At 53.8% G+C, this 115,343-nt stretch carries 95 protein-coding genes (1 of these 95 running past the window's edge); 62 read left to right on the top strand and 33 right to left on the bottom strand.

Features of this window, described 5'->3' with window-relative positions:
* The 6 genes from AAC086_RS01595 to AAC086_RS01570 all read left to right on the top strand — a co-directional run.
* Positions 1-1,144, top strand: the 3' portion of a protein-coding gene (locus AAC086_RS01595; protein WP_339774447.1) for an SLC13 family permease. It extends 731 nt beyond the left edge of the window; the window shows 1,144 of its 1,875 coding nt (coding positions 732-1,875); the start codon falls outside the window, past its left edge; its stop codon occupies positions 1,142-1,144.
* A gap of 230 nt (positions 1,145-1,374) precedes the next feature.
* Positions 1,375-2,556 (top strand): phosphoserine transaminase, encoded by a 1,182-nt coding sequence (locus AAC086_RS01590; RefSeq protein WP_339774445.1) that lies wholly within the window; start codon positions 1,375-1,377, stop codon positions 2,554-2,556.
* A gap of 156 nt (positions 2,557-2,712) precedes the next feature.
* Positions 2,713-3,879 (top strand): ATP phosphoribosyltransferase regulatory subunit, encoded by a 1,167-nt coding sequence (locus AAC086_RS01585; protein WP_339774443.1) that lies wholly within the window; start codon positions 2,713-2,715, stop codon positions 3,877-3,879.
* 50 nt (positions 3,880-3,929) lie between these two features.
* The gene (locus tag AAC086_RS01580) at positions 3,930-5,225 is read left to right on the top strand and encodes an adenylosuccinate synthase (protein WP_339774441.1); all 1,296 of its coding nucleotides are present in this window, start codon (positions 3,930-3,932) and stop codon (positions 5,223-5,225) included.
* 166 nt (positions 5,226-5,391) lie between these two features.
* On the top strand, positions 5,392-7,518 hold the full coding sequence (locus AAC086_RS01575) for a protein kinase family protein (protein WP_339774439.1): 2,127 nt from the start codon (positions 5,392-5,394) through the stop codon (positions 7,516-7,518).
* 4 nt (positions 7,519-7,522) lie between these two features.
* The gene (locus AAC086_RS01570) at positions 7,523-8,023 is read left to right on the top strand and encodes a hypothetical protein (protein WP_339774437.1); all 501 of its coding nucleotides are present in this window, start codon (positions 7,523-7,525) and stop codon (positions 8,021-8,023) included.
* A 240-nt stretch (positions 8,024-8,263) separates the two neighbouring features.
* Here AAC086_RS01570 and rpoH read toward each other — a convergent pair whose 3' ends face one another.
* Entirely contained in the window at positions 8,264-9,118 is an 855-nt protein-coding gene (gene rpoH, locus AAC086_RS01565) for an RNA polymerase sigma factor RpoH (protein ID WP_339774434.1), read from the bottom strand.
* 109 nt (positions 9,119-9,227) lie between these two features.
* Positions 9,228-10,226, bottom strand: a complete 999-nt coding sequence (locus tag AAC086_RS01560) for an RluA family pseudouridine synthase (RefSeq protein WP_339774431.1) — start codon at positions 10,224-10,226, stop codon at positions 9,228-9,230.
* Between the two features lie 259 nt (positions 10,227-10,485).
* On the opposite strand from AAC086_RS01560, the gene AAC086_RS01555 reads away from it, so the two are divergent.
* Both AAC086_RS01555 and AAC086_RS01550 read left to right on the top strand, forming a co-directional pair.
* On the top strand, positions 10,486-10,899 hold the full coding sequence (locus tag AAC086_RS01555; RefSeq protein ID WP_339774429.1) for a hypothetical protein: 414 nt from the start codon (positions 10,486-10,488) through the stop codon (positions 10,897-10,899).
* Between the two features lie 27 nt (positions 10,900-10,926).
* Positions 10,927-11,403: a M67 family metallopeptidase gene (locus tag AAC086_RS01550; RefSeq protein ID WP_339774427.1), complete on the top strand. Its 477-nt coding sequence runs from the start codon at positions 10,927-10,929 to the stop codon at positions 11,401-11,403.
* 21 nt (positions 11,404-11,424) lie between these two features.
* Here AAC086_RS01550 and AAC086_RS01545 read toward each other — a convergent pair whose 3' ends face one another.
* On the bottom strand, positions 11,425-12,630 hold the full coding sequence (locus AAC086_RS01545) for a glycosyltransferase (protein ID WP_339774425.1): 1,206 nt from the start codon (positions 12,628-12,630) through the stop codon (positions 11,425-11,427).
* Positions 12,627-13,127, bottom strand: a complete 501-nt coding sequence (locus AAC086_RS01540; RefSeq protein ID WP_339774423.1) for a winged helix DNA-binding protein — start codon at positions 13,125-13,127, stop codon at positions 12,627-12,629. The genes AAC086_RS01545 and AAC086_RS01540 overlap by 4 nt, the downstream gene beginning before the upstream one ends.
* A gap of 323 nt (positions 13,128-13,450) precedes the next feature.
* Between AAC086_RS01540 and AAC086_RS01535 the strand changes: the two genes are divergently transcribed.
* The 15 genes from AAC086_RS01535 to rfbC all read left to right on the top strand — a co-directional run bounded on the left by AAC086_RS01535 (position 13,451) and on the right by rfbC (position 33,750).
* Positions 13,451-15,265 carry a type I secretion system permease/ATPase gene (locus AAC086_RS01535; RefSeq protein WP_339774422.1) on the top strand — a complete coding sequence of 605 codons (1,815 nt, stop codon included), beginning with the start codon at positions 13,451-13,453 and terminating at the stop codon, positions 15,263-15,265.
* Positions 15,262-16,644, top strand: coding sequence for an HlyD family type I secretion periplasmic adaptor subunit (locus tag AAC086_RS01530; protein WP_339774420.1), 1,383 nt, complete (start codon positions 15,262-15,264; stop codon positions 16,642-16,644). Before AAC086_RS01535 ends, AAC086_RS01530 begins: the two co-directional genes overlap by 4 nt.
* 341 nt (positions 16,645-16,985) lie before the next feature.
* Entirely contained in the window at positions 16,986-17,837 is an 852-nt protein-coding gene (locus tag AAC086_RS01525; RefSeq protein ID WP_339774418.1) for a calcium-binding protein, read from the top strand.
* 74 nt (positions 17,838-17,911) lie between these two features.
* Positions 17,912-20,149 (top strand): glycosyltransferase family 2 protein, encoded by a 2,238-nt coding sequence (locus tag AAC086_RS01520; RefSeq protein WP_339774416.1) that lies wholly within the window; start codon positions 17,912-17,914, stop codon positions 20,147-20,149.
* Positions 20,146-21,342 (top strand): class I SAM-dependent methyltransferase, encoded by a 1,197-nt coding sequence (locus AAC086_RS01515; protein ID WP_339774415.1) that lies wholly within the window; start codon positions 20,146-20,148, stop codon positions 21,340-21,342. Before AAC086_RS01520 ends, AAC086_RS01515 begins: the two co-directional genes overlap by 4 nt.
* Positions 21,339-22,604 (top strand): glycosyltransferase family 4 protein, encoded by a 1,266-nt coding sequence (locus AAC086_RS01510; RefSeq protein WP_339774413.1) that lies wholly within the window; start codon positions 21,339-21,341, stop codon positions 22,602-22,604. Before AAC086_RS01515 ends, AAC086_RS01510 begins: the two co-directional genes overlap by 4 nt.
* Before the next feature lie 14 nt (positions 22,605-22,618).
* Entirely contained in the window at positions 22,619-23,452 is an 834-nt protein-coding gene (locus AAC086_RS01505; RefSeq protein ID WP_339774412.1) for a hypothetical protein, read from the top strand.
* 129 nt (positions 23,453-23,581) lie between these two features.
* Positions 23,582-24,565 carry a glucose-1-phosphate thymidylyltransferase RfbA gene (gene rfbA, locus AAC086_RS01500; RefSeq protein WP_339774410.1) on the top strand — a complete coding sequence of 328 codons (984 nt, stop codon included), beginning with the start codon at positions 23,582-23,584 and terminating at the stop codon, positions 24,563-24,565.
* On the top strand, positions 24,558-26,750 hold the full coding sequence (locus AAC086_RS01495; protein WP_339774409.1) for a hypothetical protein: 2,193 nt from the start codon (positions 24,558-24,560) through the stop codon (positions 26,748-26,750). Before rfbA ends, AAC086_RS01495 begins: the two co-directional genes overlap by 8 nt.
* Entirely contained in the window at positions 26,737-28,062 is a 1,326-nt protein-coding gene (locus tag AAC086_RS01490; protein ID WP_339774407.1) for a glycosyltransferase family 4 protein, read from the top strand. Before AAC086_RS01495 ends, AAC086_RS01490 begins: the two co-directional genes overlap by 14 nt.
* A 110-nt stretch (positions 28,063-28,172) precedes the next feature.
* Positions 28,173-29,360: a polysaccharide pyruvyl transferase family protein gene (locus tag AAC086_RS01485; protein ID WP_339774405.1), complete on the top strand. Its 1,188-nt coding sequence runs from the start codon at positions 28,173-28,175 to the stop codon at positions 29,358-29,360.
* Between the two features lie 100 nt (positions 29,361-29,460).
* Complete coding sequence (gene galE, locus AAC086_RS01480; RefSeq protein ID WP_339774403.1) at positions 29,461-30,456, top strand: UDP-glucose 4-epimerase GalE; 996 nt, start codon at positions 29,461-29,463, stop codon at positions 30,454-30,456.
* Positions 30,457-30,568: 112 nt separating this feature from the next.
* A complete protein-coding gene (locus AAC086_RS01475; protein WP_339774401.1) occupies positions 30,569-31,777 on the top strand; it encodes a polysaccharide pyruvyl transferase family protein in 1,209 nt (402 codons plus the stop codon).
* 86 nt (positions 31,778-31,863) lie between these two features.
* Entirely contained in the window at positions 31,864-33,057 is a 1,194-nt protein-coding gene (locus AAC086_RS01470) for a hypothetical protein (protein WP_339774399.1), read from the top strand.
* 24 nt (positions 33,058-33,081) lie between these two features.
* Entirely contained in the window at positions 33,082-33,750 is a 669-nt protein-coding gene (rfbC, locus tag AAC086_RS01465) for a dTDP-4-dehydrorhamnose 3,5-epimerase (RefSeq protein WP_339774397.1), read from the top strand.
* On the opposite strand, the gene AAC086_RS01460 is transcribed toward rfbC, so the two are convergent.
* Positions 33,723-34,748: a glycine betaine/L-proline ABC transporter ATP-binding protein gene (locus tag AAC086_RS01460; RefSeq protein ID WP_339774396.1), complete on the bottom strand. Its 1,026-nt coding sequence runs from the start codon at positions 34,746-34,748 to the stop codon at positions 33,723-33,725. The two genes, rfbC and AAC086_RS01460, sit on opposite strands and share 28 nt — an antisense overlap.
* Positions 34,745-35,620, bottom strand: a complete 876-nt coding sequence (locus AAC086_RS01455; protein WP_339774394.1) for a proline/glycine betaine ABC transporter permease — start codon at positions 35,618-35,620, stop codon at positions 34,745-34,747. The genes AAC086_RS01460 and AAC086_RS01455 overlap by 4 nt, the downstream gene beginning before the upstream one ends.
* Positions 35,621-35,948: 328 nt before the next feature.
* Here AAC086_RS01455 and AAC086_RS01450 point away from each other — a divergent pair, with 328 nt between their 5' ends.
* On the top strand, positions 35,949-36,539 hold the full coding sequence (locus AAC086_RS01450; protein WP_339774392.1) for a hypothetical protein: 591 nt from the start codon (positions 35,949-35,951) through the stop codon (positions 36,537-36,539).
* Between the two features lie 102 nt (positions 36,540-36,641).
* Positions 36,642-38,324: a methyl-accepting chemotaxis protein gene (locus tag AAC086_RS01445; protein WP_339774390.1), complete on the top strand. Its 1,683-nt coding sequence runs from the start codon at positions 36,642-36,644 to the stop codon at positions 38,322-38,324.
* Positions 38,325-38,510: 186 nt separating this feature from the next.
* Here the strand turns inward: AAC086_RS01445 and proX are convergent, their stop codons facing one another.
* From proX to proV, 3 genes are all read right to left on the bottom strand, one after another.
* The gene (gene proX / locus AAC086_RS01440; protein WP_339774388.1) at positions 38,511-39,527 is read right to left on the bottom strand and encodes a glycine betaine/L-proline ABC transporter substrate-binding protein ProX; all 1,017 of its coding nucleotides are present in this window, start codon (positions 39,525-39,527) and stop codon (positions 38,511-38,513) included.
* A gap of 62 nt (positions 39,528-39,589) precedes the next feature.
* Positions 39,590-40,720, bottom strand: a complete 1,131-nt coding sequence (proW, locus tag AAC086_RS01435; RefSeq protein WP_339774386.1) for a glycine betaine/L-proline ABC transporter permease ProW — start codon at positions 40,718-40,720, stop codon at positions 39,590-39,592.
* Complete coding sequence (gene proV / locus AAC086_RS01430; protein WP_339774384.1) at positions 40,713-41,918, bottom strand: glycine betaine/L-proline ABC transporter ATP-binding protein ProV; 1,206 nt, start codon at positions 41,916-41,918, stop codon at positions 40,713-40,715. Before proV ends, proW begins: the two co-directional genes overlap by 8 nt.
* 225 nt (positions 41,919-42,143) lie before the next feature.
* Here proV and AAC086_RS01425 point away from each other — a divergent pair, with 225 nt between their 5' ends.
* Positions 42,144-42,647 (top strand): MarR family transcriptional regulator, encoded by a 504-nt coding sequence (locus AAC086_RS01425; protein ID WP_339774383.1) that lies wholly within the window; start codon positions 42,144-42,146, stop codon positions 42,645-42,647.
* A 120-nt stretch (positions 42,648-42,767) separates the two neighbouring features.
* Here the strand turns inward: AAC086_RS01425 and AAC086_RS01420 are convergent, their stop codons facing one another.
* Positions 42,768-43,808 (bottom strand): ABC transporter substrate-binding protein, encoded by a 1,041-nt coding sequence (locus tag AAC086_RS01420; RefSeq protein ID WP_339774381.1) that lies wholly within the window; start codon positions 43,806-43,808, stop codon positions 42,768-42,770.
* 345 nt (positions 43,809-44,153) lie between these two features.
* Here AAC086_RS01420 and AAC086_RS01415 point away from each other — a divergent pair, with 345 nt between their 5' ends.
* The 17 genes from AAC086_RS01415 to AAC086_RS01335 all read left to right on the top strand — a co-directional run bounded on the left by AAC086_RS01415 (position 44,154) and on the right by AAC086_RS01335 (position 65,946).
* Entirely contained in the window at positions 44,154-44,984 is an 831-nt protein-coding gene (locus AAC086_RS01415) for a 3'-5' exonuclease (RefSeq protein ID WP_339774380.1), read from the top strand.
* A gap of 176 nt (positions 44,985-45,160) precedes the next feature.
* Positions 45,161-46,177 carry a Fe(3+) ABC transporter substrate-binding protein gene (locus tag AAC086_RS01410; protein ID WP_339774378.1) on the top strand — a complete coding sequence of 339 codons (1,017 nt, stop codon included), beginning with the start codon at positions 45,161-45,163 and terminating at the stop codon, positions 46,175-46,177.
* Between the two features lie 326 nt (positions 46,178-46,503).
* A complete protein-coding gene (locus AAC086_RS01405; protein WP_339774376.1) occupies positions 46,504-47,517 on the top strand; it encodes a Fe(3+) ABC transporter substrate-binding protein in 1,014 nt (337 codons plus the stop codon).
* A 14-nt stretch (positions 47,518-47,531) separates the two neighbouring features.
* Positions 47,532-49,268, top strand: coding sequence for an iron ABC transporter permease (locus tag AAC086_RS01400; RefSeq protein ID WP_339774374.1), 1,737 nt, complete (start codon positions 47,532-47,534; stop codon positions 49,266-49,268).
* Between the two features lie 104 nt (positions 49,269-49,372).
* A complete protein-coding gene (gene glp / locus AAC086_RS01395) occupies positions 49,373-50,704 on the top strand; it encodes a gephyrin-like molybdotransferase Glp (RefSeq protein ID WP_339774372.1) in 1,332 nt (443 codons plus the stop codon).
* Positions 50,705-50,826: 122 nt separating this feature from the next.
* Positions 50,827-52,398 carry an MBL fold metallo-hydrolase gene (locus AAC086_RS01390; protein ID WP_339774370.1) on the top strand — a complete coding sequence of 524 codons (1,572 nt, stop codon included), beginning with the start codon at positions 50,827-50,829 and terminating at the stop codon, positions 52,396-52,398.
* Between the two features lie 474 nt (positions 52,399-52,872).
* Positions 52,873-54,090 carry a glycosyltransferase gene (locus AAC086_RS01385; RefSeq protein WP_339774368.1) on the top strand — a complete coding sequence of 406 codons (1,218 nt, stop codon included), beginning with the start codon at positions 52,873-52,875 and terminating at the stop codon, positions 54,088-54,090.
* Complete coding sequence (locus AAC086_RS01380; RefSeq protein ID WP_339774367.1) at positions 54,087-55,358, top strand: glycosyltransferase family 4 protein; 1,272 nt, start codon at positions 54,087-54,089, stop codon at positions 55,356-55,358. Before AAC086_RS01385 ends, AAC086_RS01380 begins: the two co-directional genes overlap by 4 nt.
* Positions 55,359-55,363: 5 nt before the next feature.
* Positions 55,364-56,518, top strand: coding sequence for a glycosyltransferase family 4 protein (locus tag AAC086_RS01375; RefSeq protein WP_339774365.1), 1,155 nt, complete (start codon positions 55,364-55,366; stop codon positions 56,516-56,518).
* On the top strand, positions 56,511-57,116 hold the full coding sequence (locus AAC086_RS01370) for a histidine phosphatase family protein (RefSeq protein ID WP_339774364.1): 606 nt from the start codon (positions 56,511-56,513) through the stop codon (positions 57,114-57,116). Before AAC086_RS01375 ends, AAC086_RS01370 begins: the two co-directional genes overlap by 8 nt.
* Positions 57,113-58,255, top strand: a complete 1,143-nt coding sequence (locus AAC086_RS01365) for a glycosyltransferase (RefSeq protein ID WP_339774363.1) — start codon at positions 57,113-57,115, stop codon at positions 58,253-58,255. Before AAC086_RS01370 ends, AAC086_RS01365 begins: the two co-directional genes overlap by 4 nt.
* A complete protein-coding gene (locus tag AAC086_RS01360) occupies positions 58,239-58,997 on the top strand; it encodes a polysaccharide deacetylase family protein (protein WP_339774362.1) in 759 nt (252 codons plus the stop codon). The genes AAC086_RS01365 and AAC086_RS01360 overlap by 17 nt, the downstream gene beginning before the upstream one ends.
* Complete coding sequence (locus tag AAC086_RS01355) at positions 58,988-59,662, top strand: hypothetical protein (protein ID WP_339774361.1); 675 nt, start codon at positions 58,988-58,990, stop codon at positions 59,660-59,662. The genes AAC086_RS01360 and AAC086_RS01355 overlap by 10 nt, the downstream gene beginning before the upstream one ends.
* Positions 59,659-61,713 carry an ABC transporter ATP-binding protein gene (locus tag AAC086_RS01350; RefSeq protein WP_339774360.1) on the top strand — a complete coding sequence of 685 codons (2,055 nt, stop codon included), beginning with the start codon at positions 59,659-59,661 and terminating at the stop codon, positions 61,711-61,713. Before AAC086_RS01355 ends, AAC086_RS01350 begins: the two co-directional genes overlap by 4 nt.
* Positions 61,713-63,692: an ABC transporter substrate-binding protein gene (locus AAC086_RS01345; protein WP_339774358.1), complete on the top strand. Its 1,980-nt coding sequence runs from the start codon at positions 61,713-61,715 to the stop codon at positions 63,690-63,692. Before AAC086_RS01350 ends, AAC086_RS01345 begins: the two co-directional genes overlap by 1 nt.
* Positions 63,693-63,778: 86 nt before the next feature.
* Positions 63,779-64,777: an ABC transporter permease gene (locus AAC086_RS01340; RefSeq protein WP_339774357.1), complete on the top strand. Its 999-nt coding sequence runs from the start codon at positions 63,779-63,781 to the stop codon at positions 64,775-64,777.
* A complete protein-coding gene (locus tag AAC086_RS01335) occupies positions 64,774-65,946 on the top strand; it encodes an ABC transporter permease (protein ID WP_339774356.1) in 1,173 nt (390 codons plus the stop codon). Before AAC086_RS01340 ends, AAC086_RS01335 begins: the two co-directional genes overlap by 4 nt.
* 33 nt (positions 65,947-65,979) lie before the next feature.
* Here AAC086_RS01335 and AAC086_RS01330 read toward each other — a convergent pair whose 3' ends face one another.
* From AAC086_RS01330 to AAC086_RS01305, 6 genes are all read right to left on the bottom strand, one after another.
* The gene (locus tag AAC086_RS01330) at positions 65,980-66,837 is read right to left on the bottom strand and encodes a class I SAM-dependent methyltransferase (protein WP_339774354.1); all 858 of its coding nucleotides are present in this window, start codon (positions 66,835-66,837) and stop codon (positions 65,980-65,982) included.
* A 154-nt stretch (positions 66,838-66,991) separates the two neighbouring features.
* Positions 66,992-68,170: an MFS transporter gene (locus AAC086_RS01325; RefSeq protein WP_339774353.1), complete on the bottom strand. Its 1,179-nt coding sequence runs from the start codon at positions 68,168-68,170 to the stop codon at positions 66,992-66,994.
* Complete coding sequence (gene mnmC, locus AAC086_RS01320; RefSeq protein WP_339774351.1) at positions 68,167-69,480, bottom strand: FAD-dependent 5-carboxymethylaminomethyl-2-thiouridine(34) oxidoreductase MnmC; 1,314 nt, start codon at positions 69,478-69,480, stop codon at positions 68,167-68,169. Before mnmC ends, AAC086_RS01325 begins: the two co-directional genes overlap by 4 nt.
* A gap of 8 nt (positions 69,481-69,488) precedes the next feature.
* Positions 69,489-70,505, bottom strand: coding sequence for a tRNA dihydrouridine(20/20a) synthase DusA (dusA, locus tag AAC086_RS01315; protein WP_339774665.1), 1,017 nt, complete (start codon positions 70,503-70,505; stop codon positions 69,489-69,491).
* 143 nt (positions 70,506-70,648) lie between these two features.
* A complete protein-coding gene (locus AAC086_RS01310; protein ID WP_339774349.1) occupies positions 70,649-70,885 on the bottom strand; it encodes a thioredoxin family protein in 237 nt (78 codons plus the stop codon).
* A gap of 21 nt (positions 70,886-70,906) precedes the next feature.
* On the bottom strand, positions 70,907-71,974 hold the full coding sequence (locus AAC086_RS01305) for a permease (RefSeq protein ID WP_339774347.1): 1,068 nt from the start codon (positions 71,972-71,974) through the stop codon (positions 70,907-70,909).
* Between the two features lie 293 nt (positions 71,975-72,267).
* Between AAC086_RS01305 and AAC086_RS01300 the strand changes: the two genes are divergently transcribed.
* Positions 72,268-72,621, top strand: a complete 354-nt coding sequence (locus AAC086_RS01300; protein ID WP_339774346.1) for an ArsC/Spx/MgsR family protein — start codon at positions 72,268-72,270, stop codon at positions 72,619-72,621.
* Entirely contained in the window at positions 72,621-73,298 is a 678-nt protein-coding gene (locus AAC086_RS01295) for an HAD family phosphatase (RefSeq protein ID WP_339774344.1), read from the top strand. The genes AAC086_RS01300 and AAC086_RS01295 overlap by 1 nt, the downstream gene beginning before the upstream one ends.
* Positions 73,299-73,386: 88 nt before the next feature.
* Here the strand turns inward: AAC086_RS01295 and ggt are convergent, their stop codons facing one another.
* Both ggt and AAC086_RS01285 read right to left on the bottom strand, forming a co-directional pair.
* Positions 73,387-75,207, bottom strand: a complete 1,821-nt coding sequence (ggt, locus tag AAC086_RS01290; RefSeq protein WP_339774343.1) for a gamma-glutamyltransferase — start codon at positions 75,205-75,207, stop codon at positions 73,387-73,389.
* A gap of 213 nt (positions 75,208-75,420) precedes the next feature.
* Complete coding sequence (locus tag AAC086_RS01285; RefSeq protein WP_339774342.1) at positions 75,421-76,257, bottom strand: alpha/beta hydrolase; 837 nt, start codon at positions 76,255-76,257, stop codon at positions 75,421-75,423.
* 332 nt (positions 76,258-76,589) lie between these two features.
* Here AAC086_RS01285 and AAC086_RS01280 point away from each other — a divergent pair, with 332 nt between their 5' ends.
* Both AAC086_RS01280 and AAC086_RS01275 read left to right on the top strand, forming a co-directional pair.
* Positions 76,590-77,270, top strand: a complete 681-nt coding sequence (locus tag AAC086_RS01280; protein WP_339774340.1) for a Crp/Fnr family transcriptional regulator — start codon at positions 76,590-76,592, stop codon at positions 77,268-77,270.
* Positions 77,271-77,530: 260 nt separating this feature from the next.
* Positions 77,531-77,950, top strand: coding sequence for a DUF423 domain-containing protein (locus tag AAC086_RS01275; protein WP_339774338.1), 420 nt, complete (start codon positions 77,531-77,533; stop codon positions 77,948-77,950).
* Between the two features lie 412 nt (positions 77,951-78,362).
* On the opposite strand, the gene rpmG is transcribed toward AAC086_RS01275, so the two are convergent.
* The 3 genes from rpmG to AAC086_RS01260 form a co-directional block, all read right to left on the bottom strand.
* Positions 78,363-78,530: a 50S ribosomal protein L33 gene (gene rpmG / locus AAC086_RS01270; protein WP_007089918.1), complete on the bottom strand. Its 168-nt coding sequence runs from the start codon at positions 78,528-78,530 to the stop codon at positions 78,363-78,365.
* Between the two features lie 94 nt (positions 78,531-78,624).
* Complete coding sequence (locus tag AAC086_RS01265) at positions 78,625-80,193, bottom strand: S41 family peptidase (protein WP_339774336.1); 1,569 nt, start codon at positions 80,191-80,193, stop codon at positions 78,625-78,627.
* Positions 80,194-80,454: 261 nt separating this feature from the next.
* Positions 80,455-80,856, bottom strand: a complete 402-nt coding sequence (locus tag AAC086_RS01260) for a DUF983 domain-containing protein (RefSeq protein WP_339774334.1) — start codon at positions 80,854-80,856, stop codon at positions 80,455-80,457.
* A gap of 208 nt (positions 80,857-81,064) precedes the next feature.
* Here AAC086_RS01260 and AAC086_RS01255 point away from each other — a divergent pair, with 208 nt between their 5' ends.
* Complete coding sequence (locus tag AAC086_RS01255) at positions 81,065-81,853, top strand: Hpt domain-containing protein (protein WP_339774332.1); 789 nt, start codon at positions 81,065-81,067, stop codon at positions 81,851-81,853.
* Between the two features lie 100 nt (positions 81,854-81,953).
* Here the strand turns inward: AAC086_RS01255 and rnr are convergent, their stop codons facing one another.
* The 7 genes from rnr to AAC086_RS01220 form a co-directional block, all read right to left on the bottom strand.
* The gene (gene rnr / locus AAC086_RS01250; RefSeq protein ID WP_339774330.1) at positions 81,954-84,383 is read right to left on the bottom strand and encodes a ribonuclease R; all 2,430 of its coding nucleotides are present in this window, start codon (positions 84,381-84,383) and stop codon (positions 81,954-81,956) included.
* 85 nt (positions 84,384-84,468) lie between these two features.
* Positions 84,469-87,129 carry a type I DNA topoisomerase gene (topA, locus tag AAC086_RS01245; protein ID WP_339774328.1) on the bottom strand — a complete coding sequence of 887 codons (2,661 nt, stop codon included), beginning with the start codon at positions 87,127-87,129 and terminating at the stop codon, positions 84,469-84,471.
* Positions 87,130-87,291: 162 nt separating this feature from the next.
* Positions 87,292-88,599 (bottom strand): DNA-processing protein DprA, encoded by a 1,308-nt coding sequence (gene dprA, locus AAC086_RS01240; RefSeq protein WP_339774327.1) that lies wholly within the window; start codon positions 88,597-88,599, stop codon positions 87,292-87,294.
* Positions 88,600-88,896: 297 nt separating this feature from the next.
* Positions 88,897-89,559: a glycerol-3-phosphate 1-O-acyltransferase PlsY gene (gene plsY / locus AAC086_RS01235; protein ID WP_339774325.1), complete on the bottom strand. Its 663-nt coding sequence runs from the start codon at positions 89,557-89,559 to the stop codon at positions 88,897-88,899.
* On the bottom strand, positions 89,550-90,899 hold the full coding sequence (gene pyrC, locus AAC086_RS01230) for a dihydroorotase (protein WP_339774323.1): 1,350 nt from the start codon (positions 90,897-90,899) through the stop codon (positions 89,550-89,552). The genes plsY and pyrC overlap by 10 nt, the downstream gene beginning before the upstream one ends.
* A complete protein-coding gene (locus tag AAC086_RS01225; RefSeq protein WP_339774321.1) occupies positions 90,896-91,867 on the bottom strand; it encodes an aspartate carbamoyltransferase catalytic subunit in 972 nt (323 codons plus the stop codon). Before AAC086_RS01225 ends, pyrC begins: the two co-directional genes overlap by 4 nt.
* 150 nt (positions 91,868-92,017) lie before the next feature.
* Positions 92,018-92,941, bottom strand: a complete 924-nt coding sequence (locus AAC086_RS01220; protein ID WP_339774319.1) for an AEC family transporter — start codon at positions 92,939-92,941, stop codon at positions 92,018-92,020.
* A 286-nt stretch (positions 92,942-93,227) separates the two neighbouring features.
* Between AAC086_RS01220 and AAC086_RS01215 the strand changes: the two genes are divergently transcribed.
* On the top strand, positions 93,228-94,052 hold the full coding sequence (locus AAC086_RS01215; protein ID WP_339774317.1) for a VOC family protein: 825 nt from the start codon (positions 93,228-93,230) through the stop codon (positions 94,050-94,052).
* Between the two features lie 66 nt (positions 94,053-94,118).
* Here the strand turns inward: AAC086_RS01215 and ruvX are convergent, their stop codons facing one another.
* On the bottom strand, positions 94,119-94,676 hold the full coding sequence (ruvX, locus tag AAC086_RS01210; RefSeq protein WP_339774663.1) for a Holliday junction resolvase RuvX: 558 nt from the start codon (positions 94,674-94,676) through the stop codon (positions 94,119-94,121).
* A gap of 258 nt (positions 94,677-94,934) precedes the next feature.
* Between ruvX and gatC the strand changes: the two genes are divergently transcribed.
* The 3 genes from gatC to gatB are packed head-to-tail and all read left to right on the top strand — an operon-like array spanning position 94,935 to position 98,161.
* Positions 94,935-95,225 (top strand): Asp-tRNA(Asn)/Glu-tRNA(Gln) amidotransferase subunit GatC, encoded by a 291-nt coding sequence (gene gatC, locus AAC086_RS01205; RefSeq protein WP_085591379.1) that lies wholly within the window; start codon positions 94,935-94,937, stop codon positions 95,223-95,225.
* Positions 95,225-96,703 carry an Asp-tRNA(Asn)/Glu-tRNA(Gln) amidotransferase subunit GatA gene (gatA, locus tag AAC086_RS01200; protein ID WP_339774313.1) on the top strand — a complete coding sequence of 493 codons (1,479 nt, stop codon included), beginning with the start codon at positions 95,225-95,227 and terminating at the stop codon, positions 96,701-96,703. The genes gatC and gatA overlap by 1 nt, the downstream gene beginning before the upstream one ends.
* A gap of 3 nt (positions 96,704-96,706) precedes the next feature.
* Positions 96,707-98,161 carry an Asp-tRNA(Asn)/Glu-tRNA(Gln) amidotransferase subunit GatB gene (gatB, locus tag AAC086_RS01195; RefSeq protein WP_339774312.1) on the top strand — a complete coding sequence of 485 codons (1,455 nt, stop codon included), beginning with the start codon at positions 96,707-96,709 and terminating at the stop codon, positions 98,159-98,161.
* A 134-nt stretch (positions 98,162-98,295) separates the two neighbouring features.
* Here gatB and AAC086_RS01190 read toward each other — a convergent pair whose 3' ends face one another.
* Positions 98,296-99,066, bottom strand: coding sequence for a helix-turn-helix transcriptional regulator (locus AAC086_RS01190; RefSeq protein ID WP_339774310.1), 771 nt, complete (start codon positions 99,064-99,066; stop codon positions 98,296-98,298).
* A 114-nt stretch (positions 99,067-99,180) separates the two neighbouring features.
* On the opposite strand from AAC086_RS01190, the gene AAC086_RS01185 reads away from it, so the two are divergent.
* Positions 99,181-100,401: an MFS transporter gene (locus tag AAC086_RS01185; RefSeq protein WP_339774308.1), complete on the top strand. Its 1,221-nt coding sequence runs from the start codon at positions 99,181-99,183 to the stop codon at positions 100,399-100,401.
* Between the two features lie 89 nt (positions 100,402-100,490).
* Here the strand turns inward: AAC086_RS01185 and AAC086_RS01180 are convergent, their stop codons facing one another.
* On the bottom strand, positions 100,491-100,691 hold the full coding sequence (locus AAC086_RS01180) for a heavy-metal-associated domain-containing protein (RefSeq protein ID WP_339774306.1): 201 nt from the start codon (positions 100,689-100,691) through the stop codon (positions 100,491-100,493).
* A gap of 67 nt (positions 100,692-100,758) precedes the next feature.
* Complete coding sequence (locus AAC086_RS01175) at positions 100,759-101,439, bottom strand: type 1 glutamine amidotransferase domain-containing protein (RefSeq protein ID WP_339774305.1); 681 nt, start codon at positions 101,437-101,439, stop codon at positions 100,759-100,761.
* A gap of 149 nt (positions 101,440-101,588) precedes the next feature.
* Here AAC086_RS01175 and AAC086_RS01170 point away from each other — a divergent pair, with 149 nt between their 5' ends.
* Positions 101,589-102,167 (top strand): thymidine kinase, encoded by a 579-nt coding sequence (locus tag AAC086_RS01170; protein WP_339774304.1) that lies wholly within the window; start codon positions 101,589-101,591, stop codon positions 102,165-102,167.
* 55 nt (positions 102,168-102,222) lie between these two features.
* On the opposite strand, the gene AAC086_RS01165 is transcribed toward AAC086_RS01170, so the two are convergent.
* Positions 102,223-102,846, bottom strand: coding sequence for a LysE/ArgO family amino acid transporter (locus AAC086_RS01165; RefSeq protein WP_339774302.1), 624 nt, complete (start codon positions 102,844-102,846; stop codon positions 102,223-102,225).
* A gap of 112 nt (positions 102,847-102,958) precedes the next feature.
* Between AAC086_RS01165 and AAC086_RS01160 the strand changes: the two genes are divergently transcribed.
* The 8 genes from AAC086_RS01160 (at position 102,959) to AAC086_RS01125 (ending at position 115,262) form a co-directional block, all read left to right on the top strand.
* Positions 102,959-103,885, top strand: a complete 927-nt coding sequence (locus tag AAC086_RS01160) for a LysR family transcriptional regulator ArgP (protein ID WP_339774300.1) — start codon at positions 102,959-102,961, stop codon at positions 103,883-103,885.
* Positions 103,886-104,011: 126 nt separating this feature from the next.
* Positions 104,012-105,283: a paraquat-inducible protein A gene (locus tag AAC086_RS01155; protein ID WP_339774298.1), complete on the top strand. Its 1,272-nt coding sequence runs from the start codon at positions 104,012-104,014 to the stop codon at positions 105,281-105,283.
* Positions 105,280-106,959, top strand: a complete 1,680-nt coding sequence (locus AAC086_RS01150; protein WP_339774296.1) for an MlaD family protein — start codon at positions 105,280-105,282, stop codon at positions 106,957-106,959. The genes AAC086_RS01155 and AAC086_RS01150 overlap by 4 nt, the downstream gene beginning before the upstream one ends.
* Before the next feature lie 3 nt (positions 106,960-106,962).
* On the top strand, positions 106,963-107,622 hold the full coding sequence (locus AAC086_RS01145) for a PqiC family protein (RefSeq protein WP_339774294.1): 660 nt from the start codon (positions 106,963-106,965) through the stop codon (positions 107,620-107,622).
* A 136-nt stretch (positions 107,623-107,758) separates the two neighbouring features.
* Positions 107,759-110,803: an autotransporter domain-containing protein gene (locus AAC086_RS01140; RefSeq protein WP_339774292.1), complete on the top strand. Its 3,045-nt coding sequence runs from the start codon at positions 107,759-107,761 to the stop codon at positions 110,801-110,803.
* A 296-nt stretch (positions 110,804-111,099) separates the two neighbouring features.
* Positions 111,100-112,797 carry a hypothetical protein gene (locus AAC086_RS01135; protein ID WP_339774290.1) on the top strand — a complete coding sequence of 566 codons (1,698 nt, stop codon included), beginning with the start codon at positions 111,100-111,102 and terminating at the stop codon, positions 112,795-112,797.
* A 194-nt stretch (positions 112,798-112,991) separates the two neighbouring features.
* Positions 112,992-114,026, top strand: a complete 1,035-nt coding sequence (locus tag AAC086_RS01130; protein WP_339774288.1) for a GlxA family transcriptional regulator — start codon at positions 112,992-112,994, stop codon at positions 114,024-114,026.
* Positions 114,027-114,083: 57 nt separating this feature from the next.
* On the top strand, positions 114,084-115,262 hold the full coding sequence (locus tag AAC086_RS01125) for an MFS transporter (protein ID WP_339774286.1): 1,179 nt from the start codon (positions 114,084-114,086) through the stop codon (positions 115,260-115,262).
* The last annotated feature ends 81 nt before the right edge of the window (positions 115,263-115,343 follow it).

Genomic DNA, 115,343 nt, shown 5'->3' with positions numbered 1-115,343 from the left:
CGCCCAGATTACCGTTGGTCCTGCTTCACAAATGATTGGGACCAAACCGGTCGCGGGCTTTTTTAAAAACCTGCCCAATGTCACCATCCAAATGATTGTTCGGCGCGAACATGCCGATTTGCCCCCCTTTGATGAACATCTTGAAGTTCAGCCCGGTGACGTGTTGGTGGTGGCGGCCACCCGCAAAGCCCTGACCGAGGCTTTGCAAAAAGACCCCGGTCTGATCCATGCCGAAGCCGCAGGTGTACGCGATAGCAGTAGTGCCAATGCCGAAAACAAATCGACCCAGCTTCTGGCCGAGGTGATGGTGCCGCCGGGATCGCGCCTGATTGGGTTTAATCTGGAGCAGATCGGCTTTCGCTATCAGTATAAATGCCTGGTGCTGGGTATTCAGCGCCGGTCGCGCATGATCCGCACACAGATGACGGAAATCCGGCTTGAGGCAGGCGATGTGTTGCTGGTGCAGGGCCGGTCCGAAGATGTCGAAGCCTTGCGGACCATTCGCGATGTGGTGCTGCTGGAATGGTCAACCCGTGCGTTGCCGCGTCCGTTTCATGCGCGCCGGGCTGCGTTTATTTTTCTGGGTGTTATCGCGCTGGCGGCAACCGGGCTGGTGCCGATCATGATTTCCAGCTTTATCGGTGCTGGGCTTATGATTGCGTCGGGTGCGCTGAATATGCGCCAGGCATCGCGGGCGATTGACCGAAAAATTGTGTTGCTGGTGGCAGCGGCCCTGGCACTGGGCAATGCCCTGCAAATAACCGGTGGCGCGTCCTACATTGCCGATGCGTTGCTTTCGGCATTAAACGGCGCCCCGGCACCGGTGATTTTATCGGTGTTTTTTATAATGGTGGCGGTGTTTACCAATGTTTTGTCAAACAATGCCTGTGCGGTGCTGTTTACCCCAATCGGCATTGGCATGGCGCAACAACTTGATGTACCGCCGCATGTTTTTGCGATTGCGGTGGTGATGGCGGCGAACTGTTCGTTTGCGTCCCCGGTTGGCTATCAGACCAACCTTCTGGTGATGGGGCCGGGGCATTACCGTTTCATTGATTTTCTTAAATCCGGCACACCGCTGATCATTTTGTTATGGATTGTCTTTAGCCTGTTTGCGCCGTGGTATTACGGCCTTTCCATGTAAATATGGGCAAAGAGTATGTTGTGTGCGGCAATGTATTGCCCGCCTGATATGCGATATATTGCCCTTGCGTGCATGTCTGACATTCTCAAATCGGCATTAACCCTTGCATCGAACGCGTTTGACTTTTGCAATCAAGGCAATAGGATCGCGCTTCGATTTGCCAATGTGCCGTTAAATTACCGGAACAGCCGGTATTGCGGTGTTTTTTCCGTCTGCTCAGGAACAGCCCCATGGTCGATATTGCCAATTTTCCCAAGCCCGTTAGTCGCCCTGCCAGCCCTAATTTTTCGTCGGGTCCGTGCAAAAAACGCCCCGGCTGGTCCGCAGATGCGCTTGAAACGGCAGTTTTGGGGCGCTCGCATCGATCTGCCTTGGGCAAAGCCCGGCTGGAAGAGGCGATTGACCGCACGCATGACCTTTTGAAACTGCCCGAGGGGTATGTTGTCGGTGTTGTGCCTGCGTCTGATACCGGTGCGGTGGAAATGGCATTGTGGTCGATGCTGGGCCCGCGCGGCGTTGATATGCTGGCATGGGAAAGTTTTGGCGCCACCTGGGTCACTGACGTTTTAAAGCAGTTGAAACTTGAAGATGTGCGGGTGCATGAGGCCGATTACGGCAAGCTGCCGGACCTGAGCCAAATTGATTTTGATCGCGACGTGGTTTTCACCTGGAACGGTACAACCGCTGGTGTGCGCGTGCCCAATGGCGACTGGATTGCTGCCGACCGAAAAGGGCTGACATTTTGCGATGCGACATCGGCCATTTTTGCGATGGAACTGCCGTGGGACAAGCTTGATGTGGTGACCTATAGCTGGCAAAAAGTGCTGGGCGGCGAGGGGGGCCACGGGGTTATTATTTTAAGCCCGCGTGCGATTGAACGCCTTGAAAACCATGTCCCGGCCTGGCCGATGCCGAAAGTTTTCCGCATGACCAAGGGCGGCAAGCTGATTGACGGTATTTTTCGCGGCGAAACCATCAATACCCCGTCAATGCTGGTGGTTGAAGATGCGATTGATGCTTTGAAGTGGGCACAGGATGTTGGCGGACTGGACGGTTTGCTGGCCCGTACCCGCGAAAATCGCCGCTTGCTTGATGAATGGCTGGACCAAAGTGACTGGGCGGCAGATTTGGCTGAAAAGCCCGAAACGGCGTCCAATACATCGATGTGTATTAAAATTGTCGATCCATGGGCGTTGGAACAGGATGCGAAAATTCAGGCGGCATTGCCAAAACGCATTTCTCAGCTGTTGGATGATGAAAAAGTTGCCTATGATATCAATGGTTATCGTGATGCGCCTCCCAGTTTGCGCATTTGGGGCGGGGCTACCGTAGAATCAAACGATATCAAGGTGTTATTGCCGTGGCTTGATTGGGCTTATGCCGTTGCCAAAGCCGAAAACAAGCAGGGCTGAGGACACGGCCCAAGATATTATTTGCGTTTTCCGGGTTTTCCCGTTGCCCTGTGCGTCACAACACGGTAGTAACCGCTACCGGATGCACAGAGCAAGGCGCATGCGCGCCAGATGCCTTGCCCGAATTTGCACGCACAGTCCGGAAAGTCTGAAAATATGACCGAACTCGCCAGGAAAGCCCTTCTTCCCGCCGGTTTGCAGGATGTCCTGCCGGTGGTTGCTGCCCAAGAGGCGCAAATTCGCGAAAAGCTGATGGCGAGTTTCGCCCTTGCCGGCTATGACCGCGTAAAAACCCCTTTGGTTGAATTTGAAGAAAGCCTGCTTGAAGGGGCGGCGCCCGAATTGGCAAAGCAGACCTTTCGCCTGATGGACCCGGTTTCGCACCGGATGATGGGTGTTCGTTCCGATATGACCCCGCAAGTGGGCCGTATTGCCGCCACCCGGTTAAAAGACGATCCCCGCCCATTACGTTTGGCCTATTCTGGCGATGTTTTGCGCATCCAGGGCACCCAGTTGCGGCCTGAACGCCAGTTTGCCCAGGTTGGTGCCGAACTGATTGGTGTTTCCAGTGCGGCGGCAGATACCGAAATTGTCTTGCTGGCCCTGGAGGCACTGGAAAATGTCGGCTTGCCCGATGTGTCGGTTGATTTGAATTTGCCGACCCTGCCAAACCGCCTGTTTGAAGCCTTTTCTGTGCCTTTGGATGATCGCGAAAAACTGACCGAGGCGTTAGAGCGCCGCGATGTTGCCGCGATCAAGGCGGCCAATGGCCCGGTTACCGATGTTCTGGTGACGTTGCTGGAGGCCGCAGGCCCGGCCAGCACAGCATTGCCGCGCCTTAAACGTCTGGAATTACCATTGGGGGCGTCTGAAGACCTTCATCGTCTGGTCGAGGTGGCAGAACGTATTCTGGCATCGGACCTGGACGCCGCATTGACGATTGACCCGGTTGAAATGGCGGGTTTCCGCTATCAGACCGGTGTCAGCTTTACCATTTTTGGCAAGCATGTTCGCGGCGAGTTGGGCCGGGGGGGCCGGTATCGCGCCGGTGGCGCCAGCGGTGAAGCCGCAACGGGCATGTCATTGTTTATGGATACGGTGTTGCGCGGCCTTGAAGCGCCTGTGGCAACGTCGCGGGTATATTTGCCGCTGGGGGTTGCCCAGCGCGAAGCACGCAAATTGCGCCGTGAAGGCCATGTGACAATTGCTGCCCTTGAAGGGGCGGCCGAGGCCAAAACCGCCGATGCCGCCCGCAAGGAAGCGGTACGGATGGGCTGTGATTTCATTTATCTTGATGGGCGGGTACAACCGCTGGACGCGTAGGCTTTCGCTGGAGAAGTGAAGCTGTTTTTTATCGCTCAAGGAGTTTTGCGATGACCAATGTTGCCGTGATCGGTTCCCAGTGGGGGGACGAAGGTAAAGGCAAGATCGTTGACTGGCTGTCAGAACGTGCCGATGTTGTCGTTCGTTTTCAGGGTGGTCACAATGCCGGTCATACGCTGGTAATTGATGGCAAGGTTTATAAATTAAGCCTGCTGCCATCAGGTATTGTGCGCGACAAGAAACTGTCGGTGATCGGCAACGGCGTGGTTGTTGACCCGTGGGCCTTGCTGGCAGAAATTTCGCGATTGCAGGAACAGGGTGTGACCATTACGCCCGAAAACCTGCGTGTTGCCGAAAATGCCTGCCTGATTTTGCCGCTGCATGGCAATCTCGATAAGGCGCGCGAAGCGGCTGCCACGGGTAACAACAAAATTGGCACCACCGGCCGTGGTATCGGCCCGGCCTATGAAGACCGGGTTGGCCGCCGTGCCATTCGTGTGGGTGATCTGGCTGACGAAGAATTGCTGGCCGCCAAGGTTGATAACCTTCTGACCCATCACAATGCTTTGCTGCGCGGTTTGGGTCAGCCCGAAGTTGACGGTGACGAATTGCTGGCACAGCTTAAAGAAGTTGCGCCGAAAATTCTGCCGTTTGCCGATACCGTTTGGAAATCGTTGAACCAGTTTAAAGAAGCGGGCAAGCGCATTCTGTTTGAAGGCGCGCAGGGCACCATGCTTGATATTGACCATGGCACATATCCGTTTGTGACCTCGTCAAACACCATTTCCGGTTCTGCTGCGGGCGGGTCGGGTATTGGGCCGTCGGGTGTTGGTTATGTTTTGGGGATCACCAAAGCTTATACCACCCGTGTGGGCGAAGGACCGTTTCCGTCTGAACTGTTTGATGCCGATGGCGACCGTTTGGGCGAACGCGGCCATGAATTTGGCGTGGTAACCGGGCGTAAACGCCGTTGTGGCTGGTTTGATGCCGTCCTTGTGCGCCAGTCTGTCAAGGTGAATGGTATTCATGGCATCGCGTTGACCAAACTTGATGTTCTTGACGGGTTTGACGAAATCAGGATTTGCACCGGCTATGACATTGACGGTGAAATTTACGACCACTTGCCCGCCAACCAGCGTTTGCAGGCCAAGGCAAAGCCGGTTTACGAAACCATTCCTGGCTGGTCGGAAACCACAATGGGCGCGCGCAGCTGGGCTGATTTGCCCGCAACCGCGATCAAGTATGTGCGCCGTATCGAGGAACTGATCGAGGCGCCGGTGGCCCTTCTTTCAACCAGCCCGGAACGCGATGACACCATTCTTGTTCACGACCCTTTCAGCGCATAATAAATGTGCGCATGAAACCAAAAAACCGCCCGCATTGTCGGGCGGTTTTTTGTCTTTAAATGCAAATGGATAGATGACGTTCTTGAGCCATGTCGATAACGCCTTGCCCCTTATGGGTAACAGCGGTATCGTTTTGGTTGTTCATGAACATTAAACTGCGGGTTCGATGGCTGATAACGCAAAGATGCAGCCTGATGATGCACAATCCGGGCTGGAAGCAGTGCAGGATGACGACGCATTAGAGGGTGGTCAGGAAGACCAGATAGCACCGTCACCGGAAGTTGCCGCGCCAAGGAGCGGCGGCAACCGCCATGTCGATGTGGGCAGTTTTCGGATATTCCCGGATCTGAGGCTACCTGAATTTGACTGTGGCCCCTCGCAGGCATTTGTTGCCGAAGGCACCAAACGCGATGACGGGCCTATTTTTGCCCTGCTGGCCAACCCGTTATTGCCGACCCGATCTGAATTATTGCGTGTCTTGTCCGGGGTTAAGGTTGCAGGCCAGCTTGATTTGCTGGATTACGAAATTATTTACTGGCCGCCGCTGGATCGCAGCACGATCATTTGTTTTTATGCCAAACCGGGCGGCAGCAAAGTTTTTACCGATGGCGGTAAAAAGGCAGTCATTGACGAGCATGATCTGCCCTTGGCTGTTATTGCGCCGATTATCAATATTCTGACGGTGCTATCGGACAAAAACCTGGCGCATCGCAATTTGCGGGCAGATAACCTGTTTTTTGCCGATGAACAGCGCACGACTGTGGTGGCGGGCGATTGTTCTTCTTGCCCGGCGGGTTTTGCCCAGCCGTTGGTTTATGAACCGATTGACCGCATGACCGCCGAGCCTGCGGGGCGCGGGGCGGGGGCGCTTTCCGATGATCTTTATGCGCTGGGCATTACCATTGCCGCCCTTGGCATTGGTCATACGCCGCTGTCGAAGTTTTCTGACAAGGAAATCATCGACATGAAGCTGGCGCGGGGATCGTTTCAGGCGCTGGTCGGGCATGAAAAACTGCCCTTGACCCTGATCGAGCCTATCCGTGGCCTGTTGTGTGATGATTTTGAAGAACGCTGGGGATTGGCCGAACTTAACAACTGGCTTGATGGCCGCCGGGTAAAGCCGGTGCAGAGCAATAGTGACCGTCGGGCTGCACGCGCGCAAAATATGGGCGGGCGCGATTATTATACCGCACGCGGCCTTGCTAACGGTGTTACCAATAACTGGGCGGCTGCATTGGCCCCGTTGCGTGATGGTGTGATCGAGGTATGGTTGCGGCGCGGTCTGAATGACGCCGAACGATCCAAGGCGATGTCCGAAGCCATGCGCCAGATGGCATGGTCTGGCAGTGACAAGCGGACGGCAGAAGATGTTCTGGTTGCGCGCGGGATTGCGATTTTGGACCCGAACGGCCCGGTGCGCCACAAGACATTTTCAGCCATGCTGGACGGGTTGGGGCCGATGCTGTCCTATGATGTGCAGCATGGTCGTGGGCCGCAGGCCTTTTCCGAAGTTATTATCCGTGACTTGCCGACATTCTGGTTTTCGCGCCTGAGCGGGTTTCGCCCCGAAATCCAGTCTCAGCAGCAGGTTTACAAGATGCTGCGCTATTACATGCAGCAGCAAACCATGGGCTATGGCTATGAGCGGTGCCTTTATGCGCTGGTGAAAAACCAGCATTGCCTGAGCCCGCTGGTTGAAAATGAATATGTCATTCATATCGCGCAGCTACTGCCCGCACTGGAAAAAATCGCTACGGTAACACCGCACAGCAGTTGGCCGATTGACCGTCATATTGCAGCATTTATTGCGGTGCGATTACAAGATGATACTGAACCCCAGTTGACGGCGTTGCAAAACCCTGGCGATGAAGTTGAATTTAGCCGGTCGATTATTAGCCTGCTGGCCCTTGTGCAATGGCGGCATGGCCCTGATAGCTTGCCGCATTTGGGATTGTGGGTTGCACGCCTGATGGAACCGGCGACCAAGGTGTTTCATAGCAAGGAACGGCGGGAAAAAGTTGAACGCGAAATTCCAAAGCTGGCGAAACGCGGTAATCTGGTCGAACTTTATAACCTGATCAATGACGAAAAAGAACGTCGTCGCGATCAGGACGAATTCATTGCAGCAGTTGAGGAATACTCGGCGGCAGATAACGAAGTGTTTGATATTGAATCTTCTGGCGCATCGCGGATGATTTTGGCAGAACAAATTGGCCGTCAGGTGGCTTCTTTTGCCTCGACCATGATCGCACTTTTGACCGTTTCTGCTTTATTCATGATGATTGTCTGGTAGGGGCATGGCAAAGAAAAAGGATAAATCCGCCGCGAAGTCGGGCCAAAAGGGTAAAAAATCCGGGGGATTATCATTCCTTGCGATTTTGGTCATGGCCGTTTTGCTGTTTATGGTTGCCTTGCCCACATTTATCACGCTGGGTGTTGGCTTGTTGCCCTCTGTTCTGGCGTTTTTGTTTGATCGTCATCACGGGCGATATCTGGTGCGGTGTGTTTTTGGGTTGAATTTTTCCGGGGTTGCGCCTTATGTGATGGAGCTTTGGCGCGATGGCGGGCAAAGCATGGCAATGGCAACCCACCAGTTGCTAGATCCGATGACCATGACAATCATGTATGGTGCCGCCGGGCTGGGTTGGCTGATGTATTTGGCCATGCCCCCGATTGTTGCCAATGTCCTTAGTTTGACAGCGCAACGCCGCACCGTTGAATTGCGCGAACAGCAACGGGATCTGATCAGGATCTGGGGTGATAACCTGATTTCCGAAATCGAAAAAGGCAGCCGGTAAGGCATTTTGCCCAATGGTGCTGCGATTTTCAAATTGGCAGGCCGTGCGGAAATATCCGCCAGATGCGGTATATCTGGTTGTTTTGAGTGCGGACAAAAAAGAAAAGAACGGCCAATTTGACCGTTCTTTAGAAGGCAGCAAGAAACGGGACAACTTGTCAGCCCGGTATGATGTCAAAGGGCAGAGGGTGCCCTGGTCCTATCCTGAATCTCCAGGCTGGCAAAGCTGCTGGATCTGGTATCAGTGGTGCATCGACTGGCAGATTTTTTCAAAGGCACGAACTTCGATCTGGCGAATACGTTCGCGCGAAATGCCATAAGTCATGCTCAGGTTTTCCAGCGTTACAGGTGTTTCACACAACCGGCGCTGGGTCAGAATGTCGCGTTCGCGGTCATTGAGGCCCGACATTGCGGTTTGCAACATGCTCATGCGCTCAACAAATTCTTCGCGACGGCCAAGGCGCACTTCCTGATTGTCGTCTTCGCATTCCAGCCAGTCGAGCCATTCACCTTCGCCTTCAACCCGAACCGGCGCATTTAGCGAATGGTCGGGACCGGCAAGGCGGCGGTTCATCATGATCACGTCGTCTTCGGAAACGTTCAGCTTTTCAGCAATCGTTTCGACCTGTTCGGGGGTCATGTCGCCTTCTTCAATTGCCTGCATTTGGCTTTTCAGCTTGCGCAGATTGAAAAACAGCTTTTTTTGCGATGCTGTGGTGCCGATTTTTACCAGCGACCATGAATGCAAAATATATTCCTGAATGGCGGCGCGGATCCACCACATGGCGTAAGTCGCAATGCGAAAGCCTTTGTCAGGGTCAAAGCGTTTGACGGACTGCAAAAGGCCAATATTGCCTTCGGAAATCAGTTCGTTAATTGGCAAACCGTAGCCACGGTAGGACATGGCGATTTTCGCAACCAGGCGCAGGTGGCTGGTGATCAGCTTTTCTGCGGCCTTTTCATCCTGATGATCGCGATAACGTTCGGCGAGGGCGGTTTCGACCTCGGGCGCCAACATCGGATAGCGACGAATACGCTGTAAGTAGCCTGTCAGGCCATCTGGAGAGATCGTTGGTATTGAATTACCCTGTTTCATTGGTGCCTCCCAATGCGCTTGTTAAAAAGTGCACAAATCCCCTAGCACTCAAAACAAGTTATACAGAGGTATTAGTCCCGTCAATATAAAAATAGTAGGTACGTATAGATTACATACAACTTAAGGATAGGTTTAGGGCGTTATATACGGCTTTCAGATCGTCTGGCATGGTGGCTTCAAAGGTAATAAAGTTACCCGTGCGGGGGTGTGAGAAGCCAAGAGTTTGCGCATGTAATGCTTGTTTCCCAAACGTTTCCAAAGTTTGCTGCGCTGCCGCCCCAAGGTGCCTGATCGAACGTGACCGACTATAAACAGGGTCACATACAAGTGAATGTCCTATATGCGCCATATGAACCCGTATTTGGTGTGTGCGTCCGGTTGCAAGTTTGCATTTAACCACGGATGCCAACGAATCGGGCCTTGTGCTTACAACTTTATAATGTGTAAGGGCAGGTTTCCCGCCCGAGACAAGAACCGCCATCTTTTTCCGGTTGCGCGGACTGCGCCCGATATTGCCGACAATATCGCCTTCCAGCGCCTTTGGGCAGCCCCAGACAATGGCGATATAGGTGCGTTCAATGTTTTCCTTGTCTTCGGCAAACAGTTTTGACAGGGCGCGATGTGCCATGTCGTTTTTGGCAACCACCATCGCGCCGCTGGTGTCTTTATCCAGCCGATGGACGATCCCGGGCCGTTTCACCCCGCCAATGCCCGACAGGCTGTCGCCGCAATGGGCCAGTAATGCATTGACCAGGGTCCCGCGTTCATTGCCTGCGGCGGGATGCACAACCATGCCGGCGGGTTTGTTGATGACCAAAAGGTCATCATCCTCGTAGAGAACGTCAAGCGCGATGATTTCAGCTTCCGGGGTGGCGGGTTCGGCGGGGGGGATATGCAAAACCATTTTTTGTCCGGCGCGGACCTTGGCCGATACGCTGTCCTGAACCACGCCATCCACCTGTAAATGACCATCCGTAATCAGCGATTTCAGGCGCGAGCGTGATTCCCGGGGCCAGGCATTTGCCAAAACCCGGTCCAGTCGCGCACCGGCATCTGCGGGTTGCGCATGATAGACAAGGTCGTCATGATCTTGGGATGGCAGGGTCATGGATCTGTTTATTTCATCACTATGGGGCACGGGAATAAGACAAAGCGATACGTAAAAACCATGTTAGCAGTATATTTATGGGTTTCGCACCACTTGAGCTGGCGCAACATAGCGTAAAACCCGCTATTTGCAATTCCTGTGCATTCAAGGGGGATATGTGTTTATTCGAGGCTTCACCTTATGGTCGATTTGCGGTCATAATGGTTCGTCTTTCCTGCGATCGGGCAGGGGCAAAAAGCAGTAATTTTATGGAAACATAATGCGCGTTGTTAAAATACTTGTCGCTGTAATGGCGTTATTGATCCTGGTTGGTATTGGCCTGATCGTTTATGGTTTGCAACGCGACAAGGCCGCAAGGCTGGTTGAAAATGCCGCAATCCAAACAACTTCAGCCAAGCCTTCGGCCCCGATTGGTGGAGAACCCGAAAATATGGGGGTATCGGCACAGACAGCTGTGTCTGATCTTTCAACCACGGGTGATGCCGTGCTGATCGAACCGTTTGGCACCATCAATGTTGACCTTGCTGCCGATGAAACATTGTTATCGTTTCGCATCGAGGGCAACCGGGCATTTTTGCATCTGACTGGCCCTAAAGGGGCACGCATCATAGTCGTTTCGATGGCTGACAAGGCCGTGCTGGGACAGATATTGTTGATGAAGCCAAATAATTAGGGGCGGTACGAGGCAGGGTCGTGTCACATGATGGACAGCGATATCATTCTTCCGCAACAGGTGCTGGGCGAAATACTTGACCATGCGGCGCAAAGCTGGCCAATGGAATGTTGCGGGTTGCTGATTTCGGATGCGGGTTTACCGCCTGTGGCAACGTCGGATAACGGTCCGGGGCGCGTTATTTCGCGGATTGTTGTGGCGCAAAATGTTGCCTCCGACCCCGCGATGACCTTTGAAATTGACCCCGGTTTGTTATTGCGCACGCACCGTGCCGTGCGCGATGCCGGGGAAGATATTATTGGCTGTTATCATTCCCACCCTGATGGCCGGATATTGCCGTCGCGCACCGATCTGGCCCGGGCGGAACAGCCGGGATTTTACTGGCTGATTGTTGGCAGTCAGGCCAATGACACCCGCGACTGGGCGTTATATCAGCGCGTGCCGCTGCATCACGACCCGGCAATAGCCAGATCATTTCGGCGTTGCGATTATAAATTGGTGTGAGGGTTGGTTTACCCGGTTGCTTTAGCCCGCCGCAAGGTGTTCAAGGGCACCGGTCTGGCGGGTCAGGCAGCGTTGCAGATCGTATTTGTGGTTCACCAGTTGACGGCCAAAATGGCGCATCGGTTCATATCGGGCGGGATGGTCCAGCACATCGCCAATCTGGTTTGCCAGCAGATCAGGATCCCAAAAATCGGTCAGAAGGCCGTTTTTTCCATGTGCGATAACTTCCTCGACAGGGCCGGTGTTTGACCCGATCACAAGCGTTGCACATGCCATGGCTTCCAGCACCGACCATGACAGCACAAACGGGAATGTCAGATAAACATGGGCCCGGCTGACCTGAAACAGGCTGATAAGCTGTTCATGAGGGATTTGGCCCAAGAATACGATTCGGGACGGGTCGATGCCGGTTTCTTCCAGCATAATTTCACGCCACGGTCGGCCATCAGGGGCCGGGGCACCGTAACTTACCCCGTCGCCCCCCGCGACCAGAAACAGGGCATCGGGATGGGAGCGGGTGACTTTTTTTGCCGCGCGCATGAATTGCGGGAAGCCGCGATAGGGTTCAAGATCGCGGGCAACATAGGTGACGACCGGGGTGTTGCGATCAATGATGCGGCCATCGGGCAGGGCAAATTTGACACTGGCGTCGGGTTTGCAGCGTTGCATGTCGATGCCGTCATGGCAGACACCAATTTTGCCACGCATCAGGCGCGGATAAGCCGCACGTTGCCATTGCGTCGGACTAACCCCGGCGTCAATTTGTTCAAGGGTCAAAAGCTGGCTGCTATTGCGAAGGCGCAGTTGTTTGCGCTGTTGCAGTGATACCTGTTCGTGTGGGTCAAACCCCACATCGCGGCCCTTGGCATGATAAAAATGTTCGCAATATCCCAAAAGCGGGGTGTCGGGTAGCACATCGCGGGCAAACATCATGCTGCCCCAGCCAATATGACCAAACACAATGTCGGGTTTGCCTTCCCGGGCAACCAGGGCGGCAAGGGTGTCGGCCGCCTGATGCCCGATCCGGGTGTGTAAATCAATGTGGCTAAGGGGGTTGCCGTGATCGGCCTGGGCATCGGCTGTGCGATGCTGTAACACGCGAATGCCGGGCAGTTTGACGTTCATTCCTTCGCACAGAAAGGACACCTGCCACCCGGTATTTGCCAGGTGGCAGGCGAGATGTACAAATTGTCCCGGTCCGCGACGATGGACAAAGACGATTTTCATCGGCGGTTCCGCGCCTCACTTGCCATCATTGCCGTGGATGCCGGGATGCTGCCGTAACGCAGGGTTTGCGTCCAGAATTCTTCAAGCCGACGCAGGGTGTGCAAGGCATTTTCAAGTTCTGCCTCCCCGTCACGCCCGTTGGACAGGGCTTCATGATATTCTTCATGAAACTCTTGCAGGGAATTACACAGTTCATGGCCTTTTGCGGTCAGTTTGATCCGTGCAGAACGGCGATCACGTGCCATCACCTGACGTTCAATATATCCCGCTTCCACCAGTTGCTTCAGGTTGTATGAGGCGTTTGAGCCCATATAGTGCCCCCGATCAAGCAGATCGCGAACGGAGAGTTCGTCGTCGCCGATGTTGAACAGCAATGCAACCTGGGCCGGGCTGATGTCATCATTCCCCAGCCTGATCAGATCGACACGCAGCAAATCGGCAAATCGCCGATAGATTCGTTCAACAGTATTTGCAAGTTCAAGATGAGTGACGGTCATGGCATTCGATCCGTTATCTGGTCCCAAGATAAATAAGTCTCTGTTCGGCCTTCGCCGCAGTTGACCAATCGTTTCCGGAAGATAACAGGGCGTTGTTTTGCAATGTTTTGTGACATGCCCAATACTTCCTGTAGTTTGCTCAAAATTTTGAAGTAATTTTCAAGTATTATTACCTGGTATACTTCTTTGTTTGGTATTTTTACATTGTCCCATCACGAACATTAGATCGACATATTTCGATTTATTTTATTGCATCATGATTTCGCAACTATGTGAGCAGATTGCGGAAAAACTATGACTTTTTACAAATTGGATGAGATTGGATGCAATTTCGGTCAAAAGGCGCTTCACGCGCCATGACAGCGCGGCTGGAAACCCGGCCCGCACTCGATGCGCCCACATTGATCCGCGAAGCCCGTTTTACGTTCGTGCGCGGCCTGACATGGGCCGGGATCGTTAGTGGTTTCATAAATGTTTTACAATTGACCGTGCCGCTGTTTATGCTGCAGGTCCACGACCGTGTGATTAACAGCCAAAGCATTGATACGCTGAAACTTTTGCTGGTGATTGCCGTGGGTGCCGTCATTCTGTATGGCATTCTTGATTTCATTCGTTCCATGACTTTTCAGGAAATGGCAAAGTCATTGTTGCGGCGCATGAACTTGCCCGCAATTGCTGCCGCCATGAGCGTTTCGATGGAAAAAGGATCGACACCTGGCACTCAGGTTCTGCGCGATCTTTCTGATTTGCGAACCTTCATTAACGGCAATACCATTGGTGCCCCGCTTGAAGCATTGTGGGCGCCAATCTTTTTAGGCGTAATGTTCGCCCTGCATCCTTTTTACGGATTGGCCGGGGTGATTGGCGTGATCATGCTGATCGGGCTTAGCCTGCTGGGCGACGTTTTATCCCGCCGGGTGACAAAAGAAGCCAGCGACGCCAATTTACGCAACATTGCCGATATCGGGTCGGCTATTCCCCATGCCGAGGCCATTGAAGGCATGGGCATGATGCCCGCATTGGCCATGCGCTGGCGATCTGCACAGCATCATACAACCGAACTGCTAGATATTGCCAATGCGCGCGGCAAAGGCATGTATGCCCTGACACGCTCTTTGCGTTATGGCTTGCAGGTTGGGGTGTTGGCCATGGGGGCGGCCCTTGTGATCAAGGGGGAAACATCGCCCGGCGCCATGATTGGCGGCACCGTGATTATGGGGCGGCTGTTGTTGCCGTTCGACAATGTCACCCGCGACTGGCGGGGCTGGGTGAATGCCGCGTCGGCATGGCAACGCATCCGGACCATTCTCGAACAGCGCCAGTCCGAACGCGAAGTGGAACCAACGCCGCGCAGTGAAGGGCCGCTGGTTGTTGACAACCTTGTTTATGCCGTTGGCGGGCATAGCATGCCGATCCTGAAAGGGATTTCGTTTGATCTGAATCCCGGCGAAATTCTGGGGGTTATCGGCCCGTCGGCAGCGGGTAAATCAACCTTGTCGCGTGTTTTAATCGGTGCAGCAAAACCAACCGCTGGCGGTGTCTATCTTGACGGGCACAGTACCTATTTGTGGGAACGCGGGTCCTTTGGCGACATGGTCGGCTATTTGCCGCAATCGGTGTCGCTGCTGAACGGGACAATTCGCGAAAACATTGGCCGGATGCGCGAAGCAGACCCGCGCAAAGTGATCGATGCGGCCCGTGCGGCTGGTGTGCATGAAATGATCGGGCGGTTGCCCCTGGGCTACGATACCCCCATCGGTTCAGGCCGTTATACCCTGTCGGGGGGGCAAAAACAGCGCATTGCGTTGGCGCGTGCCCTTTATGGCTGGCCCCGTTTGCTGGTTCTTGATGAACCCAATGCCAATCTTGATGCCGAAGGCGAGGCATCGTTGATCCGGGCCATTCGGACGGCGGCAGAAAACGGCGCGATGGTGGTTCTGATCGCACATCGCCAGTCCATTATGCGATATGCCCATAAATTGCTCGTCCTTCAGGAAGGGCGGGTCAAACAGTTTGGGGAACGTACAGATGTTGTCCAGGCGATTACCGAACAGGGCCATGATGTCAAAACCTTGCCGGACGCCGGACGATCCTATGTTGCAAAAAGGGACAAGCTGGAAAATGGAGGTGTGGCATGAATCGCCTGATCAATCTTGATGACCGCGGGAACGTGATCAACCCCGATGCACCCCAACCGGTCTGGCATCAGGTGCTGGCCGAAGAACGGGCGGCATCGAAACAAAGTTTGCGCAAGCCAATGATCGCCGGAGCGTTGGTGATACTGGTTGGTTTTGGCGGTTTTCTGTTGTGGGGGTTTAATGCCCGGCTTGACAGTGCTGCGGTTGCTTCCGGGTCGGTGATTGTCGATTCTCGCAAGAAAACAGTGAACCATCTTGAAGGCGGAATGTTAAAAAAACTGCTGGTTGATGAAGGCGAGCGTGTGCGCCAGGGGCAGGTTCTGGCTTTGCTTGATGGAACCCGCGAGGAGTCGGAACTGGAGCAATTACGCGGCGAGCGCTATGGTCTTCAGGCCAAGTTGGCACGGTTGCGGGCGGAACAGGATGGATTAAAAACAATCACGTTTCCCCAAAACCTAGTTTCATCTAACGAGAAATATGTCGCCGATATTCTCGATGATGAAAGGCGACTGTTTGACAAACGTCACGAAGTTTATACCGCCAAACGGGACGCGCAGGAAAAACAGATAAAACAGTTCTCCGCGCAGGCCGATGCGCTTGATTCGCAAATTACCGCACGCGGACGTCAGCAGAAACTGGTGAAACAACAGCTTGATGGTGTGCGCGAACTGGCATCAAAAGGCTATGCCACCCGGACCCAGTTGGTGGAAATTGAAAATAACTGGAGCGATCTGGTTGGGGATTCGGGCGAGTATAAAGCCCAGCGTGCCGCAGCCGAGCAGGAAAAGGCCGGTGCGCAAATTGAACTGGCGTCAATTGAAATGGAATGGCAAAGCGATGTCGCCACCTCCATCCAGGAAACACAACTGGCCCTGAACGACGTTAATCAGCGCGTTACGGCCAAGGATGATGTGTTAAGCCGACTTGAGATCCGGTCGCCGCAGGAGGGGATCGTCAGTAACATCCAGATCAGAACGCCAGGCGGTGTGATCAGCCCGGCCCAGCCGATTATGGATATTGTCCCTGATGATGAACCCCTTGAGATCGAGGCGATGATCAATCGTCGCGACATTGATGCTGTGAATATGGGGGCGGATGCCCAGATACGCTTAACCGCTTATAACCAGCGTCGCCTGTCGCCGCTGAAGGCGAAGATCAGTTACATTGATGCCGATCAGACCGTCGATGAAAAGCGCGACAGTTCATATTATGTGGTGCGGGCCAAAATTGATCCGGGCGAACTGGCAAAACACCCTGACATCAAACTTAGAGCAGGGATGCCAGCCGATATTCTGGTGTTGAACAAGCCCAGAACAGCTATCGACTATTTGCTTGCGCCGATTGTTGAAAGCATGGATCGCGCTTTCCGCGAGGATTGATAGTTATTCCTGGTGATCGGAGCCGGTCACCAGGGCCTTCATTTTGCGTGCGATCGTGCTTAAGGCATCTGCCTGTTGTTATTCGACAGCAATTCAAAATTAAAATCAAATATAGTTTAAACATGCATAAATAATGGAACTAAATAAATGAGTAAAGTAATGTAAAAATTGACTCATACATAATGTCGCCACAATAATACCTTGATAATAACTTCCTATAAAATAGTAAAAGAATATAGGGTTGCTGTGTGGCCGTTACTTGGGCAATGCACAGTCTAGCCCAGAGGGAACGGCCAGCCTCTAGTCACACCGAAACCCGTATTGGGATAATCAAGGAGGATATGATGGCAACTCTCGAAGGCGGTGCTTATGACGACACGCTGCTCGGATCGCGCTTTAGCGACGTGATCTTTGGTCGCGGCGGTGACGACACCCTGTTTGGACACGGACAGAACGATGTTCTGTTTGGCGAAGAAGGCAATGACCACCTGTTTGGTGGCTCTGGCGACGATGTTCTTATGGGAGGCGCTGGTCGTGACCTTCTGTTTGGCGGGTCGGGTGATGATCAACTGCTGGGAGGTAGCGGTAACGACATGCTGTTTGGCGGTCACGGTGATGATCAGCTTTTCGGTGGTACCGGTGATGACCTGCTGACAGGCGGCAAAGGCGACGATCTGATCGATGGTGGCTCCGGCCATGATCTGATGCAGGGCGGTGCTGGCGACGATATCATGCTTGGCGGCGCTGGTGACGACCAGATGCTTGGTGGTCAGGGCGATGACCTGATGCAGGGCGGTGACGGTAACGACGTCATGCTTGGCGGCCAGGGCGACGATATAATGAACGGCGGTGCGGGCAACGACCTGATGATGGGTGGTGCCGGTGACGACGTTATTAATGGCGGTGCCGGGGACGATATGCTTGTCGGCGGTGCTGGTCAGGATAACTTTGTCTTCTCTGGCGGCGGTGGCAACGATGTTGTCCTCGACTTCCAGGTGGGTGAAGATATGCTCTCGATTTCCAAGGGCATTAACGATACCGACATCTCGTCGGCCGATGACGTTGCCGCCCGGGCAACGCAGGACGGCGCCAATACTGTTGTCGATCTTGGCAATGGTGATTCTATCACCCTTAACAATGTTGACGCAGACGACGTCCAGGATCACCCGGACCACTTCTTCAACGTACAGTAACGACCCCGGGATGTCCGCAGCCAGGCTGCGGGCATCCTGTTTTATCGTTTTATTTGCAAGGGTGTGGGCGACAAATGCTTGAACTTGCCACGTCTGATGACAGACAGTTATCTGGCGATATGCCGGAAGTTTGCCGGTTAACCCCCGATACACTGATTTTGATCTGGAACCTGCCAACCCGGCTGTGGACAGTTCCCAAACTTGAAGCACGCGACGGACGCAAGGTGTCGCCGCAGGCAACATTGCGGTTGCCGCTAAGTGACGGGGGCACGCGGCTGTTGCGCGTTATTCCCCAGCCGAAGGATGCCCCTTTATCCCTGCTGGCTGAAGCCGGGACACTGGGACGGCAGGAAGAAATTATCATTGACCCGGAAGGCGATTTTGACCCGGTCGATGCCTATATGTTGTTGGGTGATGTTACCCCGGCAGGACGGTTATCGTTGCTGTCGGCCATGCTTGGCGCGTGGGCCAGCATGTTTCGGATGCGCCGCAGCCGCAGTTATACCCAGACCCTTAACCGCCTGGTGGCGCGGATTGTTGACGAACCGCAGCGTGCCCAGCCGGTTGCCCGAATTTCCGAACAACACATGTTGACCGCCACCACCTTGCCAACCGCCTTTGGCGGGATTGAAGGAACATATGTGGTGTCGCCAACAGGTTTCTGGCGGTTAACCAACGCCGCCCATGAAGGCCGCGAAACCCCGCACGGGGCAAAACAGACATTCTTTATTGCCGAACGCAATGGTCTGGAAAACGGCGCCTATCTGGTGATTACCGGCAGCCGGGCACTGGCCATTCGTCAGCTTGAACCAAAATCGACCTTGCCGTCTTTGTCACGCTGGTGGCTGGCACAGGGGCAGGCCGATGCCGATTTGCGCGAATATACCATTGCCGCCCTGGCGCGTGGCGATGCGGTATCGCGCAAGGCTGCCCTTGAATTTCAGTTGCGCTGCCCGCTCTCGGCACAGCGCGTTACGGGCGGTGGTGGTTTGCCCTCGGGTGAAATTGACCTTGCTGTTACCACGGCACGCGGCACTTTAATTGGCGGCTGGTATCGCGACCCGGCGGAAATGGTCGGCGGCGTTGATGTGCTTGATCACACCGGTGTCGAACACAAATTCGAAGCCAATTTTTACCGTTATGCAGGCAGCGTTGCGCAGGAGGACAAAACAGTTCCGGCAACCGGCTTTATCGGGTTTCATCCTGAAATTAAAAGTCAGGTTCCCATCTTGCAACCGCGCAGTATTTTGCGGTTAACCTCTGGCAGTCGCCATTTGATGGTGCCAACCGCACAACCCGCCGACCTGGCAGAAGCCCGGGCACGCATCTTGCGCGCCGTGCCGCCGCAACATCTGAACGATGACATCATGGAAAATTGCCTGGCACCGGTGATTGGTGATGTGCAGCAAAAATTGCTGGGCAGCATTGGCGAGCCCACGGTGATTGACATTGGCACCCAGCGCACCGAGCCGTCGGTATCGATCATTGTGCCATTATATCGGGTGCTGGATTTTCTGCGTGCCCAGGTCGGTGCTTTTGCCTGTGATCCGTGGATTTCACGGCATTGCGAATTGATTTACGTGCTGGATTCCCCCGAGCAGGCCGAACAGGTCGAACATTTGCTGCGCGGGTTATATAAGCTTTACGGTGTGCCGTTGCGCCTGGTGGTTATGGCACGTAATGGCGGCTATGCCCGGGCATGTAATAGCGGTGCCGCAGTGGCCACGGCCGATCTGCTGGCAATGTTAAATTCCGATATTATTCCCCATCAGGCTGGTTGGCTGGGCACGATGGCGACCCGCATGGGCGGTGTTGATGATGTTGCCGTTGTCGGGCCAAAATTACTGTTTGAAGACGGGTCCCTGCAACATGCCGGGATGTATTTTGCGCGTAATGAACGCGGGCAATGGCTGAACCATCATTATTACAAAGGCATGCCGGGCCGTTATGGCGATGCCTGTATCGAGCGCTCGGTTCCGGCTGTTACCGGGGCGTGCATGTTGCTGCATCGTGGTGTGTTTGAAGATGTTGACGGCTTTAGCGAGGATTACGTCATTGGCGATTACGAAGACAGTGACCTGTGCCTGAAAATTCGCGCCAGGGGCTTTGATATTCGCTATGTGCCCGACGCCGAACTTTATCATTTTGAACGCAAATCAATTTCGACCCATTCCGACTATATGGGCGGTGTGGCAACGCAATATAACGCGTGGCTCCATGCGCGCCGCTGGGACACTCAAATGACCGAATTTTCCCTGCAAGGCGTGTCGCAACCGGCCGCAGAACCCGTAACGGTCGGAGGTGTATTATGAACAGTATTCTTGCAATTCCCGGTCATCGCCCCGAAACCAAAGGCAATGATGCCGATGCTGCGGTGAAAAAATCCGAATATCCGTCGGTTCGGATCATGCGGACACCGGTTGCAACACCCCCGCCAAAAGCAGACACAGCGGCGGACGTTTCCTCAAAGGCGGGTTCTGCGCTGCTTGATCGCACAGCTGCGGCAGTCGCGCAAATTTCCGATGTTGCGCCGATTGCGCCGCCTGCTGCCAAGGACCGGGCGATGTCGGGCGATGCGGATGGGGGCCTTTTTATTCCCGATACGTCATTGGGCGAGGCGGTTGACGGTGAGGACGACGATGATAATACCGGGATTGGCAAAGGGCGCGGCGGGCGCAAAACATCGTCCTTTGGCGATTTAACCCCGCGTCAGGAAGTTTATCTGGGCGCGATATGTCGCCAGATCGCCCATAACCGTTTTTTGCCAACCCCGGCCAAGGATGAAGTCTTTGTCGGCGATGGGGATTTTCTGGCGATCGGGGCCGAGTTTTTAGGCCATTTTGTCCGTCTGGGCGGGTTAAAACCCACCGAAAGCGTGCTGGATATTGGCAGTGGCATTGGCCGGATGGCCGTGCCGTTAACCCAGTATCTGGTGCCGGGCAAAACCCGCTATCTGGGCATCGACCCGGTCGCGGACGGCATCAAATGGTGCCAAAACGCCATCACCCCGGTTTACAAGGATTTCCGGTTTCAGACCGTGGATCTGGCCAACGAACTTTATAACCCTGAAGGCAAGGTTGCGGGCGATAGCTGGCAACTGCCAGCCAAGGATGCGGCGTTTGATTTCGTCACGATGGTCTCGGTGGCAACGCACTTGCCGCCCGCCGACGTCGAACGTTATTGCACCGAGATTTTCCGCACCCTGCGCCCTGGCGGTCGCCTGTTTATGACGGCCTTTATCATCCGCAGCGCGAACGAACTTGCCACCCCCAAATGCGACCCGCGCCTGAGTGGCCTGGTCCGTGACAAGGATAAACCCTGCTGGCATTTGCGCGGTGAAAACCCGATGGCGGCTGTTGGTTTTGACAATGGCTATCTGGAATCTGTTTTGGCAGAGGCCGGGTTTGCGCTGCTGCGCAAGGGTTTTGGTGCCTGGCACGGCGATAAATCCTCGCATTATCAGGATATTCTGGTTGCTCAAAAACCACGCAGGAGCCCGCAATGAACCCGCGTATTCTGGTATTGGCCCATAACCATCCCGACCTTCATCCCGGTGGCACCGAAATTTTCGCTCATGATTTGTTCGGGGCGTATAAACGGGCCGGGTGCGACGCCCTGTTTGTCGGGGCGACCAATGATGTTCATCGATTGCGCCGTCCGGGAACAAGTTTTCAGGCGGTCAATGACAGCGATGATGAATTGCTGTTCTGGGCCGGGCATTTTGACCGTTTTAACATGTCGCAAACCGATCTTTATGCCGTTGTGCCTGCTATGACCGAGCTTCTGGAAAATTTCCGGCCCGATATCGTGCACATCCATCATCTGGTTTTGTTTGGTATTGAACTGCCGATGTTAATCCGGCGGGTGCTGCCTGATTGCAAAATCGTGATGACCCTGCACGACTATTACCAGATTTGCCCGCATGATGGATTAATGATCCATCGGCAAACACGAAAGCGGTATCTGTCGGCGGATATATCGGGCGAAAAATGCGGACTTGACGGCATTTCGTCCGACCGGTTTGCCATGCGGTCGGTCAATATTCGCAATCATCTGCGCGTGGTCGATCTGTTTTTGTCGCCCAGTCGTTTCTTGCAGGAGCGTTATATCGAATGGGGCATTGACCCGCGCAAGATCGAGGTCATTCACAATGGGCGACCGCCTGTTCGTGCGGTGCGGCGGCGTGAACATGGTACGGGCGGCATGCCCAATGTCTTTGGTTATTTTGGTAATCTTAACCCCTGGAAAGGGGCGGATGTATTGCTGGAGGCGTGTCGCAAGCTGATTGATGACGGCGTTGATTTTGAATTGCGCATTCATGGCGGCGCACCATTTCAAACCGCCGCTTTCAACGACAAAATCGACAAATTGTTCGAGCAAACCAGCAGCCATGTTGTGCGCCTTGGTGCCTATGACCGGGATGACATTCCCGAACTGATGGCCGCTGTGGACTGGGTCGTGGCCCCGTCGATCTGGTGGGAAAACGCGCCGCTGGTTATTCAGGAAGCGTTTCAGCACGACCGGCCCGTCATTACCAGCAACATTGGCGGCATGGCAGAAATGGTGCGTGATGGCATGGACGGTGTTCACGTGCGCCCCGATGATCCGGGTGCCCTGGCCCGTGCTATGGCCGATTGTGCCAGCAACCTGAAACTTTGGAAAAAACTTTCGGGCAATGTGCGACCCCCGGCAAATATCGATGATGTCGCCCAAACCCATCTTTCGCGTTTTCGTAACCTGATCCGGCCCGATTTCGTCGCGGCCTGACAAAGGAGATTTCCATGGCAGTTGCACAGGAAAAGACCAAGGATACGACCCCGCTGGTCAATGCGCGGCAAGCAAAGGCAATGCCACCATCCCAACCCGGTAAGGCTGGCAACGCGCAAGCCGCCCAAAATGTTCAAAAGGCCGACGGCCCGCCTGTGCTTGAAGGCAATGTTGATGCCATCGACCGCAACCGTCTGTTTGGCTGGGTTTGGTGCCCGCAGCACCCTGATGCGCAAGTAGACCTTATTGTCCGCATGAACGGCCACACCCTGCTTAAGATCAAGGCCGACCGCGAGCGGATAGACTTGCGCCGCAATGGCATTGGCAATGGCAAACATGCCTTTGAAATTGAATTGCCCGACGCCGCCCTTGCTGCAGTTGAAAGTTTAAGCGTCGTTGCGATCATGCCCGAAACCGGGGCCGAAACCCCGCTACGTATTCCAAGCCATTCCGAACAGGCCGCTCATTCGGCACTGAATGCGCCGTTGGGTAAAATTCTGGATCGTCTCGACCGGTTATTGGCGGCACAGCATATTTTGCAAAACGGTCAGCGTGAAGCGGCCAGGCGCCTGATTGAATCTTCCAAACGGATGGATGAACTGGCCTCGGCCGATGACGGTATCGAAGCCGGGGTGCGGCTGGTGCGCAATGGCCAGGAAGAACTGGCAAGCCGGGTTGAACAACTGGAAGTGTTTCTGGTGCGTTTCGACAAGTCGCTGGGCGGATTTGACGAACGGCTTGCCGTTCTGGGCGACCGCCATCGCAATGATCTTAAAACGCCGCTTTTACTGCTGGCGGTGCTGGTAGGCCTGGCGGGTGGTTTGTCGCTTGGCGCAATTGTTTGGTGAGGCAGATGTTATGACCCTTGACCGGTTTTCGCCCTTTTATGACCTTCCGAAACGTCGATATGTGCTGTTGTTGGGGGGTGGGGGCCAATTGGGGCAGGAATGCGCCGCTATTCCAGAAGGGAAAATCGCATGAAAGGCATTATTCTGGCCGGAGGGACCGGCAGTCGGCTATGGCCGATTACCCATGCGACCAGCAAACAATTGCTGCCCGTGTGGGACAAGCCGATGATTTTTTATCCACTAAGCACGCTGATGCTGGCGGGAATTCGCGACATTCTGATTGTGACAGCAAAAGGCCAGACCGAAGCGTTCATGTCGCTTTTGGGTGATGGCAGCCAGTTTGGAATTGAAATTTCCTATGCTGAACAACAAAAACCCAATGGCATTGCCGAAGCCTTGCTGATTGGCCGTGAATTTTTGGCCGGGGCACCTTGCGCGCTGATTTTGGGCGATAACCTGTTTCATGGCGATAATCTGGGCGCACGCTTGCAAATGGCGGCCAAGCGCCATGATGGGGCAACGGTGTTTGTTCATGCCGTGCGCGACCCTGAACGGTATGGCGTTATGGCCTTTGATGCCGAGGGAAAACCATTGGATATTATCGAAAAACCAACTCATCCGCCGTCAAACCTGGCGGTAACGGGGCTTTATTTTTTCGATGCAACGGCATCGGACCGTGCCAGTACCTTGCGTCCATCCCATCGGGGCGAGCTGGAAATTACCGACCTTAACCGGGCCTATCTCGAAGATGGTAAATTAACTGTCGAAATGCTGGGTCGGGGCTGCGCGTGGCTTGATACCGGAACCCCCGCCAGTTTGCTTCAAGCCGCACAGTTTGTGTGTTCGGTAGAAGAACGCCAGGGCCTTAAAATTGGCAGTCCCGAAGAAACAGCCTGGCGTCTTGGCTGGATTGATCGCGGCGATATGACCCGCAGTGCCGGTTTTTCTGCCAATAGCGAATATGGCCGTTACCTTGATGATATGGCCCATACCAAAGATCACAATGCCATGGGTATTGAGGGGGATGGGCTGGGGGCGTTTGGTTTCGTCACCACACGGGCAAAACAGACATTTGACAGTTCATCAAACAACAGGAGAGCAGGGCATGAGTGAGTCTTCAGGCCTGCCATTGGACGGGGCAACCGTTATGGCCACGCTGGTAGACGAAGGACTGGCCCTGATGGCCGGGGTGGGCAGTGCGATGCCTGCCACGATTGATGTTTATTTAAACGGGTCGCCCGACGCCAAAGTGCAGGCATCCATGATCAGCTGGCGTCGTAATGATAGTTCAGCGGATTCAGCCTTTGGTTTTGTCGCCCTGTTACCGTTAAAAAATGTTAGCGGCGGCCGATTGAAAAAGGTGGTGTTTCGCCGCCCCGGGCATCCGGCGGAATATGCCATTGAAAGTCGCGGGCAGGGGCTTGAAGCCATTTTATCGGCGGTTGCCGATCAGTCGGGCGCTGCGTTTGCCGGTGTCATGGATGGTGTGATCGAAGCCTTGCTGGCGGGGAAAACCAACAAAAAACGGTTACGAACCGTGGCGGCGTTGGTGCGCATTGCGGCAAACAGTAATGGCTTTGTCGAAGTTTTGGGCGGCCTTGAAGATAACGAGCTTTATATTCAGGGCTGGTCGAGCAATTTTCCCCATGGTCGTACACGTGTGATCGCTATTGAAGATGGGCCGGTTCTTGCCGAATTGACCAGTGCCGAATTTCAGCGCGACGATTTGGGCGAAGATGCCACCGGTGTTGTTGGTTTGCTGGCAACCGAGCGGCTGGTGAAACCCGAAAAACTGCAACGCGTTTATTTTCGGGGCCGGGATGGCTGGTTTGGCATCGAGGTTTATCAACAACGTGTGCTGGTGGCCCCGCGCGATGTGCCCGCCCATATCCGGTCGGTTCTGGGGCGGGTCAAGGCACCCGACAATATTCGCGCGCAGATGCAACTGGCCGCGCACCGGTTTGACGGCCGCGATACGGTATCTGATCTGGAACGCCCGATACGGGTGGGCATTGACTTTGCGCTGGTGATTGAAGGCAGTGGTGTTCTGGTTTCGGGCTGGATGCTGGACCCGGATCGCGGGGTTAATCAGATCAATTTGCGTGTCGGGCAGGATAGTCTTCGCATTGATGATGCCTGGACACGGCAAACGCGCCCCGATGTGACCGATGCCTTTGTCAATGATCCGATGTTTACCGGAATGAATTCGGCACGCAACAGCCATGGTTTTTTGGTGTTTTGCCCCCTGTCGGAAACCCCGGCGTCAGATCAGGCCATTTATCTGGAATTCGACATTACCGACAGTTTCCCGGCCTATTGCCCGCTTAATCCAACGCGCGCATCGGCACGCCAGGCCTTGTCGCGGGTTTTACCCTCGCTTGATCCGCGTTCTGTCACGGCATCTAGCAGTATTGAACGCCAGTTTGGCCCGATGTTGCAAAATATGACGGCGCAAAGCCCGTTTGCAATTGATGTTCACGATATTGGCAATTTTGACGAAAACGCGCCGGTAACATTGATTGTGGGTGCGGATGACACGATCGGCGATATGGGGGTGACAATCGCCCTGTTGGGGTTGGACCCGGAAACCCGGAAATTGCCGGTTGTTATTGCCGGTCCGGCTGAAAGCTTTGATCAGGTTGGCAGCGATATGCTGCGTCTGGCGGCGTTTTATAAACTGAATGTGCGGTTTGTTTTTGCCGAAGGTGTCGAAGATTTTTGCGACGCCCTGGAAGTGGGCGTGAAGGCAACAAAATCCGAAGCTGTTTGCCTGATGTCGGTGCATGTTTTGCCGCGTGAAAAAGGCTGGTTTGGTCCGCTTTTAACGGCCTATCGCAAGCGCGGCAGCAAAGGTGCCGTGTGCCCCACCATTTTGTTTGAAGATGATTCCGTTCGCTGGGCGGGCACCTGGATCGAAGAAGGGCCGGAGGGGAAATATCTGGCGGACCGGTTTGTCGGTTATCCGCGTGCGGTGCTGAGTGATGCCGAGCCCTGTGAAGTCAGCGCCGGAACGGTCGAATGTTGCATCCTGCCACGTTCGGCGTTTCTCGACGTTAAGGGCTTTACCCGTGGCTATATCGGGCCGTCAGAAAAGGGACTGGATATTGCGCTTAAATTGCGCATGGCCGGCACGCCATCCTACTGGCTGCCGGAGGTTGAAGTATTGGGCAGTGAACAATCCATAACATCCACGCCCGCCTGGGAGGAACTCTCGCATCGTTTGGACCGCTGGGCGTTTGATCGCCGTTGGTCTTTGGTCGTTTCAAATTTGCGGAGCCACAATCATGCCGTCGACTGATTTGCGCGTGCTGGTCATTTCTCATGGCCATCCCAGTCTGTCGCTGGGGGGGGCCGAAGTCGGGTCTTATAACCTGCATAAGGGATTGAATCTACTCGACGGTGTCGAGAGCTTTTATCTGGCCCGTGTTGGTCACCCGGTGCCGCGCCACGGGGCATCGGCCCTGATGAGCCTGCGCCAGAAAGACAATGAAATTTTATATCACGCAGAAAATTACGATCATTTTTTGCTCTCAAACCGCAGCACCGATGAAATAGACCGCGATTTTCTGCGTTTTGTGAAAGATTACAACCCCGATGTGGTGCATTTCCACCATGTGCTGGGGTTGGGGATGGAAACCATTTATGCGGTGCGTGAAGCACTGCCCGATGCTGCCATATTCTTTACCTTCCACGAGTTTTTAACCATGTGCCACAATCACGGACAAATGGTTAAAAGTGGCGGGCAAAAGCTGTGTAACCGGGCCAGCCCGACTGAATGTAACGGCTGTTTCCCCGGTGTGTCGCCGGCGTCTTTCTTGCGTCGCGAACGGTTTATCAAATCCATTCTCGATCTGGTCGATCATTATGTTTCGCCCAGCAAGTTTCTGGCCGACCGGTTTATCGATTGGGGCCTGGAAGCCGACAAAATGTCGGTGATTGAAAACGGGTTGGATATTGACAAGAAGGCCGCCATTCGTCCGCTGACCAAGGCGAAACCGCGCCGTTCGCGATTTGCCTTTTTTGGCCAGCTGACAATGTTCAAGGGCGCGGATGTTCTGCTAGATGCGGTGGGCCGTGTGCCTGATTCGATCTGGGGGGATGATGCCCGCTTGATGATCTTTGGGGGCAACCTGGAGCGCCAACCGATTGAATATCAAAAGAAAGTCAATGATCTGATTGAAAAGGCGGGCGAACGGGTTCGCTTTTATGGTGCCTATCAAAATACCGAAATGCCGCGCCTGATGGAAATGGCCGACTGGACCATCATTCCATCCACCTGGTGGGAAAATTCGCCCATCGTTATTCAGGAAGCCTTCTTTCATGGCCGCCCCATGATTGCCAGCAACATTGGCGGCATGGCCGAGAAAATTGAAGACGGTGTGAATGGCCTGCATTTCCGTGTTGGCAGTGCCGAAGATCTGGCAGATCGCCTGATCGAATGCCTGACAGACAAAACGTTGTGGGACCGGATGCATGACGGGATTCGTCGCGCGCCTACCTACATCGACTGCGCAAAACAGCATCTTGCGCAGTATCGGGAGGTTCTTGAAAACCGCCCGGCCGTTGCTGCACCCAATGTGGCTCCGCAACAATCCGTGGTCGGGGCGTGACAGTTTTGTCACGCCTTGAAGCGGCCTGAACGTTAACCACGCCATCGCGTGAAAGGGACAAAAGTGAGGGTCAAACCATCACTGGTCCATCAACTGCAAGGAGAAATACCATGGCGCGCGTCCTCGTAATGATTCCCTCGGGCGAAGTCTACGACCATGATTGTGTCCGTTGGTACAATTACCGTGATGTTCAAAAAAGTATCAATCACTATCACAATATCGGTGATGCCTTTGTGTTCGATTCATCGCTGAAACTGATGAATTTTGACAAGCTGGGTGTGTTGCCGATTGCTGATCCAGATATGGAAGACATCGACCGTTTGCGCGAAGAATATGATTACGTTTTTCTGCGCGGATCGAATTATATTCATTCGCATATGGACTGGCGCAATACCATTGCCGTGCTTAAACGCCTTAAATTGCCGGTTCTTGGTTTTGGCATCGGGGCGCAGGCACCGGTCAAGGGCAAGCTGGAACTGTCCGAGCAAACCAAAACGGTGCTACACATGATGGCGGATTCAACCCCGTCGATCGGTGTGCGCGGGGCCTATACTGCACAGGTTTTGTGGGACATTGGCATTACCAATGTGCGCATTATCGGCTGCCCGACGGCGTTTCGGTCCAATAATCCCAACATGCGTATTCAATTGCCAGAACTGGAGAACGTTCACAATGTCGGTGTAACCCTGCGCCGTGAAGTTTCGCCAGCTTATGCCCAGGACATCAAACGGTATCTGACCTTCCACCGTGATCTGGTCAAGGAACTTGCCAACCGGTTTGATGTAACCCTGATGGCCCAGGGCGAACCCGAAGAAAAGAAACTGGTTTTTGGGACAGATGTCCAGAAACAGGAAGCCATGCAGGCCTTGAAGGACAATGACTGGGTCAAGAACTGGTATCTTGATGACACCATGGAAAAGCTTTACCGCGAAAAGCTGTTTTATTCTGATGTGGTGTCGGATTACGAAGATCTGGTGCGGACCAAGGATTGCGTTTTGGGGTATCGGTTGCACGGTAATCTGATGGCATTGTCCAACGGTGTTCCATCCATTTATTTCACCTATGACAGCCGCACCGTCGAATTTGCCGAAACCTATCAAATCCCCAGCTATGACGTGTTCTCGCAAAAGGACTTCGTGCTGGAAGATTACTGGGACCAGTCCCTGTTTGATAAATTCAACCGCGCCTGGTTCCAGACCTATCGTGAAATGCAGATGTTCCTGAGCGAAAACAATATCGATCACAAGATGGTTGATGTTATGAATCCCGAGGGTCAGGTGCAGCGAAAAGTTGCGTAGATTTGGTGGCATTGTCGTCTTTTAGGCGACAATGCACCGTTCCGGACTATGATCAATCACAGGGTTGATACGGAAAAATCTGCATTAAGGAGTAAACAAGATGACAGTACTGGTTACCGGCGGCGCCGGTTATATTGGCAGCCACGCAGCGTTGGCCTTACTTGATGCGGGCCGAAAGGTTGTCGTTCTCGACAATTTATCGCAGGGGTATCGCTGGGCAGTTCCTGAAAATGCAGTCTTTGTGGAAGGGGATTGCGGCGATATTGATCTGGTGAACCAAATTATTCGGGAACACGGCATTACGGCGATCATGCATTTCGCCGGGTCGATTATTGTGCCTGAATCGGTCATGTATCCGCTGGATTACTATTACAACAATACTGTGAATTCGCGTGCTTTGGCGCAGGCTGCTGTTGATTCCGGTGTGAAGCATTTCATCTTTTCATCGACAGCTGGTGTTTACGGCGAACCCGAAAAAACACCGATCCTGGAAGATTTTCCGTCCAAGCCGATTTCGCCCTATGGCACATCCAAGATGATGACGGAAAAAATGCTTCAGGATTCAACTGTGGCATATGATTTAAACTATGTTGCGCTGCGTTATTTCAACGTCGCGGGTGCCGATCCGTCAGGGCGTGCCGGGCAAACATCACGCAAGGCAACCCACCTGATCAAAATTGCCAGCCAGGCCGCCAGCGGCAGCCGCAGCCATCTTGACGTTTTTGGGGATGATTACCCGACCCATGACGGAACCTGTATTCGGGATTATATCCATGTCAGCGATCTTGCTGACGCCCATGTATTGGCGTTGAAATATCTCGAAGATGGCGGTGAAAGTGACGTTATGAACTGCGGCTATGGTTCGGGTTTTTCGGTTTACGAGGTTATTAACGCGGTCAAACGTGTTTCGGGTGCCGATTTTCCCGTTAAACTGGCGGAACGGCGCCCTGGCGACCCGGCGGCTTTAATCGCTGGTGCGGATCGTATTCGCGCAAAACTTGGCTGGTCGCCCAAATATGACAATCTTGATGTGATTGTCGAACATGCTTTGGCGTGGGAAGAAAGCCTGAAACTGCGTGAAACCACAGCAGCCTGAGCATGTGTGCCAACAGGTAACACCATAGTTAAATACAGAACATAAAGCGACACGAGCAACCGCAGAAACGCCACCAAAAAAGCGGCGATCTGCGAAACCGCAGGAGTTCGAAATGACTAGCCAGACCATTTCAGGGTCGGCCAGAAGGCCGCGCATTGGCGTTTTGATGCCCGCAGGCAAGGTTGTAAAAGGCAAGGGGGTTGTGACCCACACCTTTGGCGCACCGCAACGTGCAACAGAACTGTTTACCAATATTGGCGACTGTTTTGTCTATGACAGTTCGTTACGTATTCTTGATTATGCTGAACTTTATCCGATTTACGGGCAAAGCAGTGGCGGGCTGAGCGACGAGCAGATCGAGAAGATCAACACCCTTGATTACATCTTTTTGCGCGGATCGAACTATATCAATACCAACGGCCAGTGGGATGAAATTACCACTGTACTGGAAAAAACCAAGGTGCCGGTGATGGCCTTTGGCATTGGGGTGCAGGTGCCTGACAATTCGGAAGAATATGTCAATGATTCCACCAAACGCTTTTTGCAACTGATTGCGGACCGGTCAAAAACAGTGGGGGTGCGTGGTGCGCTTTCGCGCAAGGCGCTTCATTCAATCGGGATTAAAAATGTCCGGATTTTTGGCTGCCCAACGGCATTTCGCCATTGTAAGCCGGAACTGAATTTGCCGCGCTTAAAGGCCGATGAGATCAAAAATCTGGGTTTCACCCTGCGCCGTAAAACCCACAGCTTTGCCACCTTGCAGCGTTATATGCTGCGGACCCTTTCGGAAAAATATCACACTGAAATTTTATGTGCTGGCGAACTGGAAGAAAAAGCGATCTTTTATGCGCGCAGCAATCTGGTGCCCAACCCGAAACAGGTTATGGAAAAAGCAGTTGCCAGCCTGATCAAGGAAAAGTGGTTCTATGGCGAAAACGATCCGTTGCTGGATCTGTATTGTTCATCATTAAGCGTTTTTGAAACTGTAAGTGATTTTGAAGACGCCGAATGCCGCCAGGATGCCGTTACCGGTTTTCGTCTGCATGGCAATTTGCTGGCCTTGGCCAACGAAGTCCCAGCCCTTTACATCACCTACGATACACGCACCCGCGAATTCGTCAAAACATTGGGTATTCCCCACGTTGATGGCCGCTATATCGACCGGTTTTCGTTCGAGGAAGCCTGGGACAAGGCCGATTTTGACCTGTTTGAAAAGACCTATGCTGAACGGTTCAAGGATTTGCAGAAATTCCTTGATGAGAACGGCATGGCGCATCGCCTGGTTGAGAACCCGACCCCAAACCTGAACAAGGCGGCGTGACCATGACGACGGGATGTGCAGGGAACCTTTTATGCCCTGCACATCCCGGCCTTTTTCGTGAGCGGAGCATAATGCGGATATGAACAATGCATAGAAACGCACTCATCGGATTTTTGGGAAGTGCTGCCCTTGCGGTGGTGGCGGCCTGGGTGATGCAAACCCACGGGGCGCAGGCCCTTGATGTGCGCCTGGCGGGCGATGACAGTGTGTTGTTTGATACCGCGCTAAATGCCTGTGATGGCTCCCATTTGCCCGATGCCCCCGCGCGTGCCTTTCGCGACGGGCAGGGACGAATGGTTTTATTTGCGCCTAATTTTCGTAATCGCGCCTTTGTTGGCCAAGATCTTGAATCTCTGCACAAGGATTGCAACAGCCGCTTTAAAGCCGCCGGACAGGCCGATCCCGGAATGCTGGATGATCGCACCTGGCTTCATGCGATTTATACCGATGATGGGCAAACCGTTTATGCGCTGGGCAGTGCCAGTTTTATGCCCTATCGCCACGATATGCCGTGCGTGAATGCCAAAAAACGTACCGATTGCTGGATCAACGGGCTGGTAATGTTAAAATCCACCGATGGCGGGCAGCATTTTACCTATCAGGCAAAACCGCCGCATCACGCGCCGTTCCCGCCGCCGATGGCGTATCGTGATGATCGTAAACGCGCACCGAGCTATGTGACAGCCACCAATATCGTGCGTTGGAAGGATTATCTTTATTCGATCGTCTGGCGGCGCGGTGTGGACTGGAAATCATCGCGGAATTGTCTGGCGCGCGCCAATGCCAACGACCCGTCGCGCTGGCAGATATGGAACGGCGAAAAGTTTGTCGATGCTGCGCGGTTAACGCCCGATAAAGGCTGGCAGGTGTACCAGACAGATTGTGCGCGTGTTGGCCCCTATGGCTTAACATCCATTCGCGGCATTGTCCGCCACGAGGCCAGCAATACCTTTGTTGCCGTTTACAAACACCGCCGCAGGCACAAGGACGGAACCAGCGAACACGGCATTTATTATTCAACATCCAAAGACATGATCAACTGGTCGATGCCCAAAATGTTGCTGGCGGCCAACCTGAAACCCGATGCCGGGCCGGGGGACGCGTTTGTTGCTTATCCATCCATCATTGATGATGACAGCAAGGACCGTATTTTTGGCACTGTCGATGCACAGGCCAGCCTGCTTTACGTCAAACTGGTGCCAGTCAAGCGCGATGGAAAATGGGCGATGACGCGTAGATTAATGCGCCAGCCGATCCGTTTTAACAGCGACGAAAAATAGACCTTTTATCAAGGATGCGTAATAATGCAATTTGACCGATTTGACATAGAGGGACCGTTGCTTTTTGTGCCCAATCAGCATCGTGATCCGCGTGGTACTTTTGCCGAAACGTTCCGCGAGGACGAATTTTCCGCCGCCATTGGCGATGCCAGTCTGGTGCAGGAAAACCAGTCGGTCAGCGCGCCGGTCAACACCATTCGCGGCCTGCATTTTCAGGTTAACCCCCATGCGCAAGGCAAACTGGTGCGGGTGACACATGGTGCCATTCTCGATGTGGCGGTCGATATCCGTCCCGACAGCCCGACCTTTGGCAAACATATCCGGATCGAGCTTTCAGACCAGAACTGGTATCAATTGTGGGTGCCGCCGGGCTTTGCCCATGGTTTTCGCACCCTGGTGCCCGATACGACAGTTGTTTATAAAGTCAGCGCCTATTACAGCCCTGATCATGATCGCGGCATCGCCTGGGACGACCCGGATATGGCGATTGACTGGCAACTGGGTCGCATGGTGCCGGTGATTTCGTACAAGGATGAAAATCATCCGTCATTTGCCGACTGGAAACGCTCGGGCGAAAGCCGGGGTTTTCATATGCAAGAAGTCGCCATTCCCCGGCACCATACCGCCATGAGCGAGGCTATCGGCCGTTACAGGCCTCGTGAAGATCAGGCAGCAAGGGCAGCGATGATCTGATCCTTGCTAAGCGTGCCGATTTTTTGCTGATTGTGATTAACCACGTTGATACCGGACGGGCAGGCGATGGCAATGGGCAAAATATCGGCCAGTATCATATTGGCATCCACGTTTGGCCAGTCCGTTGTCACGCCCATGTTGCCATTATCCGTCAAGGGTGCCATCAGGGTTTTGGCCCGCAACACTTTTGATCGGTTCACATCGCGGGTAAAGGCACGGACATAATCATCGGCGGGGTTCATTATAATTTCTTCGGGGCGGCCTACCTGTATCAGGGCGCCGTCCTTTAAAATGGCAATCCGGTCGCCCAGTTTCAGGGCCTCGTCCAAATCGTGGGTAATGAAAATGATGGTCTTGTGAAGCTCGCTTTGCAGCTTCATCAATTCATCTTGCATGTCGCTTCTGATCAGCGGGTCCAGGGCCGAAAAGGCTTCATCCATCAGTAAAACGTCGGGGTTGGTGGTCAGTGCACGCGCAAGGCCAACGCGCTGTTGCATCCCGCCCGAAAGTTGATCGGGGAAGCTTGCTTCATAGCCCGCCAATCCCACCCGTTCGATCCATATCCGGGCCGATTTTAACCGTTCGGCTTTGTCGGTTCTTTGAATTTCCAGCCCATAGGCAACATTGTCGAGAATGTTTCGGTGTGGCAGCAGACCAAAGCGTTGAAAAACCATGCCCAGTTTGGCCCGGCGAAATGCATTCAGGCGGGCCGTGGTCATGTGCAAAATGTTTTCCCCGCCATATAGAATTTCCCCTGCAGTTGGGTCAATCAGGCGGTTGAGATGGCGGATCAGGGTGGACTTGCCCGAGCCTGATAACCCCATCACCACAAATGTTTCCCCTTGTTCAATCGACAGCGATACATTTGTCAAACCCACCGTATGGCCGGTTTTGGCAAGGATATCGTCCTTGTTTTCACCGTTTTGGGCCATGGTCAGGGCTTTTTGCGGGTGGGGGCCAAAAATTTTATAGATGTTTTTAATCTCGATATAGCTCATGCCCCGTCTCCTGCCTTGCTGCGGCTGCCGCCGCGCCCGGACCGTTTGCCATAGGATTGGCCAATGCGATCAAACACAACGGCCAGCAAAACAATGGCAATCCCGGCCTCAACCCCCTGGCCAACATCAAGGCGCTGAATGCCGGTTAGCACCTGTTCGCCAAGGCCGCGCGCCCCGATCATGGACGCAATCACCACCATCGAAATCGACATCATCGTGGTCTGGTTAATGCCCGCCATGATGTTGGGCAGGGCCAGGGGCAATTGCACGCCCCACAAAATTTGCGCCCGGCTGGCCCCAAAGGACCGCGATGCTTCGATCACTTCCTTATCGACCAGGCGAATACCCAAATCGGTCAGGCGGATGACGGGTGGGGCGGCATAAATAACCGTTGCCAGAATGGCGGGAACCTTGCCCAACCCAAACAGCATCAAGGCCGGGATCAGATAAACAAAACTGGGCATGGTTTGCATTACGTCAAGTACAGGCACCATTATCGCGCGCAGCTTGTTTGACATCGCCATGCCAATGCCCACGGGAATACCAATAATAACCGAAAGCCCGGTGGCAATGATCATAAGGGCCAGGGTTTGCATTGCCTTGTCCCACAGGCCCAACATGCCAATTGCCAGCATGGCAGCGGCAATCCCCAGGGTTGTTTTCCAGCTTTTGCTGGCATGAAAGGCGATGGCGGCAATGATGATGATGACCAGCCACCACGGTGTTGCGCGCAACAAATGCTCCAGCCAGACCAGAACGCTCAGCAAGGCATCGGCAAAGGTTTCAAAGGCGTCGCCATAATGAACGACCAGCCAGTCGACCAGGGCATTTACCGATTTTCCCAGGGGAATATTCAGCTTGTCAGGAAACATGTAAGTGTTTTCCGTTTTTGGGGTGGCAGGATTTTGCCTGAACCCTAGCAACTACAGGATCATAACTCACCCCTTAATCACAGATGCTGCGTCAGGAGTTGTCAGGAGTGACAATGATGAACGCTGCGTTTGTTACATATGTTCCGCGTAATTTAATTACGTGGTTGGGTATTGGTGGATTGTTTTTCAAGTAAAGCAAAGGGAAACAGGCCGAAAATATCTTTGGTTGAATTTCTTCTTGCTGACCCCACGTTTGAAACAGGAAGGGCGCTTTCGGGGGCCTGTTTGTGGGGGTGCCGGAGGTTCCGGCCAATAGAAGGGTGAAGAGATGTCGTTTAAATCAAAAATACTGGCAATGTTGGTTATTGCGCCGATCACGCTGGTTTCGGCCATGACGGTTGCCAGTGCCAATGAATTTGAAGGCCAATTGCGCAGCTATGCCGATGATGTGAAAATCTGGTTGTCCGACCCGGTTGTGATTGATGCGGTGAAAGCCCAGAACGCCGAAAATGCCGGTTTGTCGCAGCAGGACATCGATACGCTGGATAAAGAATGGCGTGCCGAAACATCGGCCACGGACAAACCCCTGATCGACAAGGTTCTGGATCGGCCATTGTCAAAGTTTCTGCGCGAAAAAGCCGATGAAACCGAAGGCCTGATCACGGAAATTTTCGTCATGGATAACAAAGGGCTGAATGTTGGCCAAAGCGATGTCACCAGCGATTACTGGCAGGGTGACGAAGCCAAATGGCAAAAAACATACCCCGTTGGTGCTGATGCCATCCATATGAGCGACGTTGAACTTGATGAATCCACCCAGACCTATCAATCGCAGCTTAGCCTGCCGGTGCTTGACAGCGACGGAAGCACAGTTATCGGGGCGATCACCCTGGGCATCAATGTGGAATTGCTGGAATAACCATCATCGGATTGCCGCCCGCACAGGACGGTTTGCACCATAAAAACCGGCGAAAAAACAGATAAAATCCCGATGGTCATTCGGGGTAGGGAACGTGGGAAAATGAACATTGAAAATGGCGCAACAAAGGGTGGCTCAGCCATGCCACCCTTTGTCCGAACGGGATGGTCCATTCGGGGCAAACTGGTGTTTGGTGTCGCCGCAACGGTCGTTATTGCGTTTATGGCGACCATCTATGTCGGCATCATCTTTTCAATGGAGTCAGCCAGGGAACGGCTGGCCGATAGCAATATCATTGTAACGTCGTTAATTGCATCGCAAAATGGCGGGGCCGTCAAGTTTCGCAAAGCCGATGCGATCGAGGCCTCGTATCAGGATCTGATTACCGATGGACGCGAAACACTGGCATTGGTGCTGGCAATTGACGCCGAAGGCAAACCGATTGCCAGCTATGCGGCCCCGGGCGCAAATCCGGCCTTGTCTGCGCAATTGACCAAACTTGGCATGGCAGCGATCACTGCTGCCGACCGCCAGGAAACCCGCGCGGGCGATTTGCAGGTGATTGCCGAACCCGCAATCTTTGGCAAAAATCAGGATATCGTCGGCGCTGTTGTCATGGCCTGGTCCTTTGCATCGCTGGAACGTGAAATGACGGAAAACGCTATTGATCAGGCCAAAATCGCCATCGTTCTTTTGGCGGCCTGCCTGGTATTTCTGTTTTTGTTAATTCAGAAAATTGTCGCATCGCCGCTTAAAACCATGACCGGTGCGATGACCCAGATTGCCGATGGCAACCTTGATGTTATTGTGCCTGCGGCCTTTCGCCATGATGAAATGGGCGAAATGGCCCATGCCCTGAATGTATTTAAGGAAAATGGCCAGCGCATTGCTCGCCTGCATGAGGAACGCAAGGAACTTGATGCCCGAAACCAGGCCGAAAATACCCGTCGTCTCGATGAAACAGCCAAATCATTTAGCGGTACGGTTGGCAGTATCGTCGAGGCGGTTTTAAGCTCTGCCCATGGTTTGTCGGACAATGCCCGTATTCTTGCCTCGGCCACCGATACGTCGCGGCAAAAAACGGATCGGGTTTTAAAAAGCGTTGCCGAGGCCTCGAAAGGGGTGCAGTCGGTCGCGATGGCCTCGGACCGGTTACGCGGTGCCCTGAATGAAGTGTCACAGCAAATGGTGCAGTCGCGTGCAGCGATTGAAGAAGCCGTGTCGCAAACCCGCCATACCGACCAAACGGTCGCAAACTTGTCTGGCGAAGCCCGCAAAATTGGCGATGTTGTTAGTCTTATTCAGGATATTGCCGCGCAAACCAACCTTTTGGCCCTGAATGCCACCATCGAGGCGGCACGGGCTGGCGATGCGGGCAAGGGGTTTGCTGTTGTTGCCAATGAAGTCAAAACACTGGCCAATCAAACTGCGCGCGCAACCGAGGAAATCACCAGACAAATCATTGCCGTTCAAAATATCTCCCAGGAAGCCGCCGGGGCGATTGGCGAAATTGGCGAGCGTATCAGCCAGGTTCATGTCGTATCGCTCAGCATTGAAACCGCGGTTGAAGACCAGTCAAACGCCGCCATCGACATTACCACAACCATAGATCAGACCGGCCACGCCATCACCAATATGAATGACGATATTGGCGATGTGGTCAGTTCCATCCATGAAGCAGGCGAAGCAACCGGGCATGTCAGAAGCTCATCTGCCGAACTGGAAGACGAAGCCCATAATTTACAAAAAAACGCTTATCTGTTTTTGGAATCCATCCGTAAATAGATTTGCGACAAAGACGCTATTTCAGTTTGAAATGATTGCGGATCGCCAGCACAAACAAAAAGACAAACACAACCGAAAACAGGAATTCCTTGTTGGCGGGGCATAAAAAACAGCCCGCAAACATGAGCTTACGGGCTGTTTTAGAATGTTGGAGGTCAGATATTTATCTGACGGGGCGGTGTGAAATTAGTTTGCCGCCGCGCGGGCTTCTGTCAGCCAGCCGTCAAATTTGCTCTGATTGGCTTTGATCCAGGCATCGGCGTGACGGCCGATGTCTTCAGCTGATTTTTCACCATTCCGCATCAGGGTGTTTTCGGCGCTGATGTCGTTGGCGGAAATCTGCATGATAGCAAACAGCTTGGCCGCAGCCGGGTTTTCATTTGCCCAAACCTTGTTGGCAATGATCCGCTGGTTGTTCACCTGGAAGCCATAGTTGCTGCCATCGGGCAGGGCGGTGTCGGCATCCTTGTTTTCACCCGGAAGCGATGAGAACGGAACCTGAAGCCAGACGGTGTCTTTGCCCGGGACAAGCACGCCCGAAACCCAGTAAGGGGTCCAGGTGTAATACAGGATCGGGTCGCCCTGTTTGTAACGGGTAATGGTGTCGGCGATGATGGCAGAGTAAGAACCCTGATTGTGCGATACCGTATCGCGCAGACCATAGGCATCAAGATGATGTTCGATCACCTTTTCACAGCCCCAACCCGGATTACAACCGGCCAGATCGGCCTTGCCATCGCCATTGACGTCAAAAATCTTGGCGATTTTCGGGTCTTTAAGCTGTTCGATGTTGGTAATGTTGTATTTTTCGGCGGTTTTTTTGTCGATCAGGTAACCCTGAAGCGCACCGGGAGAATACACACCTTCGCGATAGATTTTGTCATCGCCGCCCGCATTTTTATAGAAATCAGCCTGCAACGGGTCCCAGTAATCGGCCATGAAGGTGCCGTCGCCATTGGCAATGGCAACAATGCCGCTGGCATATTCGATTTCCTGGATCGGTTTGACGCTGTAGCCAAGCTGTTCCAAAGCCTTCATCACGATCTGGGTCTGGAAAGTTTCTTCAGCGATCGAGCTTTTGAGCGGCTGGACGTCAATGCCTTCGCCCGGCTTCATATTGTCGGCAAAGGCGGTGCCTGCCAGCAACATGCTGCTGGTGACAGCAATTGCTGCCCCGGTGGTGATCTTTTTCAGGATGGTCATTGGCTTCTCCTTGTTATGTGGTTTGGGCCGTTGATTCAGCCTTTATTGCAACCGCTGTGCGGTTATTTCTTGCCCGTAAGGGAGCGGACGAGGCCAACCGGACCGGTTTGATACCAGTGACGGGAACCCTTGCTGCGCATGTCCTGGCCCAGGGCCTGGGTCATGCGGTCCAATACAATTGCCAGTAAAACGATGCCGATGCCGCCAATGGTGGCCAGCCCCATGTCAAGGCGGCCAATCCCGCGCAGCACCATTTGTCCAAGGCCGCCAACGGCAATCATGGATGCAATCACAACCATCGACAGGGCCAGCATCAGGGTCTGGTTGACACCCGCCATAATGGTGGGCATCGCCAGCGGTAACTGGACGCGAAACAATAACTGTTTCGGGCTGGCACCAAACGAGCGGGCTGCTTCCACCAGATCGTCGGGTACCTGACGAATACCAAGGATGGTCAGGCGGATCAGCGGGGGCAGGGCGAAAATAATCGTCACCACCACACCGGGCACATTACCGATCCCGAATAACATCACAATCGGCACCAGATAGACGAATGCCGGGGTGGTTTGCATGGCATCAAGTACCGGACGTGTGATGTGTGATGCCTTTTCGTTGCGCGCCAGCCAGATGCCGGTTGGCAGGCCAATGACAACGCAGAAAAATACCGACGTTATCACCAGCGCCAGCGTGATCATGGCTTCGGACCATGCGCCGATCAGGCCGATGGCGACCAGCGACAAAAAGGTGCCAATGGCCAGTTTACGCCCGGCAACCTGCCACGCCAGCAACGCCATGATCACGATAACGATCAGGGCCGGTGTGGCCTGTAGCCCGGTTTGAACACCGGTCAGCACCGCATCAATCGGCCAGCGCACGGCCTGAAAAAAGCTGCGGAAGTTATCAACAACCCAGTCAAGACCATTATTAACCCAGATATCCACCGGAAAGGCGGCATCCCGAAACGGATGAATGATGCTGAAATGATGTTCCGGGGCCGGGGCGGCATTTGCCAGCCAGTCGCCCGCAGTATCGGAAACGCCGTTGCCCGTTGTGGTATCGGGTGTGCCCCACGGGTTGGGGGCGGCAGAAGATGCGGCGTCACCCGTGCTGCTTGCTGCCCCACCGGTGCTGGTCGCGCTATCGGCGGCACCCGATGAGGCACCGCTTGCCCAGGGGTTACTGTTATCAGCCATTGGTCAAATCTCCTTCCGGGTCCAGCGTTGCCAGCAATTTGGCTTTTCTGATTACGCCGGTATATTTTCCGGTTTCGGTCACAATGGGCACGCCGCACGGGGCATGGGCCACGGTTCCGATCAATTCGGAAAGCTGGGTATCTTCGCGAACGGCTTCGATATTGGGCAGGAAGGCGGCAGAGAGTTTGCTGGCCCCGGCCTTGATGGCGCGTTCAACGCTTTCTTGCGAAATCACGCCATGAAATTCCATGTTCTGGCCAACAATATAGCCAAATTCGCGGTTTTCGGTTTCAAGGCGGCGCTGGGCTGTTTTAAGGCCGACACCTTCGCGTTCGATCACGGTGGTTTCGCGTTTCGATACGATGTCCCTGGCCGACAGGATGGTCGAAACATCCACCCCGCGAAAGAACGATTTGACGTAATCGTTGGCAGGATTATTCAGGATTTCTTCGGGGGTGCCGACCTGAACCACAATGCCGCCCTCCATAATCGCGATACGATCGCCGATGCGCATGGCTTCGTCGAGATCGTGCGAAATGAAAATGATCGTGCGTTTGTGTTCGCGCTGTAAAATCAGCAATTCATCCTGCATTTCGGCGCGAATGAGCGGGTCCAGTGCGGAAAAGGCTTCGTCCATCAACATGACAGACGGGTCATTGGCCAGGGCGCGGGCCAGGCCGACACGCTGCTGCATCCCGCCTGAAAGTTCATCGGGGTATGAATTTGCCTGGGCGTGCAAACCAACCTGTTCAAGGGCGTTTAACGCCCGTTTCTGGCGTTCTTCAAGGTCAATCCCGGCCAGTTCAAGGCCAAAGGCAGCATTGTCGACAACCGATAAATGCGGCATCAGGGCAAAGGACTGAAATACCATCGACATATCACGGCGGCGCAAATTCATCAGTTCCTGTGCGTCCATCGCGGCAATATCGACACCATTATAAAGAACCTGACCAGCGGTTGGTTCGATAAGCCGGTTAAGCAACCGGACAAGGGTGGATTTGCCGGACCCGGACAGGCCCATGACAACAAAAATTTCGCCTTCCTGGACCGTAAAGTTTGCACCGCAAACACCCACAGTCTGGCCTGTTTGTTCGAAAATGTCGGCTTTGTCGATGCCGTCGCGTACCATTTTCATGGCTTGGTCCGGCTGATCGCCAAAGACTTTATAGAGGTCTTTTACAACGATTTTATCGGTCATGGTCCCTTGTCGGTTTTTTGACGAACCGCATAAAACCGCCCGATTTTGAAAAGGCAGTCCTGTTGTTCGTTGTGTGGTTGGCTGGCCTTTGATCGCGTGACCAGTACGATGATTTCCCCAGGCATCGTCGAATGGTGTGCCAAGATAGTTACAATTCAAAACATTTGATGTCAAATGAATATTGAGCTAGGTTGGCGACGGTTTTACGAATTGGGAAACGGCCAAATGACGTCTGAACTGCAAAAAAGGCGCGATTCTCTTGATGTTCTGGTGGCGTTACGCCAAATCATTCGCGCATCGGACCTGCATTCAAAACAGGTGATGAAGGTTTGTGGCCTAACGGTGCCGCAACTGGTGGTTCTGCTTGCGATCAAGGAACTGGGCGAGGTAACGGTGAAGGAAATCTCGCGGCATGTGTCGTTAAGTCAGGCGACGGTCACAACGATCCTGAACCGGTTAGAGGAACGCGACTTTGTTCGCCGCACCCGTAACACCACCGATAAACGCGTGGTCAATAGCTGCCTGACCAAAAAGGGCGCAGATATGATCTGCAACACGCCGCCTTTGCTGGACGACGATTTTATGGACCGCTTTGAAGAACTCAAAGACAACGAACGCGGACGTATTGTGACGTCGTTAAAGAAAATTGCGATGTTGATGGAGGGGGATGATATCGGCCCGCGTCCGCCAACCCGGCGGGGGCCGGGGCATTCAACGCTATCGTCATAAGCCGTTTTTTTGTCGGGTTTTGCGCATTGTTTGACCCGCGTGCAAGCCAATAATACCACAAAAAAGGGGCAGCCCGTGACTGCCCCGATTGTAGGGGTTAATGGCCCCAAAGGCCCGGATTTACAGGCTGTCTTTTACCCGTTTTGCAACATCTTCCGGAACCCATTTGGTCCAGACATCCTGTTTTTCTTTCAGGAAATATTGCGCGGCCCCTTCGGGCTTTTCCCCTTCATCTTGCATATAAGCCAGCATTTCGGACACCAGCGCGCTGCTGGTGTGATAATGCGACAGAAATGCGGTCAGTTTCGGGGCTGATTTCATGAATGCGGTATTCACCCCGACAGTGACCGTGCTTTGCGGATAGGCCGTTGCCTTGCTGGTATCGCTGCCATCTTTCAGCTTGTCGAAAATTTCCTTGTTATAGGCCGGTTCTTGCAGCTTGACGCTGTCATACAGGCCCATGACCCAGGTGGGGCCCCAGTAATAAAACAGGATCGGTTTTGCCCGCTTGTTGGCCGATGCAATGGTGGCGGACAAAGCGGCACCGGTGCCAGGACGGAAATTGGTATAGCTGCCGTCAAGGCCATAGGCCTTTAACTTGTTGGTATTGACCTTTTCACAGACCCAGCCCGACGGGCAGTTATAAAAACGGCCCTTGCCGGGTTCTTCGGCGTCTTCAAACAGTTTGGTATATTTGGGCAGGTCCGATACCGACTTAAGGTCCGGTGCCATTGGTGCGATCCCGCGTTCCTTGTCGCCCTTGATGACAAAGCCAGGCACGAACCAGCCTTCAACTGCATCGTCAAAATTAACCCCAACCTGTTTGACGTTGCCGGCTTCCTCGGCCTTTTTCCAGGCTTCGGCAACATTGTCGCGCCAGATTTCCATCACAACATCAATGTCGCCCTTGCCCGCCCCGGTTAAAAGCGGAACGGTTTCGCCGGGCAGGGCGTCGGTCTGGCAGCCATAGCCTTTTTCAATAATGTAGCGGGCGACCGCATTGTGAAACAGGGCGCTGTCATAATTAAGCCCGGCAAACATCACCGGGCGATTAATTTCGCATGACACATCGGCCGCGTAGGCCTTTGTTGCACCAAGTTGAAAGGAAAGGCCGATGCCGATTGCCATCAGCGCTGCGGCTCCGCCGGACAGGAATTTCATGGTTGGTGTTCCTCGAATTTTTTCACGGTTCGGAAGCGCATCATATGCAACCCGACATTTATCATATGAACCAGATCGGTTTTGGTTCTGTCGCTTTTGTTTGGCGTGGCCAGCTTGCAGTCCGATACAGTCATCGTAAAAGTTTAGCCGCGCCTTCCGGGTTGGTGCAACCATTGATCACGGTAAAAGTGACAGGATATGTCAGCAGGTTGTGCCGGTGTGGTTGCCCGGGCAGACAACAGGGCGGTTGGCGGGCCAGTTTGTGATCTGTTGTGTTAAATCAGGTCCTATCGGGTATATGGTGGCGCAATACACCCATGGCATTAAAATGACCGGAACTGAGCGATGCATGACAGCCTGTTTGTTTTTGATATTGAAACCGTGCCCGATATTGACGTTTTGCCGCAATTAACCGGGCAAACCGCCCCGGACCCGCAAACTGGGCGACAGATGCTGGAACAATATCATCTTGATATTACAAACGGGCGCAACGGTTTTGCCCGTCAGCCGTTTCACAAGGTTGTCGCGATCAGCTTTTTACGCGCCACGATTCAGCGCGACGGCAATCTGGAAACCTATGAAATTGAAGAATTGCGATCTGGCGGGGATTTGACCAGCGAGGAAAAAGACCTGGTTGCGGGCTTTTTCTCTTATTGCGGCAAGTTATATCCCCGGCTGGTCAGTTTCAATGGCCGCGGGTTTGATTTGCCGGTGCTGAAATATCGGGCGATGAAACATGGCGTTTCGGCGCGATGGTTACATCAGGCGGCCAATAAATGGGAAAATTACACATCGCGCTATGCGCCAAACTGGCATTGCGACCTGGCCGAGGTTTTATCCGATTATGGGGCGTCGGCACGGACCAAAATGAACGAGGTTTGTGCCGCCCTGGATTTGCCCGGCAAAACCGGCGTCGATGGCAGCAAGGTTGCCGACATGTATGATGCCGGGGAAATTGACGGCATTCGCCGCTATTGCGAAACTGATGTGTTAAATACCTATCTGCTTTATTTGCGCTATGTGCTTCATACCGGCCTGTCGGATCATGACGGCTATAATCATGCCATTAACCTGACCGTGGCATGGCTTGAGGAACGGGCAGGCGACATCCCGGCTTATGCCGAGTTTCTGGAGGCTTGGCGCACATCCAGTGCCGGATCCTTTAACGTTCTATAGCGTTAAGACGCGTCGTATTGCGATGCGATGGAGTGAAGTGTGTCACAATCGTGGCGGGGGGATCGACGGCGCGGTTGTACACCTGCGGGTTTTTGAGGTATCTGGTATTGAGTTTGCAAGTTATTCGCAACAGCTACCAATCTGGATATCCTTATAAACCCTGAAGGAACGTGTGGATGAAATTCGCAACAATCATTGGCGGTCTGGCAATCGGGTCGGCTGTTTTGGGCGCTACGGCGGCATCGGCACAGGAAGTGAATGTGTATTCGCTGCGTCAGGCTTTTCTGGTCGAGCCCTTGTTTAAAAAATTCACAGATCAGACCGGCATCAAGGTTAACGTGATTTTCGCCGAAAAAGGGTTGGTCGAACGCATCAAACAGGAAGGGGTAAACAGCCCTGCCGATGTTTTGATGACGGTCGATATCAGCCGTATCGCGCAGGCGGTTGATGCCGGTGTGACGGATGCGGTTGATAGTGACATTTTAACTGCCAGCATTCCGGCCCATTTGCGCGATGAAACCGGGCACTGGTTTGCCCTGACCCAGCGGGGACGGGCGATTTATGCCTCGAAAGACCGTGTCGGCGCAGGTGAAATCACCCGCTATGAAGACCTGGCCGATGCCAAATGGGCCGGGCGGGTTTGCACCCGGTCTGGCACGCATGATTACAATATTGCCCTGTTTGCATCCATGATTGCCCATCACGGTGCAAAGGATGCCAAAACATGGCTGGAAGGTTTAAAATCCAACCTGGCGCGCAAACCGCAGGGCAATGACCGGGGGCAGGTCAAGGCGATCAAGGAAGGCGAATGCGATATCGCCATTGGCAACACTTATTATTACGGCAAGATGCTAGATGATCCGCAACAGCGCAGCTGGGCTGAGGCCGTCAACATTGTTTTCCCCAATCAGGATGACCGTGGCATGTCGATGAACATTTCGGGCATGACCCTGATCAAAGGGGCGCCGAACCGTGAAAATGCCGTCAAGCTGATGGAGTTTCTGGTGAGTGACGATGCACAAAAGATATATGCCGAGGTGAATTACGAATATCCGGTCAAACCCGGTGTTGAGTGGGCCGAAAATGTTAAATCCTGGGGCACATTCAAGGCCGATCAGTTGCCGTTAACCGAAATCGCCCGTTTGCGTCCAGATGCCATCAAGATGGTCGATCAGGTTGGCTATAACGAATAGGCGCGATTAGCAGCATCTTTTATTTCAGCATTCGGATTGGGCAGCATTTTTGCTGCCCTTTTGCATCGGCAAGGGGATAAAAATTTGTTTTTACCAAAGGTTGCCCAGGTTAAAGGCGTTTTAAAATACCTTGCAGGGCGGCAATTTAAGGCTGGTTTTGGTCGCACAGGCATTGTTATTTGCCGATACCTTGCAGTTTATAGTGCCAACAATAAAGCGATCGGCGTGATTGTGCCTTGCCAATCGGGATGATGAAACGGTAATTTCGCCGCCTGCGAATGTATTTCATTCCCATTGTCATTATTGGAACGATCAGGAGACCCTTCATGTACCTGCGAAAATTTATCCTTGGACTGGTGATGGCAACGGTTTCGTGCTCTGTTGCCCAGGCCGCGCAGGAAGTGAATGTCTATTCATTGCGCCAGCCGTTTCTGATCAAACCGATGTTTGACAAATTTACCCAGGAAACCGGTATTCGCGTCAATACCCTGTTTTCGCAAAGCGGGCTGGTTGAACGGGTGAAGCATGAAGGCCGTAACAGCCCGGCCGATTTGCTGTTAACCGTGGATATTGGCCGTATTCAGGATGCGGTCGATGCCGGTGTAACCCGGCCTTTGACCAGCGGCATCATCGAACAGAATATACCGGCCCAATATCGCGATGAAAATGCCCAGTGGGTGGGGCTGACCACGCGGGCGCGGGTGATTTACACATCGCTTGACCGCATTGAACCCGATGCGATTGAACGTTACGAAGACCTGGCCGATCCGAAATGGAAAGGGCGCATTTGCATTCGTTCGGGGATGCATGTTTATAATATTGCCCTGGTGGCTTCCATGATTGCCCATCACGGCCCGGAGGATGCCAAAAAATGGCTGACAGGGTTAAAAGACAATCTGGCGCGTAAACCGCAAGGGGCCGATATTGACCAGATCGAAGCGGTTTCGCAGGGGGTGTGCGACGTTGCGATTGGCAATTCCTATTATTACGGCAAGATGCTGGATGACCCGAACAAGGCCGATGCCGCCAAACAGGTGCGAATCGTGTTTCCCAATCAGAAAGACCGGGGAACGCATGTGAATATTTCCGGTGTGGCCCTGATGGAAAATGCGCCGAACCGTGAAAATGCGATCAAGCTGGTCGAATTTTTATCGGGCGATGAAGCCCAGCATATGTATGCCGAAGTCAATTTTGAATATCCGGTCAAGCCAGGGGTTGAATGGTCGGAAATGGTTGCATCCTGGGGTCATTTCAAGGCCGACGAATTGCCCTTGAACGACGTCGCCAATTTGCGCGGTGATGCCATTCGCATGATCGACGAAGTTGGTTTTAACGAATAAAGCATCGGTGCAAATTGGCAGTTAAACAGGACATTCGCGGCACCGGGCCCAGCGAAACAGTTGATCCCTTGCAACGACGCCCGCTGGTGCGGTCCATGCGGTGGTGGCCGCAAGGGCAATCGTCATGGTGGTTGGGCGGGGCGATGCTGATTGCATTGCTGGTCGCGGCCCCCATTGTGGCGGTGGTGTATCTGGCATTGTTTCCAACCGAAAATATCTGGCCGCATCTGGCATCGACCATGCTGCCACGGTATTTGTCCAATACCTTTATTCTGATGTTGGGGGTCGGTATCGGCGTAACCCTGATCGGGGTCTCTTCAGCCTGGGTTGTGACCATGTGCCGTTTGCCGGGCAAACGGTTTTTTGAATGGGCCATGCTGCTGCCAATGGCGGTTCCGGCTTATATCGTGGCATATGTTTATACCGATTTGCTGGAATATGCCGGGCCGGTGCAGGGCACGCTTCGGGCGTGGTTCGGGTTTCAAACGGCGCGTGATTACTGGTTCCCCGATATTCGCACCAAGGGCGGTGCGATTGTGGTGCTCAGCCTAACGCTGTATCCCTATGTTTATATGCTGGCCCGGGCGGCGTTTTTGTCGCAATCGGTGTGTGTGCTTGAAGCGGCCCGTGTATTGGGCCGGGGGCCATGGAACGCCTTTGTGTCTGTGGCCTTGCCATTGGCGCGCCCGGCCATTGTGGTTGGCGTGATTATCGCCTTGATGGAAACCCTGAACGATTTTGGCACCATCGACTTTTTTGCCGTTCATACCTTAACCGCCGGTATTTTTAATGTATGGCTGGGCATGGGTAATGCCGGTGGGGCGGCGCAAATTGCCTTAACCATGCTGGCCGTTGTGATGGTGCTGATTGTGGCGGAACGTTATTCGCGCCGTCGACAGCGCTTTCACGATACCACGTCACGGTTCCAGGAATTGCCCGGCTATGAATTGGGGCTGGGGGCCAAGGTGGCGGGTGTTTTGATTTGCAGTCTGCCGATCTTGCTGGGTTTTGTTATTCCGGCCCTGGTGCTGGTTTATTATTCGGTTGGTTATTTTGATCAATCCTGGACCAGCGACTTTTTTGAATTTGCGCGCAACAGCCTGATGGTATCGGGCCTGGCAACTGTGATGGCGGTAAGTGCCGCCCTGTTTTTGGCCTATGCCCTGCGCCTGTTTCCCAAACCGGCCTTGCGGGCCTGCATCCGGTTGGCGTCGGTGGGCTATGCGGTGCCGGGTGCTGTGTTGGCGATTGGCGTTCTGGTGCCGTTTGCCGGGCTGGATAATGCAGTCGATGGTTTTATGCGGGATCATTTCGGTGTTTCGACCGGATTGATGTTAAGCGGCACGATTTTCGCCATCGTTTTTGCCTATAGCGTGCGGTTTATGGCCGTTTCCTATGGCTCGATCGAGGCCGCCTTGGGCAAGGTGCGCCCCAGTATGGATGATGCCGCCCGGACCTTGGGGGAAACCCCGTTTGGTACCTTAAAGCGCATTCATTTTCCGCTGGTGCGCGGCGGTATTTTGGCCGCCTGCGTTCTGGTGTTTGTTGATTCGATGAAAGAACTGCCCGCCACCCTGATTTTGCGGCCGTTTAATTTCGACACATTGGCAACCCATGTGTATCAGTATGCCAAGGACGAAATGATCGAACAGGCTGCCCTGGGGGCGCTGACGATTGTTGTGGTAGGCGTTATTCCCGTGGTGATGCTAAGCCGGGCCATTTCCCGGTCCCGTCCCGGGCATCGTGGCTAATCGTTTTACGTTGGCATTATAACCTTCGCAGTTGTTTCGGTGCATCGGATCGGGCTATCACAGATTAAATTTGGCTTTCACAGCACAGGGTTAAGGTGGCAGACATGGCCGATAAAATTGCATCTTCGGGGGTAACGGTTGGGGCGGATGCAGATGTTGTTGCCGATTTGGTGCCAAAGCCGGGCCTGACGCCGATTGATGTGGCCCTTGCGCGGGCATGTGAACAGGTCGCGGTTTGTGCGCAAACCGAAAATCGCCCCCTGACGGATTGTTACGGGGCAATTTTGCGCGAGAACGTGATCGCGGCGATCAATGTGCCATCGGTTGATAATTCGGCGATGGATGGCTATGCCCTGCGTCTGGATGATATTGCCGCCATGCCAGATATGGGCGCGTTAAGCATCCCGGTGGCGGGTGTGTCGTTGGCCGGGCATCCGTTTGGTCGGGAAATGCCGATTGGCCGGGCGGTTCGTATCGCAACCGGTGCAGCCATTCCCGCCGGGGCCGATGCGGTTATCATTCAGGAAAATGTCACGGCAAATGATGATGAAAGTGAAATTCGCATCGAACGCGATGCCATAAATCGCCTGCGCCGTGGTGATAACATTCGCCGTGCAGGCGAGGATGTAACGGCTGGCAATGTTGTGCTGGCGGCAGGTAAAAGGCTTCGTCCGCAGGATGTGGCGGTGGCGGCGGGGCAGGGCAAAAACAGCCTGATGGTTGCCAAACCATTGCGGGTGGCAGTTTTTTCCACCGGTGACGAGTTGTCCGTGCCAGGGGATGCATTGCCGCCCGGCGGCATTTATGACAGCAACCGTTTTGCCATGATTGGTATGATGCGTGCCATTGGCTGCGAGGTCACCGACCTTGGCCTGTTGCGCGATGATTTTGCGGTGCTACAATCTGCCCTTGGCGATGCCGCGCAAAACCACGATGTCATTTTAACATCTGGCGGGGTGTCGGTCGGCAAGGCCGATTTGTTAAAGCCGGTGGTCGATAGCCTTGGTGAAATTCACGCTTGGAAGCTGGCAATAAAGCCGGGTAAACCCTTGATGCGGGGTAAAATTGGCGATTGTCTGGTGCTGGGCCTTCCCGGTAATCCGGTATCGGTGATGGTATCGGGGCTGTTATTTGCGGTACCGTTATTGCTTCATGTGATGGGGGCGCGCCGCGAAGATCGCACACCGGTTCGCTTTGGTGTGCCGGCCGGGTTTGCCCTTAAACGCAGCACCGGGCGGCGCGAATGGTTGCGCGCCCGTTTGCACCGGAATGGTAACGGGCAATGGGTGGCATTGCCATTTCGGTCCAGCAGTTCGGGTGTTTTAACCTCGATGGTGTGGGCGGAAGGTTTGATCGAACTGGCAGAAAACCGTGATGCGGTCGGGCACGGAGATCTGGTAGATTATATTGCGTTTGCAGGATTGCAGGCTTTTTAGGCACCGCACTTTTTTGCAGTTGTTTTTGGCAATAAATTTTCCAACTGATCCATGTCATGGAAGCCAACCGGTCTGCGCACCCATTGTTGTTTGGCAATCGGGCAAGGCGTAAGGAGGCTTCAATGACCCTTTCAGTAACATTTTGTGGCGCTGCGGGTGGTGTGACAGGGTCATGTTATCTGTTGCGGACACCGGCAGGAAATTTTTTGATTGATTGCGGTCTGTTTCAGGGCAGCAAGACAGTCAAGGAACTTAATTATGGGCCGTTTCCATTTGATGCCGGCAGCATACGGGCTGTTTTATTAACCCATGCCCATATTGATCATTCCGGATTGATTCCGAAACTGGTCAAGGCCGGGTTTGTCGGGGTGATTTTTGCCACCGAACCAACCTGTGACTTGCTGACCTATATGCTGCCCGATTCCGGTTATATTCAGGAAACCGAAGTTGACCGGTTAAATCGTCGCAACGCCCGCCGGGGCCGCCCGCAAGTGGACCCGATCTATACTCGCGAAGACGCCGAAAAAGCCCTGAAACGGTTGCGCCCCGTTGAATATCACCAATGGATCGAAATTGCGCCAGGGTTTGAGGTTCGCTATTGGGATGCGGGACATATTCTTGGCTCGGCCTCTATCGAAGTGCGTATTGACGGCGAAGTGGGGCATAAGCCTCGGCATTTGCTGTTTTCCGGCGATGTTGGCACGGGCGAAGCCGTTTTTAACGATGCTCCCGAAGGTCCGTCCGATGTGGATTACCTGTTTGTTGAAACCACCTATGGGGATCGCGAACGGGTGGATATGTCGGCCGACGCGCGCCGAACCCTGTTGGCAGGCGAAGTTCGCGAAGCCCTGATCGCGGGGGGGAACCTTGTTATTCCCAGCTTTGCTGTGGCGCGCACCCAGGAATTGCTGGTGGATCTGGCGGCCTTGTTTAACAGCGGTCAATTGCCAAAGGCCGATGTCTTTATCGACAGCCCGCTGGCCCAGCGTGCAACCGGGGTTTTTGCCCGTTATCTGGACGCGGCGGATGCGCGCGCCCTCAATCATCCCAATTTTCATATGGTGCCCGATGTTGAAGCCAGCATTCAATTGGCCCGCATCAAAAGCGGGGCGATTATCCTGTCTGCCAGTGGCATGTGCGATGCGGGGCGGGTGCGGTACCATTTAAAAAACAATCTGTGGCGGTCCGAATGCACGGTGCTGCTGGTTGGGTATCAGGCGGCAGGGTCGTTAGGGCGGATATTGTTGTCGGGCGCAAAAAACGTTCGTATTCATGGTGATCAAATTCAGGTGCGCGCACGGGTGCGCAATCTTGATATTTATTCAGGCCATGCCGACCAGCAAACATTGCTGAAATGGGTAAAGGCACGCCTGCCGGTGCATAAGGCCATTTTCCTGACGCACGGGGAAAACCCGGCCCGCACCACCTTTCGCGACCTTTTGATCGCAAATGACATTCCGGCAAAACTGTTATCCAGCCCGTCACTTGATGAAACGGTTGTGTTGCGCCGTGGCAAGGAACACCAGCCGCCCATCACACGTCGCCTTCCTGCCAATGCGATGTCGTGCGAGGACTGGCATAATGATTATGCCCGCACTCTTACGTCCCTTTCGGAAAAACTTGCTGAAATATCGACCAATCGCGAACGCGAAAAACTGCTGGCCAAGCTGTCATCGGTCATTGACCGTTCCTAGCGCCAGGGGGCGAGGGCGGATAAAAACCAGTCACTTTGCCCCCATGATCGGGGGAAAATGGTGACCCATGCAGGGCAGGAGCCAATGGCTTTTTGCCCTGCATGTATTTTGGGTGTTTTATGCGAAAAATGCCGTATATGCCGTGCCGCTTGGGATGCGTGGGGTAACGGCGGGGCTGTTCGTTCAATTTCCAGTGAAGGGGCGGTAAAATTGTTGCACATGCGAAGCTGATGTCGTTATTGGAACTTGGCCTGCTTTTGCGTCTGTTGATCAGGACAAGGGCGTTTCTAATGGTTGCATCTGTCTGAAATCTGCTAACTATAGGACAGATTTGCTTGTCATTATTTCAATTCCTGTCACCTTTGAAAAAAAGATCGACGGGAGGTTCAATGGGATATGGGCAATTTACACCGGCAAGGTTTTTGCCGTAACGGCGACCATGTCTTTGGGGGCACCTGAATTGCGGACGGTATTATGTCTTTAAAAGGCGGACGAGGCTATCGTGTTCTGATTTATAGTCACGACACATTTGGTCTTGGTCATTTGCGGCGGTGCAGAACCATTGCGCATGCTTTGGTCGATAATCGCGATGATGTTTCGGTGTTGATCCTGTCGGGATCACCGATCATTGGCAGTTTTGAATTTCGTTCACGGGTCGACTTTGTTCGTATTCCCGGCGTGATCAAGCTGTCGAATGGCGAATATACGTCGCTTAATCTTGATATCGATGTTGATCAGATGCTGGCGATGCGTGAATCGATCATTCAGCATACGGCCGATGTGTTCGACCCGGATTTGTTCATCGTTGACAAGGAACCGCTTGGTTTGCGTGGTGAAGTTGAACCGACATTGAAATTGCTGAAAGACCGCCATACCCGGCTGGTTCTTGGCCTGCGCGATGTGATGGACGACCCCGAAACCCTGCGTGAAGAATGGCTGCGCAAAAACTGTGCGCCTGCATTGGCGAATTATTACGATGATATCTGGGTTTATGGCCTGCGCGAGATTTGCAACCCGCTTGCCGGGATCGATCTGGCACCCGGTGTTGAAGAAAAAATGACCTATACCGGGTATTTGCCCCGCACCGCGACCCGCAAACCAGCCCCCGAACACGGGTCGCTGGGACTGGACGAACCTTATTTTCTGGTTACCACCGGCGGGGGGGGCGATGGTGTTAACCTGGTCGATTGGGTGATTAGCGCCTATGAAGCCGATCCGGATATTCCCATGCCGTCGCTTGTGGTGCTGGGGCCGTTTATGCCCCCCGCTGATCAGCAGATATTTATGGATCGTGCCGAAAGCATTGAAAAACTGTCGGTGATTACGTTTGACGCCAATGTTGAAATGCTGATGGCGCGTTCCAGCGGTGTTATTGCCATGGGCGGTTATAATACGTTTTGCGAAATTCTGTCTTTCGATAAACCATCGATCATTGTGCCCCGTACCGTGCCACGGCTGGAGCAATATGTGCGCGCGTCGCAAGCTGAAAAGCTGGGACTGGTGCGGATGTTGACCGAAGACGGTGGCCGCCCGCCGCTGGAAATGGCGCAGGCTCTGCGCGGGCTGGTGGCACAGCCGTCGCCGTCCCGTGTGACGGTTCCCGGTTTGATGGGCGGGCTTGATACGGTTTCGACAATGGTGGAACGCTGGTTGCCACGCAACATTATTGAAACAGAGTACGCAACGGCATGACTTCGGCCAATCTTGCGGGTATCGATCATGTTGCCATTGTCGTAAAGGGCTATCCGCGCCTGTCTGAAACCTTTATCGCCCAGGAGATTCTGGGCATTCAGCAGGCAGGAATTCCCTATCGTATCGTTTCGCTGCGTCACCCGACCGATAAAAAACGCCATCCGATCCATCAGCGTATTACTGGCCCGGTCGATTATTTGCCCGAATATTTGCATGATGCGCCGATGCGCGTGCTGGCCGGGTGGTGGAAGGCCCGCAAAATGCCGGGTTACAAAGCCGCGATTGCCGCCTGGCGGCGTGATTTTCGCCGTGACCGAACCCGCAATCGTCTGCGCCGGTTGGGGCAGGCGATGGTGATGGCGGCAGAATTGCCCGCCGATATTACCCGGGTTTACGCCCATTTCCTGCATACACCGGCCTCTGTCGCCCGGTACGGAGCGATGATGCGGCAATTGCCGTGGTGCTGTTCGGCACATGCCAAGGATATTTATACCAGCCCGGATTGGGAAATGCGCGAAAAGCTGGCCGATATGGACTGGCTGGTAACCTGTACGCGCGCCAATGTGGACCATTTACGCGCGCTGGCAGATGACCCCGCGAAGGTGAATTTGCTGTATCACGGGCTGGATTTTTCGCGCTTTCCCGAACAATTGCCAAACCGCCCAATGCGTGCGGGCAGTGATGCGACTGATCCTGTTGTGATCCTGTCCGTCGGGCGTCTGGTCGGCAAAAAGGGTTATGACGACCTGTTAAAGGCATTGGCAAAACTGCCGCAAAACCTGCATTGGCGCTTTGTTCATATTGGCGGTGGCAATGGCGAAAAATATAGCACCCTTGCCCATGAACTGGGCATTGCCGATCGCTGTGACTGGCAAGGGCCGCAGGACCAGGCCGACGTAATTGCTGCCTGCCAGAAAGCCGACCTGTTTGTTTTGGCAAGCCGCATTGAAAAAGATGGCGACCGCGATGGTCTGCCCAATGTGTTGATGGAAGCACAACTTTGCGGGCTGGCAGCCGTTTCGACCAATATTTCCGCCATTCCCGAATTGATCCGCGACGGGGTGAACGGACGGCTGGTGCCCGAACGTGATCCTGATGCGTTGTCTCTGGTGCTGGCTGAAATGATTGCAGATCCTGCAGGGCGCGATAGCATGGGTAAGGTGGGCAACGCCATTGTTCGCCGTGATTTTTCCTTTCATGCCGGTATGCGCGAACTGGGGCACCGGTTTGGCGTTAATCAGGACGCGCCTGCATCCGGGCAGGAGTAAGTGCCGTGCGGATTGCGTTTTACGCCCCGTTAAAGCCACTTGATCATCCGGTGCCATCGGGTGACAGATTGATGGCAAGGTTGCTTGTGGCGGCGTTAAAACGGGCGGGATATGACGTCGATGTGGCGTCAAAGCTGCGCAGTCGGGTGGGCGATGGCAATGCTTTGCGGCAGGCTCGGCTCGCTGAACTGGGGGGCAAGCTGGCCCGGCGGCTGATCCGCCGTTATGAAAACGGATTTTTACCGCGTCCCGATGCCTGGTTCACCTATCATCTTTATTACAAGTCACCGGACTGGATCGGCCCGCTGGTCGCCGCCGAGCTTGGCATTCCCTATTTTATTTGCGAGGCATCCCACGCGCCCAAACGGGCCTATGGTCCGTGGGCCGCCAGCCATCATGCTATTGAGCGCGCGATCAAACAGGCCGATGCCATTTTTTGCCCGAACCGGGCCGATATGGCCTGCCTGCATCCGGTTGCCAGGGCCGGGGCATTACATTTTTTACCTCCTTTTGCCGATATTGCCACATGGGCCAGTCTCGAAGCTGGCCTTGATAAATCTGGCCCTTTGGCCGAACCCCGCACCGATCGTGTCAATTTGATTGCCGTTGCCATGATGCGCCCCGGCGACAAGTTAAAATCTTTTTCGGTTCTGGCCGCCGCCCTTGCGGCGTTGCCACCGGCCTTGCAAACCCGGTGGCGGTTGACGCTGGTCGGCGATGGCCCTGCGCGCGGCGATGTTGCGGCCCTGTTTGCCGGTTTTGCGCCCGGTCAGGTCTATTTTGCCGGGCAGTGTGACGCGGCAACAACCCGGCACTATCTTGAACAATCCGATTTATGCGTTTGGCCTGCGATCAGTGAAGCCTATGGCATGGCCCTGTTAGAAGCCCAGGCTGCCGGCGTTGCGGTATTGGCTGGCAATAGCGGCGGTGTGAGCGGCATTGTCCGCGATGGGGAAACGGGGTGGCTGGTGCCCGAAGGCGATGTTGAAGCCTTTGCCAGGGTTTTGGCATCACAGTTGCAAAACCCGGTCAACCTTAAGAATGCAGGTAAAAAGGCGGCCAAAAATGCGTTGGAACATCATGATATTTCGGCAGCGGCACAGATGCTCGATTGCGTGATTTCGCCGATTATAAACGTAAAGGACGCTGGCGATGTTTGATTATTTCTTTGTCCTGTTGCGTCATGGTGCCACATCCTGGAACGTGGAAGGCCGCATACAGGGGCATAGCGACATTGGCCTGCTGCCTCAAACCATTGACAAACTGGCGGGGTTGCAGGTTCCCGCCCCGTGGTCGGATATGCCATGGTATACAAGCCCGTTAAAACGTACGTTGCAAACGGCGCAGGCATTGGGCCTGCCCCCGGCAGGTGTTTTGCCAGCTTTTATCGAAATGAACTGGGGCAGGTGGGAAGGACAAAAATTGTCATTCCTGCGCGCGGATCTTGGGCCGGAGATGACGACAAACGAAGATCGCGGCTGGGATTTTCGGCCCGATGGCGGCGAAAGTCCGCGCGATGTTTTAGGCCGGGTTGAGGCGTTTTTAGCGCAATGGGATGGCGGCAATTTTGGTGTTGTGGCCCATAAGGGGCTTATCCGGGCGATTTACGCCCGTGCGACTGGCTGGAACATGATGGGCAAAATGCCTGATAAATTGCATTGGGATGCCTTGCATGTGTTTCACTGGTCAGCACAATGTGGTTTGTCGGTAAAACAGTTAAACCTCGCCCTTGTTGCGACGAAAGGGACGCCAGAATGACAGATGTCATGATTTATGTGCAGCATTTGCTGGGCATTGGCCATGTGCGCCGCACCGCTTTGCTGGTGCGCGACATGCGCCAGGCGGGGTTAAGTGTTGGCGTGGTCAGCGGCGGTATCTCCGACGCCGCAATTGATTTTGGCACCGATAACGTCCTTCAACTGCCGCCCTGTCGCAGTGCCGATCACGGCTTTTCCGGGCTGGTGGATGAAAAGGGCGTTGTCGTTGACGATGGCTGGAAAGCCAACCGCAAGCAGGCCCTGTTTGATGCCTATCACCTGTTGTCACCGCGCCTGTTGATGGTCGAGATGTTTCCCTTTGGCCGTCGGGCCTTTCGGTTTGAATTGCTCCCCCTGCTGGAGCAGGCGGGGCAGGACAGGGTGACGCGGGTGTGTTCGGTGCGCGATTTACTGGTGCGCAAAACCGACATTGCCAAAGAACGCTGGATGCGCGATGTGGCCTTGTCGCATTTTGACCGGATACTGGTGCATGGTGACCCGGCGGTTTTCGGGTTTGAACGCAGCTTTCCCTTTGCCGCCGACCTTGCCGGGCGACTGGACTATACCGGCTATGTTGCACCACAAGTCCCCGCAAGCGATGTTTTGCGTGATGGTGTTGTGGTATCGGCCGGGGGCGGGGCGGTTGGGGTTGATCTGATCCGGGCGGCCATTGCCGCCATGCCGCTTTCCCAAAAATATGCTTCTGCTCCGTGGGACATTATTACCGGCCCGCATTTTCCGGCAGATGATTTTGCTGCGATAAGCCGTGAGTTGCCAAAAAACATTACCCTGCACCGGTTTTTAAGCGATTTTCGCCAACGGTTAACCCGTGCCAGGGTATCGGTATCCCAGGCAGGCTATAACACCCTGATGGATGTGCTGGTTGCCGGTGTGCCATCGGTCATGGTGCCGTTTGCCGAAGGCGGCGAAAGCGAACAAACCGAACGCGCCGAAATTTTTGCCGCTAAAAACATCATTTCCCTGTTGCCAGCAGCACAATTGACCCCAAAAACACTGGCAAAAGCGATTGATAATGCAGATTTTCCCAAGGAATTTGAATTATCGCTGGACGGGGCGCGTATAGGTGCGGCTAAAATCAGGGCAATAATAATGGGAAAAGACCATGGGCACCTGGGATGACCTTCGCGCCGAGCTTGATTGTTGGGCGCAAAGCGAGACATACGCGACGATGTGGTGGCGCGACGATGATGCCGTTTCGCTAACCCCGCAGCTTGAGGAAATTCTTTCCTGCGAGCGCAGTTATCGTGTGCCTTTGGCCCTGGCAGTCATTCCGGGAAAGGTTGAAAATGACCTTGTTGACCGGCTGGTTGAAACCATTGATACCCGTGTTTTGCAACATGGCTGGCGCCATGAAAGCCATGCTCCGGCAGACCGTAAAAAGCAGGAACTTGATGATGTTCGACCTGCCGAATCCGTTTTGGCGGACATGAAAACCGGGTTTGATATTTTGACAGCGCGCTTTGCCAGCCGTTTTTTGCCGGTGATGGTGCCCCCCTGGAACCGCATCGCACCGCAGGTGATGGCGGGCTTGCCCGATATCGGTTTGCGCGCCGTGTCAACCTTTGGCCCGCGACGGGCACCTTATGCTGTGCCGGGGCTTTTGCAGGTGAATACCCATATCGATGTGATTGACTGGCGCGGTACGCGTGGTTTTGTCGGCGACGGGCCGTGTCTGGATGCGATGATTGCGCATTTGAACGGGCGGCGCACCGGGGCGGTTGATGAAGATGAAACAACCGGTCTTTTAACCCATCATCTGGTGCATGACGCGCCAACCACGGCGTTCCTGCATGATCTGTTCTCGTTTGAACACTCCGCCCTTCGCTGGCAGGCCATTGCCGGAGTGTTCCCATGGCAATAAAGCAAGACACAGCCAAAATGTCCGCACAGTCATCTGATCGGCCGGGTGCCAAAACGGGGCCGCAAGGCACGCCCGATGCCGTGCTGGACGCGTCGCCGGTGGTGCCCGAGAAGGTTGATATGCGCAATACCGATGTGCAGGTCATGAAATATCCGCGCCGTGTTGTCATGCCCGATCTGATCCGGTCTGTTATCGGGATGGTTTTATGCGCCGGGATCGCGGTGACACCGGATATTATTGAATTGCTGCGCTGGGTTGCGGCGGCATTGATTTTGCTGTTTTTGGTCTATTTGGTGCGCACCTTGCTGCGGATGCAGTCCCGGTTGCATGTTTCTGAATACGGTATTCGGCAAAGTGGGGTGTTGTCGGGCTCGGCCTTTGGCTGGTCGGAACTTTCGGGGTTTCGCCTGCGGTATTTCAGCACCCGCCGGGATGGCAAAAAAGGCTGGTTTGAAATGACCTTGTGGGCCGAGGGGACAAAACTGGTTGTGGAATCCACGTTGCAGGGGTTTGACCGGTTGCTGGATTTGGCACGCGATGCCGCGACCGAAAACCAGCTTATGATAGACGATGTGACACGAACCAACCTGATGCGCCTGGACGAGGCGGACAACATTGTTCGCGCCCAGGCGCGCCAGGGCGGGGTAACGGGCGAGGGGCAATGATCGATATTCTGCGTATCCGCAATCTTGAGGTTGAATTTGTAACGCCTCACATGCGAACCAAGGCTGTTGATAAGGTCAGCTTTCGGATCGGTGCGCAGCAAACCGTTGCTTTGGTGGGCGAATCCGGGTCAGGCAAAACCACCATATCGCAGGCAATTATGGGAATTTTGCCAAAGTCGGCCCGGATCGCGGGGGGCAGCATTGTTTTTGCCGACCCGAAAAAACCGGGCACGCGCGTTGATATTGCCATGCTGTCGCCCAACAGCGCCGAAATGCGCGCTATTCGTGGCGGCAGCATTTCCATGATTTTTCAAGAACCGATGAGTTCGCTTTCGCCGATACACACCGTTGGCGATCAGATTTGCGAAGCTGTGCGCCTGCACCAGAAAGTTGGTGCCAGTGAAGCCCGTGATCTGGCACGTGAAATGCTTGAACTGGTTGGTTTTCCCAGTGCAAAATCGGCATTGCGGACCTATCCGTTTGAACTTTCCGGCGGGTTGCGTCAGCGGGCGATGATCGCAATGGCACTGGTTTGCCGCCCGGCCTTGCTGGTGGCGGACGAGCCGACCACCGCCCTTGACGTGACGATCCAGGCGCAAACGTTGCGCTTGATAAAGGATTTGCAGAAAAACCTGAAAATGTCGGTGCTGCTGATTACCCACGATTTGGGCGTGGTCGCCAATATGGCCGACCATATGGTGGTGGTGTATAATGGCAGGGTTGTCGAAAGTGGCAGAACCGACGACATTTTCATTAATCCCGGTCATGCTTATACAAGGTCGCTGTTGGCGGCGGTGCCGCATTTTGACATGGCCTCGGGCGAACGCCTTAAACCCTTGCGCGAAATCAAGCCGCGCATTGACGGGCTGCTAACACTGGTCGACAAGTTTGACCGAAAAATGGCCTGTCTGGAACAGCACGCGACTGTTGGATCGGTTAAGGGTGCCAAAGGTGTTGTATCGGAAGAAAATGATGATGCCGGTGCCGCGACCAGGCCGGGGCAAATCGGGGACCAGGGCGTTTCGTCATCGACGGTATCGGACCCTGTAAATCCTCGTCTGTTTGACGGGGGGCGGGGGGAAGCCGTATTGGCAGTTTCGCATCTGAGCAAAAGTTTCCCGGTGCGGAAAAGCGGCTGGTTTGGCATGGATGAACGCCGTATCGAGGCGGTTAGCGATGTGTCGCTGACGGTCGGGCGGGGGGAATGTGTTGGCCTGGTGGGCGAAAGTGGCTGTGGTAAAACCACGCTTTCCAAGCTGATCATGCGGGCGATGGCGCCTGATAGTGGCAGCATTTTGTTTCGCGGTGAAAGTGGGCAGATGACCGAACTGGTCGGGCTGGATGAAGGCCGGTTAGCGCCCTATCGCAAACGCATCCAGTTTGTGTTTCAGGATCCGTTTTCGTCGCTTAATCCGCGCATGACGGTGCAGGATCTGATCAGCGAGCCGATGCTGATTCACGGGGTTGGTACATCGGCATATCGGCGCAAAATGGTGCTGGAGCTGATGGAGGTGGTCGGGCTTGATCCCCGGTTTTTGAACCGTTATCCGCACAGTTTTTCGGGCGGGCAGCGCCAGCGTATCGGTATTGCCCGTGCCTTGTGTCTGCGCCCGGATTTATTGATCCTGGACGAACCCACATCGGCACTTGATGTATCGGTTCAAGCACAAATACTTAATCTTTTAAAAGATTTGCAGCGTGATCTTAATCTGACATATTTGTTTGTATCGCATAATTTGGCGGTCATTGATTATATGGCAGACCGTATTGCGGTGATGTGTGCCGGGCGGATTGTTGAATCAGCCCCGCGGGCTAGCCTGTTTCGCAATCCGGCCCATCCCTATACCCAGGCCTTGTTAAATGCCGTGCCTTATGCCGATCTGGATCACCCGCTGGATTTTTCAAAAATCATTGACGGTAAATGTTCCGATCCTGCGGCATGGCCTGCGCCCTTTACGGTGGATCGCGGATCTAACCCGTCCATGGTGCAATTGTCCGAAGATCACTTTGTTCGTATGTCACGACCCGATTATCAGGAGATGGCTGTTTGATGGTGTCGCTCGCAAGTTCCCGAACTGCCCGCATTGAAAATAAAATTGTGTCGACAGCCCAAAGGCGACGCCGTTTGGGCGGTGTGCTTCGGGCAACCGTTTGGGGCGGGGTGGGGGTGCTTTGGGCCAGTTCCATGTTCACCAATATCGCCTGGGCCGAGGTGCCTTATTTTGCCGATCAGATCAAGGCAGGCACCTTGCCGCCGATGGAACAGCGTCTGCCGGAACATCCTCTGAAAATGGATTTTGCCGCCGAGGGCAAAGAGATTGGCAAATATGGTGGTGACCTGGTGACCATCATGGGCCGGTCAAAAGACATCCGCATGGCGGTGGTTTATGGTTATACCCACCTGATTGGTTATGATCAAAATCTGGATTTAAAACCCGATATTCTGGAAAGCCTTGATGTGAATGATGAGGGCAGTGTGTTTACCCTGCATCTTCGCAAAGGGCATAAATGGTCCGACGGGGCGCCTTTTACCGCCGAGGATTTCCGGTTTTACTGGGAAGATGTGGTTAATAACGACCAGTTGTTTCCCGTAGGCCCGCCGCGTTTTTTGCTGGTGGATGGCGAACCACCGAAATTCGAGGTGCTGGACAAATATACCGTGCGCTATAGCTGGTCGCAGCCCAACCCGTTTTTCCTGCCGGAACTGGCGGCAACACGGCCCCCGTTTATTTATCGGCCTGCGCATTACCTCAAACAGTTTCATGCGAAATATCAGGACCCGCAAAAACTTGAGCAAATGGTCAAAGAACGCAGCTTGCGCAATTGGGCGGTTTTAGAAACCGATATGGACCGGCCTTATAAGCTGGAAAACATCAACCTGCCGACGTTGCAGCCCTGGATCATTCGCACCCAGGAACCATCCGAGCGATTTGTTTTTGAACGTAACCCTTATTTTCATCGGGTCGATCCGAACGGCAACCAGTTGCCCTATATCGACCGGATGATTTTCAATATTGCCAATGCCAAGCTGGTCCCCGCCAAGGTTGGCGCGGGCGAAGTTGATATTCAAAGCCGTATTCTGACCCTGAAAGATTACACATTCCTAAAGCAGTCAGAAAAGCAGAAGTCCTATCATGTGCGCCTGTGGGATGTGGGGTATGGCAATTACGCCACCCTGTATCCGAACTTGACGGTATCGGACCCGGTCTGGCGTAAATTGCTGCGCGATTTGCGGTTTCGCAAGGCATTGTCGCTGGCGATTAACCGGACCGAGCTGAACCGGGTGCTGTTTTTCGGGTTGGCGACACCCCGCAATAATACCATTTTGCCCAAAAGCCCGCTTTTCAAAAAAGAATATGCCACAGAAAATATCGGCTTTGACCTGGGTAAGGCCAATGCTCTGCTAGATGACATCGGGCTTGATAAACGCAATGACGATGGCATTCGCCTGATGCCCGATGGGCGGCCTTTGGAAATTATTGTTGAAACGACGGGTGAAAACCCCGAACAGGACGATATTCTTGAACTGATTGGCGATAGCTGGAAAAAGGCGGGTGTTAAGCTGTATGTCAAGGCGTTGCAACGCGAAGTGATGCGTACGCGCGCCTATAGCGGTGATACCGTGATGTCGATTTTTACCGGCATTGATAACGGCCTGGCGGTGCCGTCAACCGTGCCGTCGGAATTTGTACCGGTTAATCAGGATAGCCTGCAATGGCCGAAATGGGGCCAGTATTACGATACCGGCGGCGAAGCTGGCGAGCAGCCCGATATGCCTGCGGCCATGGAACTGATGAAGCTGTATGAAGAATGGCGCACGGGCGGCCCACACCAGCAAAAAGAGGCGTGGGAGCATATTCTTGATATTAATGCCGACAATCTGTTCTCTATCGGTCTGGTCGGGAATGTGCCACAACCGGTTGTCGTGGCCGACGGTTTGAAAAACGTCCCGGAAAAAGGCATTCACAGCTGGGAGCCGGGCGGATTTTTTGGCATTTATCATCCCGATACCTTTTGGTGGGATCGCTAAAGGAAATATGCTTTAGTTAGAATAATTTAACGCACTGAACGGGGATGGTGCGTTAAAATCGGCCTACATAAGGGGGGACGGCACGAATGCTGACATTCTTGGCCCGGCGGCTATTGGTAATGATACCCACGTTGTTTATGATCAGCGTGCTGGTTTTCATTGTCATACAGCTTCCTCCCGGCGATTTTCTAACCACCTATATGAACGAGCTAAAAGCCCAGGGCGAGGCGGTTGACCCGGCTAAAATCGCGTTTTTGCGGGCGCAATATGGCCTGGATGAACCGCTTTACATGCAATATGTGCATTGGGCGTGGGGGCTTTTACATGGCAATCTGGGTTTTAGTTTTGAATATAACATGCCGGTAACCGATGTTGTCGGTGACCGTTTGTGGTTGTCGATGGTGCTTAATTTCAGCACCATCCTGTTTATCTATCTGGTCAGTTTCCCGATTGGTATTTATTCCGCCACCCGGCAATATAGCTGGGGCGATTATGGTATTACCCTGCTGGGGTTTCTGGGGCTGGCCATGCCCAACTTTTTGTTTGCGCTGGTTTTGCTTTATTACGCCAATGTGGTTTTTGGCACATCGATTGGCGGCCTGATGGACCCGGAATTTATCAATGCCGGCTGGTCCTTGCCAAAAGTCATGTCGGTTATTGAACATTTATGGGCGCCGGTACTGGTGATTGGCACATCGGGCACGGCCTCCATGATCCGTCGTTTGCGCGCCAATCTGCTTGATGAACTGGGCAAGCAATATGTGGTGACAGCGCGAGCAAAGGGCCTGTCGCCGTTAAAGGTTTTGTTTAAATATCCGCTGCGCATGTCGCTGAACCCGTTTATTTCCGATATTGGCAATATTCTGCCCCAGGTGGTTTCGGGCTCGGTGCTGGTGTCGGTGGTGATGTCATTGCCCACCACAGGGCCGATGTTGCTATCCGCCCTGCAAAGTCAGGATATGTATCTGGCCGGGTCGTTTTTGATGTTTCTGGCTTTGCTGACGGTGGTTGGCATGTTTGTATCGGATTTGTTGCTGGCCTGGCTTGATCCGCGTATTCGCCTGCAAGGGAGCATATCGGAATGAGCCGCCGGACACCCGATCGCGCTGACGAACATTTTGTCGATAGCCGTCCCTTTGACCCGTGGGACAAGGAAGAACTGACACCAGAGCAGGAAAAGTATTTTCTGGCCTCGCAATGGAAGCTGATCTGGTGGCGGTTAAAGAAGCACCGGTTGGCACTGGTGTCGCTGATTGTTCTGGCTGTGATGTATTTGGCAATTTTGATTGTCGAATTTTTGGCACCCTATGCCCAGGAAAGCCGCGATAGCCAAAATATTCACCATCCGCCGCAGGGAATTCATCTGTTTGATGATGGTAAATTTATTGGCCCGTTTACCTATGGCACCGATTTTTCCATCGATATGGAAACTTTGAAACCGAACTATGTTCCCAACCCGGAAAAAATCGACCGGCTGCGGTTTTTATGTTCTGGCGATAGATATGAATTTTGGGGGCTTTTTGAGGCCAGCCTGCATCTGGTTTGCCCGGCCAAAGAGGGAACCCTGTTTTTGCTGGGGACCGACCGACTGGGCCGCGATATGTTTTCGCGCATCATTTATGGTGCCCGCATTTCGCTGACCATTGGTCTGGTCGGCATTGCCGTCAGCTTTTTTCTGGGTGTCATGATTGGCGGGGCTGCCGGGTATTTTGGCGGCTGGGTGGATAGCTGTGTACAGCGTGTGATTGAAGTGATTCGATCTTTGCCGGAAATTCCGCTCTGGATGGCATTATCGGCTGCCTTGCCGGTGACCTGGAGCCCGGTTCTGATTTATTTTGGCATTACCATCATTCTGGGCCTGATCGACTGGACCGGCCTTGCCCGGGCCGTGCGGTCCAAATTTTTGGCCCTGCGCGAGGAAGACTATGCCCTTGCAGCCCGTCTGACCGGGGCAACGCCAAAACGCATCATTGCGCGCCATTTGCTGCCCAATTTTGCCAGCCATTTGATTGCGTCGGTCACTCTTTCCATTCCCAACATGATTTTGGGGGAAACGGCCCTCAGCTTTTTGGGACTGGGTTTGCGCCCGCCGGTGACCAGTTGGGGGGTGTTGTTAAACGAAGCACAGAACATCAATGCCGTGGCGGTTTATCCGTGGCTGATGTTGCCGGTGGTGCCGGTGATTATTGTGGTGCTGGCGTTTAACTTTTTGGGCGATGGCCTGCGCGACGCGGCCGACCCGTATAAAAACTGATTTATCGTTTTCTATCGGGCAGGGGCCGCAGCCCTATTTTTTGCGTAGCCACAGGCTGGTTTCGATGCTGCCATTTACCAAAGGCAGGTCATTGGCGATGGATGCCGTAACGCTGTCTTTCATGAATGTATTGGCAAAGGCCGATGACCACATAATTTCAAACCCGTTCCCGGCCAAAAGGGCAGCAACACCTTGTTGTTCGTTATAGCCACGCCACCGCCACGATGTCGGGTAGTCGTTGGGCAGGCAAATGTCGTGGATATGAATAATGACCCCGGCAGGCAGGATGGGCAGGACGTTGGAAAACAACATATCCACATCGGTGCCTGGCATCAGGATGTGGCTGCTATCGATTGACAGAATGTCGCCGGGCATAAGATCAGCGAAAACCGACATTGGCACCTTTTGCACGATTTTTTTGTGGATCGTGATGGGCAATTGGGCAATGTCGGCGCGTGGCGCCGGGTCAATTGCCGCAATTTCGGTATTTAGCCCTTCATCAAGGACGGCCCGATAGAAAAATCGTGTGCTGTGCCCCGATCCCACTTCGACAATGCGCTTGGGTTTCGTTTCGCGGGTGATGACATAGGCCATCATGCCATCCATGCCGGGGAACCAGCCTTGTTCCCAGCGAGGGTCTGGCGGGGTTGCCTGATTAAACCCGACAAGGGCGTCGCGATACAGCTCCGCCTTTAACAACCATGCTTTAATGTCGTTGCGATGGTGCGAAAATTTTTGTTCCAGACCGGTATAATGCGGGCGGCCAACGGCGCGCTGCGTTTGGGCGGCATACCGATAAGGAATGAAATAACCCGCCGGTTCTTTGCCAAACAGGGTTTTTAGCCCCAATTTCCAGCGACGCAGTTTTTTGGCAAAGGGAAGGTCAGTCATTATCGTCCTTTTCGGGCGTGCAATGGCAAAAATTTGACGTGTGCCAGGCCGATATTTATCCGGTTTTGCCTGAATGGCAAAGAGACAATCACGTTCTGTCATTTGGCGTAAGGGCGATCATGCACATAATAATACGGGATATATCGGTCGGCCCTTATATGGGAATGGTTTGTCCTTCTTGCCAGCGGCGGCGCAGCCACAGGGCAAAGATAAATGACAGAGCCGAAAATATGACCATCAGAAGATAGGTCTTCGACCCGATGCTTTCAAAAATCGGCCCGGATGCCCAAATGGAACCCCCCAGAAACAACCCCATCGATAATGTTGCCATCAGGCTTTGCGCCGAGGTGGCAATTTGCGCGGGAACGGCCCGGGCGATAAAGCCGATGGCGGCAAGATGGGCGATGCCAAATGTCAGGGCGTGAAGCGGCTGCACCAGCAAAATCAGCCAGAAATTATCGGTCATGCCCAAAACGGTCCACCGGACAATGCCGCCCAGCGCCCCCACCGCAAACAACAGGCCGGGATGATAAGACCGCATATATTTGCCAGCCAGGGCAAACAAAACAATTTCGGCAGCCACGCCGGTAGCCCAGAACAGGCCAATGACATCGTGCGAAAAACCAACATCTTCCCAATGGACCGAGGCAAACCCGTAATAGGTGCCGTGGCTGGCCTGGGCAAAACAGATGCAGCCCAGATAGATCAGGAATGTTGGGCATTTCAGCAAAAACATGATTGACGAGCCACTGCGCAAGGGCCGGTCGGTTTGCGGGTTGGGCATTTGGGTGATGATGGCGAAATTGACAATACCGGCCGCACACAGCATCCAGATAATGGCATTGTTGCCCGATGCATCGAGCACCCAGCCCGCCCCGTAAGATGCACCAATAAACGCCAGCGAGCCCCATAAACGCACCCGGCCATAATCCAGATCCTGGCGTTTGCATTCATGCACCGTAATGGTGGTGCCAAGCGGCAGCAAAGGCGCAAAGCTGAACCCGATGATGGCGGACAGGCCAAGCAAAAACCAGAAATCATCGGCAAAGGCAAAGGCGATGATGGTCAGGATATAGATCCCGGCCAGAAGGATCATGGGGGTTTTGCGATTGCCCGACCGGTCGGCCTGCTGCGCAATCAGCGGGTCGGCAAAAATGCGGATCCAGTTTGGCAGCGACAGTAAAATGCCAATTTCCCCGCCGCTTAACCCGTGCCCCTTTAGCCATACCGGCCAATAAGGCAAAAACACACCCTGTATTAAAAACAGGCCCACAAAAAACAGGCCCAAAATAACGGCGGTTCGTTTGCGCGAGGCAGGGGCGTCGGGGGTCATGGGGCGAGGAGTCCGCGTTTGATGGCTCTGACAATGTAACGTGCAGGATGTAATGCTTCTTGCACAAGCGGCGGCAAAGGTGGTTTGCGACCAGCGATCTGGTTGGCAATGATGGTGGCGGCCAGGGGCGCGCCGATCATGCCGCGCGCCCCGAACCCGGTACAGACATACACGTCTTTATGGTAAGGCGCACTGCAATATCGCGCGTAATAACGGCCTTTATCGAGGTCGGGATAGGCATCAAGATAAGCTGCGTAATCGGGTGCCGGGCCGATCAGGGGAAGGTGATCGGGGGTGGTGGTGCGCAGCCCGGCCCGCCCGCCAAGCACGCCCGGGCTTAGCCGTGCGGCAAGGTCGGGCACGGCAAGGCTCAGTTGGGTAATGTTAGCGGCGTGGTCATTTTCGGTAATGTCGGTATTGTTGGCGTGCCGGTCAAATGTGGCGCCAAAAACATGTAAACCGGCCCGTTCCGGGGTTAAATACCCCTTGTGGCTTAGGACACAATTTACTTTTAAATCGCCAAGCAGTGCATTGGAAAACCATGATATTTGCCCGCGCAGGGCGATCATGTAATCACGCATCCAACGGGTTTGGGCAAAGTGTGCCGTTTCCATGGCCCCGGCAATGATCACGGCACCAAAATCGCCAAGATGCGATCCTTGCTGGTCATGCAGGCGGGCGCCGCCGCCTTGAAGATGCGTGATGCGGGCAATGTGAATGCCCTGTTTCATACGCGCCTGTTTGGCCAGTACCCGGCATAGCGACGGCGGGTTTACCCAGCCTGCATCTGTGTAAAACAGCCCGCCGACAGAAACACTTAACCCCAGCACGTCGCTGGCGGCTTTTGGGTCAAGGTGCTGAACCGATGTTGGTGTGTCGGCCTTTGGCGCATGTGACAGACGGTCAAGGATCGCCTGTTGGCGGATGGCATCACGCGGGTTGGCGGGCAGGGACAAAACGCCGCAAAAGGCCGCCTCGACATCTTCGCCTTCGGCCAAAAGCTGCCGGACAAGATTGCGGCTATGCTGGTATCCGGCTTGGTAAAACTGGCCCGACAGGCTGTTATCGGCGGTGATATAGGGCTCTAGCATCCCAATCGGATTGCCCGATGCGCCACTCGCCAGTGTATCTTGCTGTTCAAACAGGGTGGTTTTAATGCCGCGCTGGTTTAGGGCATGGCAACACGATGCCCCGGCAATGCCGCCACCAATGATGGCAACGTCATTGGTGTGCGATGATTGGCGAATAAAAGGAGCAGCAGGGTCGAACCACGGTTTGTCGGCAGGCTTTTTGCCTGTTTGTGGTTTCACCTTTTGCATCATGCGCGCAGGGCTTCGTCACCGGCATCGCTGGTGTCGCGCACAAATGCCAGTGCGGCGCGGACAACATCGGTTCCGGCATCCTTGCGATGGGCATTTTCGCTGATGTAGCGACGCCATTGTCTGGCCCCGCGCAGGCCCTGAAACAGGCCCAGAATATGGCGTGTAACATGGCCCAACATGCCGTTGGGCTCAGCTAAATGCGCATCAATATAAGGCAGCATATCTTCAACCACCTGTATGCGGGTGCGCGCGGGGACGGTATCGCCATAAAAACGCTGGTCAATATCGGCCAGAATATAGGGGTTCTGATAGGCTTCCCGGCCAATCATCACACCATCGACCTCGGCCAGATGCATTTCGGTTTCATCGAGTGTTTTAATGCCGCCGTTAATGATGATTTCAAGCTCTGGCAGTTCCTGCTTTAACTGATACACCAGATCATATTTAAGGGGGGGAATTTCGCGGTTTTCCTTGGGGCTTAACCCGTTAAGCCATGCCTTGCGGGCATGAACGATAAAGGTTTTACAGCCCGCATTGGCAACGGTTTCAACAAACCGTTTTAACGACGGATAATCTTCCTGGTTATCAATCCCGATGCGGTTTTTAACCGTTATCGGCGCATTGGATGCCGCGACCATCGCCCGAATACAATCGGCCACGGTGTCAGGCTGTGCCATTAAACACGCGCCAAAAGCCCCGTTTTGCACCCGGTCAGACGGGCAACCGCAATTAAGGTTAATTTCGTCATAGTTATAGGCATTGGCAATGTCGCAGGCGCGCGCCAGATCCTCGGGGTTGCTGCCGCCAAGCTGAAGGGCAACCGGATGTTCGCCGTCGTTATAACGCAAATGCCGGTGGGCATCACCATGGATGAGCGCACCGGTTGTGACCATTTCGGTATAAAGCAGGGCATGGCGGCTGATCAGCCGAAGAAAAAAGCGATCATGCCGGTCTGTCCAGTCCATCATCGGGGCGATGGAAATTTTGCGATTTATATCGTGCCGGGTGGTCATGCCAAAATACGTCTCATCATACAAAACAGTCTCTTGCGATGCCCTAATCCCCGCCTAAAGTCAAGAATAGGACCCGCAAGGCACCTATGATGGCACGTTAATCCCGTTTCACCAGCGCCAAAACCGGACCAATCCCTTACGCATCAGGCCTGTAACCATTTTTCAAGCAGTTCCGGTTTTGGCAGGCCACCGGCGTGAACGACCTTGCCATCAATAATGATGCCAGGCGTTGAAACGATGCCGGATTTTGCGATTTCGGCATAGTCCGTTACCTTTTCGATATTCACCGCGATCCCCAGTTTCGAGGCCGTCTCGGCGATCATTTTTTCGGTCGCCTCGCAACGCTTGCAGCCGGGGCCGAGGACTTTAACGTCTTTCATGTCGTTTGCTCCAAATGTGTTTTATTGGAAAAGAAAATTAAACAGGAATCCAACGGCGAGAATGCCACTGCCCACGACACCGATAAAAACCGCAATCAGCCGCACGGTAAGGACCTTGCGCAGGATAATCATTTCCGGCAGGGACAGGGCAATGACCGACATCATGAAGGCCAGTGTCGTGCCAAGTGCGGCGCCCTTGCCAAGCAGGGCTTCGACGATTGGAATAACACCCGCTGCATTGGTATACATCGGAATGCCAATCAGGACGGCGGCAGGTACTGACCACCAGGCATCGGCACCCATTACGCGCACCATCAGCTCGGCAGGCACATAACCGTGGATGGCAGCGCCCGTTGCGATACCAACGATGATCCAGATCCAGACCCGGCCAACAATGTCCTTTATCGCGTCGATACCCAGTTCGATGCGATCAATCCATGTCATTTTTTCGGTCGGGATTTCAACGGCGTTACCCGATTGTATTTCTTTTACCCAGTCTTGAAGCCAGTTTTCGAGTTTAAGGCGCCCGATAACCCAGCCCGCAACAATGGCAACGCTTAGCCCAAAGCAAAGATAGGTCAACGCAACCTTCCAGCCGACCAGCCCGAACAACAGCCCCAGGGCAACTTCATTGACCATCGGGGCCGCGATCAGGAAGGAAAATGTCACGCCAAGAGGAACCCCGGCAGAGACAAAGCCGATAAAAAGCGGTACTGCGGAGCACGAGCAAAAAGGGGTGAGAATACCCAGGCCAGCAGCCATGATATTGCCAAATCCTTCGCGCTTGCCACTCAGCAAGGCTCTGGTTTTTTCAGCCGAGAAAAAGCTGCGGACAACACCCATCGCAAAGACGATAAGCGCCAGCAACATCAAGACTTTTGGCGTGTCATAAAAGAAGAAAGTCAGCGCTTGTCCTGCGTGGCTTGCCGGATCTATCGGCAACAGGGAGACAAGCCATTCCGACAAGGGAACAAGTTGGTTGTAAACCAGTACCCAGATGGCGAGGGTTGCCGTGACCCCTGCCAACCATTTCCATATTGGTTGATGGTCCGGGCTGGTATCGTGCCGTGCAGATGAGTGCGCGTTCATGCTGCGACCTTTGTGCAAGATCAGATGCCGTTATTATTACATCAGTCAAGCAATGATGCTGTGTGACAGATCAATTATGCTGCCTTCTTATAGTTGATTGCGGTGGGAGATGATATATCGAGAATTGAATTATGCGACCATCCGATGCCATTTGGCAGGATGAACAGAAATTTCACGGGCGGGATTGCTGTTTACCCGTGGCTTTCATTATATAAGGTACAGAATTAAGGACGACCCCGTTCCTGTTGTCAGCGGGAAATAGCGGGCGCCTGGGCAGAAAAACAGGAAGTTTAATGATTACGGTTTACGGCATTAAAAATTGCGACACCGTGCGCAAATCGCTGACGTGGTTTGCCGGGCAGGGTGTTGAAACAAAGTTCCATGACTTTCGCGTTGACGGGTTGGACCCAGCACTGGTTATGACGTGGCTGGACGAGGTTGGCGGCAAGGTTCTGATGAACAAACGCGGGCCAAGCTATCGCAACCTTTCGGATGCCGACAAAGCCGTGCTTGAAAACGATGATGCGGCCGCGGCACAGATACTGGCTGATAATCCAACCGTGATCAAACGCCCGGTGGTGGATTTTGGTGCGGTGCGTACGGTTGCCTATGATGAAAATCGTTGGTCCGACCTGGTGAAATCGTAATGGATCAGGTTGTTGTAAAACCCAAAGTCGGCGCGGTGCTGTTTGATTGCGACGGGGTTTTGGTTGATACCGAAAACCTTGGCAATCGCGTATTGGTGAAACTGTTAAACGAATATGGCTGCCCGGTAACGGAAACCATGACCCACAAGCTGTTTTTGGGCGGCACCCTTGCCATGATTGGCCCGAAAATGACCGAGATGTATGGCGTTACCTTGCCTGAAAACTGGACCGCTGAATGTTACGCACGCACTTTTGAAGCCTTGCGTAATGATATGGAACCGTTTGAGCGCGTTGACGACATTCTGGATATGCTGGAGGTGGCAAATATTCCCTTTGCCATTGGCAGCAATGGCCCGCATGACAAGATGGATGTGTCGCTGGGTAAGGTCGGCTTGTTAGGCCGGTTTACCGGGCGCATCTGTTCGGCCCGCGATGTGCCTAATGCCAAGCCCGCCCCCGATGTATATCTTTTGGCCGCCAGTCGCCTGGGCGTGGATATTCACGATTGCATCGTGATTGATGACAGCATTAGCGGCGTTCGCGCCGGTGTTGCCAGCGGCGCCACCACAATCGGGCTGGTGGGTGAAACGCCGGGCGAATTGCTGTGCGAAAATGGCGTGCATTATATCGCCAATGGCCACCAGGACTTGTATGCATTGTTGAAAATCTGGCTGTGATTGCCGGTTTTGCCTGATCGAATTTATATTGAAAAACGGGCCGCAACTGGCCCGTTTTTTTGATGTTGGTTATGCGATTGTCTTGGGCTTATTGACCGATCACAACACCTTCACGGCGCGGGTCAGCGCCACCGGTCAGGCCATCGGGACCGATTTTTATGATATGTAAACCCGAATTAAGGTCGCGGATGTCGGTTTTGAAACCGGCGGCTTCCAATTTCGGGGCCAGTTCGGTGGCTTTTGTGCCTGCTTCAACGTCGAATGTGCCAAAACGGTTCACCAGATGCGGCATGGCGGCGGCCTGTTGCGGGTCCATGCCCCAATCGATCATGGCGACAAGCGATTGCGCGACATAGCCGATAATGCGGCTGCCACCCGGCGAGCCGGAGGCAATAACCGGCTGGCTGCCCTGCATGACAATGGTGGGTGCCATGGAAGAACGCGGGCGTTTGCCCGGTTCAACCCGGTTGGCAACCGGCATACCCTTGGCATCGGTAGGTTTAAACGAAAAATCGGTCATTTCGTTATTTAACAGGAAACCGTTTGTCATCAGACGGGAGCCAAAGCCGTTTTCGATGGTGGTGGTCATTGACACCACATTGCCCCAGGAATCGACAATTGAAAAATGGCTGGTGCAGGGGAATTCGATGGCGGTGTCATCGCCCCAGTTGGCAGCATGAATTTGCGGCGGGTTGCCCGGTTGGACTTTATCGGCGGGCAGGGCCATGCCACCAGAAAGCAGACGCGCACGCTGGGCCAGATAGCCAGGATCGACCAGGCCCTTAAGGTTCATCGGCACAAAATCGCTATCGGCCATATAGCGTCCACGATCCGCAAAGGCCAGGCGCGAGGCATCGCCAATCAGCCGCCAGCTTTTGGCGGAATAGGGGCCGAATTTGGCAATGTCGTAAGGTTCGATCATGCCCAGTATTTGCCCAACCGTAAGCGCCCCTGATGATGGCGGCCCCATGCCGCAGACATCATAGCCCCGATATTGCGCGCAAACCGGATCGCGTTCTTTGACGTCATAGGCCGAAAGATCGGCGTTTGAAAGCAAGCCGGGGTTCCAACTGGCCCCCTGTACCTTTTTGACAATGTCATCGGCAATAGGGCCGTTATAAAAGGCATTGGCACCGCCCTGTGCCAGAGTGCGTAACGTATTGGCATAGAACGGATTTTTAAGCAGCTTTCCCGCTGGCAACGGGTTGCCGTCGTCATCGAGGAAATAGGCTGCGGCTTCGGGGTCTTTTTTAAGTTTTCCGCCATCTTCCTGTATCAGTTCGGCCAGACGCGGGCTGATCAGAAAGCCCTTGTCGGCCCGGTCGATTGCCATTTCAAACAGGCTGGGCCATGCCATTTGGCCCCATTTTTGATGGGCCTTTTCCATTAACATGGGTGTGCCCGGCGTGCCAACCGACCGGCCACCGACAACGGCGTCATAAAATTTCATCGGTTCGCCATCGGCACCCATAAACAGATTTTCATCTGCCGCCATCGGGGCGGTTTCGCGCGCATCCATTGTGGTCAGTTTTTGATGGGCCGCGTCGTAATAAACCATGAACGATCCGCCGCCCAGCCCCGATGATTGCGGTTCCACCAGCCCCAGCATTGCCTGCACGGCAACCATGGCATCAATGGCATTGCCACCCCGGCGCAGCACATCGGCACCAGCCTGTGCGGCCAACGGGTTGGCGGCACTGATCATCCAGTTTTGCGATTTTACGGCCGGGCGCGTCTGGCTGGTCGCGACACCGCTTTCCGGGGCGATGGCATCGGTTGCCTGCTGGGCCTGTGCCATGTGCGGCGATGCCAGCGTGGCGAGCAGTGCGGCAATAGCGATGCATGGCACTATGGCATGGCGGAATGGGCCGGGCGCAGATGAAGTTTTCGGGGGGATTGTACCTGTCATGGCGTCCTGTCTTTTGCTGTTATGGCCTGAATACAGGAGATTGATGGTTTCAGAAAAAACCCGCTTTGGAAAGTAAACAATCTCGTAACGCGCGCATAAAGACAGTGCCTGTTTCGCCAAAACGGGATGAAACGCTTTTGGCTTTCATCCCGTTTTGGGTATTCCACGATCAGGTTCGGGGCGGTTGGGGTTGCAGTGGTCGGACGGCGACTGTCAGGCGGCGTTTTGTTTGCCCGGTTTTTCTGTTTTGTCAGCCAGATTTTCTTTCATCCAGCCCAAAACAGCATCAGCAGCTGTTTGCCAGCGGGCATCAAGCATCATGGCGTGGGCAATATGGTCTACCAAAATGCAGTCGGCACCATATCGTGTTGCTGTGTGCTGAACGATTTCGCTTGGCACGATTTCGTCGTTTTTCGCCCCGATCACCAGCATTGGCGGGATGTCTGTGGGGGACAAAAATACCGGGTTGGCACCGGCCATATCAAGCAAGGCGCGATGACTTTCGGTTTCAAGGCGGCCAAAGTAAATCATGCCGTCGTCCGTTGCGACATCGGATGACAGCATGGCCCGGCCCAGCCGATCACGCAGTAGGGTGTGCGGGCCAATTGCCTGTAACCAGAACATTTGCAAAAACAGGTCAGGCTGGGAAAATGCCATCATGGCGTTAGATGCCAGCAATCCTTCTGGCGGGACTGATGCCATAAGAATGGCGGCATGTGCGGTGTGTTTTTCCAAATATTTTTGCACCACATATCCGCCCATCGAATGGCCGATCAGGATTGGTTTTTGACCCAGCGTGTCAACCACCGTTTCCAGGTCATCGACGTAATCGTCAATCGAGGCAAGGCTGCGAATATCGCGCCCGCCCGATCCCCCATGTCCGCGCAAGGAAAAGGAAATGGTTTCAAAACCCATATCTGCAAAATAGGTCAGGAAATGTTCGTTCCAGCACCAGGCACCCGTAAAGGCCCCATGGACAAACACAACAGGATGCGCACACAGGCGCGGGCCGGTTGGGCTGCGGCGAAAGATTTCCAGTTCTGGTCTCATCGGGGGCCTCCTTACGCTGTTGTTTCAGGTAACTTCAGGCATCATCAGGCATGGCAGGTTTCGTCATGCCCATGGCACAGCAAAAACGCGGATTGGCAAAACCGTTCTGATGTGTTGCCAGCCAATGGTGCGCTGTGACCATGTTTTAAGTACCAGATTATTCTAACATAACTTGGCGGGCACTGCATCTTGTGATGATAAAGCAGATATGATTGTGGTGACGACTACCATTTCGTATAATAATGACGTGCTTGCGGAAACAGAAAAGCAATTGACGGCAAAAACGGATCTGGCCGTTAGTAAGAAGGCAGGGTGAAGAAGGCCGGGGGCAGATGGTTAAGCTGGGTGTTGTGGGGATATTGTCTGAACTTGATGACGCGGCATTATCCGACGTTGAAAAACATGTGCGGCGGTGCGTTTTCCAGTCCGGCGCGGAAATTATCGAATCTGAAGGGGATAGCAGCGATGTTTTCCTGATTTTGTCGGGTGGGGTGCGGATTGTAAATTATTCGGTTTCCGGGCGTGAAGTGACGCTTGAAGAAATCGGGGTTGGCGGGTGTGTGGGACATTTGGCGGCGATTGATGGTGAACCGCGCTCCGCCTCTGTGCTGGCAATGGGCGTGACCGAAGTCGCCATGTTAAGTCCGGCCAGCTTTGAGGCTGTGATTAAAAACCATCCAACGGTGGCATGGCGTGTGATCGGCGAACTGGCCCGTATCGTCAGGGCCTCAACGCGGCGTATTGTCGATGTCAGTACCCTTGGCGCAAACGAACGCGTTATTGCCGAGATTTACCGTTTGGCACAGCTTGTGGCATGTCCGGATGGTACCGCTAAAATCACGCCGGTGCCGGTGCATTCCGATCTTGCCAGCAAGGTAAGTACCTCACGCGAAACGGTCGCCCGTGTTTTTGGCAGTCTTGCCCGACAAGGGGTGGTTTTAAAACAGGGTGACAGTCTTTTTATTCCCGATCTTCAGCGGCTGGAGGCCTTGTTGGGCAATGTCATAAGCTAGAGGATTTTTCCTTGTAAAAACTTTTTGGCTTGTGACGGCTGTCACAGTCAATACTGTATAAGTGTTTTAATGTACCAAAGTCCGGTCGACAGATCGTGGCACATCTCCCCCAAGAGATAACATCCTGGCCGCACCGTTTGGTGCGGCCATTTTTTTTAATTTGCTCATTCGTTGTGGCAGGGATGCCTCATGCGTCTTCGTTGGCGGGGGTATGTCGATCAAAAGGTTCACGTTTGGTGAAAACGGTTTTAGGATGTGCTTTGAAATTACAGAAGGGCAATCTTGAGATGCGAATGTCGATTGGACTGGCCGGATTAAGCGGGATGTGTGCGGTTGCCTTGGGCGCCTTTGCAACACATGGCATGGCGGGGCAGGAAATGGCCTATGCCCGTGAACTGGTCGAAAAGGGAGCACATTATCAGCTGATACATGCCGTTGTAATTGTGGGGGTGGCGTCATTGGCGTTGCATCGCCCCGATAGTCGGTTGCTGAGCCTGGCGAATGCGGCCTTTTTGTTGGGGACGGTGCTGTTTTGCGGGTCGCTTTATGCCATCGCCTTTAGCGGTGTTACGGCATTTGGCATGGTTGCCCCGATTGGCGGTATCAGCTTTATGGCGGGCTGGTTGATGCTGGCCTTTGCCGGGTTTAAATTGTTTCCCGGCAAATCTCAGCGAGACTGATATTAAAAGAAATATACTTTAAAGCACTTTTCCTTTAATATGACCCATTTTGTTTGTTTTTGGCGTGTCGTTTGGCAAGGCACAGCGCGCTGCGCGATGCGGCGCATCGGGCGAGCGGTGTAACGCCGCCAAACACCGCCAAAATCAAACCCTGTGGGCCAGCTCAGTCTGCCGCCTGGCCGCGTCGAAATCCTTGTCCGTAAACCCATTACGCCCGGCGGACTTCTCCTTGCCAGGCGGCAGACTGAGCTGGCAAAATGGGTCATATTAAAGGAAAAGTGCTTTAAACCCCGTGGATTGAAACCGATCAACGGGGTTTTAATTTGTTCAGGCAATAAAAAAGACGTGATCCATAAATGGGTCACGTCTTTTAAATTCAGGTAATCTAGCTGCCCCGTTCAGGGCAGGCTGATTACTTCATTTTCGCTTCTTTGAACTCGACATGCTTGCGCACGACCGGGTCATATTTGCGAAATGAGAATTTCTCGGTGGTATTCCGCGGGTTCTTCTTCACAACGTAGAAGTAACCGGTATCTGCGGTGCTTACCAACTTAACGAGAATCGAAGCGGGCTTCGCCATGTCTCTGCATCCTGTATTCAGGTGTGTCCTAGGCGCCGGAACATAAAGATTATCGCTGGTCTGTCAACCTATATTGGATCGTTTTTCTGCTTTTTTACCAGTTTGTTTGCGTATTGGCGCTTTCAAGGGCACTTTGCTGGCGAAAATAGTGATATGCAGCCTGATTTCTGAGAATTTCCAGTGCAACATCGACATCGAATTTGTCGGTGCTATAGCTGGGCGGGCAGGTATTTCGCAATTCCCGGCGGGTTGACTCATTGCGAAAATCAACCTGTCGCCAGGCCTGCATTGTGCGTGCGAGCTGTTCTTTATCGCTGAAAAATTTATTGACCAGCTGGCGTGGGGACTGGTCATCGATTTGCGATGTGCAAATTGCGGGATGAAGGCCGATTCGATCAAACGTATATCCCGACGGCGCAAGCAGCCGTGACCAGGTAAAGGTGATGGTTCCGTCATTGACCAGATCGTTGATCGCCTGGACCGACCCCTTGCCAAAGCTGGTGGAGCCCACCAGTACGGCACGGCCACGGTCCTGAAGCGATGCCGCCACCAGTTCAGCCGAAGACGCTGTGCGCCCGTTAATCAGAACAACCAATGGCAAACCATCGGTAAAATCGCGGGCGTTGGATGTGAAAACATGTTTGGCGGCAGGAACGCGGGTTTGGGTTGTGCCAATAGGGCCGCTGGTCAGAAACGCATCGGCAACCGACACCCCCTGATTTAACAGACCACCCCGGTTGCCCCGTAAATCCATGATCACGCCTTGCAGGGGGGTCGCGGACCAGATTTTGGCATCATGGATCGCTTGGTCAATTTCGGTGGCGGTATCGTTGTTAAAACTGCTGACTTCGACGATCAGCACGCTTTTGCGGACTTCCGGAAACACCGTGCGCGCGATGATGCGTTTGCGCGGTACATCAAGCTTGCGGATCAGGCTTGATCCGGTGGGGTTGATTTCGAGTTGCGCAATTGTATCAGGTGCGCCTTTTAACCGGTCAACAACCTGAAGGCGGGTCAGGTTATAAAGGTCGGTGCCGTCTACGCTGATAATCTGATCGCCGGGATGGATGCCATATTTGACGGCAGGGCCATTCTCCGTGATTTTCTTAACAACCGGGTATCCTGGGCCCGCAATGATATCCACCCCGATGCCGATATATCCTTCACGACGATCCCGCGAAATTTCGGCCCGGTTGGGGTTTTCATAGCGGCTATAGGGATCAAGCCCGTCAACCGCGCCTGAAATCAGGTGTGATTGCAGGTCTGCCGCACTTGTTTGTCGCAGGGCTGGCGAATAAAGCCGGTAGGCGCGAACACTGTCGAGTACCAGCCCGGCCCAGACATCGGCATGGATATGGCCGGGGGCCTGGTCATGATCATCGGGTAAAGGCAGGTTCAGGATAATATCGTTGCCATAGTGCACAAGGATGGTCTCTGGCGTCAGCTTTACGGCAATGTTGGGGTCAAGTGATTGCAGCCCCTCAATAGCTTTGACGGTCAGCTGTTCGGGCGGAAGGGGATCAATATAGCGGTTTTCAAGCAATCCCATCGCCTGGGATACGACAGTCAGCGTGCCGCCGTCGCTTTCATCGGTCAGGGGCATCGGCTGACGCGGTGCGCATGACGTCACAACAAAAAGGGCAAAGCCCACAGGGGCAATCATTGATCTGAGGAAACCGGTACGGCAAGATGCAAACCGGCGGTGGTGCCCTTCATTCATTGCAGTCAAGTGTCCTGTATACCGTGCCGTTCAATTCAATGTGCGCTGCTGCGCATGTTTTGGCTAAGGGTCGCGATCATATGATAAAACAGGGGTATAGGGCACGGATATTTCAGTGTTTTTTACCGCGCCGGTCGATTTTCGCCCAATACCCGAAGCCCCGTTCCGTCTGACCCGTGTGGGGGCATCATTGAAACACGTTATCTAACCGCGAATGCCCATCGCCCATTGCAGGCCTAAAACGCCCCCCTTGATGAAGGGTAAAAGGCAAAGAGTTAGAATGAGGGTAACGGGAATCCAGATACCCAGTTGCAACGCCAGCGATGGCGCGCCCGATTGCTCGACCGCCAGCGCCCCGGGCACCACCAGATGGCCGACAACCAGAATGGTGAAATAGGGCGGGGCATCATCGCAGCGATATTCACCCAGCTTGTGGTCGCAGCATTCGCAGGTTTCACGGACGGTCAAATATCCGCTGAATGCCAACCCATGACCACAATTGGGGCATTTGCGACGAAGACCACGCCGTAATCCGGTAAAAAACCGGGCAGAGCCGGGTTCCATCGGCGGGGCATGTTCGTTGTTGTGGCTGCTGCCGATTGTCATGATGCGGCGTTCCTGTCCTGAATAAGTGTGACAATTTATATGGGTTGGACGAATTTTTTAACAATTCCTCCCGCAAATTTAATGCACCCGGATGCCTGCACGTATATGTATTTATTTATCAAAGCCATCATCGTGTGGCCGCCTTCGAACAGCAAGTGTTTTTCACAACTGTTCTAATGGTGCCCGAGACAGAATCAGGAGCCCTTCCATGAGCAATGCCGACGATATCATCGCGCGGTTAAAGCAGGATTTCATCGAGGATACCATTGACCGCGTGGACCGGATCGAAACAACCATTGATCGTGTGGCTGGCGGAATGGACGATGCCAAAGCCGGAATTGCCGAATTGCGCCGTGAAGCCCACACGGTAAAAGGACTGGCCGGGTCATTCGGGTTTCCGCTGGTTGGGGCGATTGCCCATCGTCTGGAAGACTATATCGCCGATCTGACCGAGATTGATGATTTGCAAGCGGCTTCTCTGGTCGATTTTACCACCTGGATCCGCGAAATTGTGGAAAGTGGGACCAACCCGGCCGCCGAAGAAGAAATCCGTATCTTGCGGTCTTTGCCGTCGCGCAGTGTCGCAAGTGCATCGCAAGACGGGCACAGTGGCAAAACCACGCCCGCAACAGGCCAGCAGGAAGTGCTGATTGTTACCGCAACAGCCGTGCAGGCCCATTTTTTACAACGTGAACTGCGCGAACGCGGGTATCGCACCATTGCCGCCCGATCCGCCGTTGAAGCCTTTCAAACGGTTGTTCAGTCGCGCCCGGATGCGATTATTTCAGCAGCTGTGCTGGATGGTTTAAGCGGGATCGAACTGATCCGGGCGCTGGCGGCAATGAAAACCATGCAAGGCAAAGCCTTGGGGCTTTTGACCAGTTTTGCTGCCAGTCATCCGGATCTTGAAGGGTTGCCCGAAAATGTGACGATCATTACCAATCGTGGCAAGGAAACGGCAGCACAACTGGTAAAGTTTATCGAAACACTTGGCTGAAGCCTTGTCATATTTGGCCGCAGGCACAGAACGGTTGGTATTTTGCCGTTTAAAAAACACAACCCGCATCAAAAAAAAATGATGCGGGTTCTGTTTTGGATTACGAAGATTTTGGCGGCGTCGCATTGCGGTTGCCGATACGTATCTTGCGCTGTTTTTTCGGTGTGGTCTTTTTACCAGCACCAGCACCAGCACCAGCACCAGCACCTGGCCCTTTGGCGTCGGGCTTTGCGGCTGTGTTTTTGGCCGCCGCGCGAAAGCCCGGTTTGGCCCCATGGCGGTTGTTTCGATCCCCTGGGCTGCGTTTGCCACGCGGGGCACCTTTGCCACCTTTATTGAAGCGCGGGCGTTCAATCAGATCTCGGCTGGTAATATCGGCATGTTCAGCCAACCGCAGTGACAAGGACCCGGTTGCGGTATCGGCATCGGCCACGCGCACAACAACATCATCCCCAAGACGGAAGGTTTTGCCGCGTTTATCACCGACCAGGCAATGATTGATCGGATCATGCACATAATAGTCATCGGGCAGGGTGCTGATGGGAACCAGCCCGTCTGCACCGGTTTCGCGTAGTGATACAAACAGGCCGAAATGTGTCACGCCGGAAATTTTCCCCGGCAATTCCGCACCAATACGGTCCGCCATATAAGCCGCAACATAACGATCAACCGAGTCGCGTTCGGCCATTGCGGCCCGGCGTTCGGTGCCGGAAATGTCTTCGCCAAGTTGTTCAAACCGTTCGCCGTCTTCGGGGCGAAGCGCGCCATCCCCCAATCGCAAACCGGCAATCAGGGCGCGATGCACCAAAAGGTCGGCATAACGGCGGATGGGCGATGTAAAATGGGCATAGCGGTTCAATGCCAAACCAAAATGGCCGATATTATCGGGGCTATACATGGCCTGTGACTGGCTGCGCAACACCACGGTATTGATCAGTTCAGCTTCGGGTGTGCCCTTTGCGCGTTCCAGGATGTGGTTGAAATCACGCGGTTTTAAAACCGGGCCGGGTTGCAGTTTATAACCGGCACCTTCTAAAAACTCGCGCAGGGCTTCGAGTTTTTCTTCGCTAGGTGCATCGTGAATACGATACATGCAGGGCTGTTTTAACCGTTCCAGTTCTTCGGCAGCACAAACGTTGGCTGCAATCATGAACTCTTCGATCAGCTTGTGGCTGTCGAACCGGGCGCGCGGTGCCACGGCAATAATCTCGCCTTTTTCGTTCAGTTCGATCTTGCGTTCGGGAACATCAAGTTCCAGCACACCCCGCTTTTCGCGCGCGGTTAAAAACGCATGATAGGCCCCGTATAACGGTTTGATAACGCGATCAACCAAGGGCGCTGTCGTGTCGTCAGGGTCGCCATCCATGGCGCGCTGAACCTGATTATAGGTCAGTCGGGCGGCAGAATTCATCATGCCACGGCAAAATTTATGGCGAATTTTCTGACCTTTGGCGTTCAGCCACATTTCAACGGCCATGCAGCCACGGTCTTCGCGTGGCACAAGCGAACACCAGCCGTTCGACAGCTCGAATGGCAGCATCGGCACCACCCGGTCCGGGAAATAGCAGCTATTGCCGCGTTTTATGGCTTCACGGTCCAGGGCATCGTCGGGGCGCACATACCATGACACATCGGCAATCGCGACCATGACATGCCAGCCACCGGGGTTTTCCGGGTTGGTGTCGGCCTCGGCCCAGACGGCATCGTCAAAATCGCGGGCGTCTTCACCGTCAATTGTCACCAGCGGAATTTGGCGAAGATCGGTGCGGTTGCCCATTGGGGTTGCTTTTGATTCCCGGGCCTGAAGTTCAACTTCTGGCGGGAATTCAAACGGGATGCCACGGGCATGAATGGCAACAAGGCTGATGGATTTGGGTTCGTTTATATTGCCCAAAACATCGACAATCCGCCCTTTGCGCAGGCCAAAATGTTTGCCCGGCAAAAGTTCGGTCAGCACCAGGGCGCCGGGTTCAAGCCCCGGATGATCGTCCAGCGGAACGGCAATTTCGCCGCTATCCTTGCGATCGGTCGGAACAACACGGCCTTCGCGTTCATTCGGGCGAAAAAGGCCCAAAACCCGCTGTGGCCCGCTGCCCAACAGGCGCATGATGCTGGCATCATAGGTGTTTTTGCCGGTATAGCGCAGTTTGGCCAAAATTTTGTCGCCAATTCCAGGTGCGCTGGGGCCACCATGGCGTGTGGTTTTGACATAAATAACCGGCGGGTCAAACGGCTCTTTCCAGACATTGGGGCGGGCCAGGACCTCGCCATTTTCATCAAGTCCGGTAATTTCCAGCACATCAACCGGGGGCAGGCGACCGGGTTTGTTAAACCGTTTGCGCCCGGCAACCACGTCGCCGCCGAATTTAAGATCCTTAAGCAGTTTTTTCAGTTCGATTTTGGCCGCACCACGGATGTTAAAAGCGCGGGCAATTTCGCGCTTGCCAACCGGCGTCGGGCTCATCTCGACAAATTCAAGAATCTGCTCTTTGGTCGGGAAGGGTGTTTTATTTTCTGGTTCGTTCGCCAAGTTTGTGGCGTCCTTTCAAATTATGTATCTTCGGACCCGAAGGGGGCTGTCACATTCGGGTCCGGCAAAAAGCAGCGCCATGTTTTTATTTGGCGGCCGCTTTTTTCGCGGGTGTCTTTTTTGCGGTCGTTTTTTTGGCTGCGGGTTTCTTTGCAGCGGTTTTTTTCGGAGCAGCCTTTTTGGCCGGTTCTTTTTTCGCGGCTGTTTTCTTTGCACCTGCCGACGTCGTTTTACCCGACTTGGCTTCTTTTTCTTTTAATGCGGCAATCGCCATTTCCAGTGTGACATCTTCCTTAACGGTGTCACGTGGTAAATTGGCATTGGTTTTTTTGTGTTTCACAAACGGACCCCAGCGACCATCGGCCAGCAGGATCGGTTCGTTGTCATCGGGGTGTTTGCCAATTTCCTTGCCGGCTTTTTCTCGTTTGTCGGCAATCAGGGTAATAGCGCGGTTTTCACCGATGGTCAGCACATCGTCATCGGCTTTCAGGGATGCAAACGTGCTGCCAGCCTGAACATAGGGGCCAAACCGCCCGATATTGGCTTTAATTTCTTCGCCGGTTTCCGGGTACACGCCAACATCGCGGGGCAATGTCAACAGTTCCTCGGCTTTGGTTAAATCAACGACCGTTGGCTCCAGCCCTTTGGGCAGCGAGGTGCGCTTGGGTTTAACCTTTTTAGGTTTGCCGTTTTTACCGTCAACGGTTTCTTCTTCACCCAACTGCACATAAACGCCGTATGGTCCCTTGCGCAAGGTAATTTCCTTGCCCGTGGTGCTATCAACGCCCAAAATCTTGGGTCCACTATCAAGTTCGGCATTGCCCGGGTTGTCATTGGCAACCAGCGGGCGCGTATAGTTACAATCCGGGTAATTGGAACATCCCAGAAACGCGCCGAACTTACCCAGCTTCAGGCTTAAGGTGCCTTCTTCGCATTTCGGGCATTTATGCGGGTCGGATCCGTCTTCGCGTTCGGCGAACAGATAATTTTCCAGCATTACCTGCAAGGCATCAAGAACATCGGTGATCTTGAGTTCCTTGGCTTCGTCAACATTGCCCTTGAACGATGTCCAGAATTCGGTCAGCACATCGCGCCACGCACGGTCACCGTTGGAGACATCATCAAGCTGGTTTTCAAGATCAGCGGTGAAGTTGTACTGCACGTAACGTTCAAAGAATTTCGACAGAAACGCCGTGACCAGACGTCCGCGATCCTGGGCAATGAAGCGGCGTTTTTCCAGGGTTACGTAATTGCGATCCTGCAATACCGAAATGATCGAGGCATAGGTCGACGGGCGGCCAATACCGAGTTCTTCCATGCGTTTTACCAGGCTTGCCTCGGTATAGCGCGGCGGCGGCTGGGTGAAATGCTGATCGATGGACACTTTTTCAAGGTCGGGTTTCTGGCCCTCTTTCAGAGGCGGCAGGCGACGATCATTGTCATCATCGTCGGAATCATCCTTGCCTTCCTGATACAGCCTTAAAAAGCCGTCAAACTTAACCACCGAACCATTGGCACGCAGCACGACATGGTTATCGTTCGATGCCAGATCAACGGCCACCTGGTCAAACCGGGCGTCCTCCATCTGGCAGGCAACGGTCCGCTTCCAGATCAAGGTGTAAAGGGCCAGTTGGTCTTTATCAAGATGGCGCGAAACCTGATCGGGGCGGCGGAAAACATCGGTCGGGCGGATGGCTTCGTGGGCTTCCTGTGCGTTTTTGGCCTTGTTGGCAAAGCTGCGCGGGGCAGCTGGCAGGTAATCCTTGCCATAATCCTTGTCGATCAGGCGGCGCGCCCCGGCCAGGGCTTCAGACGACAGGATAACAGCGTCGGTACGCATATAAGTGATTAAACCAACGGTTTCACCGCCAATATCAACGCCTTCATACAGGCGTTGTGCCAGCTGCATGGTCCGTTTGGTGCCAAAGCCCAGTTTACGCGATGCTTCCTGTTGCAAGGTCGATGTGGTGAAAGGCGGCTGCGGGCGCCGTTTGACGTCCTTGCGCTCGACCTTCGAGACGGTATAGCTGCGTGCTTCGACCTTTTCCTTGGCAATCTTGGCGTCGCCTTCGTTGCCAATGGCCAGCTTGTCGAGTTTTTTGCCATCGAGATGGGTCAGACGGGCGCTGAATTTGCCTTCGGGAATGCCAAAATTGGCTTCCAGCGACCAGTATTCGTCGGGACGAAAGGCTTCGATGTCGATTTCGCGTTCGCAAATCAGGCGCAAGGCCACGGACTGTACACGACCGGCAGAGCGCGAACCGGGCAATTTGCGCCATAAAACCGGCGAAAGGTTAAAACCAACCAGATAATCCAGTGCCCGGCGCGCCAGATAGGCATCGACCAGTTCCTGGTTTAAGGCCCGCGGGTTGGCAATGGCGTCGGTGACGGCTTTTTTGGTGATTTCGTGAAAAACCACGCGGTGAACCTCGCGGCCCCGCAGCAGCTTTTTTTGTTCCAGCACTTCAAGGATGTGCCACGAAATGGCTTCCCCTTCGCGATCCGGGTCAGTTGCGAGATATATGGTGTCAGCATCGCGTGCGGCAGCAGCAATTTCGCGGATCTGTTTTTCAGACCGGCCATCTGTTTCCCAGATCATGGCAAAGTTGTTATCGGTATCAACCGAGCCATCCTTGGACGGCAAGTCACGGATGTGACCAAACGAGGCCAGGACCTTAAAATCATCACCGAGATATTTGTTTATCGTCTTGGCTTTGGCTGGCGATTCGACGATGACAAGATTCATTATTTTTTACGTGTCCGGTTTTTGCGCCTGATGGCGGAAAAGGTATGCCGCAATGCATATATTTCGCAAGTGCCCATCGTAAGGCGAGGGGAAATGCGTTCGGATTGCGCCTCAAAACGATGTTGAAACCACATATTGTGGCAATTTCAACGACGACAAGACTCAATTAGCGATACGCGATACCCTATTTCCGGGGTGACGTTCAACCCTTCCTGAAAGTTCAAGTTCGATCAGCAGGGTTGAAATCGTACTTGCGGGCAGTTTTGATGCCCTGATCAGACTGTCAATGGCAATCGGTGCTGCCGATAACAAGTCGAACAAAGTTTGTGCCGGATCATTCCCGTTAGATGTGTTTGACTCGGAAGATGAAATTCGCGCCAACCCCCCAGTTTGCGCCGGGTTGGCGGCTATTTTATCGGCGTCGTCGGTGTTTGTGGTGTTTTCAAGCGCCTGATCGCGCAACAGGCTGTCGAGTATGGCATCAAGGTTATAGGCTGTATTGGTTGCCGGGGCCGGTCGGGTATCATTATTAAATGTATGTATCGGTGCATCAAATTGTCGAATGGCCGGTGCTTGCCCGATGACATTTAAAATTGCGTCGATGGAGTCGCACAGAACAGCCCCGTCGCGGATCAGGCTGTTGGGGCCTGCGGCCCGTGGATCGGTCGGCGAGCCGGGAACAGCAAAAACATCGCGCCCCTGTTCGGCGGCCATCCGTGCTGTAATCAGCGACCCGGAATTGCGGCCTGCCTCGATCACGACAATGCCTTGTGACACCCCCGAAATGATGCGATTGCGGCGCGGAAAGTGCCGGGCCTGCGGCTTTAACCCCGGGGGCATTTCGGAAATAATACATCCGCTTTGCGCAATGCGCCCGTGTAAATCGGCATGTTCACGCGGATAAATAACATCAACCCCGCCAGCAACGACGGCAATTGTTGTGCCGGTGCCGTGTGCTGCGGCGTCAAGCGCGCCTTGATGTGCGGCACCATCAATGCCACGGGCCAGGCCCGATACAACACTGTAACCGGCCTGTGCCAGTTCGCGCGCCAGCCGCCGGGCAAACTGGCAGCCCCCCAGTGATGCATTGCGTGCGCCCACGATGCCAATGGTGGGCCGGGTTAACAAACCGGCATCGCCCAGAACATAAAAATATGGCGGGGCGTCTTCAATGGCGGCAAGGGCGGGTGGGTATTCCGGGTCGCCCCAAATAACCGGTTTGGCCGACAGGGCCAACGCGGATTCAATTTCGGCAATGGTATCCTGGCGGGTGGCAATCACAATCGGGCGTTTGACGCCGCTTTTCCTGGCGATGTCGGGCAGGGCATCAAGGGCCGTTCGCGCCGCGCCAAACTGTTCTAACAGCCGGCGAAACGTGACCGGCCCGATCTGGCTGCTGCGCGCCAGACGCACCCGTGCCAGACGCTCAGATTGGGGAAGTCGCGATGGTTGTGATGTGTGTAATGTCATAACGTCGGGATTGTGATCATTCCGGCGTTATGTCGTCAAGCATTTCTGTCGCGGGTTCAGCAAGTTATACCAACCGGCGCAGGATCAGATTCAGAATAAAGAGTCTCAGGCGGCTGGAAGCCTGAATTTATGGAAGCCTTGTTATGGAGGATTTTGTCATGGGAGCAGCGATTGGCCTGCGGCAAGATTATGACGAATCCGGAATACGCAGATTGCCTAAAACAGGGTACCAGCCAAAATGCAGGAAACCCACCCGAATTATTCCGGATGGGTTTCCTTTGGGCTTCAAAAAACAGCTTATTCCTCGCTGTCCGTCGTTTCGGGGTCTTTTTTCTGGCCGATTTTGGGTTCAGTCCCCTTAATCAGACGGCGGATATTGGCGTGGTGCGCACACCAGACAATGATCGCCAGAAAGATTGCCATCCACCCGGCACCGGCATTATGCGCAATATAAAACGCGGCCAGCGGGGCCACGAGCAGTGCCACCAGCGCCGAAAGCGAGGAATAGCGAAAGATCACGGCCATCACCAGCCATGTCAGCGCCGCAGCCAGCCCCATAATCCAGTTTACAGCCGCCAGCGTGCCTAGCGTGGTGGCAACACCTTTGCCACCTTTAAACCGCAGCCACAGCGGAAACATATGGCCGATAACGGCGGCTGTACCGGCAAAAATACCCTGTTCAGGCCCGCCCATACCCGGCCCGACCACATAGGTAAACAGCAAAACCGCCGCGGCCCCCTTGCCGCAATCGCCAATCAGGGTCAACAATGCCAGAAATTTATGGCCGGTGCGCAAAACGTTGGTGGCCCCAATATTGCCAGAGCCCATTTTACGAATATCGCCAAGTCCTGCCATGCGGGTCAAAACAAGCCCGAACGGGATGGAACCCAGCAGATAACCGCACACAGTGGCAATTTGCATTGATGTCAGCAGGGCCTTGTAGACGGGATCTAGTTCCATGATGATGAACCTTCAATGCAACTGGGGTGCGTAAAAACTTCCCGTCCGTCAATCAAAGTGCGCAGAACCGCCCCTTGTATCAGGCGTCCGTCGAACGGGGAGTTTTTGGATTTTGACTGGAATTTATAAGGATCAATCCTGGACGGACGGTCTGGATCAAACACAACAATGTCGGCAGAACTTCCGGGTTTCAGCGTGCCATGACCTGACAGTTTCATCAACCGGGCCGGGGCCGATGTGATTTTACCAATCGCCTCAAGCAGCGATAGATGCCCGTTATGATAAAGTTCCAGCGTGATCGGCAGCAGTGTTTCCAGGCCGACACCACCGGCAGCCGCCTGGGAGAACGGCAGGCGTTTGCTGTCCTGATCCTGCGGGTTGTGGTCGGATGCAATGGTATCAATCGTGCCATCAACAAGGCCCATCACAATCGCCTGGCGGTCATCTTCGGCGCGCAGCGGCGGGGACAGCTTGGCAAATGTGCGATAGTCGCTGACCGCATTTTCATTGAGCGCAAAATAAAACGGTGCGGTATCGCAGGTGATTTTTAAACCGCGTTTTTTGGCTTTGCGAATAACTTCGACCGATTCACCGGTTGAAATATGGGAAAAATGCAATCGGCCTCCGGTCATTTCCGCGAGCCGGATGTCGCGTTCAATCTGGATGACTTCGGCCAGTGGCGATATGCCTGATAACCCCAAACGGGTGGCCAGCTCGCCACTGTTCATATCGCCGCCACGCGATAATTCCGGTTCTTCGGGGTGTTGCACAATCATGCCATCGAAAAACGTGGTATATGCCAGTGCCTGACGCAGCAGGCGGGCGCTGGCAATGGTTTTAACGCCATCGCAAAAGGCCACCGCCCCGGCCTGATGCAGAAGGCCCATTTCGGTAATTTCATGGCCTTCGATGCCCTTGGACACCGCGCCATAAACAAATACCTTGGCAAGGCCAACCTTGCGCGCACGCCGGGCAACAAATTCCACCCCGGCAACATCGTCAATCACCGGGTCGGTATTGGGCAGGGCCACCATGGTGGTTACCCCGCCAGTAGCCGCCGATTTACCCGCAGTTTCGATGGTTTCCTGGTGTTCAAATCCCGGTTCGCGAAGCTGAACCCGCATGTCAACCAGACCCGGGGCAAGGCAATTGCCGTCACCCTCGATAATGCGGCAATCGGCGGGGACGGTTTCCCGGGTGACCGACGGGCCAAGATCGTTGATAACGCCGTCCTGTATAAGCAGGCCACCGATCTGGTCGAGGCCGGTTGCGGGATCGAGCAGGCGGACATTGACAAAAGCTGTTTTCCCGCTGGCTTTGGCGCGAATGGCAGGCATCATTTACGGCCCCCGGCAAGATTTCGCTGGTTTTGAACCAGAATTTCCAAGGCCGCCATGCGCACGGCAACCCCCATTTCAACTTGTTCGCGAATAACCGAACGCTCGACATCGTCGGCAACTTCGCTGTCAATTTCCACACCCCGGTTCATGGGGCCGGGATGCATGATCAGCGCGTCGGGCTTGGCATTGGCCAGTTTGGCGCGGTCCAGGCCATGAAAATGAAAATATTCGCGAACGGAGGGGATAAAGCTGCCCTCCATGCGCTCAAGCTGCAAACGCAACATCATCACGATGTCGCAGTCTTTTAGCCCCTCTTCCATATCGTGGAAAATTTCAACACCCATGCGGTCAATTTTTGCCGGGATCAGGGTGGGCGGGGCGATCAGGCGCACGCGCGACCCCATAGTGTTTAACAAAAGGATGTTGGAGCGCGCCACGCGGGAATGCGCAATGTCGCCGCAGATTGCCACCGTTAAACGGTGCAGGCGGCCCTTGTGGCGGCGAATTGTCAGGGCGTCAAGCAGGGCCTGGGTTGGGTGTTCGTGCCGACCATCGCCAGCATTAAGAACCGCACAATTGACCTTTTCGCTCAGCAGTTTGACCGCACCGCTATCACCGTGACGTACCACCAGGGCGTCGGGGTTCATGGCATTCAGGGTCATTGCCGTATCAATCAGGGTTTCACCCTTTTTAACCGAACTGGTGCCCACCGTCATATTGATCACATCTGCGCCCAGCCGTTTGGCTGCGAGTTCAAACGATGTCAGTGTCCGGGTGGAATTTTCGTAAAACAGGTTAACGACTGTGCTGCCAGCAAGGATATTGCTGGTTTTGTCGGCAGTGCGGTTTTTTTCCGCATAATGCTGGGCACGATCAAGAATGAGGGTGATTTCACCGGGGGTCAAACCTTCGATCCCCAGAAGATGTGGGTGCGGATAGTGATCCGCCTCTGGTCCCATGACACTCATGGCGTTGCACTTGTTCCTTGGCTGCACTCTGAATGGAAAATTGCGTGCGGAGCATAACGAATTGCACCCGTTACGGAAAGGTAAAATATCAAATTTACCCTTGTCCATCTGGTCAGATTTTTGCGCGAAAATACTGGAGTTATTCCATTTTCAGGCTGCGTGCAGCAATATCGCCAATATCGGCATTGTTGCGATGGCAACAAGCGTTTGGACCGTAATGATACTGGCCATCATTTTGGCATCCCCGCCCATCAGGCGTGCCAGAACATAAGCACTGGCCGAACAGGGAAGCCCGGCATAAAGTGCTAATGCCGCCATATCCAGCGAGGGCATATTCAGCAAAAGCGACAGGCCAATAGCAATCGCGGGGCTTAGCACCAGTTTGCCTAAGGTGGACGCGGCAACCGGGCCGCCCGCCCGGTGGGCCGCCTGCAAATCAATACCCGCCCCAACGGCAAGCAAACCAACGGGCAGGGCCGCACGGCCCAGAACCTCTAAAAATGGCCCGGCAATGGGTGGTAACCCCAAACCCGACGCATTTGCAATCATCCCCAAAACACATGCCATCAGTAACGGATTGCACATAACGTCGCGTAATACCGGTATCAGTCCGGCTTTGCGGTTGTTATCGCCCCAGTGCGAACATGCCAAAACCGACAGAATATTTACGGTTGGAACGATCAGGGCGATACACAGGGCCGTTACCGTTAACCCGCGTTCGCCCAACAAGGCAGCCGCAATTGCAAGGCCAATATAGGTGTTGGGGCGGATCGCACCTTGAAAAACGGACGTAAATGCCGCGTCGCTAACCCGTAACGCCGGTTTTGCCATAATGGTCAGCGCGGCCTTTGCAAAGGCCGTTCCCAAAATAACAATGGCGATGCCGGTAACAGGTAAACTGCCCAAATCGGCCTTGGCTGTGTTGGCAAACAGCAAGGCAGGGAAGGTGATGAAATAGGTCAGCTTTTCCGCACCCGGCCAGAACGCATCGGGCAGGAAGCGCCAGTGCCGCAGGGCAAACCCGACCAGAATCAGGCCGAATGTCGGGATAAGGGCCGAAAGAATAGCCAACATGGCACTGTCCAATAATTAATGCGAACGGGAACAATTCGAATAAGACAGTTGTGCTATCACCGCAAGGGGCCGCATGGCAAACGGCGACAGGTTTTGCTGTCTTGGCAAGGTTCGTGTCCGTGAGTGGAATGAATCATTCAAAAACACGACAAAATAGAAAAAATGCCGGGACTGTCGGCAAAATAACGTTGCCGCGCGTCCTAAGAACCGGCACATTTGTCGGCGTGAATCGGCAGGCACTGTATTGCGGAGGTTCTGGTTCGTCTGGTGGCAAGTGGATGCAGCAATGACCCAAAAGATCGATCATCTTGTATTATGCGTCAAGGATCTGGACCTTGCGTGCGAACGGTATCGCCAACTGGGCTTTACGGTAACACCGCGTGCGCTTCATCCGTTTGGCACCGGGAATGCGCTGGTGCAGCTTGACGGCATGTATCTGGAGATTCTGGCTGTGGTTGATCCCGATAAAATCGGGCCTGACGATATTGATTTGCCGTTTTCCTTTGCCGTTTATAACCGCAATTTCCTGCGTCTGCGCGAAGGCATGTCGATGCTGGCGTTGCAGTCAGACGATGCTCAAGCTGACCGGGCGGCTTTTATCGAGGCTGGAGCTGGCGTGCCCGATGTGTTTGATTTCGAGCGCAAAGGCCAAACGCCAGGCGGTATGCAGGTTGATCTTGGATTTTCGTTGGCTTTTGCCAACCATCCCTTGTTGCGCCACGCGGTTTGTTTTGCCTGTCAGCACCGCCATCCGGCCGAGAATTTCTATTTCCCGGAATATCAAAACCACGCCAATAGTGCGGTGATCATTGATCGTGTTTTCTTAACCCACTGGGCGGCGGAGGCTGTGGAAGAATTTTTTGCATCAATGTCGTTGGGCGCGCTTGTGGATGTAAAACATCAGGATGAATTGCTTGCCAGTTACCCGATTGCGGGCAAGATGCTACCCGATGATGGCTTTGCCGGGTTCCGCCTGCTTGTGCGCGATATGGGTACTATTCGTGACGCTGCATTATCGCTAGGCGCGATTGAAAGTGGCGATAACCTTATTATCCCCCCTAGCCGGATGTTCGGGGTGATGATCGTAATCAGGCAGCAAAAAGCCGCCTGAACTAAGGTTCGGCGGCTTTATTATCAGCGTTAAAACAGCGCGCTTCTATGGAGCGTTCAACTGATTTTATTTCTGGTCGTCACTGCTGTTGACGTCTTCATCATACGCATCGGCATGATCTTCGTCGTCTTCATCATCATCTACCAGGCCGGGATCGGTGTGGCGATTAAGGTTGTCAAGCGCGCCTTGCAGGATATAGCCCGCAGCGGCCTTGTCGACGACTTCTGAACGGCGTTTGCGCGACATGTCGGCTTCGCCAATCAGAATGCGTTCAACCGCACTGGTGGACAGTCGTTCGTCCCATAGCAAAACCGGAACGTCGATATGTTTGTCCATTTCATCGACAAACGCATAAACGCGGTGGCAGGATGTGCCAATCGAGCCATCCATTTCACGCGGAAAGCCGATGACGATGCCGCCAACATTCTGTTTGCTGACAATGGCCGAAAGTTCGGCGATGTCGCGTGTGAACTTTTTACGCTTGATCAGGCTGTAGGGCGTTGCAATTTGCAGCCCGACATCCGAAAGCGCAACACCAATGGTTTTGGTGCCCAAGTCCAGGCCCAAAATCCGCGCTGCTGGTGCCAGGTACCGCAGCAATTCCTGAGTATCATTACAAATCATGGCGATCTTATAGGCACAGATTGGTAAAAATACCAGTGCAAAGCATAGTGCAAACAGCATTTCAGGCATGCCGGTTTGCCACGCGAGGGCAGGGCATTTTCAATAAAATTTGCCATGTGGTAAAAACACGGCGCAAAGTGCGGCGCAGGGCTCTTGCCGCGGGCCGTTCCGGGTGCTAGGTTCCGGCTTGTATTTTCAGTTTCTGGCGGACGACCGTTCGCCGGGTGTTTTGTCATTCCTTAAGAGAGACTTTCATCCATGTCGTCTTTGGATAAGGAAACGGTTCGTAAAATCGCCTTCCTGTCGCGTATTAAAGTAAGCGAGGAAGAATTGGGCGAACTGGCGGGTGATTTGACCCGTATCCTCGATTTTATCGAGGAACTGCAAGAAGTTGACGTCGAGGGCGCAGCACCTCTGACCTCGGTTGCCGATCTGACCCTGCCGTTGCGCAAGGACGAAGTCACCGATGGCAATATCCAGCAAAAAGTGCTGGCCAATGCGCCAAAAACCGATGCCGGCTGTTTTGTTGTGCCCAAGGTGGTTGAATAATGACTGATCTGACAAATTTGACCCTTGCCGATGCCCGTGACGGGTTGGCAAAGGGGGATTACACGTCGGTCGAGCTGACCGAAGCCCATATCGCGTCGATGGGCGCGCAGCGCAAGCTGAATGCCTATATTACCGAAACCCCGGAACAGGCCCTTGAAATGGCCCGGGCATCCGATACCAAACGCGCCAGGGGCGATGTTGGTAAAATGGAAGGCCTGCCGATTGCGATCAAGGATTTGTTTTGTACCGAAAATGTGCAGACAACCGCCGCCTCGCATATTCTTGAAGGGTTCAAGCCGCAATATGAATCAACCGTGACGGCCAATCTGTTTGGCAACGGCGCGGTGATGCTGGGCAAAACCAACCTTGATGAATTTGCCATGGGCTCGTCGAACATGACGTCTTATTACGGCAATGTCATTAACCCGTGGAAGGGCAAGGATGGCAAGGATCTGGTCCCTGGCGGGTCGTCAGGCGGGTCGGCCGCCGCTGTTGCCGGGCGCATGGCAATGGCTGCAACCGGCACCGATACCGGTGGTTCCATTCGTCAGCCAGCGGCATATTGCGGCATTGTTGGCTTAAAGCCGACCTATGGTCGTTGCTCGCGCTGGGGTGTTGTTGCCTTTGCAAGCTCGCTTGATCAGGCTGGCCCCATGACCCGCACCGTGCGCGATGCGGCGATTATGCTGGGTGCCATGGCCGGGCACGATGCCAAGGACAGCACATCAGCCCCGATGGCGGTTCCCGATTTTGAAGCCGCCCTTAGCGGTGATATTCGCGGCATGAAAATTGGTATTCCCAAGGAATACCGCGTTGATGGCATGCCCGACGAAATTGCCAAGCTGTGGGATGATGGCGTTGCCATGCTGCGCGATGCCGGTGCCGACGTGCTCGACATTACCCTGCCGCACACCAAATACGCCCTGCCGACCTATTATATCGTTGCCCCGGCCGAAGCATCGTCCAACCTCGCGCGGTATGATGGTGTTCGTTTTGGCCAGCGTGTGATGGAAGACGGCGACAGCCTGGATGAAATGTACATGAAAACCCGTGCTGCGGGTTTTGGTAAAGAAGTCCAGCGTCGCATCATGATCGGCACTTATGTGCTTTCGGCCGGGTATTACGATGCCTATTACAACAAGGCCTTGAAAGTGCGTCGTCGCATTTACGAAGATTTCACCAATGCCTTTGGCACGGTCGATGTTGTGTTGACACCAACCGCGCCGTCGGCTGCTTTCGCCTTGGGTGAAAACAGCGACGATCCGGTTAAAATGTATCTTAATGACGTGTTTACGGTTCCGGCCAGCCTTGCCGGGCTTCCGGGCCTCTCCGTGCCGACCGGTCTTTCCGATAGTGGCCTGCCGCTGGGCTTGCAGTTGATCGGCAAACCGTTTGACGAAGAAACCGTTATTCGCGTTGGTGGCGTTCTTGAAACCGCAGCCGGGTTTGATGCCAAACCTGCCGGGCTGGAGGGTTGATCCATGACTTATATTCTTGAAGGTTCGACCGGCCCGTGGGAAATCGTTGTCGGTCTGGAAGTTCACTGCCAGGTGATTTCCCATTCCAAGCTGTTTTCCGGGGCTTCGGCCCAGTTCGGCTCGGATGTTAACAACAATGTCAGCCTTGTCGATGCGGCAATGCCGGGCATGTTGCCAGTGATCAATGCCGAATGTGTGCGCCAGGCGGTTAAAACCGGCTTGGGGCTTAAGGCCAGGATCAATCATGAAAGTGTGTTTTCGCGGAAAAACTACTTTTATGCCGATCTGCCGCAGGGTTATCAGATTTCGCAGTTTGACAAGCCGATTGTTGGCGAAGGCACCGTCATTCTTGATATGCCCGATGGTTCGACCAAGGCAGTTGGCATTGAACGCCTGCATCTTGAACAGGATGCCGGTAAATCAATGCATGACCATGACCCGAAATATTCGCATATCGATTTGAACCGTTCGGGCGTTGCCCTGATGGAAATCGTGTCCAAACCCGATATTCGTTCGCCGGAAGAAGCAGGGGCCTATCTGACCAAATTGCGCGCGATTGTGCGTTATCTTGGCACCTGTGATGGCAATATGAACGAAGGTTCGATGCGCTGTGATGCCAACGTTTCGGTGCGTCGGGCCGGGGCCGAATTTGGCACGCGCTGTGAAATCAAAAACGTCAATTCGATCCGCTTTGTGATGCAGGCGATTGAAATTGAAGCCATGCGTCAGATCGAAGTGATCGAGGGCGGCGGCGTGATCAGGCAGGAAACCCGCCTGTTTGACCCGAAACTGGGGGAAACCCGGGCGATGCGGTCAAAGGAAATGGCGCATGATTATCGCTATTTCCCGGACCCGGATTTGCTGCCGCTGGTTTTTGATGAAGCCTTTGTTGCCGAAATCGAAAAAACCTTGCCGGAACTGCCCGACGAGAAAAAAGCCCGTTTTATGCGTGAATATGGCCTGTCGGCCTATGATGCGGGCGTGCTGGTTGCTGAGCAGGAAAAAGCCGAGTTCTATGAACGCGTTGCCAAGGGCCGTGATGGCAAGATGGCAGCCAACTGGGTGATTACCAACCTGTTTGGTGCGCTGAACAAACTGGGTGTTGATGTTTCGGAAAGCCCGGTTACGGCGGAAAATCTTGGCAAGCTGATTGGCTTGATTGGCGATGACACGATTTCGGGCCGGATCGCCAAAGACGTTTTTGAAATCATGATCGAAACCGGCAAAGACCCCGAATCGATTGTGGAAGAAAAAGGTTTAAAGCAGATCACCGATACCGGTGCCATTGAAACCGCAATTGACGAAGTGATTGCGGCCAACCCGGACAAAGTCGAGGAAATCCGCGATGGTAAAGACCGGATGCTGGGCTGGTTTGTGGGCCAGGTCATGAAATCGACCGGCGGCAAGGCCAATCCGGGTATGGTTAATAAAATGCTGCGGGATAAAATTCTGGGATAAGTCTTCCAGAGATAGATGATGTGACAAAAGCCGCCCCTTGGGGCGGCTTTTGGCGTTTAAGGACTGGTCAAATTTCCCGCGTAAATATTGCGTGGCGGATGGTGGTGCTTGTGTGGTGAAAGGGTTTTACAGGTTCAGGATCGATACAGGCTGGGGGTTGATCCCAAAATGCGTTTGAACATGGCACTGAATGCTGCGGGGTTGTCATAGCCAAGGTCAAGCGCGATGGTGGTGATGGCTTCCCCCTGGGCCAGTCGGGGCAGGGCGGCAAGAATACAGGCCTGCTGTCGCCAGGCGACAAAGCTAAGCCCGGTTTCACGGCGAAACAGGCGGGTAAAGGTACGTCTGCTCATGGCGAGTGCATCACACCAGTGATCAATCGTCATGTTTGCGTCGGGTTCGCGCAAAAAACTGTGGCATTGTTGGGCCAGTCCCTTATGGGCGGGCAAAGGTAATGATAGCGGTATCGGGGGCAATAGCTCCAGTTCAAACCGTATCAGGTTCATCAATGCGCCGCCGCGTCCATCCTGATCATATTCAGGCGGCAGAGTTGCGGCCTCTTCTAGCAAATTGCGCATGAAGGCCGAAATGCCAACGACCTGGCAATGCGTTGGCATGCCTTGGGTGATGGCCGGGTCAAGATAAAGGCTGCGCATTTTTACATCCCCAAGTGTTCGGACTTCGTGCACGATCCCGGCCGGGATCCACATGCCGCGCTGGGGGGGCATCATCCACGCGCCTTGCGGCGTGGTTGCCATGACCACCCCGGTCAGGCCGTATAGCAACTGATCATGCTGATGATGATGCGGGGCAATGATTTCCCCATCCGCATAATCAACACCCAGGGCGATGACCGGTCGGCGAACAGAATGGAAATGTTGGTGGCTATGATCGGATAAATTCATCTTGGCCCACTTGCATAATAGAATGACCCTAATCGGGTGGCGGGCCATCGTCCATCCTTTAAAATATGCGGCAAGCGTGATGTTGCGCGTTTAACTGCGTGTTCAGGGATTTTAATGATGAGCGATGCCATTGCCGCGATGCCCAAACCGGCGACCACGGCCTATTCCGTTTTGGGGGCGGCCAGTTTTTGTCATTTATTAAACGATATGATCCAGTCGCTTTTTACGGCGGCATATCCCATTTTCAAAGGCGGGTTTGACCTTGGTTATGCCCAGCTTGGTTTTCTGACCCTGACCTATCAGGTGACGGCTTCTGTGCTTCAGCCTTTGGTGGGCAGTTATACTGACCGCAATCCCAAACCCTATTCGTTGTCATTTGGGATGGGAGTGTCGTTGTTGGGATTGCTGGTTTTGGCCTATGCCAGTAATTTTTCCCTGCTTTTGTGTGGCAGTGCGCTTTTGGGGATGGGGTCGTCGGTGTTTCACCCGGAATCATCGCGTTTGGCGCGGTTGGCATCGGGCGGGGCACATGGTTTGGCGCAGTCGATTTTTCAGGTGGGCGGCAATGTCGGGTCGGCCATTGGCCCGCTTTTGGTGGCGTTCATTGTGCTGCCCAACGGGCAAAAAAGCCTGGCCTGGTTTGCGTTGGCCGCATTGGTGGGCATGGTGATTATGGTGGGGCTGGGCAACTGGTATAAAAACCAGGGCCATGCCAAACCGCCCGTAAAACGGGCCAAGGTTGTTCATGCGCATTTAACCGGTGCGCAGGTGTCGCGGGCTTTGACCGTGCTGTTTTGTTTGATGCTGTCAAAATGGTTTTATCTGGCCAGTTTCACCAGTTTCTACATCTTTTATTTAATGCAACGGTTTTCACTGCCCGAACAGCAATCGCAGATTTTTCTGTTTGTATTTTTAGCTGCTGTTGCCGCCGGAACCCTGATTGGCGGGCCGATAGGCGATCGCATTGGTCGAAAAAAGGTAATCTGGGTATCCATTGCCGGAACCTTGCCTTTTGCCCTGATATTGCCCCATGCCGGTTTGGGGGCCACCATCGTGCTAAGCGTTATTATCGGTCTGGTTTTATCATCGGCATTTTCGGCCATTGTTGTGTATGCACAGGAACTGGTGCCGGGCCGTGTTGGCATGATTTCGGGCCTGTTTTTTGGCCTGGCCTTTGGCATGGGAGGTATTGGTGCTGCCTTGTTGGGGGTATTGGCCGACTGGACCAGTATCTATTTTGTTTACAAAGTCTGTGCCGTTTTACCGGCGATTGGTTTTCTGGCGGCGTTTTTGCCAAATCTTGACGAAGGCCGCCCAAAGCCCGAGAACGGGTGATCTGTTCTTGACGAATATGGTATCTGTCACACCAAAGGCCGTGATTTTCGCGGCCTTTGGTGCTTGTCTTTATCTATGTGCCGTTTGGATCAGGCGATTTTGCTGGCCGGGTATCCGGCTTCGTCAAGGGCGGCAATCACCGCTGCACTGTCTGCGCTGCCTGTAATAGTTACCAGCCCCCCTGCAAGGTCAACTTCAACTGCATCAACATCGGCCACCGTGTTGGCGGCTTCGGTAACGGCCTTCACGCAATGGCCGCAGCTCATTTCTTCGACTTTAAGTTTCAGCATGGCAATCCTCCATCTGTTTGATTGGGGCTAGTTTGCACCTTCCGGTGGATGGAAGGTCAAGCCATTTTCAGGATGCCAGCAGTTTCATCGTTGCGTCGGCGGCAAGTTCGCTCGATGCCGGGTTCTGACCGGTTACAAGTTTACCATCGGTAACCGCAAACGGGGCCCAGTTGGCGCCTTTTTTATATATGCCGCCAGCTTTTTTAAATTCCTGTTCGATCGATAAGGGAACAACGGCTTCCAGCCCGACAGCTTTTTCTTCGTCATCGGTAAAACCGGTCACTTCCTTACCCTTGACCAGGGCAACGCCATTGGTATCCTTGGCATTGATTAATGCCGCCGGGCCATGGCAAACGGCACCAACCGGTTTGTTTTGCGCCACAAACGCCTCGATTAAGGCGATAGAATGCGTGTTTGTTGCCAGATCCCACAGCGGGCCGTGGCCACCGGGGAAGAACAGCGCATCAAAATCATCGGCTTTAAGGCCCTGAAGCGGAACGGTTGAAGCAAAGGCCTGTTGTGCTGCTTTATCGCCGTCAAAGCGTTTGGTGGCGTCGGTCAGGGCGTCGTCGGTTTGGCTGTTGGGGTCAATCGGGGGCTGTCCCCCTTTGGGTGATGCCAATGTTACCGTCGCACCACCATCAATGAAACGGTAATAGGGGGCGGCAAATTCTTCCAGCCAGATGCCGGTTTTATGGCCGGTATTTCCCATTTTATCGTGCGAGGTCATGATCATTAAAATGCGCATTGCCTAAACTCCTTGGCATGATTTCTGACTGTTACATAAGGGGGATGATCGGGTTGTGCCAGTCAGGTTCATGTTGATTATGGGCGTGCAAACTTGATTGGTATCGGCTAATCGGCTATGTCGCATAAAGTTCAGGGCAGGGGGAATGAATGGCCAAGCTGTTTTTTTATTATTCGTCGATGAATGCCGGTAAATCGACGACCTTGTTGCAGTCCAGCTTCAATTATATTGAACGCGGCATGCAAACCATGTTGTTGACCGCTGCTTTGGATGACCGGTTCGGTGCAGGGAAAATTGCATCGCGCATTGGTTTGCAAGCCCCCGCAACATTATTTGATGGCGCAACAAACCTGTTTGATCTGGTCAAAGCTGAGCTGGAAACGCGCGTGGTCGATTGCTTGCTGCTCGATGAAGCGCAGTTTCTGACCAAGGATCAGGTCTGGCAATTGTCAGACGTTGCCGACAAGCTGGGCGTGCCTGTGTTGTGCTATGGCATTCGCACCGATTTTCAGGGCGATTTGTTTGAAGGGTCAAAATGGTTGTTGGCCTGGTCGGACAAGCTAAACGAACTTAAAACAATCTGCCATTGCGGGCGCAAGGCGGGCATGGTGATTCGCATTGATGAAAATGGCGACCCGGTACGCGAAGGCGCGCAGGTCGAAATTGGCGGCAATGACCGGTATCTTCCGGTTTGCCGCCGCCATTTCAAGGATGCCATGGGGCGCTAAGGCCGCCAGGGGCGTTACCCGTTTAATCCCGGCATTTGATGTGCGATGCGAAAGGTTAGGCCAACAAACGGCTGATTTCCGGGGCAAGCAGATGCCACGCGATCAGCCACACCACACACGCCGTTGTGGCATCAATGATTTTCCAGGTGATGGGGCGGGCGACATAGGGGGCCAGCCATGCTGCCCCCAGGGCAATGCCAAAAAACCATACGAAGCTGGCGCTAACGGCCCCAAGCGCGAAAAACAGGCGTTCATCTGCCGGGAACTGGCCGCCAATGCCGCCCAGCATCACCACAGTATCAAGATACACATGCGGGTTTAGCAGGGTAACCGCCAGAGTGGTGGATAGCACGGCTTTCCAGCCATGGGTTTTGAGGTTCGTTTCAGACAGGGTTTCGGTTTGAAACAGACGACAAAATGCGCCAAGACCATACCAGATCAAAAAGGCCCCGCCGCCCCAGGCCGCAATTTGTGTCAGCAACGGATAACGGGCGACCAATGTGCCCAGCCCGGCGACACCGGCAACAATCAGAATCGCATCACACAAAGCACAGATCAAAGCCACCATCGCAGGATACTGGCGGCGAAGGCCCTGTCCCAGAACAAAGGCGTTCTGGGCACCAATGGCAAGGATCAGCCCGCCACTTAATCCAAATCCGGTTGCAAAGGTCAGAAACATGTTTGATGTCCGTTATGTTGAAAGATGCAAGGTGCAGCCATGGTCATAACAAGTTTGGAAAATAAGAAAATCGAATTATACTGATGGTTCATAAGGAAAATTGATACTGATCATGATCGATTACAAACTGCTTGAAGCCTGTGCCGAGGTGATCCGCCATGGCAGTTTTGAAAAAGCGGCGCGGGCCCTTGGACTAACGCAATCAGCAATATCGCAGCGGGTAAAACTGCTGGAAGATCGCATTGGTCAGCCCGTGATTATGCGGACAAAACCCATTGCGGCCACTCAGCCAGGTGCACGGTTGTTGCAGCATTATCAGCGGGTGCGCCTGTTAGAACAGGAACTGCGCGATGATGTTCCTGATCTGGTTGAGGGCACCGGTTTTGGCCATATCGCGTTATCCGTTAATGCCGACAGCCTGGCGACATGGTTTGTCAATGTCCCCCAAAAACTGTTTAATGAATTGGGCTTGCTGATTGATTTAAAGGTAGAGGATGAGGTGATAACCCATCAATCCTTGCAAAGTGGACGGGTTTTAGGCGCGGTGAGTACGCGCGAAATTCCGGTGCAGGGATGTAAGGTGCGCCCGTTGGGCTCCATGCGCTATATCATGGTTGTATCACCGGAATTTGCCGATAAATATTTTCCGCAAGGGGTGGATAGCGACGCCCTGCGCCGGTGCCCGGCGGTTAATTTTTCCGAACATGATGAATTGCAAAACCAGTTTTTGCATCGCTTTTTTGCGATCAATCCGGGCGAGTTTCCGGCCCACACCATGCCCAGTTCGCAGGGATTTGTAACCATGGCCGAACAGGGCATTGCCTATGCTGTGGTTGAGGAACACCAGGCCGCGCCGGGGCTGGCGGCGGGGCGCCTGGTGCAGCCGTGTCGCCATGTTATTGAAAGGCCGTTATTTTGGCATCACTGGAATATGGAAAGTCGTTTATTATCGCGCGTTAATGACATCGTGCGCGATGAAGCACGGCAGTTTTTGCCACCGGTCGGAAAAAACGCGAGCAAGATGGAAAAACGTCAATAAACCTATCTACTTGCCCAAATCGGATGCCTGCTGACACTATTTGACAGAAGGTGGGTTTTGCTTCTTACTTTGTCGGTTCATCAGAGATGACCGGTATTTCTTTTTACAGCAGAGAGTATATCTTATATGTCGCGCCGGTTGGTTGCCTGTGATCATTGCGATTACCTCCATACCGAAGAAGAAATTCCGCCGGGCCATGTGGCCCGTTGCGTGCGTTGTGGATCGCCCCTGTATCAAAGTCAGAATAACAGCATTGAACGGTCGCTGGCCTTTGCTTTTACCGCCCTGATTTTGTTTGTCATTGCCAATTCATTCCCGATTTTGCAATTCAGCATGGAAGGACGTAGCGAAAGCAATACGCTGATGTCTGGTGTGTTGACGTTCTGGAATGAAGGGTTCTGGTTTTTGGCCTTCATGGTCGGGCTGACCTCTATTCTGGCCCCGCTTTTGCTGATTTTGGCCTATATCTATGTTTTGCTGCCTTTAAGGTTCGGGGTTGTTTTTCCTGCCATCCGCAAGGTTTGGCGGGTCTTGGCCGTTGTTCGGCCCTGGTCGATGCTTGATGTATTTTTAATCGGGTTGCTGGTGGCCCTGACCAAGCTCAATGACTTTGCCGATGTTATTGCCGGGCCGTCATTTTATGCGGTTTGCATTCTGATCCCGATGTCTCTGTTGATGAGCGCGCAGTTGGACCCGCGCGAGATTTGGCTCCGATTGGCCCCGCCAGGTTTGAAATACCCCACCACCGACGATATTTCCGGCCCTACACAGCGGCAGGATCGCTGGATAACCTGCGAAGTGTGTGCTTTTGTGCTGACCGGCAATGTCGCGCAGCACGACCCTGCAATTTGCCCTTGCTGCGGGGCGACTGTTCATCATCGCAAACCTGCCAGTTTGTCGCGGGCATGGGCATTGCTGATCAGTGCCGCCATTTTTTATATTCCGGCAAATGTATTCCCCATTATGAGTATGACGTCGCTGGGCCGTACCGACGCCGATACCATTATTTCCGGGGTAAGCGCCTTGATCGAGGCGGGGCAATGGCCGCTGGCCATGGTGGTGTTTTGTGCCAGTATCGTGGTGCCGGTGTTTAAACTTGTTGTTCTGGCCTGGGTTTACATAACGACGGGCATGGGCATGGCTGGCCCATTGCGCCAGCGGACGCGAATTTATCGTGTTACCGAACTGGTCGGGCGCTGGTCCATGATTGATGTGTTTATGGTATCGATTTTGGCAGCCTTGGTGAAATTGGGTAATATTGCTACCGTTGTGCCTGGATTTGGGGCCGTGGCATTTTGTGCCGTGGTTATTTTAACAATGCTTTCGGCTATGGCGTTTGATCCGCGCCTTATTTGGGATCGTGCGACAGCGAAAATAAAACAAGGGACGCTATCATGAGCGACGATAACCAGAATGCGTCACAGCCAGAACCGCAAAAACCGGCAGTCCGGCGCGGTTTGCAGAGCTTGTCGCTGATATGGCTGGTGCCCCTTGTTGCCGTTGTCATCGGTGGCTGGTTGATCTGGCGGGAAATATCGTCCAAAGGACCGGAAATTACGGTGACGTTTCAGTCAGCCGACGGGTTGAGCGAAGGCAAGACTGCGGTGCGTTATCGTGATGTCGATGTGGGGTCGGTCAAGAAAATTGATCTGTCTGATGATTTCAGCAAAGTAATTCTGACATTGCAAATGAATGCGGATGTTGAACAGTATCTGACCGATAAAACCAGGTTTTGGGTGGTGCGGCCACGGGTTTCTCCTCGCGGTATATCGGGCCTCGAAACCATTGTAAGCGGGGCGTATATCGAAATTGTCCCCAATGAAAACGGCAAACCGGCGACTGAATTTGTCGGCCTGGAAGAACCACAGCTTGTATCGGATGGCAGCGAAGGCACGCGCTTTATCCTAACGACCGATGAGGTTGGGTCCATCGCGTCGGGAACACCTGTTTTGCTGCATGGTGTTGCTGTGGGCGAGGTGCTTGATGCATCGCTCGATGCATCGGGCAATAAGGTGTCGATCCCGTTTTACATCAAGTCGCCTTACGACAAGCAGGTAAAAAATGACAGTCGTTTTTGGGATTCCAGTGGTGTTAGTGTCGATTTGAATGCTCAGGGAATTTCGGTTCGGGCACAATCGATCCAGTCGGTTATTCAAGGTGGCATTAATTTTATGACGCCCGACGGCAATGAAAATGCCGATCCCGCCAAATCGAATACGGTTTTCAACCTGTATAAAGACCGCAAACAGGCCGAAAGCCTGATGCAGGGCATTACCCAGAAATTTTTGCTGTATTTTGACGGATCAATTCGTGGATTGTCTGCCGACGCGCCGGTCGAGTTCCGCGGTATCCAGGTGGGGACGGTTGATAGTGTCAATCTGGAATATTTGCGAGACAAGGGCCTGTTTCGCGCACCCGTGCAAATCACGGTTGAACCTGAACGTATTCGGACTGTTGGTGAAAAACCGCAAACCGCAGAAGACTATAAACAGGTATTGTCGCAACTTGTAGAGCACGGGTTGCGCGCGCGCCTGAAAACCAGCAGCTTTCTGACCGGTCAGCTTTATGTGGATCTTGATATGTATCCGCTGGCACCTGCCCGTTATCTGGGCGATGAAACGGGTAACCTCGAAGAACTGCCAACCCTGCCCAACCAGATCGACGAAATTACAGATTCCCTTCAATCCTTGCTGGCCAAGATTGAGACCATTCCGATTGAACAAATTGGCATAAGGGTTCTGGGAACGGTCGAAGGTATGGAAAACCTTGTGACGTCGCCTGAATTGAAAAAAAGTATGGAAAGCATTCAGGAAGCCAGCAACGGGATTAACCAGTTGGTGTCGCATCTTGATACCAGCGTTCTGCCAGCAACGCGCGAAGCACTTGATGAAGCGGCTAAAACCATGACCAGCCTTCGTGATATGACGGCACCTAATTCGCCAGTGCGCTATAACCTTGAAGAATCGCTTAAGGAAATTGCAACCGCCGCGCGCTCGCTGCGAACCTTGACGGATTATCTTGAACAAAATCCCAACGCCCTGATTTTGGGCAAATCGGGTAATCGGGAGGAATAAGAAATGTCCATCGAATCTCGTTTCGTTGAAACCCGTTCTGGCGTTGGTTCTTCCCGGTTTGCAGCCGCCCGATGGCACCTTAAAAGTGCGGCTGTGATTGCCGTTATTAGCAGCACCTTGGCATTGACGGCCTGTACGGTTCCGCAAGCGCGTTATTTTGTTCTGTCACATGTTGCTTCGCAAAATCAGGTGCCGTCAGGTGTGGTCAAGGCCGTTTTGGGGGTTGGGCCCATTTCGTTTCCGTCTCATCTTGACCGGTCGCAACTTGTTTTGCGCACGGGCCCGAACGAGCTTTATTTACGTGAAAACGACAAATGGGCCGAACCGCTTGCGGAAACAACCCGGCGCGTTTTGATGCAGGATTTGCAGGACCGCTTGTCGCCCCGGCGAATAGAAGCCTTCCCGTGGAACAGCCGGGACGGGGTGAACTGGCAAATTACTGTCGATGTTGCCAATTTTGAAGCACAACCTGACCGGACGGTTCGATTAAATGCTCAATGGCAGATTGTCGATTTTACCAGCGGCCAAATTGTGATGTCGAACCAGTTTGATCAGCGGATAAAGCCAGCATCGGCAGACAGTGCAGATATTGTTGCTGCAATGAGCCAGTTATTGGGAAAGCTGGCGACTGAAATTTCGCTTGCTTTCTCGCCACACGGATAGGATGTATTCATTTTTTTTCTCGACAAAAAATAGAAATTCCCTTGTGTAATAATGGTTTAACGGAACAGTAACCTGCGTTCCAGTTAGACAGTGCTATGCCGTGCCTTATCAATATTTTGATGGGGTGTGGGGGAAAATGAAGAAGTTCAGTCTTTTAAATTGTGTGGCACTTGGTGGTTTGTTGAGTGTTGCCGCGCCGGTTTTGGCGATTGCTGCTGATATAAATATTCCAGCAAACTCGACGGACACGTCTGAACGGACTGTGTCGGGCAGTGATCAGATCACAATTGGTACAGGTGCAGTTTTATCGACAGCAGCTGAAGCAATTTTGTTTGATAAAGATGAAGATGCGACCGGGGTAAAGATTGATAACTTCGGCACCATTCAGTCATCTGACAAGCGTGCGATCCGTGCCGACGATGCAAAAAAGAAGGTTCGGACAATCGAGCTGGTTAATCGGGCGGGGGCCGTGATTAAGTCAACTGCCGGTGATGCTGTTCAGTTTGGTGAAAATAAAGACGGCAGTGCAATTACCATCGACAATTCAGGCACGATTACCTCTGGCGGCGGGCAGGCGCTTGATTTGGCCGACAGTCATGGCATTACCCTGACCAACCGCGCTGGTGGGGTTATATCGACATCTGGTGGTGACGATGCTGTCAAAACCGGTGTTGCCTCTCGGGTCGATAATTACGGAACCATCCTGTCACAAACGATTGGAGACGGGCACGGGATTGATACAGGCAAAGAGGACAATACCAATTCCGTGATCGTTAACCATGCAGGCGGGCTGATCAGCGGCGGTAAGCACGGTGTTTCGGGCGGGGATGGGAAGAATTTTACCACGACCCAAACCGTTACCGTGACCAATGAAAAAGGGGCCACCATTATTGGCCGGGCCGGGTCCGGTGTTGGGATGGATGATAATGGCAAGGTTATCAACTATGGCACCATTACCGGTGCGTGGGATGGTCAGTATATGGGGGATCCTGACGACAAGATAAATCATCCTGAAGATTACGGGGTTGACGGTGACGGCGTTGACATTGACCAGAATGCCGACATTGAAAACTATGGCCTGATTGAAGGTACTGGTGCCACCGGTAAAAAAGGTAACCAGGACAATCATTCAGAAGGTATTGCGGCGGGCGGCGGAACAATCGTTAACCATGCCGACGCTATTATCCGCGGTTTTCATTCGGGGATCCAGATTGACGATGGCAATGATGGTTCTGCCATTGCTGCGACCACCATCGATAATGCCGGAACAATCGAGGGTCAAAACCTTTTTGCCGTGAAACTGGTTGGGGATTGGGGCGATACGCTGGTCAATAGCGGTGTGATCAAGGCTGGTACCGGTTCGACATTTGCCATTGATATGGGCGCGGGCAATGATTCCGTGACGATCAATGGCGGTACGATTTCGGGCGGCGATATTATTGGCGGGGCTGGAACGGACAGCATTGATTTCTTTAAAACCGGCTCAGGTCTGTTTACCTTCGACGATAATATTTCCGGATTTGAGACATCACATATATATGGCGGCACTGTTGTGGTGCGTGGTGCCTTTGAGGCAACGACGTCAGTTACCATCGATTCCGGGGCTTCTTTACAAGCCAACAAGGAATTTACCACCGGGGCGCTGACCAATAACGGGACATTGAAGGTCGCGGAAAATGGGGCCATTCGCAATATTGTCGTTTCCGGCAATTATAGCCAGGGAGCAAGTTCTGTTCTGGAAATCGGGGTTAACGGTACGGCACAAAAATCCGATCAGGTTCAGGTGACGGGTACGGCTTCGCTGGCAGATGGTGCCACTTTCCGTCCCAAATCGACCGGATATATCAAGGATGGTGCCACATATACCGTTGTGTCGTCATCAAGCCTGACTACCGATATTAACGAGTTGAAACTGGATCAATCCTCTCCTTTGCTGAGCTGGACTCTTGGTAAAGATGGCAATGATCTGGTGCTGACTGCATCCCAAAAATCAATTTCTGATGTTGCCGGTCCGACGGTTGGCGGAACGGTACTGCAAAGCCTGGCGTCGTCTGCAAATGGCGACATGGCGTCGGTAGTCGGGCTGCTGCAAGGGCTTTCATCAAAGGATGAACTCCGCTCGGCGATTGATGAAATTGCGCCGGCACCGTCTGCCGGGACGTTTCAGGCGACAACCGCAACGCTGGGGGCTGTGTCGAACACGATTGAGGGCCGGATGTCGTCTTTACGCGTTGGGCAGGGGGCGCAGGCGGGTGCTGTTGCCACCCTTGCCTTCAATGATGCGGTATCTTATCGCGCCACTCTCAGCGATGCACAGCCTTCGCTTGGTATTATGAATAGCGGTGCGCCATCCAATAGTGGTGTCTGGATGCAGGGATTTGGCACCAACGGCCAGCAGGATGCCCGGGGTGGCAGCGCAGGCTCGCGCAGCCACGGTGCCGGGTTTGCCGTTGGCGGCGATATGATGGTCGGCGAACAAACGGTTGCCGGTGTGGCGGCAACGTTTTCACGCAGTTTCGTGCGCGGTCGGGGTGCGCAGTCATCTGATCGCAGCGATATCAGCAGTTACCAGCTTTCGGCCTATGGCAGTCACAGTTTTGAGACCGTCTTTGTCGAGGGGATTGTGGGTGTTGCCCGCAATGACTATGATAGTTCGCGTGAATTGTCGGCCCTGAGCCGCACGGCAAATGCCGATTATTCCGGCTGGCAGGGATTTGGCAAAATTGTTCTTGGCAAATCGTTTCAGTTTGATGCCGGAACGTTAACACCCGTGGCCTCATTGCAATATGCCCACACCAACATTGAAGGCTATACCGAAACCGGTGCCGGTGCTGTGTCGCGTTCTGTCGCAAGCCAAAGCTATGACACCTTAACGCCTGGTATCGGGGCCCGTTTTGCGTTGCCGTTTCAGGAACTTGAAACCGGGCGTTTATCATTGCAGTTTTCAGAAATGTTCTCGTACGACGCGGTGTCGGATCGCCAGCATGTAAAATCATCGCTGGTCGGTGGTGGTGCTGCCTTTGAGACGGACGGCATCAAGCCGGACCGTTTCTCATCCTCGACCGGGGTTGGTGTTGGCTATCATACCGGAAATGTAACTGTTGATGCCGGGTATGAACTGGAATTGCGCCAGTCCTATACCGGTCATGCCGCCGTAATACGCTTGCGCTACGATATGTAACCCGGGCAGGGACAGGGACGTTGCATAATCAGGTCTCCATAAGAATAGCTTGTGGAGACCTGATGCGACGAGGCCATCTCGTGCACTTATGTTAATGCAGCTCAAAATTGAAAATATCTGTTGAGTGTTGTTTGATCACGTTGAACACTCAACTTTGACGATGACATATTGTGTTTTTTTTCATCTTGTACTAATTTTAAGTATAAGAGGGGAAATACCCTTGTTTTGGGACATGCAGCTGCTGCTTTCCGCGGTTATTCGCCGATACAGGTAGTTTTGGGGAGCCAGGTTGCATCATGCTTGCGACAACAGCCTATACGTACGAAGTGCGTGTCAGGCGCGGTGATCGATGGATCATCCACGCCACATATAACACAGATAAAGAAGCCACGGTCGAAGCGGAAAATGTTTTGCGTGGCAAAGTCTCCGCCGTTCGCGTTATTCGGGACTGGGAACGCGAGGATGGGCGGCATATTGAAAAGGTTCTTTTTGAAAAAGAAGGATCTGGCGAGGCTGATAAAGATCCTGTTCGGGTAACCGCGATAGAGGATGCGGCCCTGTGCGAAACCGACGAGGATTTGCTGGGTGTTGAAAGCCGTGCGACCATCAATCGTTTGTTGCGCAAATATTTTGAACAGGAAGTACTGACCCCGACCGAGGTGATGTACAATTTTAAAAATCTGCGCAAATTGATGTATCACGACACATTGTTGCCAAGTGCCGTGGACAGGGTCGCGACCATCCATTCGCGCACGACAGAAGGCAACCATATCGAAGCATCCAACAAACTGCATCGCGCAATCGATACCCTGGCAGCACGGGCGCGCCAGGTTGAAAAATACGATTTACCACAGTTTGAAGATGCGACAATTGCCGAAGTTCGCCGTGAAATTCAAAGCCTGAGACTGGCAGAAGATACTGACTTTTTAACGATGGTGGCGCTAACGCGTGAATTGTCGTCGTCGCGCAGCTGGATTGGCAAACTTGATTTTGCCATGAAAGTTAAAGGCGACGCCAAAGACAATCATGCGCGCGCAATGGTCGATGATATTGTCGCCGATATTCTGGGTTCTCCGGTCGCGTTAAAGGATTTGCTGGGACCGTCACGCAGCTTTGGCGATGCTGTTTTACTGCATATTGATCTGGCAATGGGCAAGGCAACCGGAAATCGGGGTGCGGCACAGGATGTGCTGGATTTGTTAAATCCGCTTTTTTCCGCCAGGTTGCTGCCAAAGGCACAATTTGTGCTGTTTGATCATATTGCCCGCGAGCTTAAAAGCCCGAACGCTCTTTCGCGTCATGATGACGACGCCCAGTTGCTGGTTCAAATTCTTGACCGGTTGTTGAATGCCGATGGCGTGGTTTTTGGCCAACCCATGGTCGAAGCTCTGGTGGAACGCGGGGCGCGGGTACGCAATGTCGGTGGTAGTCGCGCCTTTGGCGAGGGAGTCGAGGAAATTGTTGGCTGTCTTGCGCCGGGGTGGCGTCGGTTGGCCTTTTTGTCTGACGTGGCACAAAATGAAAGTGCGGCGAATATTCAACCGGAATTGACGGCCCTTACCCGCAAAACTGTTGGCGATATGCGGGGGTTGCGTGCTTTTTGTGGCCCGCAGGCAAAACCGCGTGAAAAAATGGCGCTTGTGACCCGGATGCATGAAAAAGTGGTGCATTCGAACTTTGTCGAAGATTTGAAACATCATCTGAGTGAAAAACTAGATAGCGGCCTTGCCGATTATTTAACCCGTGAAAAGGTAATTGAACGGATCGATAACCCGGCCCTGCATTTACGTCAGCGGGCCTATATGTTGATCAAGTTTTGTTCCAGCGGCGTTTTGATCGAGGGTAAATCGGCGATGATGGCACGAAAACGCGTTGTCAGCTATCTGCGGCAGCCCAATTTTACCGACCATCTTGTTGATGATTTGCAGGATTCCAGCGAAAAAGAAGGAATCCTGCGAGATTTTTATGCCCTGCTGCAACGCAGCGGATTCTAGGGTTCTCCAACCGTCACAACATCAACCGTGCTTTTTAAACGCCTGTGGTTTTGCAAAGCCACAGGCGTTTTTGCGATCCGAACAGGTGGTTCTGCCCGGAATGAAATGCTGTTTGGCAAAATTGGTGGGGTGTTTGTCATTGTTGCCAGGGCGCCTTTCGGGCAAAGTAGATTTATCCACACAAGGGCTGGCCAATGACCACAATAACATCACCGCATAAAACTGTGCGCCAAATTGCCTGTTATGCTTTTGACAATGTCATGAGCCTGGACGTAACCGGGCCATTGCAGGTTTTTGCTTCGGCCAATGATGAACTGGCGCGGCAGGGTCAGCCGCGCGCTTACGACATATTGGTTTTTGCCGAGCAATCAGGCCCGGTTCAAACGTCATCCGGGATCAGAATCCATGCTGATCGGGCGCGTGATGAACTTGACCTGGCAGGGATTGATACTGTGCTGATCCCCGGTGGGGATGGCATTGATCAGGTGTGTCGTGCTGCGGCTGTTGTTAGCTGGCTTCGGGTGGCCAGTGATGTTGTGCCACGCATCGGTTCGGTCTGTTCCGGGGCGTTGGTGCTTGCGGCTGCCGGGATGCTCGATGGCCGGGTGGCAACAACCCATTGGTCACGCTGTGATCAACTGCGCGCCACTTATCCCCGCATTGCTCTGGTGGAAAACCGGATGCATACCTACGACCCGAAAGGGCTTGATGGCGATGCCCATATCTTTACATCTGCCGGTGTGACAGCCGGGATCGATTTGGCCCTGGCCTTGCTTGAAAGCGATTGTGGTCGGCCTATTGCCCTGGCGGTGGCGCGGCGGTTGGTGATGTTTCTTAAACGGCCGGGGGGCCAGGCACAATTTAGCGCCTATTTGACCCCGACAATCGGTGGGGCGGCACAATTGGCAGACTTGCTGGAATGGTTGCCGGGCAATTTGCAGGCCGATTTGTCGCTGGACGCGATGGCCGCACGGGCCGGAATGTCGCCGCGCACTTTTTCACGGGTTTTCACCCGCGATCTGGGCCTGACCCCGGCACGATATGTGGAACGCATTCGGGTCGAAGCCGCACGAGGGCTGTTGCAAGGTGGCGATATCTCGGTCAACCGGGTGGCCCATTTATGCGGATTTGGTCATCCTGAAACCTTGCGGCGGGCCTTTCATCGTCATTTGTCGATCAGTCCGCAGGATTATGCTGAACGGTTCGGCATGGCTGTTTTGCCGGGGTAAACACCTAACCAGCCCGATTTTTCTTCGTCATAATTTCCGTTTTTGAAAGTTGGCAACATGTTGTTACTGACCAATGGGCAGGTGCGCCTGCTGTTTATTGCCCAGGCTTTGTATTGGTTGTGTTCGATGGTGGGCATCACCTTGACATCACTGGTGGGTGTTCAACTGGCCCCCTATGCCAGCCTGGCAACGTTACCGTTAGGCTTGCTGGTGCTTGGCAACCTTGGCGGGGTTCAGCCCTTGTCCATTTTTATGCAGCGGCGCGGGCGGCGTGCCGGTTTGATGGTCGGGGCCTGGTTTGGTGTTGCCGGGGCGGTAATTGCATCGCTTGGTGTTTATTTGGGCGATTTTGCCGTTTTCTGCATCGGCGCGGTGCCGATTGGCATTTATCAGGCATCAGCACGTTATTACCGTTATGTCGCGCTTGAGGCGGTTGAAGCTGCCCACAGGGGCCGGGCGGCGGCCTATGTTACCGGTGGTGGCGTGCTGGCTGCACTGGTGGCACCGGAATTGGCGGTATGGTCGCGCGATGCACTGGTGGTACCATTTTTAGGGGCTTATCTGGCCATGATTGTGATGGCGGTTGGTGCGATCATTTTGCTGTTCGGTGTGGCACAGGGCGATATTCCCGCCCGCATTCCCAATGGCGGGCAGGTGATGCGCGATTTGTGCATGCGCCCCAAAATATTTGCCGCTGTTTCCATAAGTGCCATCGGGCAGGGGGTAATGGTGCTGGTCATGACGGCGACGCCACTGGCAATGAAATTTTGCGGCTTTGATGTGTCCCAGTCGTCAGAAGTTATCCGCTGGCATTTTATTGGGATGTTTTTACCGGCCTTCATCGCCGGGCCGCTGATTGATCGCTTTGGTCCCCGTAATATTGCCTTTATTGGCGGCGTCATTTTGTTAACAAGTGCGGGGGCTGCATTGATGGGGCTGGGTTTTGGGCATTTCCTGGCGAGTTCCTTGTTGTTGGGGCTGGGGTGGAACTTGATGTTATTGGCGGGAACAACTTTGCTGGGCGAAGGACATACTCTGGCCGAACGGGGCCATGCCCAGGCCCTGATGGAACTGGCAAACGGTGTTTTGGGGGCGATTGCATCCTTTGCTGCGGGCGTCTTGATTGTCGGGGCCGGCTGGAATGCCGTTAACGTCGGAATGATGCCGGTGGTCGGGGTGGGGTTAATTATTTTGCTGGTCTCGGGGTGGCAAAAACTGCCGTCGGTGCGTTCGTAAAATCTGATTGCTAAAAAAAACCCGCCGGGCTTCATCCGGCGGGTTAGTTTTATGGGGCGTGTGAATACGGTTTGTCGCAAA

Source organism: uncultured Thalassospira sp. (assembly GCF_963976115.1).
GTDB lineage: Bacteria > Pseudomonadota > Alphaproteobacteria > Rhodospirillales > Thalassospiraceae > Thalassospira.
Note: the sequence above shows the minus strand (reverse complement) of the source record. Positions and strands in the feature narration are given on the sequence as shown.

Excerpts from the sequence above, each read along its gene's own strand:
- AAC086_RS01590 (WP_339774445.1), top strand. The coding sequence starts at position 1,375 with ATGGTCGATATTGCCAATTTTCCCAAGCCCGTTAGTCGCCCTGCCAGC.
- AAC086_RS01585 (WP_339774443.1), top strand. The coding sequence starts at position 2,713 with ATGACCGAACTCGCCAGGAAAGCCCTTCTTCCCGCCGGTTTGCAGGAT.
- AAC086_RS01580 (WP_339774441.1), top strand. The coding sequence starts at position 3,930 with ATGACCAATGTTGCCGTGATCGGTTCCCAGTGGGGGGACGAAGGTAAA.
- AAC086_RS01575 (WP_339774439.1), top strand. The coding sequence starts at position 5,392 with ATGGCTGATAACGCAAAGATGCAGCCTGATGATGCACAATCCGGGCTG.
- AAC086_RS01570 (WP_339774437.1), top strand. The coding sequence starts at position 7,523 with ATGGCAAAGAAAAAGGATAAATCCGCCGCGAAGTCGGGCCAAAAGGGT.
- rpoH (WP_339774434.1), bottom strand. The coding sequence starts at position 9,118 with ATGAAACAGGGTAATTCAATACCAACGATCTCTCCAGATGGCCTGACA.
- AAC086_RS01560 (WP_339774431.1), bottom strand. The coding sequence starts at position 10,226 with ATGACCCTGCCATCCCAAGATCATGACGACCTTGTCTATCATGCGCAA.
- AAC086_RS01555 (WP_339774429.1), top strand. The coding sequence starts at position 10,486 with ATGCGCGTTGTTAAAATACTTGTCGCTGTAATGGCGTTATTGATCCTG.
- AAC086_RS01550 (WP_339774427.1), top strand. The coding sequence starts at position 10,927 with ATGATGGACAGCGATATCATTCTTCCGCAACAGGTGCTGGGCGAAATA.
- AAC086_RS01545 (WP_339774425.1), bottom strand. The coding sequence starts at position 12,630 with ATGAAAATCGTCTTTGTCCATCGTCGCGGACCGGGACAATTTGTACAT.
- AAC086_RS01540 (WP_339774423.1), bottom strand. The coding sequence starts at position 13,127 with ATGACCGTCACTCATCTTGAACTTGCAAATACTGTTGAACGAATCTAT.
- AAC086_RS01535 (WP_339774422.1), top strand. The coding sequence starts at position 13,451 with ATGCAATTTCGGTCAAAAGGCGCTTCACGCGCCATGACAGCGCGGCTG.
- AAC086_RS01530 (WP_339774420.1), top strand. The coding sequence starts at position 15,262 with ATGAATCGCCTGATCAATCTTGATGACCGCGGGAACGTGATCAACCCC.
- AAC086_RS01525 (WP_339774418.1), top strand. The coding sequence starts at position 16,986 with ATGATGGCAACTCTCGAAGGCGGTGCTTATGACGACACGCTGCTCGGA.
- AAC086_RS01520 (WP_339774416.1), top strand. The coding sequence starts at position 17,912 with ATGCTTGAACTTGCCACGTCTGATGACAGACAGTTATCTGGCGATATG.
- AAC086_RS01515 (WP_339774415.1), top strand. The coding sequence starts at position 20,146 with ATGAACAGTATTCTTGCAATTCCCGGTCATCGCCCCGAAACCAAAGGC.
- AAC086_RS01510 (WP_339774413.1), top strand. The coding sequence starts at position 21,339 with ATGAACCCGCGTATTCTGGTATTGGCCCATAACCATCCCGACCTTCAT.
- AAC086_RS01505 (WP_339774412.1), top strand. The coding sequence starts at position 22,619 with ATGGCAGTTGCACAGGAAAAGACCAAGGATACGACCCCGCTGGTCAAT.
- rfbA (WP_339774410.1), top strand. The coding sequence starts at position 23,582 with ATGAAAGGCATTATTCTGGCCGGAGGGACCGGCAGTCGGCTATGGCCG.
- AAC086_RS01495 (WP_339774409.1), top strand. The coding sequence starts at position 24,558 with ATGAGTGAGTCTTCAGGCCTGCCATTGGACGGGGCAACCGTTATGGCC.
- AAC086_RS01490 (WP_339774407.1), top strand. The coding sequence starts at position 26,737 with ATGCCGTCGACTGATTTGCGCGTGCTGGTCATTTCTCATGGCCATCCC.
- AAC086_RS01485 (WP_339774405.1), top strand. The coding sequence starts at position 28,173 with ATGGCGCGCGTCCTCGTAATGATTCCCTCGGGCGAAGTCTACGACCAT.
- galE (WP_339774403.1), top strand. The coding sequence starts at position 29,461 with ATGACAGTACTGGTTACCGGCGGCGCCGGTTATATTGGCAGCCACGCA.
- AAC086_RS01475 (WP_339774401.1), top strand. The coding sequence starts at position 30,569 with ATGACTAGCCAGACCATTTCAGGGTCGGCCAGAAGGCCGCGCATTGGC.
- AAC086_RS01470 (WP_339774399.1), top strand. The coding sequence starts at position 31,864 with ATGCATAGAAACGCACTCATCGGATTTTTGGGAAGTGCTGCCCTTGCG.
- rfbC (WP_339774397.1), top strand. The coding sequence starts at position 33,082 with ATGCAATTTGACCGATTTGACATAGAGGGACCGTTGCTTTTTGTGCCC.
- AAC086_RS01460 (WP_339774396.1), bottom strand. The coding sequence starts at position 34,748 with ATGAGCTATATCGAGATTAAAAACATCTATAAAATTTTTGGCCCCCAC.
- AAC086_RS01455 (WP_339774394.1), bottom strand. The coding sequence starts at position 35,620 with ATGTTTCCTGACAAGCTGAATATTCCCCTGGGAAAATCGGTAAATGCC.
- AAC086_RS01450 (WP_339774392.1), top strand. The coding sequence starts at position 35,949 with ATGTCGTTTAAATCAAAAATACTGGCAATGTTGGTTATTGCGCCGATC.
- AAC086_RS01445 (WP_339774390.1), top strand. The coding sequence starts at position 36,642 with ATGAACATTGAAAATGGCGCAACAAAGGGTGGCTCAGCCATGCCACCC.
- proX (WP_339774388.1), bottom strand. The coding sequence starts at position 39,527 with ATGACCATCCTGAAAAAGATCACCACCGGGGCAGCAATTGCTGTCACC.
- proW (WP_339774386.1), bottom strand. The coding sequence starts at position 40,720 with ATGGCTGATAACAGTAACCCCTGGGCAAGCGGTGCCTCATCGGGTGCC.
- proV (WP_339774384.1), bottom strand. The coding sequence starts at position 41,918 with ATGACCGATAAAATCGTTGTAAAAGACCTCTATAAAGTCTTTGGCGAT.
- AAC086_RS01425 (WP_339774383.1), top strand. The coding sequence starts at position 42,144 with ATGACGTCTGAACTGCAAAAAAGGCGCGATTCTCTTGATGTTCTGGTG.
- AAC086_RS01420 (WP_339774381.1), bottom strand. The coding sequence starts at position 43,808 with ATGAAATTCCTGTCCGGCGGAGCCGCAGCGCTGATGGCAATCGGCATC.
- AAC086_RS01415 (WP_339774380.1), top strand. The coding sequence starts at position 44,154 with ATGCATGACAGCCTGTTTGTTTTTGATATTGAAACCGTGCCCGATATT.
- AAC086_RS01410 (WP_339774378.1), top strand. The coding sequence starts at position 45,161 with ATGAAATTCGCAACAATCATTGGCGGTCTGGCAATCGGGTCGGCTGTT.
- AAC086_RS01405 (WP_339774376.1), top strand. The coding sequence starts at position 46,504 with ATGTACCTGCGAAAATTTATCCTTGGACTGGTGATGGCAACGGTTTCG.
- glp (WP_339774372.1), top strand. The coding sequence starts at position 49,373 with ATGGCCGATAAAATTGCATCTTCGGGGGTAACGGTTGGGGCGGATGCA.
- AAC086_RS01390 (WP_339774370.1), top strand. The coding sequence starts at position 50,827 with ATGACCCTTTCAGTAACATTTTGTGGCGCTGCGGGTGGTGTGACAGGG.
- AAC086_RS01385 (WP_339774368.1), top strand. The coding sequence starts at position 52,873 with ATGTCTTTAAAAGGCGGACGAGGCTATCGTGTTCTGATTTATAGTCAC.
- AAC086_RS01380 (WP_339774367.1), top strand. The coding sequence starts at position 54,087 with ATGACTTCGGCCAATCTTGCGGGTATCGATCATGTTGCCATTGTCGTA.
- AAC086_RS01370 (WP_339774364.1), top strand. The coding sequence starts at position 56,511 with ATGTTTGATTATTTCTTTGTCCTGTTGCGTCATGGTGCCACATCCTGG.
- AAC086_RS01365 (WP_339774363.1), top strand. The coding sequence starts at position 57,113 with ATGACAGATGTCATGATTTATGTGCAGCATTTGCTGGGCATTGGCCAT.
- AAC086_RS01360 (WP_339774362.1), top strand. The coding sequence starts at position 58,239 with ATGGGCACCTGGGATGACCTTCGCGCCGAGCTTGATTGTTGGGCGCAA.
- AAC086_RS01355 (WP_339774361.1), top strand. The coding sequence starts at position 58,988 with ATGGCAATAAAGCAAGACACAGCCAAAATGTCCGCACAGTCATCTGAT.
- AAC086_RS01350 (WP_339774360.1), top strand. The coding sequence starts at position 59,659 with ATGATCGATATTCTGCGTATCCGCAATCTTGAGGTTGAATTTGTAACG.
- AAC086_RS01345 (WP_339774358.1), top strand. The coding sequence starts at position 61,713 with ATGGTGTCGCTCGCAAGTTCCCGAACTGCCCGCATTGAAAATAAAATT.
- AAC086_RS01340 (WP_339774357.1), top strand. The coding sequence starts at position 63,779 with ATGCTGACATTCTTGGCCCGGCGGCTATTGGTAATGATACCCACGTTG.
- AAC086_RS01335 (WP_339774356.1), top strand. The coding sequence starts at position 64,774 with ATGAGCCGCCGGACACCCGATCGCGCTGACGAACATTTTGTCGATAGC.
- AAC086_RS01330 (WP_339774354.1), bottom strand. The coding sequence starts at position 66,837 with ATGACTGACCTTCCCTTTGCCAAAAAACTGCGTCGCTGGAAATTGGGG.
- AAC086_RS01325 (WP_339774353.1), bottom strand. The coding sequence starts at position 68,170 with ATGACCCCCGACGCCCCTGCCTCGCGCAAACGAACCGCCGTTATTTTG.
- dusA (WP_339774665.1), bottom strand. The coding sequence starts at position 70,505 with ATGACCACCCGGCACGATATAAATCGCAAAATTTCCATCGCCCCGATG.
- AAC086_RS01310 (WP_339774349.1), bottom strand. The coding sequence starts at position 70,885 with ATGAAAGACGTTAAAGTCCTCGGCCCCGGCTGCAAGCGTTGCGAGGCG.
- AAC086_RS01305 (WP_339774347.1), bottom strand. The coding sequence starts at position 71,974 with ATGAACGCGCACTCATCTGCACGGCACGATACCAGCCCGGACCATCAA.
- AAC086_RS01300 (WP_339774346.1), top strand. The coding sequence starts at position 72,268 with ATGATTACGGTTTACGGCATTAAAAATTGCGACACCGTGCGCAAATCG.
- AAC086_RS01295 (WP_339774344.1), top strand. The coding sequence starts at position 72,621 with ATGGATCAGGTTGTTGTAAAACCCAAAGTCGGCGCGGTGCTGTTTGAT.
- ggt (WP_339774343.1), bottom strand. The coding sequence starts at position 75,207 with ATGACAGGTACAATCCCCCCGAAAACTTCATCTGCGCCCGGCCCATTC.
- AAC086_RS01285 (WP_339774342.1), bottom strand. The coding sequence starts at position 76,257 with ATGAGACCAGAACTGGAAATCTTTCGCCGCAGCCCAACCGGCCCGCGC.
- AAC086_RS01280 (WP_339774340.1), top strand. The coding sequence starts at position 76,590 with ATGGTTAAGCTGGGTGTTGTGGGGATATTGTCTGAACTTGATGACGCG.
- rpmG (WP_007089918.1), bottom strand. The coding sequence starts at position 78,530 with ATGGCGAAGCCCGCTTCGATTCTCGTTAAGTTGGTAAGCACCGCAGAT.
- AAC086_RS01265 (WP_339774336.1), bottom strand. The coding sequence starts at position 80,193 with ATGATTGCCCCTGTGGGCTTTGCCCTTTTTGTTGTGACGTCATGCGCA.
- AAC086_RS01260 (WP_339774334.1), bottom strand. The coding sequence starts at position 80,856 with ATGACAATCGGCAGCAGCCACAACAACGAACATGCCCCGCCGATGGAA.
- AAC086_RS01255 (WP_339774332.1), top strand. The coding sequence starts at position 81,065 with ATGAGCAATGCCGACGATATCATCGCGCGGTTAAAGCAGGATTTCATC.
- topA (WP_339774328.1), bottom strand. The coding sequence starts at position 87,129 with ATGAATCTTGTCATCGTCGAATCGCCAGCCAAAGCCAAGACGATAAAC.
- dprA (WP_339774327.1), bottom strand. The coding sequence starts at position 88,599 with ATGACATTACACACATCACAACCATCGCGACTTCCCCAATCTGAGCGT.
- plsY (WP_339774325.1), bottom strand. The coding sequence starts at position 89,559 with ATGGAACTAGATCCCGTCTACAAGGCCCTGCTGACATCAATGCAAATT.
- pyrC (WP_339774323.1), bottom strand. The coding sequence starts at position 90,899 with ATGATGCCTGCCATTCGCGCCAAAGCCAGCGGGAAAACAGCTTTTGTC.
- AAC086_RS01225 (WP_339774321.1), bottom strand. The coding sequence starts at position 91,867 with ATGAGTGTCATGGGACCAGAGGCGGATCACTATCCGCACCCACATCTT.
- AAC086_RS01220 (WP_339774319.1), bottom strand. The coding sequence starts at position 92,941 with ATGTTGGCTATTCTTTCGGCCCTTATCCCGACATTCGGCCTGATTCTG.
- AAC086_RS01215 (WP_339774317.1), top strand. The coding sequence starts at position 93,228 with ATGACCCAAAAGATCGATCATCTTGTATTATGCGTCAAGGATCTGGAC.
- ruvX (WP_339774663.1), bottom strand. The coding sequence starts at position 94,676 with ATGATTTGTAATGATACTCAGGAATTGCTGCGGTACCTGGCACCAGCA.
- gatC (WP_085591379.1), top strand. The coding sequence starts at position 94,935 with ATGTCGTCTTTGGATAAGGAAACGGTTCGTAAAATCGCCTTCCTGTCG.
- gatA (WP_339774313.1), top strand. The coding sequence starts at position 95,225 with ATGACTGATCTGACAAATTTGACCCTTGCCGATGCCCGTGACGGGTTG.
- gatB (WP_339774312.1), top strand. The coding sequence starts at position 96,707 with ATGACTTATATTCTTGAAGGTTCGACCGGCCCGTGGGAAATCGTTGTC.
- AAC086_RS01190 (WP_339774310.1), bottom strand. The coding sequence starts at position 99,066 with ATGAATTTATCCGATCATAGCCACCAACATTTCCATTCTGTTCGCCGA.
- AAC086_RS01185 (WP_339774308.1), top strand. The coding sequence starts at position 99,181 with ATGATGAGCGATGCCATTGCCGCGATGCCCAAACCGGCGACCACGGCC.
- AAC086_RS01180 (WP_339774306.1), bottom strand. The coding sequence starts at position 100,691 with ATGCTGAAACTTAAAGTCGAAGAAATGAGCTGCGGCCATTGCGTGAAG.
- AAC086_RS01175 (WP_339774305.1), bottom strand. The coding sequence starts at position 101,439 with ATGCGCATTTTAATGATCATGACCTCGCACGATAAAATGGGAAATACC.
- AAC086_RS01170 (WP_339774304.1), top strand. The coding sequence starts at position 101,589 with ATGGCCAAGCTGTTTTTTTATTATTCGTCGATGAATGCCGGTAAATCG.
- AAC086_RS01165 (WP_339774302.1), bottom strand. The coding sequence starts at position 102,846 with ATGTTTCTGACCTTTGCAACCGGATTTGGATTAAGTGGCGGGCTGATC.
- AAC086_RS01160 (WP_339774300.1), top strand. The coding sequence starts at position 102,959 with ATGATCGATTACAAACTGCTTGAAGCCTGTGCCGAGGTGATCCGCCAT.
- AAC086_RS01155 (WP_339774298.1), top strand. The coding sequence starts at position 104,012 with ATGTCGCGCCGGTTGGTTGCCTGTGATCATTGCGATTACCTCCATACC.
- AAC086_RS01150 (WP_339774296.1), top strand. The coding sequence starts at position 105,280 with ATGAGCGACGATAACCAGAATGCGTCACAGCCAGAACCGCAAAAACCG.
- AAC086_RS01145 (WP_339774294.1), top strand. The coding sequence starts at position 106,963 with ATGTCCATCGAATCTCGTTTCGTTGAAACCCGTTCTGGCGTTGGTTCT.
- AAC086_RS01140 (WP_339774292.1), top strand. The coding sequence starts at position 107,759 with ATGAAGAAGTTCAGTCTTTTAAATTGTGTGGCACTTGGTGGTTTGTTG.
- AAC086_RS01135 (WP_339774290.1), top strand. The coding sequence starts at position 111,100 with ATGCTTGCGACAACAGCCTATACGTACGAAGTGCGTGTCAGGCGCGGT.
- AAC086_RS01130 (WP_339774288.1), top strand. The coding sequence starts at position 112,992 with ATGACCACAATAACATCACCGCATAAAACTGTGCGCCAAATTGCCTGT.
- AAC086_RS01125 (WP_339774286.1), top strand. The coding sequence starts at position 114,084 with ATGTTGTTACTGACCAATGGGCAGGTGCGCCTGCTGTTTATTGCCCAG.